This is a genomic window from Bacillus sp. FSL K6-4563, from assembly GCF_038630405.1.
GTDB lineage: Bacteria > Bacillota > Bacilli > Bacillales > Bacillaceae > Bacillus > Bacillus pumilus.
On the sequence record NZ_CP152030.1, the window covers coordinates 922,323 to 1,037,665 of the forward strand.

General features: G+C 41.3%; 103 protein-coding genes, 17 tRNA genes, 3 rRNA genes and 2 pseudogenes (2 of these 125 cut by a window edge). 87 read left to right on the forward strand and 38 right to left on the reverse strand.

Features of this window, described 5'->3' with window-relative positions; translation table 11 throughout:
- The 3 genes in view from MHH54_RS04410 to MHH54_RS04420 are tightly spaced (at most 60 nt apart) and all read left to right on the forward strand, a layout consistent with a single transcriptional unit that may run on beyond the window.
- Positions 1-738: the end of an ABC transporter substrate-binding protein gene (locus MHH54_RS04410; protein ID WP_003217879.1), read on the forward strand. The gene continues 849 nt to the left of window position 1, outside the view; 738 of the gene's 1,587 nt are visible here — the last part of the coding sequence; the start codon falls outside the window, past its left edge; the stop codon is at positions 736-738.
- A gap of 60 nt (positions 739-798) precedes the next feature.
- Positions 799-1,800 (forward strand): ABC transporter permease, encoded by a 1,002-nt coding sequence (locus tag MHH54_RS04415; protein ID WP_226804821.1) that lies wholly within the window; start codon positions 799-801, stop codon positions 1,798-1,800.
- 17 nt (positions 1,801-1,817) lie between these two features.
- Positions 1,818-2,714: an ABC transporter permease gene (locus MHH54_RS04420; protein WP_342500740.1), complete on the forward strand. Its 897-nt coding sequence runs from the start codon at positions 1,818-1,820 to the stop codon at positions 2,712-2,714.
- Between the two features lie 34 nt (positions 2,715-2,748).
- Here the strand turns inward: MHH54_RS04420 and MHH54_RS04425 are convergent, their stop codons facing one another.
- Both MHH54_RS04425 and MHH54_RS04430 read right to left on the reverse strand, forming a co-directional pair.
- Positions 2,749-3,822 (reverse strand): aromatic acid exporter family protein, encoded by a 1,074-nt coding sequence (locus tag MHH54_RS04425; RefSeq protein WP_050944721.1) that lies wholly within the window; start codon positions 3,820-3,822, stop codon positions 2,749-2,751.
- A gap of 246 nt (positions 3,823-4,068) precedes the next feature.
- Positions 4,069-5,364, reverse strand: a complete 1,296-nt coding sequence (locus MHH54_RS04430) for a glutamate-1-semialdehyde 2,1-aminomutase (RefSeq protein ID WP_003217823.1) — start codon at positions 5,362-5,364, stop codon at positions 4,069-4,071.
- 128 nt (positions 5,365-5,492) lie between these two features.
- Between MHH54_RS04430 and bcp the strand changes: the two genes are divergently transcribed.
- Together bcp and perR are read left to right on the forward strand one after the other, a co-directional pair.
- On the forward strand, positions 5,493-5,960 hold the full coding sequence (bcp, locus tag MHH54_RS04435; protein WP_226804823.1) for a thioredoxin-dependent thiol peroxidase: 468 nt from the start codon (positions 5,493-5,495) through the stop codon (positions 5,958-5,960).
- Positions 5,961-6,117: 157 nt separating this feature from the next.
- A complete protein-coding gene (gene perR / locus MHH54_RS04440; RefSeq protein ID WP_003217782.1) occupies positions 6,118-6,555 on the forward strand; it encodes a peroxide-responsive transcriptional repressor PerR in 438 nt (145 codons plus the stop codon).
- 33 nt (positions 6,556-6,588) lie between these two features.
- On the opposite strand, the gene MHH54_RS04445 is transcribed toward perR, so the two are convergent.
- Entirely contained in the window at positions 6,589-6,936 is a 348-nt protein-coding gene (locus MHH54_RS04445) for a YgzB family protein (RefSeq protein WP_003217804.1), read from the reverse strand.
- A 189-nt stretch (positions 6,937-7,125) separates the two neighbouring features.
- Here MHH54_RS04445 and MHH54_RS04450 point away from each other — a divergent pair, with 189 nt between their 5' ends.
- The 22 genes and pseudogenes from MHH54_RS04450 (at position 7,126) to MHH54_RS04555 (ending at position 16,813) form a co-directional block, all read left to right on the forward strand.
- Positions 7,126-8,004 carry a nucleotidyltransferase-like protein gene (locus MHH54_RS04450; RefSeq protein WP_003217861.1) on the forward strand — a complete coding sequence of 293 codons (879 nt, stop codon included), beginning with the start codon at positions 7,126-7,128 and terminating at the stop codon, positions 8,002-8,004.
- 319 nt (positions 8,005-8,323) lie between these two features.
- Positions 8,324-9,872: ribosomal RNA gene (locus MHH54_RS04455) — 16S ribosomal RNA — on the forward strand.
- A gap of 182 nt (positions 9,873-10,054) precedes the next feature.
- Positions 10,055-12,985: ribosomal RNA gene (locus MHH54_RS04460) — 23S ribosomal RNA — on the forward strand.
- Positions 12,986-13,094: 109 nt separating this feature from the next.
- Positions 13,095-13,210: ribosomal RNA gene (rrf, locus tag MHH54_RS04465) — 5S ribosomal RNA — on the forward strand.
- Together the 16S, 23S and 5S rRNA genes with 16 tRNA genes alongside form the textbook arrangement of a ribosomal RNA operon.
- Positions 13,211-13,219: 9 nt before the next feature.
- Positions 13,220-13,294, forward strand: a tRNA-Asn gene (locus MHH54_RS04470).
- Positions 13,295-13,298: 4 nt separating this feature from the next.
- Positions 13,299-13,389, forward strand: a tRNA-Ser gene (locus tag MHH54_RS04475).
- Positions 13,390-13,406: 17 nt separating this feature from the next.
- Positions 13,407-13,481, forward strand: a tRNA-Glu gene (locus MHH54_RS04480).
- A 32-nt stretch (positions 13,482-13,513) separates the two neighbouring features.
- A tRNA-Val gene (locus tag MHH54_RS04485) sits at positions 13,514-13,589 on the forward strand.
- A 15-nt stretch (positions 13,590-13,604) separates the two neighbouring features.
- A tRNA-Met gene (locus tag MHH54_RS04490) sits at positions 13,605-13,681 on the forward strand.
- Positions 13,682-13,729: 48 nt separating this feature from the next.
- Positions 13,730-13,806 (forward strand) — tRNA-Asp (locus tag MHH54_RS04495).
- Positions 13,807-13,824: 18 nt separating this feature from the next.
- Positions 13,825-13,900 (forward strand) — tRNA-Phe (locus tag MHH54_RS04500).
- Positions 13,901-13,906: 6 nt separating this feature from the next.
- A tRNA-Thr gene (locus MHH54_RS04505) sits at positions 13,907-13,979 on the forward strand.
- 15 nt (positions 13,980-13,994) lie between these two features.
- A tRNA-Tyr gene (locus MHH54_RS04510) sits at positions 13,995-14,079 on the forward strand.
- Positions 14,080-14,092: 13 nt separating this feature from the next.
- Positions 14,093-14,166: transfer RNA gene (locus MHH54_RS04515), tRNA-Trp, on the forward strand.
- Between the two features lie 30 nt (positions 14,167-14,196).
- A tRNA-His gene (locus tag MHH54_RS04520) sits at positions 14,197-14,272 on the forward strand.
- Between the two features lie 9 nt (positions 14,273-14,281).
- Positions 14,282-14,353 (forward strand) — tRNA-Gln (locus tag MHH54_RS04525).
- Positions 14,354-14,360: 7 nt separating this feature from the next.
- Positions 14,361-14,435, forward strand: a tRNA-Gly gene (locus MHH54_RS04530).
- 5 nt (positions 14,436-14,440) lie between these two features.
- A tRNA-Cys gene (locus tag MHH54_RS04535) sits at positions 14,441-14,511 on the forward strand.
- A 13-nt stretch (positions 14,512-14,524) separates the two neighbouring features.
- Positions 14,525-14,613, forward strand: a tRNA-Leu gene (locus MHH54_RS04540).
- Between the two features lie 36 nt (positions 14,614-14,649).
- Positions 14,650-14,731 (forward strand) — tRNA-Leu (locus tag MHH54_RS04545).
- 325 nt (positions 14,732-15,056) lie between these two features.
- Positions 15,057-15,853: pseudogene (locus MHH54_RS04550) on the forward strand (phosphotransferase).
- 255 nt (positions 15,854-16,108) lie between these two features.
- Complete coding sequence (locus tag MHH54_RS04555) at positions 16,109-16,813, forward strand: hypothetical protein (RefSeq protein WP_003211528.1); 705 nt, start codon at positions 16,109-16,111, stop codon at positions 16,811-16,813.
- A gap of 30 nt (positions 16,814-16,843) precedes the next feature.
- Here the strand turns inward: MHH54_RS04555 and MHH54_RS04560 are convergent, their stop codons facing one another.
- From MHH54_RS04560 to MHH54_RS04580, 5 genes are all read right to left on the reverse strand, one after another.
- Complete coding sequence (locus MHH54_RS04560) at positions 16,844-17,389, reverse strand: histidine phosphatase family protein (protein ID WP_106029877.1); 546 nt, start codon at positions 17,387-17,389, stop codon at positions 16,844-16,846.
- Positions 17,390-17,445: 56 nt separating this feature from the next.
- Positions 17,446-17,637, reverse strand: coding sequence for a hypothetical protein (locus MHH54_RS04565; protein ID WP_003212265.1), 192 nt, complete (start codon positions 17,635-17,637; stop codon positions 17,446-17,448).
- Positions 17,638-17,764: 127 nt separating this feature from the next.
- A complete protein-coding gene (locus MHH54_RS04570; protein WP_113386887.1) occupies positions 17,765-18,034 on the reverse strand; it encodes a hypothetical protein in 270 nt (89 codons plus the stop codon).
- Positions 18,035-18,099: 65 nt separating this feature from the next.
- The gene (locus MHH54_RS04575) at positions 18,100-18,789 is read right to left on the reverse strand and encodes a DUF1963 domain-containing protein (RefSeq protein ID WP_342500741.1); all 690 of its coding nucleotides are present in this window, start codon (positions 18,787-18,789) and stop codon (positions 18,100-18,102) included.
- 18 nt (positions 18,790-18,807) lie between these two features.
- On the reverse strand, positions 18,808-19,611 hold the full coding sequence (locus MHH54_RS04580; protein ID WP_268493711.1) for a DUF2262 domain-containing protein: 804 nt from the start codon (positions 19,609-19,611) through the stop codon (positions 18,808-18,810).
- Positions 19,612-20,145: 534 nt separating this feature from the next.
- Here MHH54_RS04580 and MHH54_RS04585 point away from each other — a divergent pair.
- On the forward strand, positions 20,146-22,086 hold the full coding sequence (locus tag MHH54_RS04585) for an LTA synthase family protein (RefSeq protein ID WP_342500742.1): 1,941 nt from the start codon (positions 20,146-20,148) through the stop codon (positions 22,084-22,086).
- 155 nt (positions 22,087-22,241) lie between these two features.
- On the forward strand, positions 22,242-22,811 hold the full coding sequence (gene lepB, locus MHH54_RS04590; RefSeq protein WP_003211638.1) for a signal peptidase I: 570 nt from the start codon (positions 22,242-22,244) through the stop codon (positions 22,809-22,811).
- 38 nt (positions 22,812-22,849) lie between these two features.
- Here the strand turns inward: lepB and MHH54_RS04595 are convergent, their stop codons facing one another.
- Positions 22,850-24,145 (reverse strand): homocysteine synthase, encoded by a 1,296-nt coding sequence (locus MHH54_RS04595; protein WP_003211883.1) that lies wholly within the window; start codon positions 24,143-24,145, stop codon positions 22,850-22,852.
- A gap of 780 nt (positions 24,146-24,925) precedes the next feature.
- On the opposite strand from MHH54_RS04595, the gene MHH54_RS04600 reads away from it, so the two are divergent.
- The 7 genes from MHH54_RS04600 to MHH54_RS04630 all read left to right on the forward strand — a co-directional run bounded on the left by MHH54_RS04600 (position 24,926) and on the right by MHH54_RS04630 (position 29,550).
- The gene (locus MHH54_RS04600; RefSeq protein WP_003211695.1) at positions 24,926-25,138 is read left to right on the forward strand and encodes a hypothetical protein; all 213 of its coding nucleotides are present in this window, start codon (positions 24,926-24,928) and stop codon (positions 25,136-25,138) included.
- 115 nt (positions 25,139-25,253) lie between these two features.
- Positions 25,254-26,000, forward strand: a complete 747-nt coding sequence (locus tag MHH54_RS04605; protein ID WP_050945447.1) for an ABC transporter ATP-binding protein — start codon at positions 25,254-25,256, stop codon at positions 25,998-26,000.
- Positions 25,978-27,444, forward strand: coding sequence for a hypothetical protein (locus MHH54_RS04610; protein WP_340989153.1), 1,467 nt, complete (start codon positions 25,978-25,980; stop codon positions 27,442-27,444). The genes MHH54_RS04605 and MHH54_RS04610 overlap by 23 nt, the downstream gene beginning before the upstream one ends.
- Positions 27,428-28,333, forward strand: coding sequence for a PqqD family protein (locus MHH54_RS04615; RefSeq protein ID WP_106029882.1), 906 nt, complete (start codon positions 27,428-27,430; stop codon positions 28,331-28,333). The genes MHH54_RS04610 and MHH54_RS04615 overlap by 17 nt, the downstream gene beginning before the upstream one ends.
- Positions 28,330-28,611 carry a hypothetical protein gene (locus MHH54_RS04620; protein WP_003211021.1) on the forward strand — a complete coding sequence of 94 codons (282 nt, stop codon included), beginning with the start codon at positions 28,330-28,332 and terminating at the stop codon, positions 28,609-28,611. Before MHH54_RS04615 ends, MHH54_RS04620 begins: the two co-directional genes overlap by 4 nt.
- A gap of 81 nt (positions 28,612-28,692) precedes the next feature.
- Positions 28,693-29,349: a hypothetical protein gene (locus tag MHH54_RS04625; protein ID WP_003211065.1), complete on the forward strand. Its 657-nt coding sequence runs from the start codon at positions 28,693-28,695 to the stop codon at positions 29,347-29,349.
- A gap of 127 nt (positions 29,350-29,476) precedes the next feature.
- A tRNA-Gly gene (locus tag MHH54_RS04630) sits at positions 29,477-29,550 on the forward strand.
- 99 nt (positions 29,551-29,649) lie between these two features.
- Here MHH54_RS04630 and MHH54_RS04635 read toward each other — a convergent pair.
- Positions 29,650-30,246 carry a hypothetical protein gene (locus MHH54_RS04635; protein WP_223251207.1) on the reverse strand — a complete coding sequence of 199 codons (597 nt, stop codon included), beginning with the start codon at positions 30,244-30,246 and terminating at the stop codon, positions 29,650-29,652.
- A gap of 83 nt (positions 30,247-30,329) precedes the next feature.
- On the opposite strand from MHH54_RS04635, the gene queG reads away from it, so the two are divergent.
- From queG to MHH54_RS04680, 9 genes are all read left to right on the forward strand, one after another.
- A complete protein-coding gene (gene queG / locus MHH54_RS04640) occupies positions 30,330-31,478 on the forward strand; it encodes a tRNA epoxyqueuosine(34) reductase QueG (RefSeq protein WP_106029965.1) in 1,149 nt (382 codons plus the stop codon).
- A gap of 61 nt (positions 31,479-31,539) precedes the next feature.
- Positions 31,540-32,442, forward strand: a complete 903-nt coding sequence (locus MHH54_RS04645; protein WP_106029883.1) for an amidase domain-containing protein — start codon at positions 31,540-31,542, stop codon at positions 32,440-32,442.
- Positions 32,443-32,485: 43 nt separating this feature from the next.
- Entirely contained in the window at positions 32,486-32,959 is a 474-nt protein-coding gene (gene trmL / locus MHH54_RS04650) for a tRNA (uridine(34)/cytosine(34)/5-carboxymethylaminomethyluridine(34)-2'-O)-methyltransferase TrmL (protein WP_003211950.1), read from the forward strand.
- Between the two features lie 518 nt (positions 32,960-33,477).
- The gene (locus tag MHH54_RS04655; protein ID WP_342500743.1) at positions 33,478-35,373 is read left to right on the forward strand and encodes a PrkA family serine protein kinase; all 1,896 of its coding nucleotides are present in this window, start codon (positions 33,478-33,480) and stop codon (positions 35,371-35,373) included.
- 139 nt (positions 35,374-35,512) lie between these two features.
- The gene (gene yhbH / locus MHH54_RS04660; protein WP_003211440.1) at positions 35,513-36,676 is read left to right on the forward strand and encodes a sporulation protein YhbH; all 1,164 of its coding nucleotides are present in this window, start codon (positions 35,513-35,515) and stop codon (positions 36,674-36,676) included.
- Between the two features lie 363 nt (positions 36,677-37,039).
- Positions 37,040-37,672: an HlyD family efflux transporter periplasmic adaptor subunit gene (locus MHH54_RS04665; protein WP_003211200.1), complete on the forward strand. Its 633-nt coding sequence runs from the start codon at positions 37,040-37,042 to the stop codon at positions 37,670-37,672.
- A 39-nt stretch (positions 37,673-37,711) separates the two neighbouring features.
- Positions 37,712-39,331 (forward strand): DHA2 family efflux MFS transporter permease subunit, encoded by a 1,620-nt coding sequence (locus MHH54_RS04670; protein ID WP_003211187.1) that lies wholly within the window; start codon positions 37,712-37,714, stop codon positions 39,329-39,331.
- 17 nt (positions 39,332-39,348) lie between these two features.
- Entirely contained in the window at positions 39,349-39,873 is a 525-nt protein-coding gene (locus MHH54_RS04675; protein WP_003210946.1) for a flavodoxin family protein, read from the forward strand.
- A 13-nt stretch (positions 39,874-39,886) separates the two neighbouring features.
- A complete protein-coding gene (locus tag MHH54_RS04680) occupies positions 39,887-40,246 on the forward strand; it encodes a hypothetical protein (RefSeq protein WP_003211027.1) in 360 nt (119 codons plus the stop codon).
- Between the two features lie 112 nt (positions 40,247-40,358).
- Here MHH54_RS04680 and cspB read toward each other — a convergent pair whose 3' ends face one another.
- Positions 40,359-40,559, reverse strand: a complete 201-nt coding sequence (cspB, locus tag MHH54_RS04685) for a cold shock-like protein CspB (protein WP_003212277.1) — start codon at positions 40,557-40,559, stop codon at positions 40,359-40,361.
- A gap of 217 nt (positions 40,560-40,776) precedes the next feature.
- The gene (locus MHH54_RS04690) at positions 40,777-41,862 is read right to left on the reverse strand and encodes a diguanylate cyclase (RefSeq protein ID WP_003211754.1); all 1,086 of its coding nucleotides are present in this window, start codon (positions 41,860-41,862) and stop codon (positions 40,777-40,779) included.
- Between the two features lie 98 nt (positions 41,863-41,960).
- Here MHH54_RS04690 and MHH54_RS04695 point away from each other — a divergent pair, with 98 nt between their 5' ends.
- On the forward strand, positions 41,961-42,341 hold the full coding sequence (locus MHH54_RS04695; protein WP_003211455.1) for a hypothetical protein: 381 nt from the start codon (positions 41,961-41,963) through the stop codon (positions 42,339-42,341).
- Positions 42,342-42,375: 34 nt separating this feature from the next.
- Here MHH54_RS04695 and MHH54_RS04700 read toward each other — a convergent pair whose 3' ends face one another.
- Positions 42,376-42,774 (reverse strand): hypothetical protein, encoded by a 399-nt coding sequence (locus MHH54_RS04700; RefSeq protein ID WP_034620025.1) that lies wholly within the window; start codon positions 42,772-42,774, stop codon positions 42,376-42,378.
- Between the two features lie 151 nt (positions 42,775-42,925).
- Between MHH54_RS04700 and MHH54_RS04705 the strand changes: the two genes are divergently transcribed.
- Together MHH54_RS04705 and MHH54_RS04710 are read left to right on the forward strand one after the other, a co-directional pair.
- A complete protein-coding gene (locus MHH54_RS04705) occupies positions 42,926-43,435 on the forward strand; it encodes a YhcN/YlaJ family sporulation lipoprotein (RefSeq protein WP_003211812.1) in 510 nt (169 codons plus the stop codon).
- Positions 43,436-43,591: 156 nt separating this feature from the next.
- Positions 43,592-44,467, forward strand: coding sequence for a hypothetical protein (locus tag MHH54_RS04710; RefSeq protein ID WP_034620064.1), 876 nt, complete (start codon positions 43,592-43,594; stop codon positions 44,465-44,467).
- 29 nt (positions 44,468-44,496) lie between these two features.
- On the opposite strand, the gene MHH54_RS04715 is transcribed toward MHH54_RS04710, so the two are convergent.
- Positions 44,497-45,141, reverse strand: coding sequence for a spore coat protein (locus MHH54_RS04715; protein WP_003212525.1), 645 nt, complete (start codon positions 45,139-45,141; stop codon positions 44,497-44,499).
- Positions 45,142-45,285: 144 nt separating this feature from the next.
- On the opposite strand from MHH54_RS04715, the gene MHH54_RS04720 reads away from it, so the two are divergent.
- The 3 genes from MHH54_RS04720 (at position 45,286) to MHH54_RS04730 (ending at position 52,271) form a co-directional block, all read left to right on the forward strand.
- Positions 45,286-48,666, forward strand: a complete 3,381-nt coding sequence (locus MHH54_RS04720; RefSeq protein WP_342500744.1) for a CheR family methyltransferase — start codon at positions 45,286-45,288, stop codon at positions 48,664-48,666.
- Between the two features lie 86 nt (positions 48,667-48,752).
- Positions 48,753-51,656, forward strand: coding sequence for a 5'-nucleotidase C-terminal domain-containing protein (locus MHH54_RS04725; RefSeq protein ID WP_342500745.1), 2,904 nt, complete (start codon positions 48,753-48,755; stop codon positions 51,654-51,656).
- Positions 51,657-51,704: 48 nt separating this feature from the next.
- A complete protein-coding gene (locus MHH54_RS04730; protein WP_106032289.1) occupies positions 51,705-52,271 on the forward strand; it encodes a class D sortase in 567 nt (188 codons plus the stop codon).
- A gap of 36 nt (positions 52,272-52,307) precedes the next feature.
- On the opposite strand, the gene MHH54_RS04735 is transcribed toward MHH54_RS04730, so the two are convergent.
- Positions 52,308-53,216, reverse strand: a complete 909-nt coding sequence (locus MHH54_RS04735; RefSeq protein WP_106029889.1) for an RluA family pseudouridine synthase — start codon at positions 53,214-53,216, stop codon at positions 52,308-52,310.
- 109 nt (positions 53,217-53,325) lie between these two features.
- On the opposite strand from MHH54_RS04735, the gene MHH54_RS04740 reads away from it, so the two are divergent.
- The 15 genes from MHH54_RS04740 (at position 53,326) to MHH54_RS04810 (ending at position 71,027) form a co-directional block, all read left to right on the forward strand.
- Positions 53,326-53,676: a DUF5365 family protein gene (locus tag MHH54_RS04740; RefSeq protein ID WP_106035888.1), complete on the forward strand. Its 351-nt coding sequence runs from the start codon at positions 53,326-53,328 to the stop codon at positions 53,674-53,676.
- Positions 53,677-53,986: 310 nt separating this feature from the next.
- Complete coding sequence (locus MHH54_RS04745; protein ID WP_106029891.1) at positions 53,987-54,652, forward strand: HAD family hydrolase; 666 nt, start codon at positions 53,987-53,989, stop codon at positions 54,650-54,652.
- Positions 54,653-54,667: 15 nt separating this feature from the next.
- A complete protein-coding gene (locus MHH54_RS04750) occupies positions 54,668-56,206 on the forward strand; it encodes a bifunctional GNAT family N-acetyltransferase/carbon-nitrogen hydrolase family protein (protein WP_106032291.1) in 1,539 nt (512 codons plus the stop codon).
- Between the two features lie 125 nt (positions 56,207-56,331).
- Complete coding sequence (locus MHH54_RS04755) at positions 56,332-56,748, forward strand: VOC family protein (protein WP_050945474.1); 417 nt, start codon at positions 56,332-56,334, stop codon at positions 56,746-56,748.
- An 88-nt stretch (positions 56,749-56,836) separates the two neighbouring features.
- Complete coding sequence (locus tag MHH54_RS04760) at positions 56,837-57,754, forward strand: AEC family transporter (RefSeq protein ID WP_342500746.1); 918 nt, start codon at positions 56,837-56,839, stop codon at positions 57,752-57,754.
- A 32-nt stretch (positions 57,755-57,786) separates the two neighbouring features.
- Complete coding sequence (locus MHH54_RS04765) at positions 57,787-59,379, forward strand: PucR family transcriptional regulator (RefSeq protein ID WP_106029894.1); 1,593 nt, start codon at positions 57,787-57,789, stop codon at positions 59,377-59,379.
- A 255-nt stretch (positions 59,380-59,634) separates the two neighbouring features.
- Entirely contained in the window at positions 59,635-60,975 is a 1,341-nt protein-coding gene (locus tag MHH54_RS04770; protein WP_003211643.1) for an aspartate aminotransferase family protein, read from the forward strand.
- Between the two features lie 182 nt (positions 60,976-61,157).
- Entirely contained in the window at positions 61,158-61,715 is a 558-nt protein-coding gene (locus tag MHH54_RS04775; RefSeq protein WP_003212480.1) for a glycerol-3-phosphate responsive antiterminator, read from the forward strand.
- Between the two features lie 213 nt (positions 61,716-61,928).
- Positions 61,929-62,744, forward strand: a complete 816-nt coding sequence (locus MHH54_RS04780) for an MIP/aquaporin family protein (protein WP_003211784.1) — start codon at positions 61,929-61,931, stop codon at positions 62,742-62,744.
- A 15-nt stretch (positions 62,745-62,759) separates the two neighbouring features.
- Positions 62,760-64,256, forward strand: coding sequence for a glycerol kinase GlpK (gene glpK, locus MHH54_RS04785; RefSeq protein WP_003212099.1), 1,497 nt, complete (start codon positions 62,760-62,762; stop codon positions 64,254-64,256).
- 139 nt (positions 64,257-64,395) lie between these two features.
- On the forward strand, positions 64,396-66,057 hold the full coding sequence (glpD, locus tag MHH54_RS04790) for a glycerol-3-phosphate dehydrogenase (protein ID WP_342500747.1): 1,662 nt from the start codon (positions 64,396-64,398) through the stop codon (positions 66,055-66,057).
- Positions 66,058-66,200: 143 nt separating this feature from the next.
- Entirely contained in the window at positions 66,201-67,946 is a 1,746-nt protein-coding gene (locus tag MHH54_RS04795) for a phospho-sugar mutase (RefSeq protein ID WP_342500748.1), read from the forward strand.
- Positions 67,947-68,097: 151 nt separating this feature from the next.
- Positions 68,098-69,243 carry a GAF domain-containing sensor histidine kinase gene (locus tag MHH54_RS04800; RefSeq protein ID WP_106035894.1) on the forward strand — a complete coding sequence of 382 codons (1,146 nt, stop codon included), beginning with the start codon at positions 68,098-68,100 and terminating at the stop codon, positions 69,241-69,243.
- Positions 69,240-69,890, forward strand: a complete 651-nt coding sequence (locus MHH54_RS04805) for a response regulator transcription factor (protein ID WP_003212112.1) — start codon at positions 69,240-69,242, stop codon at positions 69,888-69,890. Before MHH54_RS04800 ends, MHH54_RS04805 begins: the two co-directional genes overlap by 4 nt.
- A 252-nt stretch (positions 69,891-70,142) precedes the next feature.
- A complete protein-coding gene (locus MHH54_RS04810; protein ID WP_342500749.1) occupies positions 70,143-71,027 on the forward strand; it encodes a GNAT family N-acetyltransferase in 885 nt (294 codons plus the stop codon).
- A gap of 35 nt (positions 71,028-71,062) precedes the next feature.
- On the opposite strand, the gene MHH54_RS04815 is transcribed toward MHH54_RS04810, so the two are convergent.
- Positions 71,063-71,311 carry a YhdB family protein gene (locus MHH54_RS04815; RefSeq protein ID WP_024426598.1) on the reverse strand — a complete coding sequence of 83 codons (249 nt, stop codon included), beginning with the start codon at positions 71,309-71,311 and terminating at the stop codon, positions 71,063-71,065.
- Between the two features lie 128 nt (positions 71,312-71,439).
- On the opposite strand from MHH54_RS04815, the gene MHH54_RS04820 reads away from it, so the two are divergent.
- On the forward strand, positions 71,440-71,823 hold the full coding sequence (locus MHH54_RS04820) for a YqzG/YhdC family protein (protein WP_342500750.1): 384 nt from the start codon (positions 71,440-71,442) through the stop codon (positions 71,821-71,823).
- A 40-nt stretch (positions 71,824-71,863) separates the two neighbouring features.
- On the opposite strand, the gene MHH54_RS04825 is transcribed toward MHH54_RS04820, so the two are convergent.
- A complete protein-coding gene (locus MHH54_RS04825; protein WP_003211348.1) occupies positions 71,864-73,339 on the reverse strand; it encodes a catalase in 1,476 nt (491 codons plus the stop codon).
- 159 nt (positions 73,340-73,498) lie between these two features.
- Complete coding sequence (locus tag MHH54_RS04830; RefSeq protein ID WP_050945422.1) at positions 73,499-73,930, reverse strand: Rrf2 family transcriptional regulator; 432 nt, start codon at positions 73,928-73,930, stop codon at positions 73,499-73,501.
- A gap of 183 nt (positions 73,931-74,113) precedes the next feature.
- Here MHH54_RS04830 and MHH54_RS04835 point away from each other — a divergent pair, with 183 nt between their 5' ends.
- Together MHH54_RS04835 and MHH54_RS04840 are read left to right on the forward strand one after the other, a co-directional pair.
- Complete coding sequence (locus MHH54_RS04835) at positions 74,114-75,313, forward strand: globin domain-containing protein (protein WP_106029903.1); 1,200 nt, start codon at positions 74,114-74,116, stop codon at positions 75,311-75,313.
- Positions 75,314-75,389: 76 nt separating this feature from the next.
- Positions 75,390-76,805, forward strand: coding sequence for a SpoVR family protein (locus tag MHH54_RS04840; protein WP_310023402.1), 1,416 nt, complete (start codon positions 75,390-75,392; stop codon positions 76,803-76,805).
- 46 nt (positions 76,806-76,851) lie between these two features.
- Here MHH54_RS04840 and MHH54_RS04845 read toward each other — a convergent pair whose 3' ends face one another.
- On the reverse strand, positions 76,852-78,216 hold the full coding sequence (locus MHH54_RS04845; protein WP_342500751.1) for an alkaline phosphatase: 1,365 nt from the start codon (positions 78,214-78,216) through the stop codon (positions 76,852-76,854).
- 354 nt (positions 78,217-78,570) lie between these two features.
- Here MHH54_RS04845 and MHH54_RS04850 point away from each other — a divergent pair, with 354 nt between their 5' ends.
- Entirely contained in the window at positions 78,571-79,404 is an 834-nt protein-coding gene (locus tag MHH54_RS04850; protein ID WP_050945418.1) for a C40 family peptidase, read from the forward strand.
- 332 nt (positions 79,405-79,736) lie between these two features.
- On the opposite strand, the gene MHH54_RS04855 is transcribed toward MHH54_RS04850, so the two are convergent.
- Genes MHH54_RS04855 through MHH54_RS04865 form a run of 3 tightly spaced genes read right to left on the reverse strand, consistent with a single transcriptional unit; the run spans position 79,737 to position 81,557 of the window.
- Positions 79,737-80,027: a hypothetical protein gene (locus MHH54_RS04855; protein WP_003212420.1), complete on the reverse strand. Its 291-nt coding sequence runs from the start codon at positions 80,025-80,027 to the stop codon at positions 79,737-79,739.
- Positions 80,015-81,073 carry an anti-sigma factor gene (locus MHH54_RS04860; RefSeq protein WP_106032299.1) on the reverse strand — a complete coding sequence of 353 codons (1,059 nt, stop codon included), beginning with the start codon at positions 81,071-81,073 and terminating at the stop codon, positions 80,015-80,017. Before MHH54_RS04860 ends, MHH54_RS04855 begins: the two co-directional genes overlap by 13 nt.
- Positions 81,066-81,557, reverse strand: coding sequence for a sigma-70 family RNA polymerase sigma factor (locus MHH54_RS04865; protein ID WP_003211938.1), 492 nt, complete (start codon positions 81,555-81,557; stop codon positions 81,066-81,068). The genes MHH54_RS04860 and MHH54_RS04865 overlap by 8 nt, the downstream gene beginning before the upstream one ends.
- A gap of 372 nt (positions 81,558-81,929) precedes the next feature.
- Here MHH54_RS04865 and MHH54_RS04870 point away from each other — a divergent pair, with 372 nt between their 5' ends.
- On the forward strand, positions 81,930-82,532 hold the full coding sequence (locus MHH54_RS04870; protein WP_003212102.1) for a 1-acyl-sn-glycerol-3-phosphate acyltransferase: 603 nt from the start codon (positions 81,930-81,932) through the stop codon (positions 82,530-82,532).
- 39 nt (positions 82,533-82,571) lie between these two features.
- On the opposite strand, the gene MHH54_RS04875 is transcribed toward MHH54_RS04870, so the two are convergent.
- Positions 82,572-83,903 carry a hemolysin family protein gene (locus MHH54_RS04875; protein ID WP_106029905.1) on the reverse strand — a complete coding sequence of 444 codons (1,332 nt, stop codon included), beginning with the start codon at positions 83,901-83,903 and terminating at the stop codon, positions 82,572-82,574.
- 58 nt (positions 83,904-83,961) lie between these two features.
- Positions 83,962-84,402 carry a MerR family transcriptional regulator gene (locus MHH54_RS04880; RefSeq protein WP_034620022.1) on the reverse strand — a complete coding sequence of 147 codons (441 nt, stop codon included), beginning with the start codon at positions 84,400-84,402 and terminating at the stop codon, positions 83,962-83,964.
- A gap of 334 nt (positions 84,403-84,736) precedes the next feature.
- Here MHH54_RS04880 and MHH54_RS04885 point away from each other — a divergent pair, with 334 nt between their 5' ends.
- Positions 84,737-86,119: a hemolysin family protein gene (locus tag MHH54_RS04885; RefSeq protein WP_106032301.1), complete on the forward strand. Its 1,383-nt coding sequence runs from the start codon at positions 84,737-84,739 to the stop codon at positions 86,117-86,119.
- An 89-nt stretch (positions 86,120-86,208) separates the two neighbouring features.
- Positions 86,209-86,601 (forward strand): hypothetical protein, encoded by a 393-nt coding sequence (locus MHH54_RS04890; protein ID WP_003211103.1) that lies wholly within the window; start codon positions 86,209-86,211, stop codon positions 86,599-86,601.
- Here MHH54_RS04890 and crcB (MHH54_RS04895) read toward each other — a convergent pair.
- From crcB (MHH54_RS04895) to MHH54_RS04905, 3 genes are read right to left on the reverse strand one after another with little or no spacing between them, the layout of a single operon-like run.
- Complete coding sequence (gene crcB, locus MHH54_RS04895; protein WP_003211864.1) at positions 86,598-86,963, reverse strand: fluoride efflux transporter CrcB; 366 nt, start codon at positions 86,961-86,963, stop codon at positions 86,598-86,600. The genes MHH54_RS04890 and crcB (MHH54_RS04895) overlap by 4 nt on opposite strands.
- Positions 86,964-87,359 (reverse strand): fluoride efflux transporter CrcB, encoded by a 396-nt coding sequence (gene crcB, locus MHH54_RS04900; RefSeq protein ID WP_003210967.1) that lies wholly within the window; start codon positions 87,357-87,359, stop codon positions 86,964-86,966. It lies immediately after the preceding gene.
- Positions 87,360-87,364: 5 nt separating this feature from the next.
- Positions 87,365-88,081: a glycerophosphodiester phosphodiesterase family protein gene (locus MHH54_RS04905; RefSeq protein ID WP_003212355.1), complete on the reverse strand. Its 717-nt coding sequence runs from the start codon at positions 88,079-88,081 to the stop codon at positions 87,365-87,367.
- Positions 88,082-88,388: 307 nt separating this feature from the next.
- Between MHH54_RS04905 and MHH54_RS04910 the strand changes: the two genes are divergently transcribed.
- The 3 genes from MHH54_RS04910 (at position 88,389) to MHH54_RS04920 (ending at position 90,504) form a co-directional block, all read left to right on the forward strand.
- Positions 88,389-88,490 carry a YhdX family protein gene (locus MHH54_RS04910; RefSeq protein WP_017360338.1) on the forward strand — a complete coding sequence of 34 codons (102 nt, stop codon included), beginning with the start codon at positions 88,389-88,391 and terminating at the stop codon, positions 88,488-88,490.
- Positions 88,491-88,654: 164 nt separating this feature from the next.
- Positions 88,655-89,743 carry a mechanosensitive ion channel family protein gene (locus MHH54_RS04915; RefSeq protein ID WP_050945412.1) on the forward strand — a complete coding sequence of 363 codons (1,089 nt, stop codon included), beginning with the start codon at positions 88,655-88,657 and terminating at the stop codon, positions 89,741-89,743.
- Between the two features lie 14 nt (positions 89,744-89,757).
- A complete protein-coding gene (locus tag MHH54_RS04920) occupies positions 89,758-90,504 on the forward strand; it encodes an NAD-dependent protein deacylase (protein ID WP_050945411.1) in 747 nt (248 codons plus the stop codon).
- A gap of 40 nt (positions 90,505-90,544) precedes the next feature.
- Here MHH54_RS04920 and MHH54_RS04925 read toward each other — a convergent pair whose 3' ends face one another.
- Positions 90,545-91,399, reverse strand: coding sequence for a polysaccharide deacetylase family protein (locus MHH54_RS04925; RefSeq protein WP_342500752.1), 855 nt, complete (start codon positions 91,397-91,399; stop codon positions 90,545-90,547).
- Positions 91,400-91,695: 296 nt separating this feature from the next.
- Here MHH54_RS04925 and dat point away from each other — a divergent pair, with 296 nt between their 5' ends.
- Complete coding sequence (dat, locus tag MHH54_RS04930; protein ID WP_342500753.1) at positions 91,696-92,553, forward strand: D-amino-acid transaminase; 858 nt, start codon at positions 91,696-91,698, stop codon at positions 92,551-92,553.
- Positions 92,554-92,599: 46 nt separating this feature from the next.
- Here dat and MHH54_RS04935 read toward each other — a convergent pair whose 3' ends face one another.
- Positions 92,600-93,106: a universal stress protein gene (locus MHH54_RS04935; protein ID WP_113386900.1), complete on the reverse strand. Its 507-nt coding sequence runs from the start codon at positions 93,104-93,106 to the stop codon at positions 92,600-92,602.
- Between the two features lie 557 nt (positions 93,107-93,663).
- Between MHH54_RS04935 and MHH54_RS04940 the strand changes: the two genes are divergently transcribed.
- A complete protein-coding gene (locus tag MHH54_RS04940; protein WP_342500754.1) occupies positions 93,664-95,421 on the forward strand; it encodes an ABC transporter transmembrane domain-containing protein in 1,758 nt (585 codons plus the stop codon).
- Positions 95,418-97,433: an ABC transporter ATP-binding protein gene (locus MHH54_RS04945; protein ID WP_342500755.1), complete on the forward strand. Its 2,016-nt coding sequence runs from the start codon at positions 95,418-95,420 to the stop codon at positions 97,431-97,433. The genes MHH54_RS04940 and MHH54_RS04945 overlap by 4 nt, the downstream gene beginning before the upstream one ends.
- Before the next feature lie 104 nt (positions 97,434-97,537).
- Here MHH54_RS04945 and MHH54_RS04950 read toward each other — a convergent pair whose 3' ends face one another.
- From MHH54_RS04950 to MHH54_RS04980, 7 genes are all read right to left on the reverse strand, one after another.
- Complete coding sequence (locus MHH54_RS04950; RefSeq protein ID WP_003212493.1) at positions 97,538-98,155, reverse strand: NAD(P)H-binding protein; 618 nt, start codon at positions 98,153-98,155, stop codon at positions 97,538-97,540.
- Positions 98,156-98,441: 286 nt separating this feature from the next.
- Positions 98,442-98,645 (reverse strand): alpha/beta-type small acid-soluble spore protein, encoded by a 204-nt coding sequence (locus tag MHH54_RS04955; RefSeq protein ID WP_003210761.1) that lies wholly within the window; start codon positions 98,643-98,645, stop codon positions 98,442-98,444.
- A gap of 233 nt (positions 98,646-98,878) precedes the next feature.
- Positions 98,879-99,985 carry a sn-glycerol-3-phosphate ABC transporter ATP-binding protein UgpC gene (gene ugpC / locus MHH54_RS04960; RefSeq protein WP_044140668.1) on the reverse strand — a complete coding sequence of 369 codons (1,107 nt, stop codon included), beginning with the start codon at positions 99,983-99,985 and terminating at the stop codon, positions 98,879-98,881.
- 124 nt (positions 99,986-100,109) lie between these two features.
- Positions 100,110-101,000: a helix-turn-helix domain-containing protein gene (locus tag MHH54_RS04965; protein ID WP_342500756.1), complete on the reverse strand. Its 891-nt coding sequence runs from the start codon at positions 100,998-101,000 to the stop codon at positions 100,110-100,112.
- 20 nt (positions 101,001-101,020) lie between these two features.
- Complete coding sequence (locus MHH54_RS04970; RefSeq protein WP_003211787.1) at positions 101,021-101,230, reverse strand: YheE family protein; 210 nt, start codon at positions 101,228-101,230, stop codon at positions 101,021-101,023.
- 155 nt (positions 101,231-101,385) lie between these two features.
- On the reverse strand, positions 101,386-102,744 hold the full coding sequence (locus MHH54_RS04975) for a YheC/YheD family protein (RefSeq protein ID WP_342500757.1): 1,359 nt from the start codon (positions 102,742-102,744) through the stop codon (positions 101,386-101,388).
- The gene (locus tag MHH54_RS04980; protein WP_342500758.1) at positions 102,701-103,804 is read right to left on the reverse strand and encodes a YheC/YheD family protein; all 1,104 of its coding nucleotides are present in this window, start codon (positions 103,802-103,804) and stop codon (positions 102,701-102,703) included. The genes MHH54_RS04975 and MHH54_RS04980 overlap by 44 nt, the downstream gene beginning before the upstream one ends.
- A gap of 214 nt (positions 103,805-104,018) precedes the next feature.
- Between MHH54_RS04980 and MHH54_RS04985 the strand changes: the two genes are divergently transcribed.
- The 5 genes from MHH54_RS04985 to MHH54_RS05005 all read left to right on the forward strand — a co-directional run bounded on the left by MHH54_RS04985 (position 104,019) and on the right by MHH54_RS05005 (position 109,912).
- Positions 104,019-105,152 carry a DUF445 family protein gene (locus MHH54_RS04985; protein WP_034620021.1) on the forward strand — a complete coding sequence of 378 codons (1,134 nt, stop codon included), beginning with the start codon at positions 104,019-104,021 and terminating at the stop codon, positions 105,150-105,152.
- 121 nt (positions 105,153-105,273) lie between these two features.
- Positions 105,274-105,630, forward strand: coding sequence for a YlbF family regulator (locus tag MHH54_RS04990; RefSeq protein ID WP_003211109.1), 357 nt, complete (start codon positions 105,274-105,276; stop codon positions 105,628-105,630).
- Positions 105,631-106,081: 451 nt separating this feature from the next.
- Positions 106,082-106,948, forward strand: coding sequence for a Cof-type HAD-IIB family hydrolase (locus MHH54_RS04995; protein WP_050945401.1), 867 nt, complete (start codon positions 106,082-106,084; stop codon positions 106,946-106,948).
- 114 nt (positions 106,949-107,062) lie between these two features.
- On the forward strand, positions 107,063-108,562 hold the full coding sequence (locus MHH54_RS05000; protein ID WP_342500759.1) for a coproporphyrinogen III oxidase: 1,500 nt from the start codon (positions 107,063-107,065) through the stop codon (positions 108,560-108,562).
- A gap of 75 nt (positions 108,563-108,637) precedes the next feature.
- Positions 108,638-109,912 carry a SidA/IucD/PvdA family monooxygenase gene (locus MHH54_RS05005; protein WP_342500760.1) on the forward strand — a complete coding sequence of 425 codons (1,275 nt, stop codon included), beginning with the start codon at positions 108,638-108,640 and terminating at the stop codon, positions 109,910-109,912.
- On the opposite strand, the pseudogene MHH54_RS05010 reads toward MHH54_RS05005, so the two are convergent.
- Positions 109,897-110,121 (reverse strand): annotated as a pseudogene (locus MHH54_RS05010) (hypothetical protein); the annotation flags it as partial. The gene MHH54_RS05005 and the pseudogene MHH54_RS05010 sit on opposite strands and share 16 nt — an antisense overlap.
- Positions 110,122-110,722: 601 nt before the next feature.
- Between MHH54_RS05010 and MHH54_RS05015 the strand changes: the two are divergent.
- Positions 110,723-111,496: an enoyl-CoA hydratase gene (locus MHH54_RS05015; RefSeq protein WP_080984796.1), complete on the forward strand. Its 774-nt coding sequence runs from the start codon at positions 110,723-110,725 to the stop codon at positions 111,494-111,496.
- A 31-nt stretch (positions 111,497-111,527) separates the two neighbouring features.
- On the opposite strand, the gene MHH54_RS05020 is transcribed toward MHH54_RS05015, so the two are convergent.
- Positions 111,528-111,716, reverse strand: coding sequence for a YhzD family protein (locus tag MHH54_RS05020; protein WP_003210963.1), 189 nt, complete (start codon positions 111,714-111,716; stop codon positions 111,528-111,530).
- A gap of 172 nt (positions 111,717-111,888) precedes the next feature.
- Here MHH54_RS05020 and MHH54_RS05025 point away from each other — a divergent pair, with 172 nt between their 5' ends.
- Both MHH54_RS05025 and MHH54_RS05030 read left to right on the forward strand, forming a co-directional pair.
- Complete coding sequence (locus MHH54_RS05025; protein WP_003212506.1) at positions 111,889-113,103, forward strand: DNA repair exonuclease; 1,215 nt, start codon at positions 111,889-111,891, stop codon at positions 113,101-113,103.
- 16 nt (positions 113,104-113,119) lie between these two features.
- Positions 113,120-115,343: the 5' portion of an AAA family ATPase gene (locus MHH54_RS05030; protein WP_342500761.1), read on the forward strand. The gene runs 566 nt beyond the window's last position; the window shows 2,224 of its 2,790 coding nt (coding positions 1-2,224); it begins with the start codon at positions 113,120-113,122; its stop codon lies beyond the right edge, outside the window.

Genomic DNA, 115,343 nt, shown 5'->3' on the forward strand with positions numbered 1-115,343 from the left:
ATGAATGTAGGTTATATCGGACTGACCGTCACAAGAAAGCCGCTCGATAACAAGCTCGTTCGTCAAGCGCTCAATTACGCGGTCGATAAAGAATCCATTATTAAGTCATTTTATGGAGGACTTGCCGAGCCAGCAAAAAACCCTCTTCCTCCAGCTTTAGAAGGTTACAATGACGACATTGATCCATATCCGTATGATCCTGAAAAAGCGAAGGAACTTTTAAAAGAAGCGGGCTTTCCTGACGGCTTTCGCATCAAGCTTTGGGCGATGCCTGTACCGCGTCCGTATATGCCAGATGGGATGAAGGTAGCTGAAGTCATTCAATCAAACTTTGAAAAGGTCGGCGTCAAAGCAGAAATTGTGACTTACGACTGGGCGACCTATTTAGATAAGGCAAGTAAAGGGGAGGCTGATGTGTTCTTATTAGGCTGGACAGGGGACAATGGCGATCCTGATAATTTCATCTACACACTTTTGGACAAAGACAGCATTGGCGGCAACAACTATACATTCTTCGAAAACGATAAAATGCACGACATCCTCATTGAAGCGCAAACAGACACAGATCAAAAGAAACGAAATGAGCTATATAAAAAAGCACAAGAAATCATTCATGATGAAGCACCTTGGATTCCATTGGTGCATTCCATCCCAATGCTTGCAGCATCTAGTGATTTAAAAGGCTACCAGCCGCATCCAACTGGTTCAGAAGCTTTGACTGACGTGTATTTCGAATAAGCAAATAAGGGAGATCTTGTATCTCCCTTATTCAAACAAAGAAAAGGCGGTGAAAGCTGTTTGTTTGCTTATTGTATGAAGCGGGCAGGAATGCTCATCCCAGTATTGATCGGAATGACATTGGTCGTGTTTTCAATTATACGGTTTATTCCAGGAAACCCAGCACAGGTCATCTTAGGACAGCGGGCAACGAAAGAAGCAGTAGAACAGTTAACCATCCAGCTCGGTTTAAATCAGCCTTGGTATGTTCAATACGGACATTACATGCTGGGCCTTTTAAAAGGGGATTTAGGGACTTCGATACGAACAGGAGCGGCTATTGCCCAGGAAATGAAGCCATACTTATTTGCGACGTTAGAATTGACCTTTTTTGCCATGGTGCTGGCGATCGTTGTGGGGGTTAATGCTGGAATCATCAGTGCTTGGTTTAAACATTCTTTCTTTGATTATGTCGCGATGTTTATTGCACTCATTGGAGTGTCCATGCCGATTTTCTGGTTAGGCTTAATGGGGCAGTGGCTGTTCTCGATTGAATTAGGTATTTTACCGACAACGGGACGTGAAAACGTCAGAAATCCAGTGGAATCAATCACCTATATTCATACGCTGGACACGCTTTTGCAAGGCCGGTTTGATCAATTCACTGACAGCATCAAGCATTTGATCTTACCAAGTACAGCACTTGCTACAATCCCTGCTGCGATTATTGCAAGGATAACAAGGGCAAGTATGCTGGAAGTGCTTCATTCAGACTTTATTCGAACAGCAAAAGCAAAAGGATTACGTTCATTTTTCATCATTTATCAGCATGGGCTGAAAAATGCGCTTATTCCGATCTTAACGATTATTGGTCTTCAGACAGGCCTCTTGCTAGGCGGGGCCATTTTAACAGAGACCATTTTTGCATGGCCGGGCATTGGGCGGTATATATATGACGCCATCAGCTATCGTGATTACCCAGTCATTCAAACAGGCATTCTCGTCGTTGCGCTCATATTTGTCCTGATCAATTTCATTGTGGACATCTTGTATGCGGTCATTGATCCAAGGATTAAATATTAGGGAGGGAGAGTGATAACATGGAAGCGCAAAAAGAGCTTGAACCACCTCAACCAAAAGAAGAGCGCTCTCAATCATTGATTCTTGAATCGATGAAGCTGTTCTTTCAGCACAAGCTGGCGGTCATTGGCAGTGTGATTGTCTTTTTATTTCTCATTTTAGCGATATTTGCACCGCTCATTGCTCCTTTTGGAATCAATGAACAATCTCTCGGTGAGCGATTTAGTGTACCATCAGCTGCGCACTGGTTTGGTACAGATGATTTCGGCAGAGATATATTTTCAAGAGTTGTGCATGGCGCGCGGATTTCCTTATGGGTTGGTTTCTTCTCGGTTCTCGGGTCTGTCATTTTAGGCACACTGCTTGGATTGATTGCAGGCTATGGCGGAAGAGTGCTAGATGCTGTGATCTCGAGAGTGTTTGATATTTTACTCGCTTTTCCTAGTATTCTACTGGCGATTGCGATCGTCTCTATCTTAGGCCCCTCCTTACAAAATGCCCTTATTGCCATTGCGATTATTAATGTCCCTACCTTTGGACGGCTCGTTCGTTCAAAAGTGCTGAGTATTAAACAAGAAGAATACGTGCTAGCAGCAAAGGCGGTTGGGATGTCACACCGCCGCATCGTACTGCGTCACATTCTGCCAAACAGTATGGTGCCGGTCATCGTACAAGCGACGCTTGCGATCGGAACAGCGATTATCGAAGCAGCGGCTTTAGGCTTTTTAGGATTGGGTGCACAGGCACCAAGCCCAGAGTGGGGGAAAATGCTTGCCGATGCAAGACCTTATCTCGTTCAAGCCCCTTGGACATTAATTTTCCCAGGTGTAGCGATCATGCTGACAGTTTTGGGCTTTAACCTGATGGGAGATGGATTAAGAGACACACTGGATCCTAAAATGAAGAAAATAAAATAAGACCGATTCTTGGAATCGGTCTGGTCTTTTCTATTTATGCTTCTTTTTCATCTGTCTCAATTTCACTGTCTTTTGGGTGATACGTCTGGAAGCTTGTAATCAATGTATCTAAATGCTCTAGTTCATCACGGTATTCGATGATGCTGGACATGACATTCAGCATATTGTAATCGAGCAAGTCGTTTTCTTGGTTTTGCTGATGCTGGATAAATGATTTCGTTAACGTTTCAAGGCGAAGAGAGCATTCATTTTGAAATTCATCGTCCTGCGGCTTCATTTTACCGACGAATTTCATCAAGGTGCGCTCATGCCAATACAGTAAGTAATCAATTTCATCTGTTAAGCTTTCCTTGAAATGCTCTGGCATCAAATGAATTTCATTTTCTAATTTATGAAGCTTTTTCAGCAAGTACAGGGCACGATTCGATGTCATAATGGCCTGTCTGAACAAAACGAGCTTTCTTGATTTTACATAGGTTGTTTTCTTTAAATAGCTTCGTTCCTCTTTGTATAACAAGTAAATGTGATCTAATTTGATCATGCGTTCTTTTATTTGATCGATGTCATCCTTTAAAATGGAATGATCAGTAGACTGTCTGGAGCTCAGACGGATCCATTTTAAAATCTCCTCCGTATTTTCCATAATGTGATGAACAAGCTTTGTTTCATACTTTGGCGGCAGGAAGATTAAATTCACTAAAAATGAAGAAAGAACTCCTAACACCACAGTAGCTGTTCGAATTAAGGCAAAGGAAAGGAAATGATCCCCTGCACTTTCTAAAATCGCAATGACGGTTACAAGTGCAATTGGAATCGTGTGTTCAATCTTCAGCTTTAAATTAATGGCGATGACCATGACGGCGGTTAAACCGATAATGACTGGTCCAGTGCCAAAAAGCAGACCGAACGTAATGGCAAGTGCTGCTCCAATAATATTGGCTTGCACTTGATCAACAATCGTTAAAAAAGATCGATAAATAGATGGCTGGATAGCAAATACAGCTGCAATTCCCGCGAAGACGGGCGTTGGCAACCCAAGCCATGTTGCCAGGTAAAGCGCGAGTACAATGGCAATACCGGTTTTTAAAATACGGGCTCCAAGTTTCATTGGTTTTGTCCCTGCATTCCTTTCTTTTAGATAATAGATGATCACTCGTCATTTATTATAAATATTTTGATGAACAACTAAGTAATATACAGCGGTCTTCCGAAATATTCAAGTGATTTTTGAAAGTTCATGAAAACATCAAAAGAAGGTATTGAGAAGAAATGTAACAGATTCACACGCTTTTGACAAACAAGAGCTGATAAATAAAAAAACAGGCGCATTTTTTTACGCCTGTTTTTGACCCTATTATGATTGTTTCAACTGTTCAAACGCATGATCTACTGCTTGCAGCGTCTCGGAAATATCTTTTTCAGTATGTGCGATCGTTAAGAACCAAGCTTCATATTTAGAAGGAGCGAGGTTAATCCCTTGCGAAAGCATTAATTTAAAGAAGCGGGCGAACATTTCGCCATCCGTATTTTCAGCCTGTTCATAGTTCACAATGGTTTCTTTTGTGAAATAGACAGTGAGAGCCCCTTTTAAGCGGTTCACTGTAATATCTACTTGATGTTTTTTTGCATGGGCTAAAATGCCTTCTTCTAGCATCGCGCCAAGCTGATCAAGATGCTCGTAAACACCATCTTGTTTTAACACTTCCAAGCAGGCAATACCAGAAAGAATGGATGCAGGATTTCCTGCCATCGTGCCAGCTTGATAGGCTGGTCCAAGAGGAGCGACTTGCTCCATAATTTCTTTTTTACCGCCATAAGCACCGATCGGAAGTCCGCCGCCAATGATTTTTCCTAATGCAGTGAGGTCAGGTTTTACTTGAAGCAAGTCCTGTGCGCCTCCGTACATAAAGCGGAAAGCTGTAATCACCTCATCATAGATCACAAGTGCGCCCTTTTCATGAGTGAGGTCATTGACCTGCTGCAGGAAACCGTCCATAGGCTCCACGATGCCGAAGTTCCCGACAATCGGTTCGACAAGGACAGCTGCGACTTCATCGCCCCATCGATTCAATGCTTCTTTGTAGCTGTCAATATCATTAAATGGAACGGTAATCACTTCATTGGCGATGCTCTTTGGAACGCCTGCTGAATCAGGGGTTCCTAAAGTGGATGGACCAGAGCCAGCTGCCACAAGTACAAGATCAGAGTGACCGTGATAGCATCCGGCAAACTTAATGATCTTTGTTCTGCCTGTATATGCACGTGCGACACGAATCGTTGTCATCACCGCTTCAGTACCTGAATTGACAAAGCGAACCTTGTCTAAAGCAGGCATGGCTTCCTTCAGCATTTTAGCAAAAGTGACTTCATGCTTCGTTGGCGTTCCGTAAAGGACACCTGATTCAGCCGCTTTTGTAATCGCTTTTGTAATATGAGGGTGGGCATGTCCTGTAATAATTGGGCCGTATGCTGCTAGATAATCGATATAGCGATTTCCGTCAACATCCCAAAAATAAGCGCCTTCTCCTTTTTCCATAGCCACGGGTGAACCGCCGCCTACTGCCTTATATGAACGAGACGGGCTGTTGACACCTCCAACAATATGCTCCAGCGCCTCTTGATGTAATTTTTCTGATTCTGTGAATTTCATAAATAGCCTCCTATCTCAACGTATCACGTCGTCTATCATTATTTTAACATGCCGATGCAAGCGTCCTTAGTTGAATATCCTCTCAAAATTGGATAGGCTATTAAAAAATAGGTTGGAGGGATTGTGTCATGACAATCGAAGTAGGCCAGCAAGTACCTGAAATCGAATTAACCGGTGACAACGGGGAGAAAGTAAAGCTTTCTGACTTTAAAGGAAAACATATTGTCCTTTATTTCTATCCAAAAGATATGACACCCGGCTGTACAACAGAAGCATGTGATTTCCGCGATCGCCATCAAAGCTTTGCAGAATTAGATGCTGTCATTATCGGCGTAAGCCCAGACAGTCAGGATAAGCATCAGAAGTTTAAAGAAAAACATGATTTACCGTTCTTACTTCTTGTAGACGATGAACAGAAATTGTCCGAAGCCTTTGGAGTATGGAAGCTGAAAAAGAACTTTGGCAAAGAATACATGGGCATCGAACGTTCAACGTTTCTTATTAATAAAGAAGGAACGCTTGTGAAAGAGTGGAGAAAAGTTAAGGTGAAAGACCACGTAGAAGAAGCGTTTGAGGAACTAAAATCTCACGCTTAATATCATCACAGGATAGGACCGGCAGACATGTCGGTCTTTTTTGTGAAGAAGAATAGGTAAAAAAGAGGATTGTAATTGACAAAGATTCGGCTCTGGGGGTACACTATTTATAAAGATTACAATATAAGAATATTTTTGAAGAGAGGTGCATGATGAAATGGCTGCTCACGAACTAAAAGACGCTTTAGATGCTTTAAAAGAAACCGGTGTTCGAATTACTCCGCAGCGCCATGCCATCTTGGAGTTTCTCGTAAATTCTATGACTCACCCAACCGCGGACGATATATATAAAGCACTTGAAGGGAAATTTCCAAATATGAGTGTCGCAACGGTTTACAACAATTTACGAGTCTTCCGGGAATCTGGATTAGTAAAGGAATTAACGTACGGTGATTCCTCAAGCCGATTTGATTTTGCGACATCTGACCATTACCATGCGATTTGTGAAAACTGCGGAAAAATAGTGGACTTTCATTATCCTGGCCTTGATGAAGTTGAACAGCTTGCATCCCATGTGACGGGCTTTACAGTCAGTCATCATCGCTTGGAGATCTATGGGACTTGTCAAGAATGTGCGAAAAAAGAAAATCATTAATGAAAAAGCTGACCGGTTAAATGGTCAGCTTTTTTATGACTTTTTTCGATTGTAGGATTCATCAAACTCTTTGCCTTCTAATGCTGGATCGAGTGTAAGCGGCTCTCTGCAATGCATGCACATGTCCACCCGCCCAAGCACTTTTGTTTCCTTCTCACAGCCTGGACATACGACACGGACTGCCTTCGTAGAAAGCATACCGATCCAAAAGTAAACCACTGTACTCAATCCGATCGATAAGACGCCGAGCAGCATAAAGAAAGTCGACAGCCAAATCGATTCCTTGAAGAACACACCGATATACATGATCAGAAAGCCAACAAAAACCAAACTAAGTGCAAATGTTCTGATTTTATTAATCTTACTGGAGTATTTCGCCATCCCTAGCCCCCCTTGTCTCCAATATAGCACATTTTACCTTTCTGTTTGAATTAGTTATAGAGTTTTGTGAATAAATTGCTTATAATAATTCAATGATCTTTTTTCTTGAATTGAAGGAATTTTGATTCTATGAGGAGAAATACATAGCATTAGAGAAGAACTTTACACCCGAGTATTGGAGGAATCACTATGGAAAATCTTCTCCGTCCTATTTATCAAGAGAGAGCAAGTCACCCAGACACATTGGCTGTGATTATAGTAGAAAGAAGACACAAAGTATCTTCTGAGACGGATAACTTTGATGCAGCACTTCTAGTCATTGTAAAAGAAGCGGAAGAGCCGTTATTTATCAAGCACTATGAATCCGATCACCAAACAGCTTCTTTAAATGTTGTCACAGATGAGCAGTTGAAGGAATGGATTACCCTTGGCACAAACCGCCGAATCATTGATTGGATTTTGAATGGGAAAGTCCTATTTGATCGAAATGAATATATTTTCAACTTAATTGATGACCTGAGTACATTCCCATTTTCAAACCGCAAACTTAAAATCGGTTTAGAATACGGCAAGCTTATTCGCAGATATATAGAAGGAAAAGCATTTTTTGAGTCAAATCAATTCCTTGATGCATATAATTCAATTGTGCATGCTCTGCATCATTTGGCACGTATTGAAGTGATCGATAAAGGTTTCCACCCAGAAGTGACAGTTTGGAATCAGGTGCGTCATATGGAACCGGAAGTATATAAACTTTATTCAGAACTCATTGAAAGCCACGAAAGCCTTCATAAACGTTTGGAACTTTTATTTTTAGCAAATGACTTTTTGATCCATTCAAAAGCAGAAATTGGCGCCGCTCATTTGCGTCATGTCATGGAACAGCAAGATATATGGCTTTTTGGAGAGCTTCTCGCGCATCCTGACCTCAAGTATTTCACGCCTGACCTTAGCGTCATGATTGATTTCTTTGTGGAAAAAGGAATTGTTCAGGTGGAGCCGATTGAGACAAAAGGGCAAAAAATCTATCATCGAGGATATTTTGTGAAAAAAGATATTGACGCCTGAATATTATGATGGTATATTATTATACGTCGCTAACGAGCAAACAAGTTGCTTTGGAAGAAAAGCTGACAAAAAGAAATTCTAAAAAACACTTGACGCACACAGCGTCGAAATGTTATATTGAGAAAGTCGCCTCTGAGAGACGACGAAGATGATCTTTGAAAACTAAACAAGACAAAACGTACCTGTTAATTCAAGTTTTTATAAAAAAAATCCTATGTTATATCATAGGTAGTCAGTCAAACGCTGACGAGGCAGGAAATGATCACATGCTAAGTTCGCTACATCGTGTAGCAATGCATGTGTGATATGCATCCTGCATACCTCGGAGAGTTTGATCCTGGCTCAGGACGAACGCTGGCGGCGTGCCTAATACATGCAAGTCGAGCGAACAGAAGGGAGCTTGCTCCCGGATGTTAGCGGCGGACGGGTGAGTAACACGTGGGTAACCTGCCTGTAAGACTGGGATAACTCCGGGAAACCGGAGCTAATACCGGATAGTTCCTTGAACCGCATGGTTCAAGGATGAAAGACGGTTTCGGCTGTCACTTACAGATGGACCCGCGGCGCATTAGCTAGTTGGTGGGGTAATGGCTCACCAAGGCGACGATGCGTAGCCGACCTGAGAGGGTGATCGGCCACACTGGGACTGAGACACGGCCCAGACTCCTACGGGAGGCAGCAGTAGGGAATCTTCCGCAATGGACGAAAGTCTGACGGAGCAACGCCGCGTGAGTGATGAAGGTTTTCGGATCGTAAAGCTCTGTTGTTAGGGAAGAACAAGTGCGAGAGTAACTGCTCGCACCTTGACGGTACCTAACCAGAAAGCCACGGCTAACTACGTGCCAGCAGCCGCGGTAATACGTAGGTGGCAAGCGTTGTCCGGAATTATTGGGCGTAAAGGGCTCGCAGGCGGTTTCTTAAGTCTGATGTGAAAGCCCCCGGCTCAACCGGGGAGGGTCATTGGAAACTGGGAAACTTGAGTGCAGAAGAGGAGAGTGGAATTCCACGTGTAGCGGTGAAATGCGTAGAGATGTGGAGGAACACCAGTGGCGAAGGCGACTCTCTGGTCTGTAACTGACGCTGAGGAGCGAAAGCGTGGGGAGCGAACAGGATTAGATACCCTGGTAGTCCACGCCGTAAACGATGAGTGCTAAGTGTTAGGGGGTTTCCGCCCCTTAGTGCTGCAGCTAACGCATTAAGCACTCCGCCTGGGGAGTACGGTCGCAAGACTGAAACTCAAAGGAATTGACGGGGGCCCGCACAAGCGGTGGAGCATGTGGTTTAATTCGAAGCAACGCGAAGAACCTTACCAGGTCTTGACATCCTCTGACAACCCTAGAGATAGGGCTTTCCCTTCGGGGACAGAGTGACAGGTGGTGCATGGTTGTCGTCAGCTCGTGTCGTGAGATGTTGGGTTAAGTCCCGCAACGAGCGCAACCCTTGATCTTAGTTGCCAGCATTTAGTTGGGCACTCTAAGGTGACTGCCGGTGACAAACCGGAGGAAGGTGGGGATGACGTCAAATCATCATGCCCCTTATGACCTGGGCTACACACGTGCTACAATGGACAGAACAAAGGGCTGCGAGACCGCAAGGTTTAGCCAATCCCATAAATCTGTTCTCAGTTCGGATCGCAGTCTGCAACTCGACTGCGTGAAGCTGGAATCGCTAGTAATCGCGGATCAGCATGCCGCGGTGAATACGTTCCCGGGCCTTGTACACACCGCCCGTCACACCACGAGAGTTTGCAACACCCGAAGTCGGTGAGGTAACCTTTATGGAGCCAGCCGCCGAAGGTGGGGCAGATGATTGGGGTGAAGTCGTAACAAGGTAGCCGTATCGGAAGGTGCGGCTGGATCACCTCCTTTCTAAGGATATATGGAGCAGTGTACGTTTTCGTCTTGTTTAGTTTTGAAGGATCATTCCTTCAAGACATGTCTCTAGCGAGACAGGATTGTTCTTTGAAAACTAGATAACAATAAGTAATACATTCACATTGAATGCAATGCAAAGTTCATCACACATAGTGATTCTTTCTAAAGTAAGAAATGGTTAAGTTAGAAAGGGCGCACGGTGGATGCCTTGGCACTAGGAGCCGATGAAGGACGGGACGAACACCGATATGCTTCGGGGAGCTGTAAGCAAGCTTTGATCCGGAGATTTCCGAATGGGGAAACCCACTGCTCGTAATGGAGTAGTATCCATACTTGAATACATAGAGTATGAGAAGGCATACCCGGGGAACTGAAACATCTAAGTACCCGGAGGAAGAGAAAGCAAATGCGATTCCCTGAGTAGCGGCGAGCGAAACGGGAACAGCCCAAACCAAGAGGCTTGCCTCTTGGGGTTGTAGGACACTCTATACGGAGTTACAAAGGAACGATATAAGCGAAGAGGTCTGGAAAGGCCCGCCAAAGAAGGTAACAGCCCTGTAACTGAAATGTTGTTCTCTCCAGAGTGGATCCTGAGTACGGCGGAACACGTGAAATTCCGTCGGAATCCGGGAGGACCATCTCCCAAGGCTAAATACTCCCTAGTGACCGATAGTGAACCAGTACCGTGAGGGAAAGGTGAAAAGCACCCCGGAAGGGGAGTGAAATAGATCCTGAAACCGTGTGCCTACAAGTAGTCAGAGCCCGTTAAAGGGTGATGGCGTGCCTTTTGTAGAATGAACCGGCGAGTTACGATCCCGTGCAAGGTTAAGCAGAAGATGCGGAGCCGCAGCGAAAGCGAGTCTGAATAGGGCGCATGAGTACGTGGTCGTAGACCCGAAACCAGGTGATCTACCCATGTCCAGGGTGAAGTTCAGGTAACACTGAATGGAGGCCCGAACCCACGCACGTTGAAAAGTGCGGGGATGAGGTGTGGGTAGGGGTGAAATGCCAATCGAACCTGGAGATAGCTGGTTCTCTCCGAAATAGCTTTAGGGCTAGCCTCAAGGTAAGAGTCTCGGAGGTAGAGCACTGATTGGACTAGGGGCCCCTACCGGGTTACCGAATTCAGTCAAACTCCGAATGCCGATGACTTATCCTTGGGAGTCAGACTGCGAGTGATAAGATCCGTAGTCGAAAGGGAAACAGCCCAGACCGCCAGCTAAGGTCCCAAAGTATACGTTAAGTGGAAAAGGATGTGGAGTTGCTTAGACAACCAGGATGTTGGCTTAGAAGCAGCCACCATTTAAAGAGTGCGTAATAGCTCACTGGTCGAGTGACTCTGCGCCGAAAATGTACCGGGGCTAAACGTATCACCGAAGCTGCGGACTGTTCTTACGAACAGTGGTAGGAGAGCGTTCTAAGTGCTGTGAAGTCAGACCGGAAGGACTGGTGGAGCGCTTAGAAGTGAGAATGCCGGTATGAGTAGCGAAAGACGGGTGAGAATCCCGTCCACCGAATGCCTAAGGTTTCCTGAGGAAGGCTCGTCCGCTCAGGGTTAGTCGGGACCTAAGCCGAGGCCGAAAGGCGTAGGCGATGGACAACAGGTTGATATTCCTGTACCACCTCCTCACCATTTGAGCAATGGGGGGACGCAGGAGGATAGGGTAAGCGCGGTATTGGATATCCGCGTCCAAGCAGTTAGGCTGGGAAATAGGCAAATCCGTTTCCCGTGAAGGCTGAGCTGTGATGGCGAGCGAAATTTAGTAGCGAAGTTCCTGATTCCACACTGCCAAGAAAAGCCTCTAGCGAGGTGAGAGGTGCCCGTACCGCAAACCGACACAGGTAGGCGAGGAGAGAATCCTAAGGTGATCGAGAGAACTCTCGTTAAGGAACTCGGCAAAATGACCCCGTAACTTCGGGAGAAGGGGTGCTTCTTAGGGTGTTAAAGCCCCGAGAAGCCGCAGTGAATAGGCCCAGGCGACTGTTTAGCAAAAACACAGGTCTCTGCGAAGCCGTAAGGCGAAGTATAGGGGCTGACGCCTGCCCGGTGCTGGAAGGTTAAGAGGAGCGCTTAGCGTAAGCGAAGGTGCGAATTGAAGCCCCAGTAAACGGCGGCCGTAACTATAACGGTCCTAAGGTAGCGAAATTCCTTGTCGGGTAAGTTCCGACCCGCACGAAAGGCGCAACGATCTGGGCACTGTCTCAACGAGAGACTCGGTGAAATTATAGTACCTGTGAAGATGCAGGTTACCCGCGACAGGACGGAAAGACCCCGTGGAGCTTTACTGCAGCCTGATATTGAATGTTGGTACAGCTTGTACAGGATAGGTAGGAGCCTTGGAAACCGGAGCGCTAGCTTCGGTGGAGGCATCGGTGGGATACTACCCTGGCTGTATTGACCTTCTAACCCGCTGCCCTTATCGGGCAGGGAGACAGTGTCAGGTGGGCAGTTTGACTGGGGCGGTCGCCTCCTAAAATGTAACGGAGGCGCCCAAAGGTTCCCTCAGAATGGTTGGAAATCATTCGCAGAGTGTAAAGGCACAAGGGAGCTTGACTGCGAGACCTACAAGTCGAGCAGGGACGAAAGTCGGGCTTAGTGATCCGGTGGTTCCGCATGGAAGGGCCATCGCTCAACGGATAAAAGCTACCCCGGGGATAACAGGCTTATCTCCCCCAAGAGTCCACATCGACGGGGAGGTTTGGCACCTCGATGTCGGCTCATCGCATCCTGGGGCTGTAGTCGGTCCCAAGGGTTGGGCTGTTCGCCCATTAAAGCGGTACGCGAGCTGGGTTCAGAACGTCGTGAGACAGTTCGGTCCCTATCCGTCGCGGGCGCAGGAAATTTGAGAGGAGCTGTCCTTAGTACGAGAGGACCGGGATGGACGCACCGCTGGTGTACCAGTTGTTCTGCCAAGGGCATCGCTGGGTAGCTATGTGCGGACGGGATAAGTGCTGAAAGCATCTAAGCATGAAGCCCCCCTCAAGATGAGATTTCCCATTCCGCAAGGAAGTAAGATCCCTGAAAGATGATCAGGTTGATAGGTCTGAGGTGGAAGCGTGGTGACACGTGGAGCTGACAGATACTAATAGATCGAGGACTTAACCTATATTCTAATGTGAAGCTTGAACATTGTTATCTAGTTTTGAGAGAACATTTTTTAAATATCTCTTGATTTATTTTCAATACATAGTATAATATCTTTTGTCACTAAATTGTCTGGTGATGATGGCGAAGAGGTCACACCCGTTCCCATACCGAACACGGAAGTTAAGCTCTTCAGCGCCGATGGTAGTTGGGGGTCTCCCCCTGTGAGAGTAGGACATCGCCAGGCTTTCTTCATTCCGCAGTAGCTCAGTGGTAGAGCTATCGGCTGTTAACCGATCGGTCGTAGGTTCGAATCCTACCTGCGGAGCCAATTTGGAGAGCTGTCCGAGTGGCCGAAGGAGCACGATTGGAAATCGTGTAGGCGGTAACCCCGTCTCAAGGGTTCGAATCCCTTGCTCTCCGCCACAATTTACATAATAAAGGGCCCGTTGGTCAAGCGGTTAAGACACCGCCCTTTCACGGCGGTAACACGGGTTCGAATCCCGTACGGGTCACCATTTTATAGAATATACACCAGTGTTTTTTATTCGGAGGATTAGCTCAGCTGGGAGAGCATCTGCCTTACAAGCAGAGGGTCGGCGGTTCGAGCCCGTCATCCTCCACCATATCTTTTATATCATCGCGGGGTGGAGCAGTTCGGTAGCTCGTCGGGCTCATAACCCGAAGGTCGCAGGTTCAAATCCTGCCCCCGCAACCAAATTATTTTATACACCAATGGGGAGTGCTCATTGAGTGTAACCAAAATGGTCCGGTAGTTCAGTTGGTTAGAATGCCTGCCTGTCACGCAGGAGGTCGCGGGTTCGAGTCCCGTCCGGACCGCCATTTTTAAAATAAATACTTGGCTCGGTAGCTCAGTTGGTAGAGCAACGGACTGAAAATCCGTGTGTCGGCGGTTCGATTCCGTCCCGAGCCACCACTATTTGCCGGTGTAGCTCAATTGGTAGAGCAACTGACTTGTAATCAGTAGGTTGGGGGTTCAAGTCCTCTTGCCGGCACTGTTTTTCAAATGTGGAGGGGTAGCGAAGTGGCTAAACGCGGCGGACTGTAAATCCGCTCCCTCCGGGTTCGGCGGTTCGAATCCGCCCCCCTCCACCATTTTTATTTTCATAGGGGCATAGTTTAAAGGTAGAACAGAGGTCTCCAAAACCTCCGGTGTGGGTTCGATTCCTACTGCCCCTGCCAATTTTCTTAATATGATTCATAACATCTATGGCGGTTGTGGCGAAGTGGTTAACGCACCAGATTGTGGCTCTGGCACTCGTGGGTTCGATTCCCATCAATCGCCCCATTTTATTATTGGGCTATAGCCAAGCGGTAAGGCAACGGACTTTGACTCCGTCATGCGTTGGTTCGAATCCAGCTAGCCCAGTTGATTCGCGGAAGTAGTTCAGTGGTAGAACACCACCTTGCCAAGGTGGGGGTCGCGGGTTCGAATCCCGTCTTCCGCTCCAATAATGGCGGCATAGCCAAGTGGTAAGGCAGAGGTCTGCAAAACCTTTATCCCCGGTTCAAATCCGGGTGTCGCCTTTTTGAAAAGACTGCCGGGGTGGTGGAATTGGCAGACACACAGGACTTAAAATCCTGCGGTAGGTGACTACCGTGCCGGTTCAAGTCCGGCCCTCGGCACCATGTTTTTTATCATAAGTTGCGCTCTTTAATGATCATGCCGGTGTGGCGGAATTGGCAGACGCGCACGACTCAAAATCGTGTTCCTCACGGAGTGCCGGTTCGACCCCGGCCACCGGTATCTATTAATAATTTCATGATCGGTTTTTACCGTCAACCTAACGTTTCACCCTTGTGGTGAAACGTTTTTTTGTGGTTTAAATGAGTTATTTAGATAAAAATAGAAACCTATTAGAAAATAATGAGCATGTACTTCTTTTAGCAGAATAATCTTTAGATGATTTGCAACATTTGATAAGATACATTTAACCATGTAAGGAAACAAAATGGGGTAGCGCATTCACATAAAACAGTGAAATACTTTTGTGTAACTAAATGAATATTTGTGGGTACATACACATCTTTAGCTAACATCATCATTGTGACCCAATTTGAGGGGAGAATTTATGAAAAAACAAAATGATCATGAAGAGTTATTGACAGGTGGCAATATCTCGAACGTATATCGTTCTGGAGATACGGTTCGTCGAGAAGTAAAGTCAGACAATATCAATATCCAAAAGCTGCTAAAGCATTTAGAAAAAAAGAATTTCTCCCATGCTCCAAAGTTTTTAGGGGTTGATGAAAAAGGTAGAGAGATATTGTCCTTCATTGAAGGCGTAGCCGGTCATGATCCCTTAAAAGAATACATGTGCTCTCACCATGCCTTAAAAGAAATAGCGAGAATGCTTAGACTGTATCATGATGCTGTTCGTGATTTTCCCATTTCAGACGATTGGGAACGAATGGACAATACGCCTAACAACATAGAGAGGTTGTGTGCCATAATGATTTTGCTATGTACAATATCATTTTCAATAATGAAAAACCAGTAGGAATCATTGATTTTGATGTAGCTGCTCCTGGTCCAAGGCTGTGGGATATCGCATATACTCTGTATACTTGTGTACCTCTCAGTAGGTTTTTTCGCACCGAAACAGGAGAGATCGTGAACTACCATTCATCAGAACATGCAGACCAGATAAAGCATAGAGTGAAACTGTTTTTTGAATCTTATGGGGAGAAAATAGCAGAAGATTATGTGGATATGGTGCTGCTGCGTTTAAAAGGGTTATGTCAGTACATGAAACGAAAAGCGAGTGAAGGTGATATAGCTTTTCAAAAAATGATTCATGAGGGGCACCTTGAACATTATCAAAAAGACATTCAATTCATTCATGAACACCGAAAAGAATGGATTTGAGGATGCCAAGGGCCTTCTAAAAGCGAAAGACCAATTAGGTGTTTATACCACTCTTATCACGCTTAAATAAGGAGGAGACAATCCCAGAAGCTGAAGGCGTATATTATGTTAAAGATAGTTGGGAGAACTACGATAAAATCAAAAAAGTGATTCAAAGGCGTTATTTAGAATGGGTGAATCAGTGTTAAGGAATCAGATTTACGATTCAAAGATAAATGAGAAATAGAAAGAATGTAAAAAGGTGGAGTTGTTAACTTGCAAATGAAGACGATATTACAGACCATCATTGAAGACGAGGGATCCCATGATTTTCCGCTTTTTAGACAGTACTGTGTGAAGAAAGAACAGGGTCTGCGTAAAGATGCGTTAAAGGTTCTTCGGTTTTTTGTTGAAGAAATGAAGGAGAACGAATTTGCAGCACGGCGTTCATTTGTTGCTTGGCTGTTTGAAAAGATTGAACGGTTTGAGGATGGTCATCATTTGCTTGTGTATCCATTGATCATTGGGGTGATTCAGCCTGTTCTGCAAGAGTGGGAGAAGGTTGATCCTATGGATGTGAGACCGTATCGCTGGCAGGGCTTGTTTGTGCATCAGGGAGAAGGGCTGCCCTATTTATTGAAGGCACTAGAGCTTGGAGGTAGCAAGGAGCAGCGTGTCATTGTACAAATTTGCGAAACCTATTTATCGGCTTTGTGGTATTCGTTTCATCATATACATGAAGATCTTTATTTAAGCACCTATGAGAAAGATCAAGAGCGAATTCAAGGCATTGAAGATGTCATGATGCTGATCGAAGATAAAAGGATTCGTACCAATGTTGAAAAACAAGCAGCCTATTATGATCAGCTTTTATCGGACTGGAAGAAATTTCAGCAAACGGAGACAAGAGGCTTCATGAAATGGTGTGCGGAGCGTAAGAAGCCGTATGAGTGGGTAGAGGCTTTTTATTATCAACAATAGATGAGGAAACGGCAGAATTCATTCTGCCGTTTAGTTATGCCATATACGCTCTATTTCTATATGATCTGGTGTGAAATATTTCAGGACATAGACATCTGGATTGCTTAGCTTCTCCCACTCTTTGAATCCAATCGTGGGATCGGCATGTTTAAGAAGCAGGCTCATAAGATTGCCATGTGTGACGAATAGAGTATGATTTTTTCCTAATTTTATTTGTTCATAGAGTGCCTCTACAATACGATTCATCGCTTCTTGGCTCGATTCTCCGCCTTCACAGGTCATATGCAAGTCCGTAAAACTGAGCTTTAGTTTCTCATACCAATCGTCCATTGGTTTGCTGCTTAACACACGTTCAGAGAGACGCTGATCAATTTGTACCTCGAGTTGTTTTGCATGAGCAAGAGGCTCAATGGTTTGGATCGCTCGCTTATAGGGACTTGAGATGATCTTATTGAGGTGAATGCCGGAAAAGAACTGTGCTAGTGCGTGAGATTGTGCGATGCCTTGTGGCGTTAAATACGCATCCTCGGATTGTCCATTGGCTTGGCAATGTCTGACGATATAATATGTTTTCATGTGACACACCTTTCATCGAGTATAAAAAAATCATCCAGGATTGGATGAGGATAGGTTCATTTGTTCGGATCTGTTTCTTTATAGGGATCTGTGAGCTTCGAGGTGAGGTCTAAGTTGAACAAAAAATCATCTACTGTGTCTGTACCAAAGGGAAGTGTGGAGAAGTTGATTGGGATGCTGTCTTCTTTCATTTCTGAGATGATCTGTTGTTTAGGCTGCTTTTTTCTCCAGTACTTAAACAAGCGCATGTAAAGCCCCCTTTTCTATGAAAAAGATGGATTTATACATAATATACGGGGAGAGTTGTCCAGGCGTCAAATGTTTTCTTAGAGAACAATGAAAAGAGCCATAGGAAAGCAAGGCCCTTTTGTCCATTTACTTGGCACGACGTAATGCTTTCAGCACTTTACGTTCGCATTTTAAGTTGTATCGCTTCTGATGAAGTTTATCTGTGTTACATCTGCCAATGACTTGGCGGACATCTGGATGATAAATGATGAGATGCCTGTAAGCTGGATCATTTAATAACTCATGAAACCAGCTATGTTTTTTGAGATGGGCTGCGTTTCTAGAGATATCCTCTTCATCTACCTGTAGAAAAGGGATATATACAGCAAGTGAAAAGATATCGAAAATGAATCCCATGTTGGTTCCTCCTTCCATATTATTTCCTACGCTTAGAAGGAGGAAAGGTTTCATTCAATAAAACTTTAAAAACAATCCCAATGCATAAACCATTCTTTTGTGTCTTTGTCGTAATAGAAATACATCGTGCCATTATCACCAATCATGAACCGAGGTTTTTCTTCTGAGGCGATTTGCAGCATGAATTCGCCTTGTTGTTGATGGGGTGGAGATTGAATATACGCCCCATATCCACCGATTTTTGTGAACGAATAATTGGTGTATTGATCAAAGAAGTGTTCTGTCGCTTCATCACTTTCATTTACTTCTGATAAATCGACGTATGACCACGCTTCTTCCCAGCAAGGGTAGTCTTCTTGCTCACTTTCCTTCCATTGGATTTGAAAGGGTTTGAGTCCTCTCACTTCTTCAGGAGTTTCAACTACTTCTAATCCTTCCATATCTACATATTCAATGAGCTTCCAGCCTTCTCCGTTTTTTGTGATATCCATCGGAAGTGCTTTCTGGTTGAGAAAGATTTGAATCATTTTACATTCATTGAATTCGTTCAATCCTCCTGGCACTTCAGGTAAATAAATTTGTAAGATCGGAATCATGACGCCATCTTGGTCTGCGGGCCAGCCTTGATCGGGGTGGATGAAGAAATGACCGGCAAACCAGCTGTGTGCTGTTGGATCAGGACGAAAGCCGCCAATCTTAGCCACGACGGGTGTTTTTCCAATTTGCTTTAATTCATGAAAAGCCTTGATCTCCATTACTTATCCCGCCAATCTTTAGCCTGCAATGTGGGCATCTTGAAACGTGCCATTGATATTGCCTGAGACAATGATGACATGTCCCCAAAATAAATCACCGTCATGGCAGTAGACTTCAAACTCTCCATCTGGGTAAGCATGCAGACTTTCAAGTGAGATGCGGCTCATAAATTGATCCAGTGTGAGCTCTTCTTGTGTTTCAGAGGAGTCATCTTGCTCCTGCCAGTCTTTAGCTAATTCAAGCAGCTGATTTGCTGCAAATGATTTAATAGAAGCATCCCATGTGGTCTCCTCTTTCATGAGTTGTCTAGCGGTTCGAAGAGAGTCGTTTACTTTTTCATCTTCTTCGAGGTTGAAGTAGAGCAGGCATTCTTGATTACTCCACTGGATCGTTGTTTCAAATAAGTCTAGTCCTTTCACTAATTCAAAGGTGCCCAGCAGGTCATCATGATAAAAGACAGGTTTTTGGGCTTCTTCTAGTATCTCTTGCAGCTCTTCATCCTGTGTATCTGTATCGATGAGTGATACAAGCATGAACTCACCTTCACCTTTTCGGACCTGAAGTGTCACGATTGATTCTTTATATAATTGTGCCTGCTTTTCCCTTAATCCCTCTTCATCTGTTAACCAGCAGAGTCTTATGTTTTCTGTTGTAACGAAGTCTTTTTCCTTCCATGCAATCAGTGGAATAGAAGCGGTCCAAAGAGCTTCCTGTCCGGCTTTTCCTGCACCTACTCCTGAAGGTCCTGTGACAGCAATGATGTGATCTATTTCTTCTGAAAATCGTTCTTCAAATGCGTTAATTTGTTTGTTATGTTTCATGTGATGTCCTCCAGCCTGATTTGTTGAAAATCTATATCTTTATCACACCGCACATCAGGAGGAGAAATCAAGCTTTTTTTGCTTAAAACTTTTTTAGATTGTCAGAAGGAGAGAAAATACATGGATGATTGGAGGTTGAGTCACAATAAATACGAATATGTTATGTATCGAATTTTGTATATATTTTGGTAAATGAGTCGAAAAGCCTAGGTGATTTTTCCTTTTCTTTATAATTACTTTGACACGAATAGATGAAAAAAGTAAAGTAGTACTGAGTGATTTACAAACCCTTCTTCATCTATTGAATTGCAAAGTGTGTGTAAATGAAATGTAAATGGATATTTTTCCTTTTATTTACTCGTATTTTTTTTGAAACCTATGATGCTTCTCATACGTTATATTAACGGAGCACACATATCCGGCGGAAACAGAGCATCGGGAATGCTTGGTGAAGAAGATTTACATTTGCAAAATCAATGTAAATTTTTTATGATTTCATTTATATCAGAACGATAATAAGAAAGAAGAGGTTTTATGAAAAAAATATTTGCGAACAAATATAGCTTTTTTGTATTGGCTGTCCTTTTATTTTGGGCGAAATCGTATGCAGCCTACAAAATGGACTTTAATTTAGGAGTGAAAGGTTCTTTTCAAGAGGGTCTTCTCTTATTAAATCCATTTAGTTCAGCCATTGTGTTTTTGGGACTGGCTCTCTTTTTGAAGGGTCGTAAATCTGCCATAGTATTAATTGTGATTGACTTTATTATGACCGCACTTTTATATGCGAATGTAGCGTACTACCGTTTCTTTGATGACTTTTTGACTTTCTCCACAATGAAGCAAGCAGGCAATCTTGGAGGAGGTATGACTGGCGGTGTGTTATCTAGTATTAAGCCGCATGACCTTTTGTATTTCCTTGATATTATTATCTTGATTGCGATTGTGATTTGGAGACCAGAAGTGAAGAAATTCCAAATGAAAAAGACATTTGCACTGTTGATTGTGGCTGCAGGTGTAGGACTGTTCTTTGTAAACCTTCATTTAGCTGAAAAGGACCGTCCAGAATTATTAACAAGAACATTTGATCACAAGTATGTTGTCAAATATTTAGGTGTTTATAATTATACGATTTATGATGGAGTACAATCAGCACAAAATGCAACACAGGTAGCAAATGCGAGCAGTGAAGATTTAACGGATGTTGTAAACTATACAGCTTCTCACTATGCAAAGCCAAACGCAGAGTATTTCGGTAAAGCTAAAGGGAAAAACATTATTAAAATCCATTTAGAAAGCTTCCAGTCTTTCTTAATTGACTACAAACTAAATGGAGAAGAAGTGACACCGTTTTTAAACAAGCTGGCTCATGGGAAAGAGGACTTTACGTATTTCGATAACTTCTTCCATCAGACAGGTCAAGGAAAGACAGCTGATGCTGAGCTAATGATGGATAATAGTATGTTCGGCTTGCCAGAGGGAGCAGCGTTTGTGACAAAAGGTGAAAATACGTACCAATCACTCCCTGCCATCCTAGATCAAAAAGCAGGCTATACGAGCGCAGTGCTTCACGGGGATTACAAATCTTTCTGGAACCGTGACACGATTTATAAGCATATGGGATATGATCAATTCTTCGATGCTTCACATTACAACATGGATGAAGAAAATCTTGTGAATATGGGTCTGAAGGATAAACCATTCTTTAAAGAATCAATCCCGATGCTAGAATCAATGAAAAAACCATTTTATGCACATTTAATGACATTGACTAATCACTATCCATTTAATTTAGATGAAAAAGATGCGACGATTGCTAAGGCAACAACTGGTGACAAAACAGTAGATAACTACTTCCAAACAGCAAGATATCTAGATGAGTCATTAGAGCAATTCTTTAAAGACTTGAAAAAATCAGGTATGTATAAAGACTCTGTCATTTTATTATATGGTGATCATAATGGTATTTCTGAAAACCATAACCGTGCAATGAGTGAAATTCAAGGGAAAGAAATTACACCTTATCAAAATGCACAGAACCAGCGTGTACCACTCATGATTCGTATTCCTGGCAAACAGGGCGGCGTGAACCATACGTATGGTGGTGAAGTAGACGTGATGCCTACGCTTCTTCACTTACAAGGTATTGATTCAAATGAGTATGTGAATTTTGGAACAGATCTATTCTCTAAGAAACATGATCAAACTGTTGCATTCCGTAACGGAAACTATGTGACACCAAAATATACACTTGTAGATAACACTGTCTATGATACAAAAACAGGTAAAGTTGTGAAACAAAATAAAAAAACAGAGGCGATTAAAGCCCGTGTCGATAATCAGTTAAGCCTTTCAGATAAAGTGCTTTATAGGGATCTTCTTCGATTCCATAAGCTGTCTGATTTTAAACCAGTGAATCCATCTGATTATTTCTATGGTAAATCAAAAGAAAAAGAAGAGGATTCTTCTGCTAAGTAACTGAGTTTTGGGCAAGCACAGAAGGGTGCTTGCCTTTTTCTCTCTCATCGCTTGATTTGTTGGCAAATTATGTTTATATTTAGGGTGATACAAGCGTGATGCTGGCGTGCAGCTAGCGAAACTCATTTCGTCCTAGGGGATTTCAGGAGGAGCTTATGACAACAAATACAAAAACACAAAAAAAGAAATCAGAAGTATGGGGCTGGCTCAAAGCGATCTTAATCGCATTCATTGCCGTTTTTATCATTCGTAACTTTTTATTCGCACCGTATATTGTAAAAGGGACCTCTATGGATCCAACATTGCATAATACAGAGCGGGTTTTTGTGAATAAAACGGTTGATTATTTCGGCGATTACAAACGGGGACAGATCATAGTTCTTGATGGGGAAGACCGCAGTACTCATTATGTTAAGCGGTTGATTGGTTTACCTGGTGATAAAATTGAAATGAAAAATGACCAGCTGTATGTCAATGGTCAAAAGGTGGCAGAGCCTTACTTAGCGTCAAACAAAAAGAAAGCAGCCGCAGATGGCATCTTGCTGACACCTGATTTTGGTCCTCTTACCGTTCCAAAAGGCAAGTATTTTGTCATGGGTGACAATCGTCAAAACTCAATGGACAGTCGTAATGGCTTAGGTCTTTTTACAAAGAGTGATATTCAAGGAACGACATCATTTGTGTTTTATCCTTTCCAAGACGTTCGACTACTCAATAATGAATGAAACATAAAAAAGCACACAGAGGTGTGCTTTTTTCTAATTCATTCAGCCTGGCTTTTTTTGATCGCCTGTTCAAGATCTGCAATTATGTCTTCAATCGCTTCTGTTCCAACAGATAAACGAATAAGCTCTGGTGTGACGCCTGTCGCTTTTTGTTCTGCTTCACTTAATTGCTGATGCGTTGTGCTGGCAGGATGAATGATCAATGATTTAGAATCGCCCACATTTGCGAGATGTGAGAAAAGTTTAACTGAATCAATAAGCTTTTTACCTGCTTCTCGTCCACCTTTAATACCGAATGTGAGAATGGCGCCTTGTCCTTTTGGTAAATAGGTTTGAGCAAGCTCATAAGATTCATGGCTTTCAAGACCTGGGTAGCTTACCCAATCTACAAGAGGGTGATCTTGTAAGAATTGCGCTGTTTTTAACGCATTTTCACTATGTCGCTCGAGACGCAGATGCAAAGTTTCTAGGCCTTGCAGAAGTAAAAATGAGTTGAAAGGTGACAAGGCTGCTCCTAAATCCCGTAAGAGCTGCACACGTGCTTTTGTGATATAAGCCGCTTCTCCAATTGCTTCGGTATACGTCAGGCCGTGATAACTTGGATCTGGTTCAGTCAGCCCTTTGAACTTATCACTGTCGGCCCAAGGAAACTTGCCGCTATCGACAATGACACCGCCAATTGATGTACCATGACCGCCAATGAATTTTGTAGCGGAATGGACGACAATGTCTGCGCCAAACTCAATCGGTCTTAATAAATATGGGCTTGCGAGCGTATTGTCCACAATAAGCGGAATGTGGTGCTTGTGTGCAATGGCTGAGATGGCTTCAATATGTAGAATGTCGCCTTTAGGATTCCCAATACTCTCTGCATACACTGCCTTCGTTTTGTCTGTAATCGCTGCTTCGAGTTCTTCAAGGTTGGATGAATCGACAAATTTCACTGTAATGCCGAGCTTTTTAAGCGTATGAGCAAACAGATTGTAGGTGCCTCCATAAAGGCTGCTGGAGGATACAATTTCGTCACCAGCTCCTGCAATATTTAAAATAGAATAAGTGGTCGCTGCTTGTCCAGAAGAGACAGCAAGTGCACCAATGCCGCCCTCAAGCTCGGCGATCCGTTTTTCAAAGACGTCATTTGTGGGGTTCATAATGCGAGAATAAATATTTCCGGGTTCCTGCAGTCCGAATAAATTCGCCGCATGCTCACTATCTCTAAAACCGAAAGAGCTTGTTTGGTAAATAGGCACGGCTCTTGAATAGGTTGCTGAATCAAGCTCCTGACCTGCGTGAATGGCTTTTGTTTCTAAACGGAATGGACGTTCTTCTGACATGTGTGTATCCTCCTTTTGTTAGATAAAACCAACTACTTTGATAAGAAATATTTAATAAGACTATAAATCTTGTTTCGAGCTTGGTCAATCATTTTTTTAGATAAATCTGAAAAAATAATAAATAAAGTTGATGGGCTTTTTTAATTTCAATGAGGAAGGGTGTGGATACGCTGGATGAAAAGAGGGATTGTTGCATTAGAGAGTACGGATCAGTTTTTTTGAAAGCAATCAATCATTGCCAACTAGTGAAATCATGGGAATGTCTATGCTGTAAGTTGTTTTTTCATAAAAAGAAGCGAATCATATGTTGGATGTTACTCAAGAAAAGAAAGGGCTTTTTTCCCAATGGACTTTCTTGTATATACATATTTTAAGTGACAAGAGAAGAAGGGAAATAGACTCACTCTTTTATCGGAATTATCAGTAAATATTTCATAAATGGTGTGTTAACGACATATAATTAGGACCTTTTTATCTGATATATCGGGGGAATTCTTTCTATTTCACAAAAAAGAAATAATATATAAAGGGATTGATAAAAATGGACTATTTCAAAAAAAGAAGAAAAAAGATGGTTTAATTGCCATTATATGGGTTTTGTGGTTCTTAAGGAGTGGAAAAATCTAGCTAATAAGATAGGGGTCTTGCACTTAAAAGTGAAGAATTGAATAAAAAGTCACATTTTATCCGAAAGTACGTTCGGTCAAAAATGGGATCTTCTGTTGATGTTTGGAGAGTAGAGCCTATGATACGATCATCATAAGCTGGGAGGTGAAAAGTATGACTTATGCAGCGCCGCAAGTTGACTATTCCACTATGGAACCTGCTATTATGGACCAAGCTTGGTTCTTAGTATTTGTTGCTGTCCTTCTTGGATTGGGGGCAACAGTTGTTCTAGGAGCAGCAGTTTGGTGTTTAGCAAACGGCAAGGGTAGCTTTACAGGAGCCGTTCAGTGGGAAAGTGGCTTAAAAGTCCAAATTGAATGTAAGTAGCTATACTTAGGATTCATCTTTTTACTTCTATGAAATGACACCAAGGCTAAACCGTCTGTGGCGGGCGGTTTAGCCTGATCTGTTTTTAAAGAATATGCAGACACTTGGAGGTTATATGTTTACGATCGAGAAATTAACCAAGACGTATAAAAATAACGTGACTGCTGTCAATGATTTTCATTTAAAAATCGACCCTCATCAAATCGTTGCTGTTGCTGGACCGAATGGTTCTGGTAAAACAACGATGATTAACTGTATACTCGGCATCATTAAGCATACAGAAGGAACGATTCTGTTGCAGGATGTCACAAATGACGAACCATCCTTTAAAAAACAAGTAGCCTATGTTCCAGATGATCTGCTGCTCCCTGAAGCATTGACTGGGGCTGAATATTTAGATTTTGTTTCTTCTATGTATGAATGTAAAACAATTCATAGAAGAAATCAACTAATTGAACTGTTTGATATGGACTCGGCTTTATCAAGACCGATTGAAACCTATTCACATGGTATGAAAAAAAAGACACAGCTGATTGCCGCCTTTATGCTTGATAGTCAATTGGTGATCATGGATGAGCCCTTTAGAGGACTTGATATTGAAGCGGTTATAAACACAAAGAAACTGATGAAGCGTTATGCCGAGCACCATGGTGCGATCTTGCTTTCAACGCATGATATGCTTTCAGCGGAAGAGCTGTGCCACAAAATCGCCATTATTTCTAAGGGAAATAAAATGGATGAAGGAACGGTCTCAGCCTTAAAAGAGAAGTATCAATCAAGCACATTGGAACAGGTGTTTCTGAAAGCTTCAATGTTAAGTGATAGGGGTGCACATTTTGATGAAATCATTAATCATTTCTAGAATGATGCTTAAAATGTGGCAGCAGGAGATGTATAAGCTCTTTGATACTCAGACGAAGCGGATCATTGTGATCTTATTCTTTTTATTTGCCGTCACAATGGGCGCCATCATCGGATACAGTTTTACGGGTGTCTTTATGAAGGCTTTCTTAAATGGCGATGAGCGCTCACTAGGATTACTCGTTGTGTCAATGGCGATCAATGCATCCATCTTTACTAGCCTGTTATTCATTTTGATCAAGGTCAGAACGCCTGAGCAAGACCGTTTTTCTATGCAGCTCAGCTGGTTCCCGCTTTCTACCTTTCAGAAAAGCCTTGGTTACTTTATTCCGATGGTGACAGTAGTGGCAGGACTTGTTTTATTTTTTATCGGTATTCTGCTTTTACCTAATTTTATTGCCCAGGGAATAGGTATTTTCTTTATCTTTACGTTCTTTTTGATGGTGATTTTGCAATCGCTTTTTGTCTTAATGCTTTTGCAACTCATTTATAATATGACGTATTTGGTCATTCTGAAATTAAAATTACCGTTGCAAAAATTTGCAGCGATCTTTGTTTTATTAGCACTGGTTGTAGCGTATGGAATGACGCATTTTGATATCAGTCAAATTCAGCAATCATATATACAGTTTGATTATCATTTGATGTATTTTACAGCACCGTTTTTCTTAGCGGCTCAAGGGATGTCTCCTGAAGGGGTAAACTATGCAATTTTGATTCTGTTTATCCTTTTATCGGCGAGCGGTGCATTTCTTTCCCTTGCGATGATGCCGATTATGGCAGAGAAAAAAGCGTTAACCTTCTTAAACAAACTGCCGTTCTCTTCTTCAAAAAAATGGTCACTTATTGTAAAGGAAATGAAATCACAGGTGCGAAATGAAGAAAACATTTTAAACTTTCTCATTCTCCTCATTGTGATCTTATTCGTCCGTTATCAATTTGGATTCCGTTTTGAAGAAGAAGCATTTTTTGTTCTCTGCGCTCTTGCTGGATTAACCGCCTTCAATTCATTTGGCAATGATAAACGAATGCTGGGGATGTACAAAACATTTGGTCTAAGATCGTGGGAAGTGGCTCTGTATAAGTTTATCGGGCTTTTGTTTGTTGGTGTACTGCAAATTGCAATCTTCATGCTGACAACGCTGACGCTTCCTGATCAGGTTTGGAACGTATTGATTGGGGCCGCTGTCTTATGCAATGCCACTGCGCTCTTTTATGTAGTAGGTATTTTACTTCCGCTTGATCGGAACAATCCTTACACAGGCATTTTTTCATTTGGAGCACTTATTTTACTCATGATTCCGATTGTTTTTATTGGAAACTATGTCATAGGGGAGTCGAGTCAAACGCTTCAGTGGCTGCTTGTAGCTGCATTTGAAGGTCTGCTCATCTTTGCCATATACAAAGGTTTTTCATGGAGGTATTCACATGATTCAACTTCTTAACAATAAGCTAAAGATTGAGCGGGTACCGGCTTTCGTGCCGTATGTGACCTTACAAAAGAGGCATCTCACGGATACGCAGTATGGAAGCACACTCCCGATTAATGAAAGTGCCTATCATATGTTAACGAAAGTAGATGGCAAAAGGACAGAAGCGAGTATTACCACAGAGCTCGCCGATTTGTTTCAGGTCGATGAGTCTGTGATTTCTCGTGACTTTTATCAACTGATAATGGGGTTGAATCAGCACCACTTACTGTCTATTCATTATCAATCACCATATCGGATTGTGACAGCCTGCTGTCAATTTTTCAAGCAGTATCAAGTGAAAATGAAGGAACGATTTGATTGCACTGGTCACTCGTTCCTTCATATTTTTGGGACAGCATTACTCATGGTGACGCGTAAAATCATCTTTTTCTGGATGCTATTTATGGTCATGGCAGGAATCGCTTTTTTATTCATTCCTGACCGGTCGATTGCAGCCATTGCGATTTATTTTACAATTATTTATTTTGGATTAATTACGGGAACGGCCTTACATGAGGCAGCACATGGCTATACGCATCGGAAATTTGCGGGACGGGATGGTCCACAAGGTTTTTTTGCAAGTGATATGATGTCAGTGAAATTTGTGAGACCGGTATTAGATCCGTTTCAGAAAAAGCAGGTATGGATTACCCTGCTTGGGCCGCTTGTCCCAGGTGTGATCGGAGCAGCAGGGATCATTGTGACCGTATTATGTCTAAAAGAAAATCCAATTTCAACAGGTTTCTTTATTTTTTCAATCACGTATTTTATTCAATTACTCTATCTTCTTCCATTTATGGGGGATGGTAAATCCATTATGAAGCAGCTATTGCTTGGGGGAATGGGAGGACAACGATCATGAACGTACAGGCGATGAAACAAGGTGCTATTGTTGGTGGTTTTCTGGGGTTTTTAGGCTTTCCGATGCTGACAATCGGCATATTATTCTATCATTTATTTCAATCAAAAACGAATGATGCTTTATTATTTAACAGTCTCGCTTTTGAGATGGAAGGTTCATCCGCATTTACTTTTCAAATCAAGCCAAACTTTTTTATTTATATGATTGTGATTTTTGCCGCGAGTTTTCTCATTGTGGCTATCTTATCAGCCATGAAGCAGAAAAAAGCGAAAGGTTAGGAGAATTCTCCTAATCTTTTTTTTGTATGTTCAACCAAATTTTAGTATAATAGAAAATAAAAAACATCAAAGGGGATCTCAATGTTAAAAAAATGGAGTGTTCTTATATTCACTGTTTTTCTATTAGCAGGATGCGGTGAGAAGGCTGAAGAAACCACGCAAACCGAGAAGACGGTATCGACAATAAACACGGAGTCTGCTACTAAGAAGCAAGTAACCATCGAACAAATGAAACTGACAAAAAAAGAAAAAAACTTACTAGAAGCATCAACCACTAATGAAATGGTCGCTTTGACAATAAAAGGATTAACGAAGAAGGATAAGAGTATTACGTTTATCGGGAGTCATTATAAAAATGGCCGATTAGCTAATAAGGAAGCGTCATCTGCCACCTTTACTTTACATCAGGATGGAACCGACCAAACGATGAATGTGCTCTTACAATTAAGGCATGAGAAAGATACATATGAATCACAATTTAGTATGTGGTCAGACAACAAGAACGAGGGAATGACGAAAGCAACAGCAAGCTTTCCGTTCAAAGTAAGTGACTATGTTTTTTCTGCACAATCTGAAACTGTCAAAGTCTCTTCTGGAGGAAAGGCACTGATTGCGTATACAGCGGCAATGGGGAAAGACGGAAATTCACCAATGCTTGAAGAGATTGAGAAAAATCCTAAGCAAGCGCTGAAGAATAAGTCACATGCCTACTTATTTTACATCCAGCTCGATAAATAACTATCGTAATATATACGGAGAATATGAAGTTTTTTGACGAAAAATCTTCATATTCTCTTGACGAATTGTTTAGGAAGTTGTAACATAATAAAGGTCAACGCGATGACGTTGCTTTTGAAAAATTGATGCGGGTGTAGTTTAGTGGTAAAACCTCAGCCTTCCAAGCTGATGTCGTGAGTTCGATTCTCATCACCCGCTCCAATACATAATTTTTGTTAATAACGCAGTATTTCGTTTCTTAGATAAACGAAGTGTTGCGTTTTTTATTATGTCAGTATAATGTGAAAAAGCTCTGTCAAGCTACAGTGCTTTTTCAATAAATTCATATTTACTTTCTCCACCATGTATTTGTACAAACATCTTCGTCAAGGATTGGATGAGAGCTTCACTCTTTTCCCGGGAAATAGATGGCGGAAACAGAATGATTTGCAGAATGTTTTTTGTGTCTTGAGAAATGTGTGCTTTACTTGGTTGAGAAAATAATCCCTTAAGTCCTGCGTTGTCCTGCCATTCAATGTAACCACTCTCATGTTTTGCTAGTGAAAGCGGCTCTTCTATGCGATCAGCATCGAATGTCAGGATAGGCAAGAAATATTTTAAAGAGAAAAAGATCGACAAATCCTGTACGGAATTGGTCGAGTCAATAAATTGTTCCTTTTGGATATCAGCAAGAATTGGCAGGAAAGGAACGTCTTTTAAAAGGTCCGTCCATTCTTTGATTGCTGATACTTCTTCTAAGACTTTATCTTCGTATTCAAAGAATAAAGATTCTTGAAACAGGCGTAGCCGGCCTTTTAACATTTGAGGGGATGTGCCAACTTCAATATGCGAATATTCAATCTGTCCAACATGGATAGACGGGTTGTCAGGATGAGAAATTTCCATATGTATCTTCACAGTGACTCACTCCAATCGGTCATGATACACTCGTATTATACTGAAAACAACAGAAGAAACAAAGAAAGGAGGTTTGCAAGGTGATTCATGTTGGAGAATTAAAAGAAGAATTGATTCAATATGCGAAAGAAATTGGTGTCGATAAAATCCGATTTGCAAGTGCTGATACATTTGATTCATTAAAAGATCGCCTCATCTTACATGAATCGTTAGGGTATTTGTCAGGCTTTGAAGAGCCTGATATCGAAAAACGAACAAACCCTTCTTTGCTGCTTCCGAAGGCCAAATCAATTGTTGCGATAGCGCTCGCGTATCCTTCCAAAATGAAAGATGCTCCTCGAAGTACAAAGGATGCAAGAAGAGGGATCTTTTGCCGTGCTTCTTGGGGAACAGACTATCATGTTGTGCTGAAAAAAAAGCTCGATATGCTCGAGGAATTCTTGCGAAGCAAACATGTCGATATACGAACAAAATCAATGGTGGATACAGGGGAGCTGTCCGATCGTGCAGTAGCGGAACGTGCTGGCATAGGTTTTAGTGCGAAGAACTGTATGATTATCACGCCAGAGTTTGGGTCTTACGTGTATTTGGCTGAAATGATCACAAATGTCCCATTTGAACCGGATGAAAAAATTGAAGACCAGTGCGGAACGTGTAATAAATGTGTTGATTCGTGTCCAACTGGTGCACTTGTAAATCCAGGACAGCTGAATTCCCAGCGATGTATTTCCTTTTTAACGCAAACGAAAGGATTTTTGCCTGACGAGTTTCGTTCGAAAATAGGAAATCGTTTATATGGGTGTGATACGTGCCAAATTGTCTGCCCGATCAATAAAGGGAAGGACTTTCACCTGCATCCTGAAATGGAGCCGGATCCTGAAATTGCGAAGCCGCTCTTAAAGCCGCTTCTTACGATCAGTAATCGTGAGTTTAAGGAAAAATACGGTCATGTTTCAGGTTCATGGCGGGGGAAAAAGCCAATTCAGCGAAATGCGATTTTGGCACTTGCTCACTTTAAAGATACATCTGCCTTACCCGTGTTGATTGATTTGATGCACAAGGATCCAAGGCCTGTTATTCGAGGCACGGCTGCTTGGGCAATTGGGAAAATTGGCGACGAGCAGCTACTCCCAGAGCTGGAAAAAGCCCTTGAGCGGGAAAGTGATGAGGAAGCGAAACAAGAAATTGTCAAAGGGATTGAGTTTTTACAGACACCTTTAAATACTAAATAACATCTCTGTGAACATAGAATGAACCAAACAGAGATTTTAAAAAAAGTTTGGTGGTGTCTGTGTGAAACAATTATTAGAGCAAACATTAGAAGACAGGCTTGGTTATTTATTAAATGGAAGTGCAATCAAACAGCCGCAGCTCATGTCTGATGTGGAAGCAGTCGAACGGAAAAAAGAGCTTTTTGCTAGAAGACAGGTGGAGATTGTCAAGGCGAAGGCGAAAGCAACACTCCTAGATTCAACGATTCAGGATGATGGGGCTCAGCATGTGCAGTATCTTGCTCATCTCACTTATGTATGCAAGGATGTAGACGATTCTTTTTATTTAGAGGAACAAGTAGAAAAAAGAGAAGCGTTCCTTTACAACGACATGCTTGTGAAAGATCGGATAATGCTAGAAAAGCGGCAAATGGAAGAGCAGGTGGATGAGCGCTTTCAGACCGAAGAACAGTTTGGGAGAGCCTTTCACTATGACCGGCGGGCAGCCGTACAATATGCGGAGACGTACTGGAATAAACGAAATCCCGCCTATAAAAACTTCGATGATAACTGCACAAATTTTATTTCACAATGCTTGAAGGCAGGGAATGCGCCAACGAGAGGGTATCCGAACCGCGGATCTGGCTGGTGGGTGCGGCCGCATACGTGGAGCTATAGCTGGACGGTGGCTCATTCGATGAAAAATTATTTAGCGAATTCGAAAGCGGGTTTAAGAGCAAAGAAACTCAAGGAAGCGCAGGAGCTTCAAATTGGTGATGTCATTTGCTACGATTTTGAGGGAGATGGCAGGTATAATCATACAACCATTGTCGTCGATCACGATAAAGGCGGAATGCCTCTTGTGAATGCTCAGACATATGACAGCCGAATGCGTTATTGGTCGTATGAGGATTCGACCGCCTATACACCAGCTATTCGTTATACGTTTTTTCACATTTTGGACGATGCCGCGAAGGGTAGTTAATGGTATAATGTTGAGCGGAAAAGAAAATTAGAGGTGAACTTTTTTGGGACTTCATGTCGTTTTATATCAACCAGAGATTCCAGCTAATACTGGAAATATTGCGCGTACATGTGCAGCAACAAATACAACCCTTCATCTGATTCGTCCGCTTGGTTTTTCGACAGATGATAAAATGCTGAAGCGTGCAGGACTCGATTATTGGAAATATGCCAATGTCGTCTATCATGACTCGCTTGATGAATTGTTTGAGGCTCATCCGAAGGGACAATTCTTCTATATCACAAAATTTGGCCAAAAGCCGCATACGACATTTGATTACTCTCAGTTAGATGAAGATTACTTCTTCGTTTTTGGCAGAGAGACAAGTGGATTGCCGAAAGATTTGATCGAGCGGAATATGGACCGCTGCCTTCGTTTACCGATGACAGAACATGTTCGTTCTCTGAATCTATCGAATACGGCAGCAATTCTTGTGTATGAGGCACTTCGACAGCAGCAATATCGAGATCTGATATAAGGTCAAGAAGAAAGCTGGGATACCAATCTCGGCTTTTTTTATATGAGATAAGGAACAAAATATGATTTGTTCAGTCTATTTTTTGACATATTGAAAAAATCGAAGCACAGTGAATAAGCAGGTGCTAAAAACAACGAACTAAATGAAAAAAGGATGTTCCGCTCATGGAACATCCTTTTTTTCATTTACCAGGCTTGCCTTCGTAGCCAGCTGTGAAAATGGATACTAAAAACGTAATGATGACGCCCATCATAATGACCGTTCTCATATAAGCTCCCCCTTATCCCTTTGTTTCTATCGCTGCCTGTTTCATATGATGTGAAGTTCGCCTTGAAAAGCAAGAGAAGAAGATCATTTTTCTCCTGTTTTTCCTTTATTATGAAGGGTCTTGCGGATGGTTGTCAATTCAGTTTGCCAATTCGTCATTTTGAAGAACGAAAGCATGTAATAGGACGCCTCCGCATAGATTGTAAAACAGTATCTGATTACTTGCTTCAATCTTGAAAGAGGAGGTTCATATGGATATTTTAAAGAAAATCGAACAGCACAGAGAAGAAGAGCAGCGTCTTAAATGGGAAGGCACATTTGGAGAGTATTTAGACATTATAAAGGAAAATCCACTTGTCGCTCAATCTGCTCATTCTCGCGTTTATCATATGATTAAAGACAGCGGGATTGAAGAGGAGAATGGGGTCAGAACGTACAAATTTTTTGATCAGGAGCTTTTTGGATTAGAGGAATCATTGGAAAGATTAGTGGAGGAATACTTTCACCCTGCTGCCAAGCGCCTCGATGTGAGGAAGCGTATTTTGTTATTGATGGGACCAGTGAGCGGGGGGAAATCTACGCTTGTTACTAGGCTGAAAAGAGGACTAGAGGAATATTCACTGACAGATCATGGCGCAGTCTATGCGATCAAAGGCTGCCCGATGCATGAAGATCCGCTTCATCTTATTCCGCAAAATCTGCGGGAGGATTTTTATAGAGAATATGGCATTCGTGTGCAGGGGAATTTGTCCCCTCTGAATATGATGAGGCTGGAAGAGGAATATGGCGGACGAATTGAGGATGTAAGGGTTGAACGGATCTTCTTCTCAGAGGATAAACGGACCGGTATTGGTACCTTTAGTCCGTCTGATCCGAAATCTCAGGACATTGCTGATTTAACAGGAAGCATCGATTTTTCAACCATTGCTGAATTTGGATCAGAGTCAGATCCAAGGGCCTACCGCTTTGATGGAGAACTCAATAAAGCAAACCGAGGGATGATGGAGTTTCAGGAGATGTTAAAGTGTGATGAGAAGTTTCTATGGCATCTTCTGTCATTAACGCAGGAAGGAAATTTTAAAGCAGGCCGTTTTGCCTTGATTAGTGCAGATGAATTGATCATTGCTCATACGAATGAAACCGAGTACCGGTCGTTTATTTCAAATAAAAAGAACGAGGCCTTGCATTCAAGAATTATTGTGATGCCGATTCCTTATAACTTGAAGGTGACAGAGGAGGAACGCATTTATCATAAAATGATTTCAGAAAGTGATGTTTCTGATGTGCATATTGCCCCGCATACGCTGAAAGTAGCAGCGATGTTCTCCATTTTGACAAGACTCAAAGAGCCGAAGCGTTCTGATATTGATTTGGTGAAAAAAATGCGTCTGTATGACGGAGAAAGTGTCGAAGGCTTCCAATCTGCTGATATTGATGAGATGAAAAAGGAATTTCATGATGAAGGGATGAGCGGAATTGATCCACGATATGTGATTAACCGCATTTCATCCACTATTATCCGGAAGAATATGGAGTCGATCAATGCGCTGGATGTTCTTCGTTCGTTAAAAGAAGGACTCGATCAGCATCCGTCTATCTCTAGCGAGGACCGGGAGCGCTATTTGAATTTTATTTCTGTTGCGCGAAAAGAGTACGACGATATTGCCAAGAAGGAAGTACAAAAGGCATTTGTGTATTCCTATGAAGAGTCTGCGAAAACACTGATGGATAATTACTTAGATAATGTCGAGGCGTATTGCAACAAAAACAAGCTGCGTGATCCGTTAACCGGTGAAGAAATGAATCCTGATGAAAAGCTTATGCGTTCAATTGAAGAGCAGATCGGAATTTCTGAAAATGCGAAAAAGGCATTTAGAGAAGAAATTCTGATTCGTATTTCGGCTTATGCGAGAAAGGGCAAACGCTTTGATTATAATTCTCATGAGAGATTGCGTGAGGCGATTCAGAAGAAGCTGTTTGCTGATTTAAAAGATGTGGTGAAAATCACGACGTCAACGAAGACACCGGATGAACAGCAGCTGAAGAAAGTGAATGAAGTAGTGGCTAGATTAATTGATGAACATGGCTATAATTCAACAAGTGCAAATGAACTTTTAAAATATGTAGGCAGTCTTCTTAATCGTTAATAAAGGAAGGAGGCATTATTGGCGCACCTGCACCGGTAATGTCTTTTTTAGAAATGACCGTCAACTTGGGTGACGAGCAGCATAAGATAAAGGAATCGGTGGTTAGAAGAATTGTGCAAACAGGTGAGGAGGGGGATGGATGTCCCGGCAAGAAAAAAGTCAGTTTATTGTATCTCAGGAAGACTGGTCCCTCCATCGAAAAGGCTATGACGACCAGCAGCGTCATCAGAAAAAGGTCAAAGAAGCGATTAAAAACAATTTGCCGGATCTTGTCACAGAAGAAAGCATTATCATGTCTAACGGAAAAGATGTTGTGAAAATTCCAATTCGTTCGTTAGATGAATATAAAATTCGGTACAACTACGATAAAAATAAGCATGTGGGTCAAGGTGATGGAGATAGCGAGGTAGGCGATATTGTCGCACGTGATGGATCAGACAGTAAGCAAGGGCAAGGAAAGGGGCAGAGCGCAGGAGATCAGGCTGGAGAGGATTATTACGAAGCAGAGGTCTCATTAATGGATCTTGAGGAAGCGCTGTTTCGGGAATTAGAGCTACCAAACCTTAAACAAAAGGAGCTTGACGACATTATTGTCGAGCAAATTGAGTTTAACGATATTCGCAAAACCGGGTTAACAGGGAATATTCATAAAAAACGAACGATGCTCTCAGCATTTAAACGAAATGCAATGACAGGCAGTCCTTCCTTTTATCCAATCTACCCAGAGGATATCAAATATAAGACGTGGAATGAAGTGACCAAACCAGAGTCGAAAGCCGTCGTTTTGGCAATGATGGATACGAGCGGAAGTATGGGACTTTGGGAAAAATATATGGCGAGAAGTTTTTTCTTTTGGATGACACGTTTCTTACGGACAAAGTATGAGACGGTCGATATTGAATTTATTGCCCATCATACAGAGGCGAAGGTTGTAGATGAAGAGCATTTCTTCTCGCGCGGCGAGAGCGGGGGGACGATTTGCTCCTCTGTCTATCGAAAAGCACTAGAGCTCATAGACGAACGTTATCCGCCATCGCGATATAATATTTATCCTTTTCATTTTTCTGATGGAGACAATTTGACCTCAGACAATGCACGGTGCGTAAAGCTTGTTTCTGAAATTATGAAAAAAGCCAATTTATTCTGTTATGGTGAAGTGAATCAATACAACCGGCATTCTACATTAATGTCAGCATATAAGCATATACAGGATGAGAAATTTAAGCATTATATTTTGAAGCAAAAATCAGATGTTTTTCTCGCCCTAAAAAAATTTTTTCAGCAGGAAGAAGTTCTTTCGTAAATAGCACATTTGAAAAAACCTTTCAGCATAAGGGCTGAAGGGTTTTTTGTATGGAGAAGGAAGGGATCACCAGAAAAAAAGTAAAACTTTCTCTTTGACATTTCAATTTTCATTTATTAATATTTAATCTTGTTAAATATAAGTTTTTCAAAAAAGATGCCGATCGTCTTTTCTTCTTTTTCTACTCTTTGCTCATGAGTGAACAATAAGTATAAATGGGCTGCACACCATTATTCATGCGGGGAAGATGAAGGAGATATAACAGTTTTATGAGCTTGCTTCATATTCTGTCAGATGATGGGCATTCTAAGTTTGCTAAAGCAGATGACACTATATTTTTATACATGAAAGGAGAAACAAAACATGAACAGAGGGCGTTTATTGCTAACGAACATTATTGGCCTTATTGTAATTCTTGCCATTATTGCCGGAGGTGCTTATTACTACTACGAAAGCACAAATTTTGTCAAAACTGACGAGGCGAAAGTGACAGGTGACATGTATCAAATCACAGCACCAGCAGCTGGACAAATCAAAGGCTGGGATATCAATGAAGGTGACGAAGTGCAAAAAGACAGCACAGTTGCAAAAGTTGAAGGAGAAACAAAAACAAACATTAAATCAGTGGCTGATGGCACATTAGTCAAAAAAGAAGTACAAAACAATCAACAAGTGCAGCCTGGTACAGTTCTTGGTGAAACGATTGATTTAAGCAAGCTTTACATCACAGCGAATATCAAAGAAACAGATATTAAAAACATTGAAAAAGGCGACAAAGTTGACATCGTCGTAGATGGTGATCCTGATACAACATTTGAAGGAACAGTTGAACAAATTGGTTATGCGACAAACTCAACATTCAGCATGCTGCCAGCAACAAATTCAAGTGGTAACTATACAAAAGTCACACAAAAAGTAGCAGTGAAAATTTCAATTAAAAATCCATCAGACAAAGTACTTCCTGGTATGAATGCTTCTGTCAAAATTTCATCTTAATGATGATTGATATCAAAAAATGAAAGGAGGTTGTCTGAGATGGCAAATCAACCTGCAGCAACAAAACAGGGAGCAGGCTCCTTGTCTTTACTGATCATTTTAATGGCCGGCTTGTTCGTAGCGATTTTGAACCAAACACTTCTGAACGTAGCCATGCCCCATTTAATGACTGAATTTAATGTGAGTGCAACGACGATTCAGTGGCTTACAACAGGTTATATGCTTGTCAACGGTGTGCTGATTCCGTTATCTGCGTTTTTAATCACACGCTTTGGACAGCGCAGCTTATTCTTAGTTGCCATGATCTCGTTTACACTAGGGACCTTTATTTGCGGGATTGCGCCGAACTTTTCAACGATGCTTATCGGTCGTTTGATTCAGGCAATCGGCGGCGGTATTCTGCAGCCGCTTGTGATGACAACAATCCTTTTTATTTTCCCTCCTGAAAACAGAGGGAAAGGAATGGGGATTTTCGGTCTTGCAATGATGTTTGCTCCAGCGGTAGGACCAACATTATCTGGTTACATTATTGAAAATTATTCTTGGCGTATTATGTTTTATGGACTTGTTCCAATCGGAGCAATTGTCATTATCGCGGCTTTCTTTATGTTTAGAAATATTGTAGAGCCTAAAAAGATCAAGCTGGACGGCCTTGGTGCGATTCTTTCCATCGTTGGTTTTGCTTCGCTTCTATACGGAGTGAGTGAAGCCGGAAGTGATGGCTGGACAGATCCGATCGTCTTATCGACGATTATTGTTGGTGCGATTGCGATCATTCTCTTTATTTTCCAACAGCTGAAAGTTGATAATCCGATGCTTGATTTCCGTGTGTTTAAATACAGCATTTTCTCATTATCAAGTGTTATTAATATTATTATTACAGTTGCCTTATACACTGGGATGTTCTTACTTCCGATTTATTTGCAGAACCTCGTTGGATTTACGGCATTGCAATCCGGGCTATTAATGCTTCCGGGGGCACTTGCGATGCTGATTATGTCCCCGATTTCAGGGATTTTGTTTGATAAATTTGGACCTCGTCCGCTTGCGATTGTGGGGATGCTCATTACCGTTGTCACCACATTCGAGTTTACAAGGCTGACCATTGATACATCATATAGTCACATTGTACTCATGTATGCAGTGCGTGCATTCGGTATGTCACTCCTTATGATGCCGGTGATGACAGCTGGGATGAACCAATTACCACAGCACTTAAACAGCCATGGTACAGCGATGTCTAATACATTAAGACAAATAAGCGGTTCGATCGGTACGAGTTTGATCACAACGATTTATACGAATCGGACAACATTCCATTATTCCAATATGGCGGATCAAACAAATACAGCGGACCCATTCTTTATGAATTCATTCCAGGCGGCTGTGTCGAATGTGATGCATCATATGGGCATGACAGCTGAAGCTGCTCAAAAATATGTATCCACCCAGCTCTTTACGAAAGCACAGGTTGATTCAAACGTAATGGGTATCAATGATGCTTACATGTGGGTAACGTTATTCTGTGCCGCTGGTGTCATTCTTAGCTTGTTCCTGCGTGATGTACGTAAGGATAAAAAGCGAAAAGATCAGCAGCATAAAAAACAAGAAATAACACTGCTTCCAGCACCTAAGGAAGCAAACCAAGATGCAAGATAAGTGTGGAGGGACCGTACATGAAAATTTATGTCGTATACGATAGTGAAGGTAACCATACAAAAGCACTGGCAGAAGCAATTGCAGCAGGCGCAGGTGAAACAGAGCAGGCTGAAGTATTCGTTGATCACGTGAAAGATGCGGATATTCGCAAGCTGGATCAAATGGATGCGATCATTTGGGGCTGCCCTGGTCACTTTGGGACCATTAGTGCTGGATTAAAGACATGGATTGACCGTCTTGGCTACCTATGGGCAGAGGGAAAACTAATCGATAAAGTCGGTGCCGTTTTCTGTACAACTGCTACAACGCACGGCGGTTTAGAAATGACGATGCATAATTTGATTACACCAATGTTCCACCAAGGGATGCTTGTCGTTGGTCTTCCTGGAAATGTGCCAGAAAATGCTTTATACGGCTCTTACTATGGAGCAGGTGTGACATGTCCGATTGATTCTGATGAAGTGATTTCGACAGAAGGCATTGAACTCGGGAAAGCATTAGGAAGACGTGTAGCATCAGTCACTGCGTCATTTAAGCGATAAGGAGAGGGTTCTTTTGGCGACGATTATTGTAGCGTTAGTAGCTGCTGTTCTAGTCATTATCGGATTAGTAGCATTCAATGTCAGACACGCTTCGGTCGAGAAGAAAGAGATCAATGAAGATGTGCCCAATCAGCCTGACGTGCCCCGTAGCGAGTCAGAAGTTGCGGCGAGACCTGTAGAGCCTGAAGTAGAAGAGGAAGCGTCAACGCCTTCTCAAACGGATGAACGAGTGTCTGGTGATGATTTCTATAGACAGGCGCTTCAAAAGTTTAAGCAGCCAGAACCACCTGTCAAAGAAGAAGAGCCAGAAACTAAAATGAATGATGATATGTATCGTTCTGCTTTGCAGAAGCTAAAGCAGAACGACAAATAAAAAAGAGAACCTCTCGTCAGGTTCTCTTTTTTTATAGCACAAAAAAACCGCCGGCAGAAGCCGGGCGGTTTTCCTTCACTCTATAAAGTGCTAAAGAGCAGATGCTCTTAAATTACGCTTTGTTAACGTTAGCAGCTTGTGGTCCACGGTTACCTTCAACGATTTCGAAAGAAACTGCTTGACCTTCTTCTAAAGTTTTGAAGCCTTCGCCTTGGATAGCAGAGAAGTGAACGAATACATCGTCTTGACCTTCTACTTCGATGAATCCGAAACCTTTTTCAGAGTTGAACCATTTTACTTTACCTTCTAACATGAAATTTCCTCCTAAAGCGATCTTAACGCTTAAATTCACTATTCTTGCTCTTACACAAACTTCAAAGACGAAAACTCTTTCAAAACTTTCTTCTTAAAGATGATACGAACAAAAATAATTACCTTTACTTTACCAGTGTTTGCGGGAAAAAACAACTGTTATCCAAAAACTTTTTTAAAAATAATTAGCGCTAACAAATTGAGGAAAAAGCCTATGTTCATTGGCCTCTTTTTCTCCCTGAGAAGCTCACTTGATTTCGGCCAGACTGCTTCGCTTTATAGAGCTCTTGGTCAGCTATAATCGGTAATTGCTTGATATTTGGACTTGTCCCGGGGAAATACGCACACCCAAGTGATACTGTAATATGAATGGACATGCCATTTTGTAAATAAATCGGCTGATCTGCTATTTTTCTTCGTAAGCGTTCTGCAATCTGCCATGTTTTTTCAACTGTACAATTGGGTAGAAGGACGGCAAATTCCTCACCGCCAATTCGGCCAATATAATCTGAGCTTCTTGTGTTTTTCATCAGCCTTTTTCCGATTTCTTTTAAAACCATATCTCCCTCATGATGTCCATATTGGTCATTGATGGATTTGAAGTAATCGATGTCTAAGTAAATAAGGGATATTTGATGGATAGGCTGCTTAAATTTCATCGAAAAAGCATCATTTAAGACCTCATCGAACTTCCGCTTATTTAAAACACCTGTTAAAAAGTCATAATGAGCTTGGAATTTATACAAATTTAACAGCTGATATGCTTTTGTTTGATGCTCAATGACGTAAAAGTTAAACAGTCCTGCAACATATGAGAACATCCAATAAGCAAAATGCAGTTCAAATGATGTCTCATGCACGATCATGATAAACAGGCTTGTGGCAATGACATTACCTAACGTAATGGACAAAAGCATTTTCATAACTTGATTCATATGGCGCTCAGCAATTAAAAAAGAAGCTGTTGCGATGATCATCATGGAAAAAATATTGATGAAAGAAGCGACGTTGGCTTCGATTAATAATCGACCAATGATTACAACACAGGCTGCAATGATGGTTTGGGCGATGCCTCCATAAAAGGCCGTTAAAATAAGGGGGATATGTCTTAAATCGATGATGGCTGGTCCTGCTTTGATAGAGAAGAACATTAAGAGGACACCGAGTAACCCAGAAAGAATGCCTTTGAATAGTTGTCTGAGCAGGGTATCTTCTTTCTTAAGAAAATTCTCTTTAAACACAAGCAGAAATAGATAATGAAAAGTGACAAGAATTGTTAAATTAATAAAGAGGTCTCTTAGCAAAATTAAATCACCTTTTTAAAATTACTAAAATTTGTTGCAAAAGAAAAGGGGAAAAAGGATAATTAATAAAAATTTCACTTATAAGGGGATCGAAACATATGCGAGGAAAACGCTTCCCAGATGAAACGGACTGGCTTTCTTTTTTTGAAACGGAGCCTGATGAAAGGTTCGAGAAAGGGATGCCTATTGAATATCAAAGCCTGACATTTCGATTTGAGAATCAAGACGAGCGTTTCGTTGTCACGATGTACCTTGGAAGTCAAGAATTTACGTTAAAAGCTGTTCGAAAAAAAGATGGATCTGTTTTAGGCATCTATGATTTTAAAACCGTGCAACATGTAGAGATAAAAAAAGACAAGCAATACGAAAAAGAGCTTTTAATCATAGTGGAAGCTTATGGCGATTTTATCACAACAGTTGAAATCACCTTTTTACCTTTCTTCTCTGTGATGATGAAAGAACATTTTTCAGGAGAATAAACAGGAGCCTCTATTCATAAAGGCTCCTGTTTTCTTATTTGTGCTCGATGTCATTGATCACTTGCTGGATTGATTCATCATCCATCACATTCATGACACTTTCATCAATATGAAGAGACTGTGCATAAGACTCTCTTGGCTGATGGTTTCTTGATGTCGATTGGTGCGGATTCGTATGATTTGGCTGTACAGCAGTGAATGCCTGCTTCATCATTTGTCCGATTTCCGCAGTGCCCTTTGATTCTTTCTGTGCGTGTGACTCTTGTCGAGACGATTCATGGTGCTGTTGATCTTTTCCCTTCATCATTGAAGACATATTCATTTGCGTCATGCTTTTCAGTCTTCTTCGTAAAACTGGGGAAAATAATGCAATGATGGCTGTAGATGCTGCGATCATTGCGCCAGTGCTCATGCCTTTTCTTTTTTTAAACAAACGAATCCCTCCATTTGATCGTGATGATTCTTCTTCATCATGTTTAGGATGACCAAACAAAGCTGAATTATGAATTCATTTCGTTGAAAAAGAGGATGTATGCATAAAAAGCCGACTGGATGAAAAACCTAAGAGCAAAAGGAGGGAATAAATGATGAATAAGAAATGGATGCTATCTTTACTACTCGTTCCAGCATTGATCACCACTGGATGTGGTATGAACAACCAGGGCGATGAGCGAAGAGGAACAATGAAACGACAGTATGAAAATGTCACATATAAGAATGACAACATGAGGCAGGATCAGCCAGATGTTCAAACACCTCAGAAGGTCAAAGTGGCAGATAAAGCGTCAGAGCTAGTAGCCAACATGTCTGAAGTAAAAACAGCGAACGTACTTGTTACAGGAAAGAATGCATTTGTTGCCGTTATGCTTGAAGGCGATAAAAGCGGTAATGTAACAGAAGATTTGAAAAAGAAAATTTCTGATAAAGTCAAATCAACGGATCAACAAATCGACAATGTATATGTATCTGCAAATCCAGACTTTGTCGATCGTATGGAAGGGTACGGAAAACGTATTAGAAGCGGAGAGCCCATCTCAGGATTTTTCGATGAATTTACTGAAACGGTCAGACGTGTCTTCCCTGAATCAAAATAGCTACGACAAAAGCCGTATGTCATATGCGGCTTTTTTGTTTGGAACCGCACCTTGCGCACCTGACTGCATAAAGTAAAAAATATATCACCTCTTGTTGATCTTTGTTTCTTCATAGAAAGAGAAAGAGGCTGCAGGATGAATTCAGGTGGGGAGCAAATGAAAGCCAAGCCGTCATTGATTCATAAAAAGCTTGTAGGCGGAATGATAGCAGCAGGTCTCATTTTTTATGCTTTCACCGCATACTTGATTTATGTTGCGTTTCAGCTGACAGGACAATATTTAGAGCAGCAGTCTTCTCCTAAAACGATTTTAACGGAGGGACTCAATAAGCAAGTCTATGAACATATTAGAATATACTATGCAGAGGAAGAGGACGCTTTTGTTGATTTAACAATTGAGGCCATGGATCAGGCAAAGAAGAGGACAGCGTCAGTATTTCAATTTGAAACTGACAAACCTTTAGACATTATTTATTTTGATGATAAAGAGACAATCGAGCAATTTGCAGGAATTAAGCATATTACGGGTTTTTACTCCGATCATGATCAAATGATAGGGTTATATCCAGATAAGCGGGAAGCATTATTGAAGAAAGAGACACTCCCTTTATACTTTTTCAACACGTTATTGATTCATGAATATGCTCACTTTGTTTTCTATGAAAAAGTTCATTCTTACGAAGTGTCTTCGATGATCTTTCCCCTTTGGTTCCATGAGGGAACAGCAGAATGGACGGCCTATGACGTGTTAAATGCCACGTCTGAACGGTTCGACGTCATTCCCTTTCAATTTCTTCATTCCGATCAAGATTGGCAGGACTCCCGAATGACGTATGAGACAGATGTTTATGTGCAAAGCTACTATATGATTTATGAGCTCGTGCAGCTTTATGGACGAGACGTCATACATGAGATTATGGAGGAAACGGCGAAGACTGGCCGTTTTGATAGAGGTTTTGAACAAGCGACAGGACAACGTTTGGCAGATTTTGAAGAGCAATTTAAACTGAGTTATCAAAGAAAAAACGGCTGACCTGAGGATATAGGTCGGCCGTTTTTTGTTTAATGAAGCGGTTTTTGCTGATTGGCTTTGTTTGGCGGCATTTGAACTTGGCCCTTCATTGGGGCAAATGTAGACGTCATCGCCTGCATATCTTGAGCTGTAAGCTGCGGAACTTGATAATAGCTATGTTTATTTTGATATAAGAAAATTTCATACGCCATTTCAATAAAGTTCGGAATTTGTGCTGCAAGCACACGTCGCACCACAGGGTTTGTTACCTCTAGTGCAGTCATTGAAAGTAATCCAGCATGTGATTTCACGAGACCTAGCATATGCCCTGTAATTCCCGAGTCCTTTACATCCTGTAACGATTGATTTGGCTTCTTAGGCTGAGATGGTTTTATTCCGTATGTCACCTGTGTTTGTTCTTTCATCATATACGTAGATGTTTCTTCACTAGGCTTTTGACCAGTAGAAAAACAATCTACCGTGACATTATACTGTGACAATACAAATTGATATTGTCGATCTAAAATGTCGGATAATGCGGGATCTTGGATGAATTGGCGAAAGATCATGTATTGATCCAAAATATTAATGGTCCCTGCTAATACTTCATGTAAATCAAATAACTCATGCCCGCCATGATTGAATTGGGGCTGCTGGACATTTCCTTGAACGTTTGTCTGCTGATCGTTTTGCATAGAGATTCCTCCTATTGTTTATACATTCTGTTTTAATGTGAGGAAGTTTTCCTTCTTTCATGCAAAAAACATTATTTACAATTAGAGGGTTTTCTTCCTTTTTGTCGAAAAAAAGTATCAGACGAATGAACATGGGGGTACCAGATGCAGGACAAAATCATTAATCGTTTGATAGAAGACGAACATGTGCAGGCACCAGTGATTGGCATCGGTGTTTCGCCGTTTGAACAGCATCATCTTGAGGCTTTTTTTCAATCATTTCCACATGAACTAAATGCCTCTTTTATTGTTGTACAAAATCATGTGACAGGCGATTGTATAACTGATTTGGAAGCACTTGTTTTACCGATTGGCTACCGGGCAAAAACGATTAAACATGGTGAGAAAGTCATGAAGAAGACGATTTATTTTTGTCCACAGCATGCGGTAGTGACGTTAACAGAAGATCAGCGGCTGCACCTATCAGAGCAGCTGCCGGCGTGCATGGCTTGCTCTGTGGACTTGCTTTTTCAGTCTCTTGCCAGCGTTCAAAAGGAGGAGGCATATGCGATTTTCTTTCAAAAAGGTCATTGCGTGGGAAGTGGCTTGCTTCAGTTGGTTGAGCAGGGCGGTACAGTTTTATCGTGCAGTGAGGAAGAAAGTGGTTTTGACACTTTGTATCAACAAACATTCAAAGACCCTTCAACCCTTGCGGCATATATCGCAAATATCATCAACGTCCCGCATCTCGATGAGGCAGATCCTGTTTTACTGAGAATTATTGAACGTCTTGAAATGTATAAAGGCATTGCTTTTTCAACCTATCAAAAGAAAAGGCTGCTATCTGTCATTCAAAAACGAATGAATGTTGCAAAAAAACGGATTTCATTGTTAGCAGAGTACGACTACTTATTAGAAAGAGAACCAGATGAGCTTGACCTTCTGCACGCTCAGCTTCTAAGCGGCATGACATCTTTTTTTAGAGATATGGAGGCTTTTCATGTATGTGAACATCAAATCATTCCGTCGATCATTGAAAATGCGGTGAAAAACGGGAAATCTCGATGCCGTATTTGGATTGCAGGATGTTCGACAGGAGAGGAAGCGTATTCTTTTACGATTTTATTTTTAGAAGAAATGAAGCGAAGACAAGTGACCATTGAACTTCAAGTATTTGCAACAGATATCAACCGGAAAGCCATTCAAACAGCTAGTAAAGGTCTTTACTCAGTAGAGTCTATGGCAAGGATGCCGGAAAAATGGCGGGCGCGATATTTCGAAAGGAAAGGTGACGCTTTTATTGTGAAGCAGTCGCTTAGAAAACATATTGTCTTTGCACCTCACAATTTATTGATCGATTCACCTTTTATCCACCTCGATTTTATCAGTTGCCGAAATGTTCTGATGTACTTCCAGCCTGAAGTGCAAAAACGAGTATTGTCCCGATTCCAATATGCTTTAAAAGATCAAGGGATGTTGATATTAGGGCCAAATGAAACTGTACCCAATATCCCTCGTTTGTTTCATTTGTTCAATGAAAAATGGAACATTTACACCCATTCAAACGTTTCAAAACCACATGTCCCTTGGACACCAGACGCTCGTGATATCGAGTTGAAAGCGCGAGCCGAACAATATATGCAAGAAGTAAGCAAGGATTATGATGCATGTATGGTCATCAACGATAGTGACAAAATCCTGGCAGTATCAAAGGGTGCGTATTCTTTTTTAGATCATACAGAAGTGTCAAATCAATCATGTGAATATGTGACACCAGATTATATGAAAGAGATGCTCAGTCAAACCTTTCAAAAGGTGTGGACAGACGAGACAGAGGTTGTGTTTCAACATGTTCTCATTTCGGAAAAAGGCAGCAAGCAGTATGCAGATTTTACCGTAAAAAGTTTTGACCGCCGTTTTAAGGGAGTTTACGTCATTCTCATTCGAATGAATGAGAGAGGAAAAAATCAAAAGAACGGCAGGGACATAGGGATGTCAGATCAGAATTCAGTCTATCAACAGCGTATTGTCGATTTGGAAAATGAACTCAATGAAGTCAAACAAAAGGAGCAGGAGGCAAGGGCTCAATTAAAAGCAAAACACACGCAATTAGAGGAGTTTGAGAAAAAACACGAACATTATATAAATATCATAAACAACTTGAGGGTGACAAGAGAAGAACTGTACAAACCCTCTGTCAAGCCGGAGCTTGCAACGCTGTTTGTGGACAGGGACATGAATATACGCTATTACAATCCTACAGCTGCCTCTTTATTTACTTCTGCGAAAATCAGACATCAGCAATCCTTTCAGTCGATGGCTAAAAAGCTTACGCAGGAAACGCTCTATCATGATATCCAATCCGTCATATCGGATAGGCGCGCGATCGAACGTGAAATTGAAACGAACGAAGGCGAGCAATTCACCGTTCACATCACACCCATCTACGATGAAGAACGTGAAGGAGCAGTGATGACCTGGATTAAAATGACTGAAGTAACGAAAATCAAGCAGTCGCTTCATCTAGCGGTGACGGCACTTGATAACAGCCATATTCATATTGTTGTGGCAACTGAGGAAGGGGTCATCCAATGCGTGAATCAGCGTTTCTGTCAGTTTGTCCAGCAGCATGAATATGACCTGATCGGCAAAGATATTTTTTCTGTCTATCATTCGCTATGTCAATGTGATGATTTAGAGAAACAATGGAAGGTTTGTTTAAGAGAGGGCAGCTGGACAGGTGAACTATACTTTCAAGATTTATCTGGACGTGAACGATGGGAGAGAGTCTCTTTACACCGAATTGATGACCCTGACAAAATGCAGTCAACCGTCATGCGGATTTCAGAGGATATCACCAATCAAAAGCAGTCAGAGAAGATGCTGATGAAATCTGAGATGCTGTCAGCAGTAGGGCAGCTTGCAGCAGGCATCGCTCATGAGATACGGAACCCGCTGACCTCATTAAAAGGGTTTTTACAGCTGATGATTCAAAGTAAAAAGTATCAGAAAGATTATGCAGATGTGATGATGTCAGAGTTTAATCGGCTCGAGTCGATTATTAATGAATTCCTCGTTCTTTCGAGAAGCAAATCGGTGAAATTTGAACCGGTACATGTCAATCTTCTGCTCGAAGAAGTGATCATGGTCGTTGAATCCCAGGCGGTCTTAAAAGGCGTGTCCATTCAGAAAAAGCTGTCTCCGTCGCTCCCTAACATTCAAGGCATTCCGAATGAACTGAAACAAGTCTTCCTAAACATCCTTAAAAACGGAATAGAAGCGATGGATGGTGTGACAGGCGTCATCAAGGTGACCTCTCTCATGAAAGATCAGCAAATGATGTTGATCTTTGAAGACCAAGGAAAGGGAATACCAGAGGACGAAATAGGGAAACTCGGTGAACCATTTTATACAACAAAAGAAAAGGGGACAGGCCTTGGTTTAATGATGACCATTAAAATCATTGAAAGCCATGGCGGCACCATTCGTTTTGAAAGCAAAAACTTTGAGGGGACACGAGTGATTATTACCTTTCCGATGAGTTAAAAAAGACAAGTTTTACATGAAATCCATTCAACATCAATATTTACTTTGTACACTATGAGAGATGAAGCACAAAGGGGAGAGGTCTAATGAAACGAATGCTGTCTATTCGAATGATTTGTTGTTTGGTTTTGGTGATCTTTAGTTTGCAATCCTTATTGCCTGGTATGTCCGCAGGGAGCGAGGTCAATGCATCTGAAAAGAAAGAAATGGTGTGGAAACAAAAAAAGATTGTGCAGATCAAAAAAGCCCGTCAGCTCATAGGAGAGACCGTGACAGTGAGCGGAATTGTGACAGCAGATCAATCAGCTTTAGGCAATGGGAAACTGTCCACATACATTCAAGACAAATCAGCTGGAATCAATGTTTATTCAGCTCAGCCCAATCACTTCCCGGAACTAAAAGCAGGGATGAAGGTGACAGTGACTGGTAAAACCACGTCTTATAAAGGACTGATTGAAATTGTGCCAGATCAAGGCAGTCTGAAGATAGATGCTGTGAACCAAACCTTGCCAAAGGCGAAGCGAGTGTCTGTGAAGCAGCTAGAAACGGAACAAGCAGGTAAACATGAAGGAAGACTAGTAAAGGTCAAAGGCTATGTAGAGGCAAAACCAGCGCAGCCGGCTGGCGGTGGATACAATGTGGTGATCATCGATAAAAAATATCACAGCACCACTCTGAGAGTGATGGTCGATACGAATGCGATTGATAAAGTAAAGACAGGAAAATGGTACGAGTTTACAGGGGTGTTAAGCAGATATGATACGTTGCAGGTGCTTCCAAGACATAAGGATGATATGAACCTGCTGAAACGCCAGCCAAAGCCGCCAAAGATGAAGAAAGAATACAAAGCAACGGTTGACCGTGTGGTGGATGGAGATACGATACATCTAAAGAAGCCCGTTTTAGGTACAACAAAGGTGCGTTTTGTGAATATGGACACGCCGGAAACGTATCATCAGCCAAAAAGCGAATTAGACAAAAACCAATTGCGTTTTGGACAGCAAGCGACTGACTATTTAAAAACACTACTTTCGAGCGGTGACCAAGTCACATTAAAGATTGGTCCTGAAGCGAAAGATAACTATGGACGTCTTTTAGCTCAAGTAAAAACCAAAAAAGGGTTAAATACAAATCTAGAGCTTGTGAAAAAAGGATATGCCCCTACTTATTTCATCTGGCCAGTTGGAGATGAAAAGGACTATCATACGTTTCAAAAAGCAGTAAAAGAAGCAAAGGAAAAAGGACTGGGCATATGGAACGAAGCAGACCCTCTGCTGGAACAGCCATTTGAATTTAGAGCACGTGAACAGAAAAAAGGACTGACACGCTATGTTGGTGATTCATCTGTCAAAACCTACGTGTCCCCTGACAAATGGAAAGAAATCGATGTGGATAAACGGGTCTTTTTTGCTTCCAAAGAAGAAGCAGAACAGGCTGGTTATCAGCCGGAAAAGGATGCGGGCGAAGTACCATTAACGATTTTAAGTATGAATGATTTACACGGTAAAATTGATCAAGAATACGAACTGGATGTAAAAGATGATGGCAATAAAGGCATGTACGGGCGGATGGATTATGTCGCGGCCTATATGAAGCAAAAACAAGCAGCGCACAAAAATACGATCACGGTCCATGCTGGAGATATGATTGGCGGGAGCTCTCCAATATCTTCTCTTCTGCAAGATGAACCAACCGTTGAGCTTATGGAGAACATTGGCTTTGATGTCGGCACGGTCGGCAACCATGAATTCGATGAAGGGGTAGACGAGCTATTGCGTATTTTAAATGGCGGAGATCATCCTAAAGGCACAAAGGGGTATGACGGACAGAACTTTCCGCTCGTTTGTGCGAACTGTGAATACAAGGATACTGGCAAACCGCTTTTACCGGCTTATGAAATCATCGATGTCGAAGGAATCCCAGTCGCATTTATCGGCGTTGTGACCAAGTCAGCCGCAGGAATGGTCATGCCAGAAGGGATTAAAGACATTCAGTTTACAGATGAAGTCAAAGCCGTGAATGAAGCCACGAAGGAATTAAAACAAAAAGGAGTTAAAGCCATAGCGGTTTTAGCTCATATGACAGCCTCTCAAAATGGGGATACGATCACTGGGGAGAGTGCAAAGCTTGCCAAAGAAGGTGATGATGAAATTGACGTCATCTTTGCAGGGCATAATCATGAAGTGGTCAATGGAGAGGTCAATGGAAAATTAATTGTGCAAGCCTTTGAATATGGAAAGGCGATTGGCGAAGTCAATGTGACACTTGACCGTAAAACGAAGGATATCGTCAAAAAGAGTGCGAATATCCAGTATGTAGATCAAGCTGGTATAGAAAAGGACAAGGAAGCAGCAGACATCTTGGCTCATTACGGGAAAGAAGTGGAGCCGATTATTAGTGAGGTTGTTGGAGAAGCCGGGGTCAAAATGGAAGGCGGCTATTCAAATGATGGAGACACGCCGCTCGGTAATTTGATTGCGGATGGTATGAGATATTCAATGAAAAGTGACTTTGCCATGATGAATGGAGGCGGCATTAGACAAAACCTTGAAAAAGGGCCGATAACGTGGGGAGATCTCTTTAATATTCAGCCATTTGGCAACGTTTTAGTCAAACTAGAGATCAAGGGAAAAGACTTAGTAGAGATCATAGAAGCACAAATTTCTCCACAATTTGGACCAGATTATAGCATTTCAGGCTTTTCATATTCCTATGATCCTGTAACATATAAAGTAGTCGACTTGAAGCTGCCAGACGGTTCAGCCGTAGCTCTCGATCAAGCGTATACACTCACTGTGAATAACTTCATGGCAACAGCAACTGGCAGTAAATATGCACCAATAGGCAGGCTTGGGCAAAACCCTGAAACAGGCCCAGAAGACTTAGAAGCCACTGTCGATTTTGTGAAAAGCTTTGAGGGAGCTTCCATTGTGTATCAAAAAGAGGGACGAATTCAAAAAGAAAAACAAGAGGAAAAAGCAGCAAGCTAAAGAGAGCGTATCATCTAAGAGAAATGTAACAGGCAAAGGAGTTTAAGCATGAAAAAGTGGCTTGCACTGACTGTAATGACAGCCGGGGTTGTGCTGCTCGGCTGGGGGATATGGCAAATCGCATCGACTCATCTTCAAACAGCCCAATCATTAGACGAAGCGAAGAAGGTCGTGGCGGACGATCAAGGGATGTCCAAGAAGCAGTTTGCTCCTGAAATGGGGAGAGCCTCTGGCATCCTGACGATTCCAAAATTAAAAGCAGACCTTCCCATTGTCGAAGGGACGGATGCGGATGACCTTGCAAAGGGAGTAGGACACTACAAAGACAGTTATTATCCGGATCAAAATGGACAAATCGTCCTTTCTGGCCATCGTGACACGGTGTTTCGCCGGACAGGCGAACTGGATATTGGAGATCAACTGAAAATCACTGTGCCGTATGGTGAATTTATATATGAAATCACACATACGAAAATTGTTGATCAGCATGATACATCCATCATTACGTTGCAGAATGAAAAGGAAGAGCTGATATTAACCACATGCTATCCTTTTCATTTCGTCGGCAATGCGCCAGAGCGGTATATTATTTATGCAAAAAGAGTGTCTGAATAAAGAAAAAGAGCCTGCTTTCATACGCAGGCTCTTTTGTTAATGGATGATTTGACTCATGAGCTGGTCCATATCAGGTGGTAGAGGTGCTTCGATGATCAGATGCTCACCTGTAAAAGGATGTTTCATGTCTACTTGCTTGGCGTGAAGAGCACACCTATTGATGTAATCACGAACTCCGTCATATAATGTATCCCCAGCTAGTGGATGCCCGAGACTGCTCAGGTGGACACGAATTTGATGCGTTCTACCCGTTTCTAATTGAAGTTTAACGGCTGTCAGTTGCAGACGTTTATTCATGTCCATGACTTGAAAATAAGTCACAGCTTTTTGCCCAGTAGGGGAGATTCTTCGTCTGACTGCGTGGTGTTTGTCACGGCCGATCGCTGCATCGATGGTGCCTTTCTTTTTTTTGAAAAGTCCCTCTGCGATGGCGATGTATGTGCGTTTGATTGTTTTTTTAGAAAGCATTTGATCAAGAGCCGCATGGGCTAATCTATGCTTTGCAAAAATGACGGTGCCGCTCGTGTCTTGATCAAGCCTGTGGATATGTCTTACCCGCTTTTCTTCACCATTTGCTTGAAAATGGAATGCCACAAGATTTGCCAGTGTGCCTGTTTGTCCTTGTTCATTCGGATGAGTTGGCCGGCCGGCAGGTTTTTGCACAATTAATAAATGCTCGTCTTCAAAGAGTACCTCTAATTCACCATATTCCGGTGTCACATCACTTTCTTCTGTTTCAAATAAATCAATGATGATCTGATCGCCTTGACTGACTTTAGCTGCGTGATGGGCAGGCTTTTGATTTAAACGAACTTTTTGATGCTCCATCCAAAAATGAATAATCGGTTTTGATGCAGATACGGCTGTCTTTAAAAAATGACTGAGTGAAGTGTGATGATATTGCTCGTCTACTTTTAGCGAGAGCGTGTGTCCTTTTATGATCATGATATCCGTTCCTCTCTATGGGTATATATAGGAAACACTTACCTTGGCGAATGCCTTTTTTTCTGTGCTATTCTGAATGGAGAAATAACGACAGAGAGGTAGATGTCACGTGAGATTAATGAAAGCTGCTACAGACCTGCAAGAGCAGGCAATTGAAGAAATATCAAAGGATGTTGAAGATCTTCTTTCTCATGCTGTCAATGGACAACAGCGGGATATGCGTCAAAAAGATCGCTCCCTTTCCTTTATTGATGGCGTATATAACGGAACGATGGATGATGCTTTTCGTATTTTATCGGGACTTCAGCTATTACATACCATTATTGTAAAACCGAAACGTCATCTCACCAAACGAGATCGTGAGCTATTCGAGCGAAACCGTGAGCAGGTCAACGCCTGCGGCTTTTCTTTTCCTTTTGATCTAGACGATTTTGCCAGCCGTCACCTTCAAAATGCGTAAAAGATGGTGTGAACTTCCTTGTTAACTTACAAGGCGCTCGCACATACTATTTTTAAGGGAACGGAGAAACCTTTAAGATCTGTAATACCAAACCCGCTCTTTTTCAACATCGCTTATTTCTCCACGAATCGGAGCGCTTGGATCTCTTGCAGAATGAACCGAACACGGATAGGAGCCTGACAAAACGATGCAGGCTCCTTTTATACATAATCATTTTAGCAGACATTCATCTTTGAAAGTCAATTTTATTCACGATATGATAGCATTGGGTATATGTTTAAGACTTTTGTAAAAAAAAGGAGTGGCCTCGTTGGTAAAGGCGATTATATTTGATTTCGACGGATTAATTTTAGATACAGAAACACATGAATATGAGGTTTTACAAGAAATGTTTGCGGAGCATGAGTCAGATCTGCCTCTTTCTGTATGGGGCAAGGTCATTGGCACGCAGGCAGGCTTTAAGCCATTTGAATATTTGGAAAAACAGCTAGGGAAGACGCTGGATCATGAGACACTCACAGCAGATCGGCGTTCTCGTTTTCAACAAAGAATGAAGGACGAATCAGCAAGACCTGGCGTAGAAGCTTATTTAGATGCAGCAAAGGAGCTCGGGATCAAGATTGGACTTGCTTCCAGCTCAGACTATAAATGGGTGTCTGATCACCTGAAGCAGATTGGTCTTTTCGACTATTTTGAATGTATCCGCACGTCAGATGATGTGGAAGAAGTGAAACCAAATCCAGAGCTCTATTTGCAAACCGCACGCTGCTTAGGGGTAGAGCCAAAAGATTGTGTGGCATTTGAGGATTCTGTAAATGGATCAGTAGCTGCCAAACGGGCAGGTATGAAATGTGTCATCGTCCCAAACAAAGTGACGAGCACGCTGCAATTTGAAGAATATGATGTCAGATTAGAATCCATGGCTGAAATCGAATTGCTCCAGCTATTCCATCAGCTTGAAAAAGAGGATCAGTAAGGGGGCAAATACATCATGGCAGAAAAACTAGACTTAACGCGGTTTGAAAAAAGAATGGAGATCCGTAATATCCGGGAAGAGGATATTGACCGAATCATTGCCTTGCAAGAGGTATGCTTTCCAGGCATGGATCCTTGGAAACGAGAGCATCTTGAAAGCCACCTTGAGCATTTCCCAGAAGGGCAGTTTTGTGCTGAATTCGAGGGAGAAATCATTGGCTCTTGTTCAAGTTTATTAATTAACTTTGATGAATACGATGATCGCCACACATGGCAGGACATTACAGATGATGGGTACATCACAAACCACAATCCGGATGGGATGAATATGTACGGAATCGAAGTCATGGTGAGTCCTGAATACCGACGAATGAAAATTGGACATCGTTTGTATGAAGCAAGAAAAGACTTGGCAAGAAGATTAAATTTAAAAAGCATCATCATTGGCGGGCGCATTCCGAACTATCATAAATACCAAGAGGAAATGACGCCTCGCCAGTATGTGGAGCAGGTGATGCTTCACCAAATCTATGATCCCGTTTTATCTTTTCAGCTGTTAAATGAATTTAGTCTCATGCGGATCAATCCCAATTACTTGCCTGATGATAAAGCATCCAGCACATATGCGACGTTAATGGAATGGAACAATGTCGATTATCGCCCGCAATCGAAAAGATATTTTAAATCGGCGTTCCCTGTTCGAATTTGTGTGATTCAATATGCGATGAAACAAATTCACTCCTTTGAAGAATTTATGAATCAGGTCGAGTATTATGTGGATGTTGCATCAGATGCATCAGCTGACTTTGCGGTATTCCCAGAAATTTTCACGACGCAGCTCATGTCTTATTTAGAAGAGCGGTCACCTAGTCTTGCCGTGCAGCGGATCACGGAATATACCGAGGACTACATTAATTTGTTCACAGACCTTTCTGTGAAATATAACATTAATATCATCGGCGGTTCCCACTTTGTAGAAGAAGAAGGGAAAATCTACAATATCGCCTATTTATTTAGACGTGATGGAACGATTGAAAAGCAATATAAGCTTCACATCACGCCGAATGAAAGAAAATGGTGGGGGATTTCAGCTGGTGACCAGGTCCGGGTATTTGATACGGATTGCGGCAAAATTGCGATCCAAATTTGCTACGATATTGAATTTCCTGAGCTTGCACGGATTGCAGCTGACAAAGGAGCGAAAATTATTTTCACTCCGTTCTGTACAGAAGACCGCCAAGGCTATTTAAGAGTACGTTACTGTGCACAGGCGAGAGCGGTTGAAAACCAGATTTATACCGTCATCTCTGGAACAGTTGGCAACCTTCCGCAAACCGAAAATATGGATGTTCAATATGCACAATCGGCTATATTTGCCCCATCAGACTTTGAATTTGCAAGAGATGGGATTGTAGGAGAGTGTAATCCAAACATTGAGATGGTTGTCGTTGGGGATGTCGATTTAGAAATTTTAAGAAGACAAAGGCAAGATGGGACCGTACGTCAGCTGAAAGACCGAAGAAGAGACGTGTACCATATTGAATATAAGAAATAATGAAGGAAGCGCCTATTGTTGAGGCGCTTCTTTTTGATAACATATTTTTTTCAATTGCCAAAGGGATGCTGAAGAAAAAGCTGAATATACTGAAAGGAGATTATGTGTTCAAAAAGGAGAGGAACATGGGGAGACAATCTAAACATCTGTATATCAATTTGCCGGTAAATCATGTGAAGGAATCTATCGCTTTTTTTGAGCAGCTGGGCTTTGAATTTGAGCAGCAGTTCACGAATGATCAGGCGGCCTGTTTGGTCATTGATGACACGATCACCGTCATGCTGTTATCTCTTAGGCATTTTCAGTCCATTTCAGAGAAACAATTAGTGGATGCAAAAAAAGCATCAGAGGTGATTATCTCTATGCGCGTTCATTCACGAGAAGAGGTCGATGAGCTTGTCGAGCAGGCAATGGCAGCAGGGGGTTCACCGTTTAAGGAAAAGCAGGATCATGAGTTCATGTATGGATGGAGCTTTCAGGATCTTGATGGTCATTTGTGGGAAGTGTTTTATATGGATGAGGAAAGAAGCGGCCTTTCATAAGGGTGCTTCTTTTTTATTGTTTATCAATGGTATGATAATGAGGTAGCAGAAGGAATCTGGAATTCAACTAGAGAAAAGTAGGTGCAGCATGGAGTTTTTACTTGTCTTACTGCCAGTGTTCGGCATATTCCTGATCGGGTATATCGGGCAGAAGGCGATTGGTTTTGACATACATACGCTCTCATCAATGTCTTTATATTTAATGTCACCATTTCTTGCGTTTGAAACCTTTTATCAAAACAAAGTGTCGATGGACTATGTGTATTTATCCATTTTTGTTGTCGGGCTTTGTCTTGCACTTATTTTATGTGTCTTTATTTTATCTCGTATTTATGGGTATTCGAATGAAACGTATTGCGCCATGATTCTGTCGTCAGCTTTTATGAACAATGGAAACTATGGCACGCCTGTTGTGCTTCTTGTCTTCGGAGCCGGAGGTTTGGATATTGCGATTGTGTTGATGGTGCTGCAGCAGCTTGTCATGAGTACAATCGGCATGTATTATGCAGCAAAGGGCGGAGAGGATGCGGGAGATGGAAAGGTCGTCTTGAAAAAAGTGCTGCGTATGCCAGTTGCTTATGGGGCACTCATCGGTCTATTATTTCAGCTGATTGACCTTTCATTACCTAAAGAGCTGATGACGGGTATTCAGCTTGTGGGGAATGCTGCCATTCCGACGATTATGCTTATTTTAGGTATGCAGCTTGCTGTGATTTCTTTTAAGCAAGTGGATTATCGCAATATTTCTTATGCTGTATTGCTGAAGCTGTTTATCTCCCCACTCATTGCATTTGGCTTTACGCTTATTTTACCGGTAGATGATATGGTGAAACAAATCATGATCTTAGTGGCAGCCATGCCGACAGCAGCAAATACCACGCTGATGGCTGTACAATTTCGAACGAAGCCTGAGTTTGTCTCAAGCACGACATTTCTCAGTACAATCTTAAGTATCGTGACATTACCAGTTTTATTATGGATTTTATCCATGCACCCTCTGGGATAGGGGATAGGCGGCATACAAAGGGGGACATATGAATGAATGTAGATGTTCATTTCCAAGTGAGTGACGTGTTGAAAACGAAGCATTTTGCGCATGCAAAAGTGTTAGCAGGGGAAAAAGGATTGTTTCGGCAGGTCAAATGGATACATGTGTTAGAAGTGCCTGATGTAGAGGATTTATTAAATGGAGGCGAGCTTATATTAACAACAGCCGCAGGCTTCCATGACCAACTGGATGTGTTTCAAGCGTTTTTACGACAGCTGATTGATTCAGGGGCGGCCGGCTTGTGTATTGAATTTGTTCCGCTAAGATTCGAAGTGCCGGAAGAATTACTGACCTATGCAGAAGAAAGAGATTTTCCGCTTATTCTGTTTACAAAAGAAGTGAAGTTCGTCAACATCACGCAGCATCTTCATACGATGATGATCGAGCGTCAGTATCAAATGATGGCTGATTTAGAAGCACTGTCATCAAAGCTAAATGAGCTTTTGCTGACCCCGCATCCGCAAATGGATATTTTGGATCAAGTGTATCAGCACGTAAGGGGGATACTTTTACTCCTCCCTATTCAGGGCGAGCCGATTATTTTATGTGATTCTTCCAAACAAACCGAAGAACTGGTCATGAATTATTTGCAGTTTGCTTCCGTGCCAAAAGGATACGAAGTGACACAAAAACAAGTGCTTGCGCTCAAACAAACATTTGCAGATCTTGTGCTCATTCATCAAGCGGACACGCTCTCTGAATTCGAACTGCTTGTAATGGATAAAGGAGCGAATGCTCTAGCCCAGCAAACATTAAGAGAGCTTTATACAGAAGAGCTGAAGAAGACAAAAGAAAATGAATGGCTGCAAAAATGGTTTCAAGAAGAGCATACAGAACAAGAGATCATAGAGCACCTAGAAGAAACAGAAGGGGTGAAAAAGCCAACTGGCTGCGTAGTCTTGCTCTTTCAAAAACATCATCAAATTGAAAAAATCACAGGGAATCTTTACTTTCTTGTCTCTTGCCGCTCCATTTTTCAGCGTGCTGGTTTCCATCTGATTGCATATGAGCATCAAGAACAAACCTTGTTTATTTTATTAAACACGAGAAAGAAAGAGGACTGGAAAGAGCGTGCAGGAAAGGCTGCAAACGACATCAAACAATTGTATGACCGGGAGCAGCCCCGAGGGGCCGAGATCAATTTTGGTATCGGGCAATATTGTGAAAAATTTCAGCACATGAGAAAAAGCTTTCAAGCAGCCAAAGAAGTGCTGCATTTAAAAAAAGTGATGCCTCATCGGGTGGAAAGTCCATTTTATCAAGATCTACATATGCTCCGTCTCATGCCTATGATGAAGGAAAGCGGTCTGCTTGAATGTATGGTGAAAGAGTATTTAGAGCCCGTGATTGTATACGATAATCAAAATAGCGGAAGACTCTATCAAACGCTAAATATCTTTTTACAGACAAACGGTTCTAAAAAAGAAACCGCAAGCCAGCTCTATATTGTTAGGCAAACCCTCTATCATAGACTGGATAAACTGCATGCCTTGCTCGGTGAGGATATGATGCAGGCGCCGAAACGACAGGCGCTTGAATTTGCGATTCTTGCCTATGAATTCCTGCAAGGAAATCGACGTTAGCAGAGTGTGCTCCATTTTGCCAAGGCATCAAGAAAAGTGTCTTATGCTGGTGTTCAATCAGTTGACGATCTGTCTAATGTAATCGGCCTGACCCCTTTTTTATAATGAAAGTAACGATTGGTTCTCTCTTACGGGCGGCCTGGTTCCAGTTTCATATGCCTCACGTTTCATCCATATAATGAATGGAGAGGCAATGTGCTGCTGAATTGGTCTAAGCTTCTTTAATGATGAAAACGGATACATGGGGGCGGGAAGATGAAAATACATGAGCAGGCTCAAAATCTTCAGGCAAAAGATGATCAGTTGATCTGGCATCATATGAAAGGAACAAACAAGGAAAATGAAAGTATGGTCATTCACGAGGCAGAAGGCGCATGGGTGACAGATATTCATGGAAATCGTTATTTAGACGGGATGTCAGGCCTTTGGTGTGTAAATGCCGGATATGGCCGGAAAGAGCTTGCAGAAGCGGCGTATAAGCAATTAAAGACAATGCCTTACTATCCGCTTACACAAAGCCACGTACCGGCGATTCAGCTGGCTGAAAAGCTAAATGAGTGGCTTGGCGGGGACTATGTTATCTTCTTTTCTAACAGCGGCTCTGAAGCCAATGAAGCTGCATTTAAAATGGCCAAACAATATCATACGCAAAAAGGAGAAAGTACTAGGACAAAGTTTATCTCCCGGTACCGGTCGTATCACGGCAATACAGCAGCGGCTCTTGCCGCAACCGGTCAAGCGCAGCGTAAATATAAATATGAACCATTAGGTCAGGGCTTTATTCATGTCGCACCGCCTGATGTGTATCGTCATCCTGAGGATCAAGAGAATCTGGCAAGTGCTATGGCAATAGATCAGGCCATGACGTGGGAACTAAGTGAGACGATAGCTGGGGTCATTATGGAGCCGATCATTACGGGCGGAGGTATCCTAATGCCGCCAAAAGGGTATTTGAAGAAGGTCAAAGACATCTGTGAAGCCCATGGAGCGCTTCTCATTGTAGATGAAGTCATCTGCGGATTTGGCCGGACAGGGAAGCGGTTTGGTTTTATGCATGAGGAAGTAAAGCCGGATATTATCACCATGGCAAAAGGGATCACAAGCGGTTATTTACCGCTTTCTGCAACGTGCGTGAAACGAGAAATCTATGAAGCCTATGCAGGAGAAGATACGTATGACAGGCTGCGTCATGTGAATACATTTGGCGGTCACCCTGCTTCCTGTGCGGTGGCACTTGCCAACCTAGAGATTATGGAAAACGAGCAACTAGTGGAACGGTCCGATGCGCTCGGCCGGGATATGCTTGAACGTTTGCAAGAGTTAAAAGAACACCCATTTGTCGGAGATGTCAGAGGAAAAGGCTTGCTGTTTGGCATTGAGCTTGTTCAGGATCAACAATCCAAAAAACCAGCTGAGCCACATGTCGTCGGTCAATTGATTGCTGAATGTAAAAAACGCGGACTGATCATCGGGAAAAATGGGGATACAGTGGCCGGCTATAATAACGTTGCCCAGCTTGCACCGCCGCTTAATATAACAGATGATGACGCCTCATTTATCATCAATACCTTAAAAGAAAGCATGGCACAGCTATAGCAGAGAGACTTCTCTGCTTTTTTTATGGAATAAAAGTTTGCTTTTCATCATTTTGAGCTAGTTCTATGAAGATGATGTGAGATGAAATCGGTATTGGGCACACTAGGTGTATTGAAAAATAGAAGAGTTTCAATTACTGTTAGGAGAAGACTGATTCAATACACTTTTGAAGGAGACGGCTTATGAGTTTTCATGATCAACCCATTTTACCTGCTGTACGCAATATGAAGCAATTTGAGGAATTTTTAAAAAGTCCATTTACATATGGTGTTTTACTTGATGTTCACTTAGGCCGGCTTAAGGGCATCATGAATGAGGCAAATGCTCATCACAAAAAAATGTTTGTCCATGTCGATCTCATTCACGGGATTAAACATGATGAGTATGGAACGGAATTTATTTGTCAGGAAATGAAGCCAGCAGGAATTATTTCTACTAGGTCTTCTGTCATAGTAAAAGCCAAGCAAAAAAAGGTATATGCCATTCAGCGAATGTTTTTACTTGATACGAGTGCCATGGAAAAAAGCATGGAGTTCGTCGGGAAACATCGTCCAGATTTTATTGAAGTATTGCCGGGCGTCGTGCCAGATTTAATTACAGAAGTGCGCGAGCGAACTGGGATCCCGATTTTTGCAGGCGGATTTATCCGTACAAAAGAAGATGTAGAAAGAGCGCTTGAAGCAGGGGCTACAGCAGTGACGACCTCAAATACCACCCTTTGGAAAGCGTTCCAAAAGTGAAAAGATAAAATGTGAATATTTATTGACAACGTTTTCATCCTCTGATACTATAGCACTAAGTTAATATCATGTGATGGAGAAACGGAGATCCACAACAACGCTTTACTAGGTGACAAATGACCCTGATGTAAAGTATGTTTGTTGTGGATCTTTTTCTTTATCTTTTCTACACATTCATAGGGGATGGCAACTGAACCAGAGGAGGAATTTTTCATGACACCATTTTGGGGAGAAGTCGTAGGTACAATGCTGCTCATTATTTTTGGAGGCGGTGTGTGTGCGGCAGTTAATTTAAAGAAATCACTCGCATATCAATCCGGCTGGATTGTAATCGCTTTCGGGTGGGGATTTGCAGTAGCCATTGCAGCATATGCAACTGGTGGAATTAGTGGAGCTCATTTAAACCCTGCACTCACAATTGGGCTTGCGCTAGAAGGAAGTTTTCCTTGGGCTGATGTTCCAATGTATATTGTTGGTCAAATGCTTGGCGCATTAATAGGGGCTACTATTGTCTTTTTACATTACTTACCGCACTGGAAAGCAACAGATGATCCAGGTGCAAAGCTAGGCGTATTCTCAACTGGTCCTGCGATTCCGCATACTTTTGCAAACGTACTTAGTGAAGTCATCGGTACATTTGTATTGGTTCTAGGAATTTTAGCGATTGGTGCAAATAAATTTGCAGACGGAGTCAATCCGCTGATTGTTGGTTTCTTAATTGTTGCAATTGGTCTTTCTTTAGGTGGAACAACTGGTTATGCAATTAACCCTGCACGTGATTTAGGTCCGAGAATCGCACATGCGATCTTGCCGATTCCAGGGAAAGGCCCATCGAACTGGAAGTATGCTTGGGTGCCAGTCGTTGGTCCAATTTTAGGCGGCGCATTTGGCGGTGTTTTCTACAATGCAGCCTTTAAAGCGAACGTCACTCCAGCCTTTTGGATTGTAAGCGTTATTTTAGTTGTGGTATTGTTAGGACTCTATATCACTACGAAAAACCAAACAAATGCTGTAAATGAAAGTATGTAAGGGGAGGAAAACATCATGACAAAAGAAAAATATATTCTTGCACTAGATCAAGGGACAACAAGCACAAGAGCGATCTTATTTGATCAAGAAGGCAAAATTGCACATACAACTCAGAAGGAATTTAATCAATATTTTCCGAACCCAGGCTGGGTAGAACACAATGCAAATGAAATTTGGAGCTCTGTTCTATCTGTCATTTCAACTGCTTTAATTGAATCAGGAATTGAAGCAGACCAAATCGCTGGTATCGGAATTACGAACCAACGTGAGACAGCGGTTGTTTGGGATAAACATACAGGCGCACCTATTTACAATGCAATTGTTTGGCAGTCAAGACAAACATCTGGCATTTGTGAAGAGTTAAAAGAACAAGGACACAATGAAACGTTTAGAAATAAAACAGGTCTTCTTATTGATGCTTATTTCTCAGGTACAAAGGTAAAATGGATCTTAGACAATGTTGAGGGTGCCCGTGAGAAAGCAGAAAATGGCGACTTACTGTTTGGCACAATCGATACTTGGCTTATTTGGAAGATGACAGGCGGTAAATCACACGTCACAGATTACTCCAATGCGTCAAGAACATTAATGTTCAACATTTACGATCTGAAATGGGATGAAGAATTACTTGATATCCTTGGCGTACCGGCTTCTATGCTTCCAGAGGTGAAACCATCTTCACACATTTATGGTGAAACAACTGACTATCACTTCTTCGGCAGAAATATTCCGATTGCAGGAGCGGCGGGAGATCAGCAGGCTGCTTTATTTGGTCAGGCTTGCTTTGAAGAAGGAATGGCGAAGAACACATATGGTACAGGATGTTTCATGTTGATGAATACAGGGGAAAAAGCCATTAAGTCGGATCATGGTTTATTAACGACGATTGCATGGGGCATTGACGGCAAAGTTGAATATGCTTTAGAAGGAAGTATTTTCGTTGCTGGCTCAGCGATTCAATGGCTGCGTGATGGACTCAGAATGTTTAAAGACTCGAAAGACAGCGAAGCTTATGCAGAGCGCGTTGAGTCAACAGATGGCGTATACGTCGTTCCGGCATTCGTTGGTCTAGGCACACCATACTGGGATAGTGATGTCAGAGGCGCTGTATTCGGGTTAACACGCGGTACTTCTAAAGAGCACTTTGTCCGTGCAACGTTAGAATCACTTGCTTATCAAACGAAAGATGTGTTAGATGCGATGGAAAAGGATTCAAATATTTCATTAAAAACATTGCGTGTGGATGGCGGAGCTGTAAAGAATGATTTCTTAATGGGCTTCCAAAGTGATTTACTGGATGTGCCTGTAGAGCGTCCAGAAATTAATGAAACGACGGCACTCGGTGCGGCCTATCTTGCGGGAATAGCAGTTGGCTTCTGGAACGACCGTTCAGACATTGCAAAACAGTGGAACCTTGACAAGCGCTTTGAACCTAAGATGGAAGAAGGCAGCCGTGACTCGTTATATAGCGGGTGGAAAAAGGCTGTAAAAGCAGCTCAAGCTTTCAAATAAACCAAAAGTATGATATACTTCAATTAAGTTAATAGAACGGTTGGAGAACTGGAGAGACCGCAGGCACCGAAGTGTAGAAATACGCTTTGGGTGTTTGCGGTCTCTTTTTCTTTACCGTACAACATGGGAGGAACAAGAGATGACTTTTTCTAGCTTAGAAAGAGAACAAATGCTGCAGGAAATGACAAAAAAACCATATGATGTGTTTATCATTGGTGGGGGTATTACAGGCGCGGGTACAGCACTTGATGCGGCTTCACGCGGAATGCGCGTCGGTCTTGCAGAAATGCAGGATTTCGCAGCAGGTACATCTAGCCGCTCTACGAAACTAGTGCACGGTGGACTTCGTTATTTAAAACAATTTGAAGTAAAAATGGTCGCAGAGGTCGGTAAAGAGCGTGCCATTGTATACGAAAACGGTCCTCATGTAACAACACCAGAATGGATGCTTCTTCCGATGCATAAAGGCGGGACATTCGGTAAGTTTTCAACATCCATTGGGCTTAGAGTGTATGACTTTTTAGCTGGCGTCAAGCATAACGAACGCAGAAGCATGCTGAGCGCGAAGGAAACACTTGCAAAAGAACCGCTTGTGAAAAAGGACGGCTTAAAAGGCGGCGGCTACTATGTTGAATACCGTACGGACGATGCACGCCTCACAATCGAAGTCATGAAAGAGGCTGTGAAATTCGGAGCAGAAGCGGTCAACTATGCGAAAGTAAAAGAATTTATTTATGATAAAGGCAAAGTTGTCGGTGTTGTCATTGAAGATGTCATGACGCAGAAAACATACGATGTATATGCGAAGAAAATCGTCAATGCGACAGGTCCGTGGGTCGATCAACTAAGAGACAAGGATCACTCAAAAGAAGGGAAGCACTTACAGCATACAAAAGGTATTCACTTAGTATTCGACCAATCAGTCTTCCCATTAAAACAAGCGATCTACTTTGACACACCTGATAAACGGATGGTCTTTGCGATTCCAAGAGAAGGCAAAACGTACGTTGGTACAACAGATACAGTGTACAAAAAGCAGCTGGAACATCCGCGTATGACAAAAGCAGATCGTGATTATGTCATCAATGCGATTCAATACATGTTCCCTGATCTCAATATTACAGAAAAAGATGTTGAATCTAACTGGGCTGGTCTTCGTCCACTCATTCATGAAGAGGGCAAAGACCCTTCAGAAATTTCTCGTAAGGATGAAGTATGGACATCATCTTCAGGCTTAATCACCATTGCTGGCGGTAAATTAACAGGCTACCGCAAAATGGCTGAGCATATTGTGAATCTTGTACGTGATGGACTAAAAGAAGAAACAGGCAAAGACTTCGGGCCATGTAAAACAAAGCATATGCCAATTTCAGGCGGTCATGTAGGCGGATCTAAAAATATGGCTGCCTTTGTCCAAGCGAAAACAGCAGAAGGAGCATCTGTTGGTTTAACAGAACCGATTGCTCAAAAACTCGCCGAAAAATATGGCTCAAACGTCAGCAGTCTCTTCAAGCGTGTAGAGCAGCTTCAAGGTGAAGCAGACAAACGAAACATTCCAGCGTATGTACTCGCAGAGCTTGTCTATGCAATCGAAGAAGAATTAGCTGTTACTCCTGTCGATTTCTTCTTAAGAAGAACAGGAAGCCTACTATTTAATATCAACTGGGCAAAAAAATATGCACAGCCAGTCGCTGATTATATGGCAGAGCGTTTTGGCTGGGATGAAGCAGTAAAACAGAAGCATCAAACAGAATTAGATCAACTATTCCATGAAGCAGTTGTACCGCTTGATGCTGAATAAAAGAAAAGCCGATCATGCATCGGCTTTTTTATTTGTTCAGCATTTTCTTCATCTCCCAATGATATAGCATGACATAAAGGTTGATTCCATATAAAATAGCAGTAGAGGTTATTTTATTGATGATAAGAGCTGGGAGGACGACCATGAGTTGGAAGACGAATTATGAGCGATGGATCAATGAGAAGCACCTGGATACTGAGCTAAGGGAATGGCTGGAGGCACATCAAGATAATCAACAAGCACTTGAAGACTGTTTCTACAAAAACCTTGAGTTCGGCACTGGAGGAATGCGCGGGGAGATTGGTGCTGGTACGAACCGAATGAATGTGTACACGGTTCGTAAAGCATCTGCAGGTCTTGCTGCGTATATTGCGAAACATGGAGAGGATGCAAAAAGAAGAGGCGTCGCCATTGCATATGATTCACGCCATAAATCGCCTGAATTTGCGATGGAAGCAGCCAAAACACTTGCCTCGCAGGGCATCCAAACATACGTATTTGACGAACTGCGTCCAACACCTGAGCTTTCCTTTGCTGTTCGAGAGCTGAATGCATTTGCTGGGATTGTCGTAACAGCAAGTCATAATCCACCAGAATATAATGGCTATAAAGTATATGGAGAAGACGGCGGACAGCTGCCGCCACTTCAAGCAGATCAAGTCATTCAAGAAGTAGATGCAATAGAAAATGAACTGTCGATTTCAGTTGATTCAGAAGAAACGTTAAAACAACAAGGGCTGATCAACATGATCGGAGCAGAAATCGATCATGCTTATATTGAAAAATTAAAAACCATCAGTGTGCACCCTGAGCTGGCAGATGAGGTCGATGTCAAAGTCGTTTTCACACCACTTCATGGTACGGCCAACGAGCCTGTCCGAAAAGGGCTTCAAGCTTTAGGCTATCAGCACGTAACCGTTGTGCCTGAACAGGAAAGACCAGATCCGCAATTTTCAACAGTGACATCGCCAAACCCAGAGGAGCATGCAGCATTTGAGTATGCCATCAAGCTTGGCGAAAAGCAGAATGCCGATATCCTCATTGCAACAGACCCAGATGCGGATAGGTTAGGTATTGCGGTCAGAGATCATGATGGAGAGTTTACCGTCTTAACAGGCAACCAAACAGGAGCCCTATTGCTCCATTATTTATTGTCTGAAAAACAAAAGCTTGGTCAGTTGCCGCCTCGTCCTGTTGTGATGAAAACGATTGTCACAAGTGAGCTAGGGCGTGCTGTTGCTTCAGCATTTGGTGCCCATACGATTGACACGCTTACTGGTTTTAAATTTATCGGTGAAAAAATCAAGCAATTCGAAGAGAGCGGAGAATACACGTTTCAATTCGGGTACGAAGAAAGCTATGGCTATTTGATCGGTGACTTTGCCCGAGATAAAGATGCGGTGCAAGCGGCGTTGTTAGCTGTCGAAGTCGCTGCTTTCTATAAAAAACAAGGCAAGTCCTTGTATGATGCGCTTGTTGATATTTTCAAGGAGTTTGGATTTTACCGGGAAGGGTTAAAGTCGTTAACCTTAAAAGGAAAAGAAGGAGCAGAGCAAATTTCAGCGATCCTTCATACCTTTAGAACAAATCCGCCAGCTGCTATCGCGGGTCAGCGCATCACTGTCATCGAGGATTACCAATCAAGTCAAAGATATCTGATTGCCGAAAAGAAAGAAGAAACCATTCACCTTCCAGCATCAAACGTGCTGAAATATTTCCTTGAGGATGGTTCGTGGTTCTGCTTAAGACCTTCCGGAACTGAGCCTAAAGTGAAATTTTATATTGCCGTCAAAGGTACATCGTTAACAGATAGCGAAGAAAAGCTGAAGCATTTGTCAGAAGAAGTGATGAAAGTCGTTTATGAAATTGTGGAAGAAACAGCTAAATAAACAAACAAGGCCATTGTGTGAATACACGATGGCTTTTTCTCCATCAAAAGGATGAGAAAAAATCATCCTTTTAGCGAAAGAACCGGCAGAATGCTCATGATATAATGAGCGTAATGAAAAGAGAAGGCAGCAAATGCCGGGGGTAAACAGTATGGGAGAATATCAAGAGAAGGTTGAAACATTAAAAACGCTAAAAGAAATTGCTGAAAAGCTAAATGAAGGCTTGGAAATAAAAGATACGCTTCATGAAGTGCTCCATATGCTGATGGATGTCACAGGCTTTCATTCCGCATGGATTTATTTTATAGAAAAAGACGGCTCGTACGAACTGATGGCAGAGGTCTCCTTACCAGAAGCGCTGGCAAAGCATCAAAAGCAGCTCATGTGCCAAAACGATTGCTATTGCATCAATCGATACACAAAGGGCTCACTCCAATCAGCCACAAACATTATGAATTGTAAACGCATCGAAACGGCGGTTAAAAAGCAGCTTGGGGATACTGAAGGAATTACACATCATGCGACGGTTCCCCTCAAAGCATGTAAGCGTACGTTCGGGTTATTGAATGTGGCGGCAAAAGGAAAAGTCACATTTACGCAAGAAGAATTGAACTTGCTTGAAAGCATTGCGCTTCAAATTGGTACCGCCATTCAACGGATGAAGCTTGTGCAAAACGAACATCAGCATGCTCTTTTGGAAGAAAGAAACCGGCTTGCACAGGACTTACATGATTCCGTTAACCAAATGCTATTTTCAGTCAGCCTGACTGCTAAAGCCGCCCGTCAAATGACAAACGATCAGAATCTAGGGGAAATGATTGATTTTATTCAGCATTTGTCACAAGATGCACTGGTTGAAATGCGGTCACTCATTTGGCAGCTAAGGCCAAGAGGACTTGAAAAAGGATTCACAACAGGGATTCAAGAGTATGCAAAGCTTTTAGGATTACGCTGTACATTATCGTTATCAGGTTGTATGGAGATGGATCATACTCAGCATGAAACGTTGTTTCGGGTATGCCAGGAAGCGCTGAATAATTGTCAAAAACATGCGGAAGTAGAGGAAGTTAAAGTCCAGCTGGAACAATCAAAAGACACGTTTGAGATGAAAATCATCGACCACGGTAAAGGGTTTCAGTATGACGAGCAAATGAGCCTCCCTTCACTTGGTCTGAAAGGGATGTCTGACCGTATCAAAAGAGCTGGTGGAACATTTTGTATAGAGTCTGAGCTCGGTAAAGGGACCACTATTCAAGTGAAGGTGCCATTTTCTCAAGAAAGGAAGGGGTCGTCATGAGAGTTGTCATTGCAGATGATCATCATATTGTGAGAAAAGGGCTTGTGTTTTTCCTGCAGACACAGCCTGACGTCGAAATTGTTGGTGAGGCTTCTAATGGAGAAGAAGCATTAGAAATTGTCAGACAAACGCGACCTGACATCGTTCTCATGGATTTATCGATGCCTGTAATGAATGGCATTGAGGCAACGAAACAAATGACGCTGGAAATGCCTGATACCCGCATTGTGATCCTGACAAGTTATGCGGATAAAGATTATGTTATTCCTGCCATTCAAGCAGGGGCAAAAGCCTATCAGCTCAAGGATGTAGCGCCAGAAAAACTTCTTACGACAATGATTGACGTACAAAAGGGCACCTATCAATTAGATGGTCATATCACCAATTTTCTTGTGCAGCATTTGACTGAGCCAAAAGAGCAAAAATGGGAGTTAATGAAAGAGCTGACCAATAGAGAGCGAGATGTCTTATTCGAAATTGCAAAGGGGAAAAGCAATAAAGAAATTGCCTCATCCTTGTTTATTTCTGAAAAAACTGTCAAAACGCACGTATCTCATGTATTATCAAAACTAGAGCTGGCAGATCGTACCCAAGCGGCTCTGTATGCAGTGGATTATCAAAAAAGTCAGCCTAAAGAGCTGCTATAACAGAAGGGAATTTAGTCGTTATGCTAAAACTTTTAAGCGCACATTCAGTTCAATGAATTGAATAAAAAGAGCACGGTTGTTGGTTTATTTGACGTGCCCTTTTGCGTGAAAAGAGAAGCATGTTCAGTCTAATTTCTAAAAGTAGAACGATAAAAGACTTGATGAGTATATGCTCATCAAGTCTTTTTTTTATTTTGAAGGGGGTGATAAACCGGCTGACTGAAGGTGAAATGATAAAAGGAGGAAATGAGCATGGAGACATATGAATTAGTGAGTGATTATCGCCATAATGAAAAATTGAAAGAAAGCTTTAATAAGCTAGCGATCAATACATTTGATTTGGATTTTAGTGACTGGTACAAAAGAGGGTATTGGGATAAAAAATATATTCCTTATTCCTTTGTCCATCACGGGAAAGTGATCTCAAACGCTTCCGTTTACCTCATGTCACTGATCATTGATGGAAAAACGTATCGAGCTGTTCAAATTGGCACGGTGATGACGGATCAAGCCTATCGCCATAAAGGATTAGCGACAAAGTTAATGGAGCATATTATGGATACGTACGAACATGATTGTGATTTGATTTTTCTTTTTGCCAATGAAACTGTACTGGATTTTTATCCAAAATTCGGCTTTACACGGTACCACGAAAGTGAGTTTAGTCTAGATATCAGCAAAAGTGCCATTCATATAAAAAAGGACATGCGTCTCAAGCAGCTGACATTGGAACATGACCTGCCATTACTTGAACAGTTCGCAGAAAAACGCCAAACGGGCTCAAAGAAATTAGACGCTAAGCATCATGGCAGCTTATTGATGTTTTATTTTACATTGGTTTGGCCGGATGCCCTTTTCTATATTGAAGCGTTGGATACGATTGTTCTGATGAATGAAGAAAATGAAACCATACATGTCTTTGATATCATTTCTCTCGAGCCACAAAATATAGAGGAAGTTGTTGCACATATTGTGAATGAAACGACGGAAAAAGTGATGTTCTATTTTACACCTGATACGTCAATTGACGGCTTACACTCGGTGAAGGCACCATATGACGAGGATGCGCTGTTTGTTTATACAAAACAAGATTGGGTAAAAGGACACTTTATGCTTCCAATCACTGCGCACTGCTAAATGTATGTAAAAAGGCTGATAATCAGCCTTTTTCTTTATGTGTACATCGGTTGTGAATAAACTTCAGAAGCAGCGGCCTCTGAAGCATGGTCAATGTACTGCAGGAGCCCATATAAACATTTTTCAACATCAGCATCGTTCCGGTTAAATTGATACGCGTGTAAGAAATGCTCAATACGTTTCGAGAGCAAGTCATCTTGCGTACGTACCATAAGAATAAGTAAATTATCCCATTGCGAGCGATGCGTATAATAAAGTGCTTTATCATAATCCGCCACATTCATCAAACCTTCTCCTTTCCCTTGAGAAGTCCTCATTAGTTTGCTCGGAACATATCGACATTTTCAGGGGAAAAGTTGGTGTCCGCATCAATCGTGTACCGGGAATTATAGGCTGAATAAATGCTTCATGTATGAAAATGGATCGATCAGCACAACATAAACAAAATATACATGAAAGTGAGATCAATGATATCATGCAGCCGAAATGGTGGGTGCCTTTTGCAGCGGGAATGGTTTTGTTTGGCAGTTTCATGATCCATCCTGCAACAAATGCAGCGATGCAGCCTGTTGAAAATTTGGAAAGACTTGCGTACACAGCGTTGCAAGAGGAATATGAAGGCGCCGTTTTAAACGATTATCAATATATCGGGCGTACACAAGTAAATGAAGATCAGACAAAAGATGTCTTTCGCGTCACCGTGAAGGAAGGCTCAACGCTTTTTGCTGCGCATGCAGAAATCTATTTTCACCCGGTGACCGGTCATTTGATTAGTATTAACGTATTCCGGTTATAAAAAAAGCACCTCTTTATTAGAGGTGCCCTTTCTGGATCAATTATTTCATGCTTCCTTGAAGGTATGAGCGGATATCCACGCCAAGTGAATCGGCTAATCGTTGTCCGTAGTCTTCATCTGCACGATAGAAGTTGCAGATCGCAAGTAATTTTGTTTTGTCATTTACATCTTTCAGGTCAGCTGTTAGGTTTTTGATCAATGCTTGTTTCTCTTCTTCTGAATAGCTTCGATATTTTTCCCCAGCTTGTTTGAAATCGTTTGGTTTTTCGATTTTTTGTCTCACCATACGATCACCGTGAAGAACTTGTTCACTTTCTTTGTAGTGAGGATTTTCTTTTGGCTGATCATCGTAACGGTTTGGTTCATAGTTAATATGACCGCTTGGACGAGTCGTTGTCATAAAGCCATCCTGCTGATTATTGTGTACAGGTGCATAAGGACAGTTCACCGGAATGCGCATATAGTTGGCACCAAGACGATGACGCTGCGTATCTGGATAAGAGAACAGACGACCTTGAAGCAATTTATCTTCAGATGCTTCAATTCCTGGAACTAGTGCACTTGGTGTGAAAGCAACTTGCTCTGTTTCAGCAAAGAAGTTCTCAGGATTGCGGTTCAGAGTCATGCGTCCTACTTTTTGAAGCGGGTAATCTTCTTCGCTCCATGTCTTTGTTGGATCACATGGATCATAATCAAGATCATCATAATCGCTCAGCGGCATCAGCTGGACATATAAGTCCCATGCTGGGTAGTTGCCATTTTCAATGCGGTCATATAAGTCTCTTGTCGCATGCTGGAAATCATTCGCTTGGATTTCTGCTGCTTCTTCCATAGATAAATTGCGAATACCTTCTGAAGGTCTCCAGTGATATTTCACATATTTTGTTTCTCCATATTTGTTGACCCATCTAAATGTATGCACACCAGAACCGCGCATTTCAGCGTAGTTCGCAGGGATTCCTTCATCAGAGAAGAGCCATGTGAGCATATGAGTGGATTCAGGTGTTAAGGTCATAAAATCCCAATAACGGTCAGGATCTTGGATATTGGTTACAGGATCTGGCTTGAGAGAGTGAACCATATCAGGGAATTTCAATGCATCACGTATAAAGAAGATCGGCAAGTTGTTACCAACTAGATCATAGTTGCCTTCTTCTGTGTAAAATTTGACAGCAAAGCCGCGCGGATCACGCAATGTTTCAGGTGAACCTTTAGGATGAATAACTGTTGAGAAGCGAACAAAAACATCTGTCTGTTTTCCTTCTTCACTTAAGAAGGCTGCTTTTGTATGTTTCTCCATACTATTTTCAACTTCAAACACACCATAAGCGCCGGCGCCTCTCGCATGAACAACACGCTCTGGAATACGTTCACGATCGAAGTGTGCAAGTTTTTCAATCAAATGGTAATCATCAAGAAATGTAGGTCCGCGGTGACCAGCTGTTCTTGAGTTTTGGTTATCGCCAACAGGTACGCCTTGGTTCGTTGTCAAATTTTTATGATTTGAATTTGTCATTCTTTTCTCCTCCTGTAAACAAAAAAATGGTTTCTAGCAATCTATATACCCTAATTATATTGAATCAAACATGATAGTCAATATCTATTTATAATAATTTTAAATTAATTATTATTACAAGAAGGTAAAGAAAAAGACGAAAGAATAGAATTCTTTCGCCTAAAGGAGGAGCTCTCTAAGAGCATCTTTGTTTTGAGTTAAGTCTTTTAATGTGTATTGGTCAAGAACGCGCAAGTAAGCAGTAAGTGCTTCATGAAGTACATGCTTTAATGAACAAATCGGGGAAATGATACAGCTGTTTTTCCTTGGATCAAAGCATTCAACCATGACTAAATCATCCTCTGTATAACGGACAACCTCTCCAATGTTAATGCTTTCTGGGCTTTTCCCGAGCCTAATACCGCCATTTCTTCCACGGATCGTTTCAACATAGCCGCGTTTTCCAAGATGATAAATCACCTTTGTCAGATGATTTTTAGAGATGCCATAAACATCGGCGATCTGCTGAATATTTGACAGTTCATTGTTCTCTCTTGATGCTAAATAAATGAGTACTCTTAATGAGAAATCTGTATAATTCGTTAGTTTCATTTTGACGACCTCTAAACCTGATAGAGTTTTGTATCATCGTAACACATTTTAGACAAAAACTGTTCGAGAAAGTGTTAAATGTGTCAATATTTAAAACATGTATTATAAATATTGCTTTTATAAGCTGTTATCCGTTACGATAAAGATGTATTTAAAATACATCTTTTGAAAGAAGGAATGACGATGTTATCTATAGATCAAATGAATGCTATTAAACAATCAGCCCCTCTATTAAAAGGCGAGGGAACCAACCTTGTGACTGTTTTTTATCAAAATATGATTCGTCAGCATCCAGAGCTACTCAATCAATTTAATCAAACAAACCTCATGAACGGAAGTCAGCCAGAGGCGCTTGCTGCGACACTATACCAAGCTGCACTGCACATCGATCGATTAGAAGAATTACTTCCTGCGGTCAAACAGATTGCCCATAAGCATGTCAGTGTGATGGTCAAAAAAGAGCAATATCCAATCGTCGGATATTACCTAATTGAAGCGATGAAAGAAGTGTTTGGTTTAACGGAAAAAGATGACACGCTTTTAGCTTGGAAGGCCGCATATGACATCATTGCAAATATTTTTATCACGATTGAAGCAGAAATGATGGAGGTGAATGTAAAGCAACCAGGTGGATGGGCAGATGTGAAGCCGTTTGTGATAAAGAAAAAGGTACAGGAATCTCCAGCGCTGATCTCCTTTTACTTAGTACCAGAAGATGAATCAGAGCTGCCAATGTTTGAAGCAGGTCAATATATTACGGTTCAGGCAGATATGCCAGGTGAGGCTTATATGTGTAGCAGACAATACAGCTTATCAGATCACCATCATCCATCTTATTACCGCATCACAGTGAAGCGCGATGGTCATGTGTCTACATTTTTGCATGATGAAATGGAAGAAGGAGACGTTCTTCAAGTGAGTATGCCGCAGGGAATGTTCTGCTTGCAAGAAGCCACAAAAGAGCCTGTTTATTTCATTAGTGCTGGTTCTGGAGTCACGCCAATGATCGGTTTATTGAAAACAGCAGCGCAAAACAGCCATCCATTTACAATGATTCATGCAGATCGATTAGAGGATGTCACCGCTTTTGAAAATGAATTTGAAAGCGTTCTAGCATCAGCTCCGCATGGCCGCATCATCTTATGTAATGAACAATTTGCGAAGTCTGGTAAGGGTGAGCTTGTTGAAAAGGCAGCTTCCCGTATTGACCGTCCATTCCTTCAATCAGTGGTTGGAGAAGGGAAAGGCCAATTTTATCTATGCGGATCCCCGGTGTTTACACAGGAGATGATTTATATACTAAAAGAGCTGGGAATTCCAGAACAGAATATACATTTCGAGTCATTCGGCGGGCAATCCACGAAAGAAATGGAAGTCGTCTAAACGAATGGCGGAACATCATGTTTTTTTAGATACGCTCATATAGTAGGGATAAGTCCGATGAGGAGGGATGGTTTCCTTGAGCGTATTAGAAAAACGTCTTTTACAAAGAGCCATTGATGAAATTACAGAAATTGCAGAAGAATTTGGTCTAGATTTTTATCCGATGAGGTATGAAATCTGTCCCGCGGAAATAATTTATACGTTCGGTGCATACGGAATGCCAACACGATTCAGCCACTGGAGCTTCGGGAAACAATTTCATAAAATGAAGCTTCATTATGATTTAGGATTAAGCAAAATTTATGAGCTGGTCATCAATTCAAATCCTTGCTACGCCTTTCTACTTGATAACAACACGCTTGTTCAGAATAAATTAATTGTGGCTCATGTACTGGCACACTGTGATTTCTTCAAAAATAATTGCCGTTTCCAAAACACAAAACGAGACATGGTAGAAAGCATGTCAGCTGCGGCAGAGCGGATCAAAGAATATGAGCATCTTCATGGAACAAAAGAAGTTGAATCCTTTTTAGACGCCGTATTGGCTCTTCAGGAGCATATTGATCCGTCTCTTGTTCGTTCAAAACTAAGCTGGAATATCGGCGATGAAGAAGAATATGAAGATGACCAACCAAAGCGTCAGACGCCGTATGATGATTTGTGGGGAATGGATGAGCCGAAAATACGTGAGAAAAAGAAAATCGCCAAGCCATTTCCGCCAAAGCCGGAAAAAGATATTTTACTCTTTATTGAGGCGCACTCCCGGGAGTTAGAGCCGTGGCAGCGCGACGTCCTCACGATGCTGAGGGAGGAAATGCTCTATTTTTGGCCTCAGCTAGAAACAAAGATTATGAATGAAGGCTGGGCATCGTATTGGCATCAGCGGATAATGCGAGAGCTTGATTTGGATTCAAATGAATCGATTGAGTTTGCCAAATTAAATGCTGGCGTGGTGCAACCGTCAAAAACAGGCATCAATCCTTACTATTTAGGTTTGAAGATTTTTGAAGATATCGAAGAGCGCTATGACAACCCATGTGAAGAATTAAAAAAAGCAGGGGTGACAGAAGGATCGGGCCGCAGCAAAATGTTTGAAGTAAGGGAAATTGAATCAGATATTTCCTTCATTCGAAATTACTTAACAAAAGACCTTGTGATGAGAGAAGATTTGTACTTGTTTCAAAAACAAGGGAGAGATTATAAAGTCATCGATAAAGAATGGAAGGCTGTTCGTGATCAGCTAGTCAGCATGAGGGTCAATGGCGGCTTTCCTTATTTGACCGTGATGGATGGCGACTATTTAAAAAACAATGAACTCTATATTAAACATTGGTATGAGGGCATTGAACTAGATCTGAAATACTTAGAAAAAGTACTCCCATATTTGCATCAGCTATGGGGAAGAAGTGTGCATATCGAATCCATTCTTGAAGGAAAAGAAGTCATGTTTTCGTATGATGGAAAAGGAGTTCATAGAAAATATCTCGCATAAAAAAACAAAAAAAGATGTCTCTTAGCAGACATCTTTTTTGTCAGTTTTATTGGTTTTTCAGCAGCTTGAAAATGTGTTTTGCTTGATCGGTGTTTTCCATCAGACCTTTTAGCTTTTGGCTTGTTGGGCCATACGCAAAGAATGGCACTTCATCGCCTGTATGACCTGATGTGGTCCAGCCTGTATGTGATCTCACGTTGATCACTTCTTCAATCGCATCATCAATTTTAACAGTATCCTTTGTTTCAGCGGCCTTTTGAATAGAGGCCATTTCTTCTGTTGTGAAATCAAGATCGATATATTGTTTCAGCGCTGATTCAACAGGCATGCCACTGACGATTTTGTTTGCGATAAAATCTGGGGTCTTTTTCGCTGCTTTTACCGGTTTGTAATCCCAGCTACCTGAGCCGTCTGCCCCAAAGGAAAGTCCGCCAGTTGAATGATCGGCAGTGGTGATGACTAACGTATTTTTATCCTTTTTTGCAAAACGAATCGCTTCTTCAAATGCTTTTTCAAAATCCTTCATTTCACTCATGGCACTCACAATATCATGATCATGTCCTGCCCAGTCAATTTGACTGCCTTCGACCATAAGGAAAAATCCATTTTTGTTTTTAGACAGCTGTTTAATGGCTGAGGATGTCATGTCTTGCAGGGAAGGGGTCTTTTTATCACGATCAATCGCTTTATCAAGACCGCCATCAGCAAAAATGCCTAACACCTTTTGGTTTTTGTTTTTTTGTAAGGCATCTTTATTGGTGACATAATCATATCCGGCTTGCTTAAATTCCTTCGTTAAATCACGATCCTTTCGGACAAAATCGACGAGACCTCCGCCAAGCATGACATCGACTGTATGCTGTTTACCGATTTTTTCATCGAAGAAATCATCAGCGATGGCTGCTGTGTTTTTTCTCGATACATCGTGAGCCGCATACGCAGCAGGGGTGGCATTTGTTAATTCAGAGGTCACGACAAGACCCGTCGATTTTCCTTTGCGTTTGGCTTCTTCTAAAACGGTTTTTAATTTTTTGCCGTTTTTGTTTACACCAATGGCATTGTTGTATGTCTTTTTACCAGTTGCCATAGCTGTACCAGCTGCGGCAGAATCAGTGATATTGCTTTTCGAGTCGTTAGGGTATGTTTTATGCATGCCAGTAAGGTAAGGGTCAAACGCTGTTTGCTTTGAAAGGTCTCCGTTGTGCTTAAATGAACGGTAAGTTGAAAGATACGGTGTTCCCATGCCATCCCCGATCAGCACGATCACATTTTGTACGTCATTTTTTGGCTTCTTTTTGGCCTCTGCTTTGTCAGCCTGTCCAAATTCAATTCCTGAAAAAATGCCAATCGATAGCACAGATGCTGCCGCCACTGTAGCGATTTTCGTTTTCGAGCTTTTCAACACACTCATTCATTTTGCCTCCTCAATGTTTATGTATCGCTCTTACGTTTACAATGGTAGAGCAGAATTGTGGATTCCCATTTACAGGATCGTAAAGTTCCCTTTAAAATTGTAAAGGCCCACTTTACATAGAATGAGCCAAAAAGAGAAATGAATGTATCATTTATCCATGACAAGATGCGTTTATTTTGTCATGATTGTGTAATGAAAATGAAATATAAAGAACCCTAAAAAAAAATAAATTTTGCCGAATTAATAAGCATAATGTCGTAGGAAGTCAAGACTATTTCTTCTGGTATTTGATCCTTATAATAGTAAGTAGATAAAAATTCCGATCTCGATAGATACATACAGGAGGAACAAATGAAAAAACAATTGATCACAGCTGCAAGTGCAGTTTTACTTGGGACGACATTATTTGCCGGAGCTGCCTCAGCACAATCAGTAAAAGTTCAAAAAGGTGACTCTCTTTCTGTTCTAGCGAAAAAATATAAGACAAGCGTGAGCAAGATTAAATCAGACAATAAGCTGAAATCTAACACGATTTATGTTGGACAAACGTTAAAAGTAAATGGTACTGCCGCAAAAAAAACAACGAAAACATCCAAAACAACAACAAAAGTAAAAGCGGCGTCAGCCACAGCCACTCATAAAGTTGTGAAAGGTGATACATTATCTAAAATCGGCAAAAAGTACGGCATGACTGTAAAAGAGCTGAAATCGTTAAATAAACTCAAAACAAACCTGATCAAAATTGGGCAAAAGCTAAAGGTCAAAAAGTCGTCTAAAAAAGTGAAGACAACACCTGTTAAAGAAAAAACAGTTTCTGCTTCTTCTTTAAACACGTCTAAGCTTGTATCGGATGCTAAAGCGCACAATGGCACACCATATAGATGGGGTGGAACGACACCAAAGGGCTTTGATTGCAGCGGGTTTATGTGGTATATCATTAACAAACAAAAAAAGATTTCAAGACAAACAACTGAAGGTTTTTGGGGATCAATGAAAAGCGTATCTTCTCCAAAGGTTGGCGATTTTGTGTTCTTTACAACATATAAATCGGGTCCGTCTCACATGGGTGTCTACATTGGGAACAACAAGTTTATTCATGCTGCTTCCGATGGTGTGACGATCAGTGATATGAATTCAAGCTACTGGAAGCCGATTTACCTTGGAGCGAAAACTTTTGTAAACTAATTTATTTTAAGAGACTGCTGATGAAGCAGTCTCAGATTGTTGACAAAGTGCTAAAATGATCTTTATTTTAGCACTTTGTCTTCTTTTCAGCGTGATAGAAAACCTTTGCAGTCCTAGGAAGGACGAGTACTGGCGCGGAGCGAATTTGACATTCGTGAGCACCAGCACGCAGGACTGACAACGAATGCGAGGGTTTGTCTACACGCTGAGACTGCTGATGAAGCAGTCTTTTTTATTTGCGCTGTAGACTTAAGAACATAAATCGATATTCAAAAAAGCCCGTGCGACTTGGCATTAGTCAAGTAACTCGGGCTTTTCATTTTGAGAACGGCTTAAAAGCCTAATTGAAGATCGACATCGATCGATACGATGGCATAGACACAAAGAATGACAAAGATATTCAGAACAACACCAAGGAACCCAGGGCCCGTACGGCCTTTTTTAATGAACAGTTCAATAATGCCAAATGGAACTGCGGCCATTGCAAAAGGAAGCATCTGAAAAGAATAAAATGTCACATTACTGATAATGGCGAGGTTCAGCATGAGCAGAGATAATATCGCTGTACCGACAGAAATCCAGCCAAATACATTATGCTCTTTAAAAATTCTTACCAATTCCATAATTCCACCTCGCTCACTTTTGCCGTTTTAATGCGTTTTGTCTTCACAAATTTCTCGATTTCTTTCGAAGGACCTGTGATCACAGAGCCATAAATCGTGACACCATTTTGGTTGATATAGCGTATGCGGTTTGACAGATCCAGTTCAGTTCTGCCAGAGATCGTTTTTGCCCAGGTTGGGTGCTGATTGACATAAGTAAGGGCATCTTTAAATTGATCTACCTCTGTTTTTGATGTGTGCTGAAGCTCTTTTAAGAATTCAGAGTCTCTCCCAGGAAAGCCAATTGGCCGCTGATTCTCGCTTAATGAATCCTCTGTTTTAATCGCATTCCAGAGCACTTTCATATCATATTTTTTAGCAAAGGAATAAACGTCCTTTGGTGTATACGCTTTGTCATAGGAGACATACACTTCACTGACTGTTCCTTCAGGAAGCTTGTCTAAAGTAGTGAGTGTTTGTTTTTTTGATGCATCTGCCTGAGTAGAAGGATGGGTAAAGAAATCCTCCGTATCGCGTGCGCTGTCACCATAATATGAGATGGTAGGCTGCTTTAATTTATCGAAAAACATCTCGATTTGTTCACTGCCAATGGCTTCTGTTTTATTGCCAATTTGTTTTTGCAGCTTCAATTCGGTGTTCATTCCAAAAAGCTTGACTTGGCCTTTTAAATCCTTCATATCAATCGCCACGTTTGGTTTCGTCAAAGCGACTGTTACAGCGGCTGTTTCCATGAAGTGATTCCCTTTGCTATCTGCTCCGCCAACGCCGTAGTATAGATAACTTCCTAATGTACAAAGCGGTAAAATAATAAGTGTAGAGATGACAGCAAGTACAGAAATACGTAAATAAGACTTTCTTTTTCCGTATTGCAAGATGGCTTTTTGCTTTTCAGGACTGATGGAAAAATCGGTCCAATCCGAGTCGTTCAGTTCCTGACTTAAGCGTTTTTCGTTTTCTTCAAGCTCTTCTTCAAACGCTATCATTTCTTCCTCGTTCATCTCACCATTATTATATTGTTCCCATCGCTTGTTAAACTCTTCATTCATCATTAACACCTCTGTTGTAAAGTGCTTTTAGGCGCTGCCTTGCACGAAATAAAACACTTTTAAAATTTGCTTCAGTAATATTCATGACCTTGGATGCTTCCTTGTAATTCAGTTCTTTTAAATAATACAATGTCAACGCTTCCTTGTAGTTATCTGGAAGCTGTTCCAAATACATGTTGAGGACTTCTTTTATTTCAACCTGTTCAGCAGGGCTTTGTACAGACGTTTGTAAAAGGCCGCCAATAAGATCATCCGATATGGTCACTTCTTTTTTATGTTTCCTGACATAATCAATAAAAGCATTTCGTGCCACCTGAAATAACCAAGGTTTCACTTTGCTATGGTCGTAGGAATGAATATGTATATAAGCACGCATAAAGGTTTCCTGCAATAAGTCTTCTGCCAAATGTTTGTCTTTTGTCATGGAGAGCAGAAACCTGTAAACATCGTTCATATACATTTGATAAATTTCATCGATCGTCACTGATTTTTCTCCCCTCTATGTTATACACGCATAAGAAAGGCATAAAGTTGCACGAAACTTCTCAATACCGTACAATACTCATTTCTTTCGCCGAATCAAAATCATTTCTCCTTATCATAGCGAAATTTGCGTCATTTATAAAGCATTTTCAATAGAACAAATCAGGAAAAAACCTTAAAAAACGACAAAATTGGACACAATTCCTCTTCTATTCTCTCCTAAAACCATAGACCTGAATACAGAAAGAACGATGATTTAGAAAGAAAAATGATGTGATGGTTTGGCTGTTTTATGAAAATTTTAGTACCAGGTAATAAAAAATTTGTTATAATAGAAACAAATCCTTCATTCTTCAAACAAAGGAAGTGCACTATGTATAAATTTTCAGGCTATACCATTAAAGTAGTATTTACTCTCCGAGGCGGAATCAAAGTATATCAAAAAGAGAATCTGCCAACGGATCGGGGATTTGTCATTGCATGTACACATGAGGGTTTTGTGGATGTTCTTGCATTAGGCGCAGGAATTCTTCCGTTTGAGATCCACTACATGGCGAAAAAAGAATTGTTTGCAAACAAATGGATCGGTGGATTTTTAAAGAAGATTCATGCCTTTCCAGTTGATCGAGAGAATCCTGGGCCAAGCAGTATTAAAACGCCCATTAAATTATTAAAAGAGGGAAAGATCGTCGGGATTTTTCCAAGCGGAACACGTACAACAGAGGATGTACCTTTAAAAAGAGGTGCGGTTACTATTGCACAGCTCGGTAAAGCGCCAATCGTTCCAGCAGCGTACAAAGGACCGTCCAATGCGAAAAGTCTTTTCAAAAAGGGGAAAATGCGCTTAATTATTGGTGAACCGATTGAGCAGTCAGAATTTGAGCATCTGCCGCCAAAAGAACGATTAGGTGCCATGACAGAAGTATTAAACACGAGAATTAAAGAACTTGAAGCTCAATTAATGGAAAAGGCATAAGAAAAACGACCGCTTGCTTTGGCAAGGGTCGTTTTTTTCTTAAGAAGCGCCTTCTTCAGCGGCTTCTGCTAATTGTTCATTTAACTTTTTGACCTCGATATATACCACATGGTGTCCATCGACTTCATTAATGATAAATTCATAGCCTTGCTCACGAATGGTGTCATTTTTCTCAACTTCATATTTCTGAGTAAGGAACCAGCCGCCGATCGTATCGACTTCTTCGTTATCAAGCTGCGTACCTAAGAGCAGGTTGACTTGGTCCACTAGAACCTTTCCATCAAAGATGTAATGGTCTTCTCCAAGTTTACGCACTTCGTTGATTTCATCCATATCGAATTCATCACGAATTTCACCGACGATTTCTTCAAGGATGTCTTCTACAGTCACAAGACCAGCTGTACCGCCGTATTCATCTGATAAAATCGCCATGTGTACACGGTCACGCTGCATTTTGAGCAATAAATCATGTACAGGAACGGTTTCAATCACATGAATAATTGGATTGACAAACTTTTCGATCGTATCACTTGTAGAACACTCACCGCTAATGCATGCAGTAAGAACCTCTTTAATGTTCAGAACACCAATCATATTATCTTTATCGCCATCTTCAATTGGATAACGTGTATATTTCTCTACCTTGGTCACCTTCAGCATTTCCTCAATGGTAATATCATGAGGGAAGCTGACAACTTCGGTACGAGGAATCATAATTTCTTTCGCCAGACGGTCATCAAATTCAAAAATTTTATTTACATATTTGAATTCAGACTGGTTAATTTCGCCGCTTTTATAGCTCTCTGATAAAATAATCCGCAATTCTTCTTCAGAGTGCGCCATGTCATGCTCAGAAACTTGCTGAAGACCGAACGCTTTTGTTAACAAACGAGCAGATCCATTTAATACCCAGATAAACGGGAACATCACTTTGTAAAAAATCATGAGCGGTCTAGCAAAGAGAAGAGATACTTGCTCCGCCTTTTGAATGGCGAGTGTTTTTGGTGCAAGTTCTCCAACCACAACGTGTAAAAACGTCATAATACTAAACGCAATAATAAAAGTGACAATAGAACTAGCTGATTGAGGAATGGACAGCTCTACAAATAGTGGAGCAAGCATGTGCGCAATTGTTTCTTCCCCTAACCAACCAATACCAAGGGCGGTAATGGTAATACCGAGCTGACAGGCCGACAGATACTCATCAAGGTGAGTCGTGACATGCTTGACAGCAACTGCTGTTTTATTACCTTCTGCGATTAACTGATCAATTCTTGAGCTTCTTAAGCGAATGATCGCAAACTCTGATGCAACGAAAAATGCGGTTAAAGCTATAAGCAAAGCAACTATAAGTAAATTAACTATGTCCAATTAAGGCCTTCGTTCTGACTTTGAGAACGAAGGTAACACCTCCTGTTTAGTAAAAATTTTAACTTAACAGCAGTAAAAATGATTGGACAGCCGTCATCTTCTCAGGTGTAAGCTGCTCTTTTAATTTTTCACGTTGTTCTGGTTGAAGCTGCTTACAACGTACCAAAATGCGGTCCATATGCTCGTTCATCCGATCGATATCAGATGTTAAATGGACAAGTTCATCAGGATCTTCCTTTTGAGAAGGGAATTGTTCATCTAATCTGGATTTGATGTCAGAAAGAGCCAATCTCTGCTGTTTGCAAAGAACGATTAATTGTAATCGTTTTAAAGCATGTTCATCGTAATAACGATAATTTGAGCAAGATCTAACAGGCGCAAGCAACCCTAGATTTGTATAATAATCTACAGTACGTTTCGTCACCTGTGCAATCTGTGCTAGTTCACCAATACGATACTTTTTCTCAGCCCCATCTGAACATCTCCTCCTAACCGTCACGTTATAGTTTATGAAAATAGTTTAATATAATTCTAGCCTGAAATACAAGTTAATTGTTCATATTTCCTGCCGATATGAAGAGGAGAAAGGGATTTCTCAGTCTAAATTGTCCTGTCAAATTTAACATAGTGATACAGGAATTTTCAGATTATTTATGGTAAGATAAAATGAAGACCGTTTCATATATATGTAGAGAAGCGGATTTATACGTGAACCGGAGGTGGTTAAGTGGGGCCCTCAATATAGTCTTATTTAATCAGTTAACCGTTTTGCAAAACATAACATCATCAATCAGGAGGTGACTCCTTGTTCTTCTAAGAAAGAGCAAGGTTAAATGGACGATATTGTTAATCTGAGTATAGTCGGTGTTTTGATTGCTTTAACAGCTTTCTTTGTTGCATCTGAATTTGCCATAGTAAAGGCAAGAAGCTCAAGAATTGATCAGCTTGTTGCCGAAGGGTCTAAAAAGGCCATCGTGGCGAAAAAGGTGACATCAAGGCTGGATGAATATTTGTCAGCCTGTCAGCTCGGTATTACAGTGACATCCCTTGGTTTAGGGTGGATTGGTAAGCCAGCTGTAAAAGAACTTTTGGTTCGAGGTTTCAGTTTGACAAACATTCCTGATTCAGCAATCAGCCTGATCTCAGCAACACTTGCGTTCTCTATTATTACCTTTTTGCATGTAGTCGTCGGTGAGCTTGCACCAAAAACACTGGCGATTCAAAAGGCGGAAAAAATGACGCTCTGGCTGTCAGGCCCGCTGCATGCATTTTATATCCTAATGTTCCCTTTCATTTATGTGTTAAACGGGTCAGCCCGTGTTCTAACCAAAATGATGGGCATCGATATGGGGTCTGAAAAAGAACAATCCCATTCTGAAGAGGAATTAAAGATTTTATTATCTGAGAGCTTAAAAAATGGGGAAATCAACCCATCAGAATATAATTATATGAACAAAATTTTCGACTTTGATAATCGAATTGCCAGAGAAATCATGGTCCCGCGGAGAGAAATTTGTGCCATTCCAGAAGATATGCCGCTGGATGAAATCCTCTCCATCATGACGCAGGAGAAGTATACACGCTTTCCTGTGTTTTCAGGAGATAAAGACCATGTCATCGGCATGCTGAACAAAAAGCAGCTCTTTGCAGATCTTGTGTATCAAGGAGAAAAAGATCAACTGAAGATTCAAGATTATATATATCCAGTGATTGAAGTCATTGACACGATTCCTATTCAAGAGCTTCTTGTCAAGATGCAGCGCGATCGAATGCATATGGCGATTTTAACCGACGAATATGGCGGAACGTCTGGACTTGTCACAACAGAAGATATTTTAGAAGAGATTGTTGGCGATATTCGAGATGAATTCGATGAAGATGAGCAGCCGGTTATTCAAAAAAGAGCCGATCATCATTATGTTTTAGATGGCAAAGTCAGATTAGATGAAGTTCAAGATTTGATCGAAATGTCATATCATGATGAAGAAATTGATACAATAGGCGGGTTAATCTTAAATGAGAACATTGATATCCGAGAAGGACAATCCATTTATCTTGATGATATTCGGATGAAGGTCTTGGAGATGGATGGACGCTATGTGAAAAAGATCGACCTAAAGAAAGGCGTCACATCATCAGAAAAAATAAATACACGCACAGGGCTTGATATAAAAGAGCCACTGTTAGTAAATGAAATGACCTTGAGCGAAAAATAAGCTCAAGGTTTTTTTAGGTATTTAGTCTCTTTTTACGAATGCTTGTTCGTGTTATAATGAGAACAAACGTTCGATATAGGGGGATGGATATGCTTTGGTATGAAACAGCCAGTATCACGGAGAAAAAAACCTCAATGAAACGAATTGAGTTTCATTTGAAGAATTTTAAAAATTACCAGGCAGCGATTTTAAATATCGAAAGACAGCTTGAAAAAAGAAATCCGCATCATTTGGATCACATGACACGGAAGAAGTTAGAAGAGCAAAAAAATCAGTATGAACTCATCGTTGCTTGTATTGAAACAGCACTAAAAGAGTTGGATGAGATAGAGAAGCAGCTCATCGATTACAAATACTTTCGTGATTGGCGGATGGCCAAGTGTGCGATGGAAATCGGCTACAGTGAGAAAACTCTCTTTTTAATGAAGCGCCAGCTTATGGATCAATTGCTCATTAGCTTAGCTGCGATCACCAATATTTAAAAAAGGTGTTGTCCTATTTGATAGAACGCAGTAAAGAGACAGAAAGACCCGATGATTGTCGTCACTAAGTAGACAGCAAGTTTTCCGATTTGCCGCTGCTGTAGCATGGTCGCAGACTCTACACTAAACGTAGAGAATGTTGTAAAGCCACCGAAAAAACCTGTTCCAATGATCACAAGCAGCGGATGATTAGCAGTCACGGCACCTGTCAGTATACCTAAACCGGCAGCACCTAATAAGTTGATGAGAATAATACTGTACGGGAAACGAGCATGAGACTTAGTTTTATGTATCGATTGGCTAATCAAAAAACGAAGGACGCTGCCAATCCCGCCGGCAATAGCTGTATATAAAACGATCATTTATCTGCCTCCTCTCTGCTGCTTATTTTGATGAAAGAGTCGTTGAGCTAGCATTAGTCCACATAAGGCAGCCGCTACTCCTGCAATGACTGAGAGCAGGATGTAGATCACACTTGAAGTGAATTGCCCGGTCTGTAATAAAAGAATCGTTTCTTTAGAAAAAGTGGACATTGTCGTAAAACCTCCGCAAAATCCTGTTCCGATCAAAGCGGCAAGATATTTTTTTCTCTTTTGGAACATAAAATATCCTGTTGAAAGACCAAGAAGCAGACTGCCTGTCACGTTTTCGATTAGCGTTGCATAGGGGAATGTTTGGCTGACGATCAATTGGCTTAGTTCATATCTGCAAAGTGTCCCAATCAGTCCACCAATAAATACGGCAAGATACGCTTTCATTTACATCATTTCTCCTTTAGAAAAAATAGCGGATGATCCGTCACCACACCATCAACGGGATATTTTTTAATCCGATCGGCTGTTTTTTGATCTTTCACAGTCCATATAAACACATCCATCCCGAATGTGTGGATGCGGTCTATCCACCATCTATTGATCATCGTTTTTTTCATATTAAGACAATTTGCAAACGAGCTGTATGCCGTTAACTTTCTTTTCGTCAGTTTAAATGCATTAGGCTTTATAATCAAAGCTGTTCGAAGAGAAGGGGCGAAAGCTTTGATTCTTTGCAGTGCATGATCGTCAAAAGATTGAATCATGATATGACGAGAATAGGCAAACCGATTGATGATGCGGGCAACTGCCTTTTCAATTCCTATCTGCCGTTTTGGGTGTTTGATCTCGATCAATATCCCGATCCGCTGGCTGTATCTTTCAAAAATTTCGTGTAATGTTGGAATTCGTTCATTTGTGTACTGTTGGTCAAACCAGCTTCCTGCGTCCAGTTTTTTCAACTGATCGAGTGTATAGCTTTTGACTAAGCCGTTCCCGTTCGTCGTTCGGTCAACTGTATCATCATGGATCACGACGACGTGCTGGTCCAATGTGAGCTGTACATCTAATTCAATATAATCTGCACCCTGCTGAACAGCTAAATCAAATGCAGCAATTGTATTTTCTGGGGCAGCGCTTGATGACCCTCTATGCGCAATAATATACACATGCTCCAGCTCCCTGACTTAAGTTCTGGTCTTATCATATCAAATGCTTTACCGTTTTTCCTTCTTTACTATATGGACGAAAGAAGAGCTGTATGTAATGGTGAATTGGATTGCTAAGAAAGTATGAGAATACAAATGTAAAAAGTTGCAGGAATATCCCAAGCCATGATTGAGTAAATCTGAAGTACATCAATTTTTTCTTCGATCAATTTTGTCCAAATCGTCAGCGTTCGCCAAAATATTAGTGCTTTCGTCATGTTGACTGAAAATTCTGATGTTTTATAATGATGAAAAGGAGGCGAGATGATTGGGTAAAGGGAGAATTAGAGTGGAAGAACGTATTAAGGCCGAAACGGATGCTGAAATGTTTAAAGCGACTCTCCTTGATCAGGCTCAGAAGAAAAAGTAGTTTGCTGCCCGTCGATATGTCTCTAGCCAAAATTTCATAATTGAACATCATGCCTCGGGACTGATCCCGAGGCTTTTTATTTAGAGGTCAGACATTTATGAGAGGACATAAACGAAGGTTATATTATAAACTAGAGAGGATTGTTTTAAAGGAGAGAGACAAACATGATTACACAAAAATGGATGGATACATATTTTACAGTAGATGTTGCGATCCAAATCGGTATTAGCCTTTGTATTTTATTGCTTTTTTTATTGCTTCGGAAAGTATTTACGAAGTACTTATTTCATCTTCTCTTTAGGCTGACCAATCGGTCTAAAACGGAGGTCATTAACCAAATTGTTGTGGCATTCGAAAAGCCAGCCAGACTGTTTTTTGTCGCACTTGGGTTATATTTTGCGTTAAGACAGGCACCATACTTTGAGCATCATATGGATGTCATCGTCAAATTATATAGATCCTCCATTATATTGATGCTGACATGGGGGCTTTGTAATCTAACAGCAGCTTCTTCTTTCTTATTTCAAAAAGTAAATTCGAAATTTGAATTAGAAATGGATGATATTTTAGCGCCGTTTTTATCAAAGGTGCTTCGTTTCATTATTATTGCACTAAGTATTAGTGTCATTGCACAGGAATTTAATTATGATGTAAATGGACTTGTGGCAGGTCTTGGTCTAGGGGGTCTAGCCTTTGCGCTTGCTGCACAGGATACGGTGGCGAACTTTTTTGGAGGGGTCGTCATCATTACAGAGAAGCCTTTTACAATGGGCGACTTTGTGGAGACGCCAAGTGTTCTTGGGACTGTCGAGGACATTACATTTCGAAGTACAAAATTTAGAACACCTGCTGAAGCTGTCGTGACAGTTCCGAATTCTACGCTTTCAAAGGAACCAATCACGAACTGGACGAGAATGAATAAACGCCAAATTACGTTTTCCGTACGTGTATCCTACAATACACCAAAGGAAAATCTGGACCATTGTATCAAACGTCTCAAACAAATGCTTTATGAGCATGATGGGGTGCACAAGGAGACAATCATGGTGAATCTCGATGTACTGGCAGACAGTTATTTGAATTTATTTTTTAACTTTTACACAAACACGACAGCCTGGGCTGAAAACCTGAATATCAAACAGGACATTAACTACCGTATTATGGATATCTTCCATGAAGAAGGTGTAGAATTTGCCTTCCCTGGACAGACCATTTACATGAAACAAAAAGGTGAAAAACAGCTGAGTGAATAAAGGAGGAAGGATGCGTGGATCAAACAAAGGTGGCAGTGCTAAGAGAGAAATTAACGCAGGCTTCACATATAATGGTGCTTTCAGGTGCGGGGATGAGCACGGAATCAGGTATTCCCGATTTTAGATCAACGGGCGGCTTATGGACTGAAGACACCGCTCGCATGGAAGCGATGAGCCGCTCCTACTTTTTATCAAACCCTTATCAATTCTGGCCGAAATTCAAGGAATTGTTTCAGATGAAAATGAGCGGGGAGTACGAGCCGAATAGCGGGCATACCTTCTTAGCAAGCCTTGAGAAACAAGGAAAACTTGTAGAGATTTTTACCCAAAATATTGATGGCCTGCATAAAAAAGCAGGAAGCCAGCATGTATATGAACTTCACGGCTCCATTCAAACAGCTACTTGTCCATCATGCCAAGCTACATATGAATTGCCTTATTTATTACAAGAAGAAGTGCCTGTATGTCTAAAGGTTTCCTCAGACGGACGGACATGTGGGCAAGTGCTGAAAACAGATGTTGTCCTTTTTGGAGACAGGGTTAAACATTTTGATCAAGTAGAGAAATCACTTCAGCAAGCGGACCTTCTGCTCGTCATGGGAACCTCCCTAGAAGTAGCGCCAGCAAGGTATATTCCTGAAGATGCGGCTCAAAATCCTTCCATCTTCAAGGTGATGATGAATTTGAGTGAAACAGAATACGATCCACTGTTTGATCTTGTCTTTCATGAGCGAATTGGTGATCTCGTGAAAGCTTTATAAATCATCAAAAAACCCGCATTCAATAGGTGCGGGTTTTTCTTTATTGCTGCAGCGGCTCCATTGTTTCATCTAGGACTTCAAATGTATAGCCCTTTGCTTTTAGCTGTGTGAGCAAACTGTTTAAGTATTTTGCTGTCGCTGGCTGATCGTGCATTAAGATGATCTTTGGTTCCTTTGGATGTTTTGTCTCTAGCACTTGCAGCTGATTCAATACTTCTGGTACATATTTTGAGCTTTTATATTTCCAGTCAAGACTGTCAATTGTCCAATCCCAGTAGATAAAGCCTTTTTGTTTTAAACGTGCTTTTTGCTGATCGGTTAAATTTGGGGCGCTGCCATAAGGTGTTCTCACAAGGTGTGTATACTCTCCTGTGACAGAAGCCAAAATGCGCTGATCTTTCTTCATCTCATTAACGGGAGAATCACTTTTTTGATAAAAGCGTTTCACATCATGTGTGATCCCATGAAGCCCTAACTGATGACCTTCTTGATGAAGTCTTTTCACAGCTGCCGGATGTTCTTTAATCTGTGGCCCAAGCATGAAGAATGTGGCCTTTACTTGATGCGCCTTAAGCACATCTAAAAGCTGGTTTGATGTCGCTGACGGACCATCATCAAAGGTTAAAAAGATCGTTTGATCCGTTACATGTTTGTTTGGGTTGATCTTAAAATGTGCATCTAATGTTTTCGTAGAATCATCTTTTGCTTTCAGACTTGTGCTTGTGTCTCGGAATTGACTGCTCGCAGACATTTTAGCCGGCTGATCTGCTGCCTGCATATTGGTTTTAGATATATCCCAAATAAAAAAGAGGATCAGTGACAGAATCACTAAACCAATCGCCTTTGAGAGCAGCATCGTGTTTGAAGGTGTCTGTTTTTTCGTAACCCGTTGCATTACAATCGCTCCAATAAATCAAAAATTTGTGTCGAATCATGTAGTAGATTCTGTCTTTTTTCATTGTTTTTTGTCGTGTTCATATGGAGTAAGTATACAGGAAAAAAGAGCCTATGAATATAGAAGATGCTAAAAAATTGGAATCTTTTTGGTTATGAGTCTATGTTTGTTACAATAGAAAGTTGACCATTTATCATGATGTGAAATAATTCTGAATAATCATTGAAACGTACCCATTTATCCGCTAAGATAGCATCAGATTCAACCATTAATGCGAAGCGAAGGGGAGATTCCGTATGAAAGTATTGTATAATGACGATTTCATTGAAAAAAAGGATGCACATGTGGATATTGAAGACAGAGGCTATCAATTTGGTGACGGTGTCTATGAGGTCATCCGTGTATACAATGGGAATTTTTTTACATTAAAAGAGCATACAGAGCGTCTGTTCAAGAGTGCAAAAGAAATCGGCATTCATCTTCAAGGTGCAGTATCAGATATGGAAGAAAAGTTAAAACAGCTCATCGCCCATAACCAATTAACAGATGGCGGTGTGTATATTCAAGTCACGCGGGGCGTCGCACCTCGTAAACATCAATATGGCAATTCTCTCACTCCTCAAATCACAGCATATACGTTCCAGGTGAAAAAGCCTGTTCATGAGCAGACAGCTGGTGCAAAGGCTATATTATCTGAGGACCTTCGCTGGTTAAGATGTGATATTAAAAGCTTAAATCTTTTATATAACGTCATGGAAAAACAGAAAGCATCTGAAGCTGGTGCGTTTGAAGCCATTCTGATTAGAGACGGTTTTGTGACAGAGGGTACTTCCTCGAATGTATATGCCGTCATTGATGGCGTGATTCGCACACATCCCGCAAACAATTTTATTCTAAACGGCATTACCCGTAGAAAGCTTCTTGAAGTATGTGAAGAAGAGGGATGCAGCGTTGGAGAAATGCGTATAAGTAAAGAAGAGCTGCTGCGCGCCCAGGAAATCTTCATCAGCTCGACGACGGCTGAAGTCATTCCGATTGTTGAAATTGATGGTCAGCCAGTAGGAGAAGGCGTTCCAGGAGAGTTAACAAAGCGTGTACAGGAAGGCTTCCAGCAAAAAATTAAACAGGAAAGTGAAGCATCGATTTCTTCATAAATAAAAAGAGGCTGTAAGCAAATGTTTACAGCCTTCTGTGATTCTTTTATTTTACAATAAGCACAGGTATATCTGATTTTGATGATAACTTTTCACTTACACTGCCAAAGAGCATTTTTTTCAATCTGCTTTGGTCACGTGCTCCCATGACGATGAGGTCTGCTGATATGTCTTCAGCATATTCGATAATCGCTTCCGCTGGTTCCCCCTCAACAATTTCAATCGCAGCTTCAAACTGCTCCTCATTTAAAAGCATTCTTGCTTCTGCAACGACCTCTTCTGTATGATCTTCAAAAATCAAGGGACTTTGCTGTTCATCATGAGGTACATACACAGGGGGTGTTTGAAGGTCTGCCATGCCGCCGCCGATATAAGCTCCGCCAGTCATTGGGCGCGGTGCATCAAACACCTGTATGCTTGATTTGCCATCATGTGCATAGGCAACGGTCAGCTTGGCATTCAAGGTTTTGGCTAAAGCGATTGCCTTTTTTAATGCTTTCTTACTGTCTTCATGTCCATCAAACGCAACGACCATCCGATCAGCTTGAAACAATGTCCTCATTCCTTTCAAAAGGAGTCTTTACACTCATGGTATACCCGTTATCTGAAAAAGATACACATGAAGGCGGTGAATTTTTTGTTAGAAAATTTCATTTATTGAAAAATATTTATTGACAAAATGGTGACAGCCACTATAAGATAAAAAAAGATTCAAGAGCCAAAAGGAGGAAATGTCATGTGCAACATTGGAAGAATGAAATCAAACTGCATGAATGGGTTGATTCACGTGACAATTACACCTTCGTTGGTCATTGAAAAGGAACTCGTATGTTCCAATTGATCGGATGAATCAAGGCGTATGTTGCGTATTTGTCAACATGCGCCTTTTTACATGACGAAAAGAGGCGTACCAGATAGCTGGTTGCCTCTTTTTTTGTTGTATTCATTTCGTATTTCGAAATAAAGGGATGGAGATCAACAAGTAAATGAAGAGGAGTGAAAGCATGTGAACATGCCAAAAACAAGACAAATGACAAAAACCAAAAAAACAATTCAAGGTGACAGCCAAGAAAATCTAGAAAGCGGCTAGCTTTAAAAGGAGAGACAAACATGTTTTCAGTATTTACGAAATTAGGCTGGTTCTTCAAACAAGAGTGGAGGCGTTATACGATCGCCATTACGCTCCTGCTCATTGTGAATGTGCTTGAAATGCTGCCGCCAAGATATCTTGGGCAGGCAGTGGATGACATTCGTTCTGGTCAATTTACAACATCTAGTATGATGTTTTATGTAGCCATTTTTTGCTTGCTAGGTGTCGTCGTCTATACACTGACATATTTTTGGATGTATCAGTTATTTGGCGGCGCAAATGTCATGGAGCGTGTAATGCGTGGGAAACTCATGCGCCACTTACTTAAGATGACACCTACCTTTTATGAGAAGAAAAAAACAGGTAACTTAATGGCATTAGGTACAAACGATTTGAATGCTGTAGCTTTAACGACAGGTTTTGGCGTTCTGACATTGGTGGATTCCACTGCTTATATGCTGATGATCTTTTTTACGATGGGGCTGACGATTAGCTGGAAATTAACTTTAATGGCGATTATCCCTATGCCGCTGATGGCGCTTTTGATTGCGTATTATGGCAGCAAGATTCATGATCGCTTTACAGTTGCTCAAGATGCATTTGGTGATATGAACGACCGCGTGCTTGAATCAGTCGCAGGCGTCCGGGTCATCCGGTCTTTTGTACAGGAGAAACAAGACGTCGAACGCTTTCGTCAAATGACTGATGATGTATTTCAAAAAAATATGAGAGTGGCGGTCATTGATTCATTGTTTGAGCCGACAGTGAAATTACTTGTCGGTGTCAGCTACTTAATAGGAATTGGCTACGGAGCCTATCTTGTATTCCAAAGTGATTTAACCATTGGTGAGCTTGTCGCTTTTAACGTCTATCTTGGGATGATGATCTGGCCAATGTTTGCGATCGGCGAGTTGATTAATATTATGCAAAGAGGAAATGCGTCGTTAGACCGGTTGAATCATACACTCAGCTACAAGCCGGATGTCACAGACGCTTCTCAGCCAAAAACGTTACAAGAGCCTGGCGATATTCAGTTTGATCGCGTGACATTTAGGTATCCAACTTCCCCTAAAGATAATTTAATTGATGTGTCCTTTACGATTCGAAAGGGGCAAACGATCGGAATTACAGGCAAAACAGGAAGCGGTAAAACGACTATCGTAAAACAGCTTCTGCGCCAGTACCCAACAGGTAATGGTCAAATCCTGCTATCAGGAGTCCCAATCCAAGAGATCGAATTGGATCAGCTATTTCAATGGATCGGATACGTACCGCAGGATCATATTCTTTTTTCTAAAAGTGTAGAAGAGAATATGCGTTTTGGTCATCGAGACGCAAAACAAAATGAATTAGCACAAGCGATCAAAGATGCTTATTTCGAAAAAGATTTACGTCTTTTGCCAGAAGGTCTCGAAACCATGGTCGGAGAAAAAGGTGTGGCGCTGTCAGGTGGACAAAAGCAGCGAATTTCCATTGCACGCGCTTTATTAATAGATCCCGACATTTTAATACTGGATGACTCGCTTTCTGCGGTAGATGCAAAAACAGAAACCGCTATTTTAGAAAATTTAAGGCAAAATCGTCATGGAAAAACGACGTTTATTACGACTCATCGTCTATCAGCTGTTGAGCATGCAGATCTCATACTTGTCATGGAAGAAGGACGCATCGTCCAAAAGGGAACTCACGAAGAGCTCATTCAGGAAGATGGATGGTACAAAGAACAATTTCTGCGTCAGCAGCTGACAAACCAGCTGGAAGGAGGGGATGAGGCATGACAACAGGAAGAAGACTCCTTGCCTACGCACTCCATTATAAGAAAGTACTGTCTGTTGCCTTGATTTTTCTCATCATTGCAGTAGGTGCTGAACTGACAGGACCATTTATTGGGAAGAAAATGATTGATGATCATATTTTAGGTGTAGAAAAGCCTTATGTCGAGGTCAATGAAAAAACAGACAAAACCGTTTATTACCAGGGAAATAACTATATACGAAGCGATCGATTAGACAGTGGTATGGAATCTGGAAAACAAATCAATGTGGTGCAAGTCGGATTCGGTTACTATTTTGTGAATGAGCCGATTCGCTTTGACGGAAACCGAAAGATCTCGGGAGATCAGCTTACCATTGAAAATGGAAACGAGCGCGAGACCTATCAAGTACAGCGTTTATCGAAAGAGGAAATTTTCTCTTTTTATGAGCCGGAAATCAGTGGTTTGGTGCAGCTTGTTCTATTTTATCTAGGGCTTCTCGTTATTGCGATTTTCTTTCAATATGCGCAGCATTATCTGTTACAACGAATAGCCAATCGAATTATTCAAAAAATGAGGGTGGATGTATTTGAGCATATTCAAACACTGCCTATCCGGTATTTTGATAATTTACCTGCTGGAAAGGTCGTAGCGAGGATTACCAATGACACAGAAACCATTCGTGATTTATATGTGACAGTCCTCGCTAATTTCGTGACGAGTGCTATTTACATGATAGGAATTTATATTGCCATGTTTTTATTAAATGTGAAGCTGGCACTCATTTGTTTAGTGGCGGTACCGATTATTTTCCTATGGTCGATGACCTACAGAAAGTTTGCATCAGTGTACAACCACCGCATTCGTTCGATCATTAGTGACATCAATGCCAAGCTAAATGAAGCCATTCAAGGGATGACCATTATTCAAGCGTTTCGTCATGAAAAAGTGACGAAAGAGGAATTTGATGAGCTGAACAACAATCACTTTCGATATCAGCGAAAGATGCTGCATTTAAATTCACTTCTGTCGCATAATTTGGTTAACTTGCTTCGGAATTTAGCCTATGTGGCACTCATTTGGTATTTTGGCGGTGCGTCCTTAAGTGCGACGGGCATTGTGTCAATTGGTGTGCTCTATGCGTTTGTCGATTATTTAAATCGATTATTTCAGCCGATTACAGGCATTGTGAACCAATTCTCGAGATTGGAATTAGCAAGGGTTTCATCGGAAAGGGTTTTCCGATTATTGGATGAGCCAGGAACAACAGTAGAAGAACCTGTTCAAAAAAAAATGGAGGGACACGTTCAGTTCCAAGATGTCACCTTTGCTTATAATGAAGGGAATAATGTATTAAAGAACATTACGTTCGAGGCAAAAAAAGGCCAAACGGTTGCACTTGTGGGGCATACTGGTTCTGGGAAAAGCTCGATCATGAACTTGCTGCTGCGTTTTTATGACATTCAGCAAGGAGACATTCTCATTGATGGAGAAAGCATTTATCGCCAGTCTCGGCAAACGTTGCGGAAACAAATGGGCATTGTTCTTCAAGACCCGTATTTATTTTCCGGAACGATTGCATCTAATGTCAGCTTAGGAAATGAAGACATTAAAAGAGAAACGATTGAAGCATCATTAAAACAAGTAGGCGCAGTAGAGTTATTGAAGCATCTGCCAGAAGGATTTGATGAACCAGTCGTTGAAAAGGGAAGTACTCTTTCCTCAGGGGAACGTCAGTTAATTTCATTTGCTCGTGCACTAGCGTACGATCCAGCGATCTTAATTTTAGATGAAGCCACCGCAAACATTGATACAGAAACAGAAGCGATCATTCAGCGAGCGCTTGATGTCGTCAAAGAAGGACGAACAACTTTTGTCATTGCTCACCGATTATCCACCATTAAGAAAGCCGATATGATTTTGGTTTTAGAAAAAGGGGAAATTGTCGAGCGGGGTAGTCATGATCAACTCATGCAGCAAGAAGGGCTATATGCGCAAATGTACGAACTGCAAAAGGGTGCTGTGGCAAACAGCTGATGAATCACAAAAAAGAGCCTATTCATATTGAATGGGGCTCTTTTAATTTGCATAAAAAAGTCGAGAAATCGTTTTTGACCTCGATCTTTACTCGTTATGCGTCATTAGTAGGCAATGCCGACGCGTTGATGTACAAATTCCTTCGAATTTAACTGCTGATATAAAAAGTGTGCGGTATCTTCAACTGAAATTTTCTTTCCATCTATAGGGAGAAAATCTTTCTCATAGCGATATGACCGTGTCACTTCTCCGTCTGGTAAATAGGTTGGACAAATAATGGTCCAATCTAAATCAGTCGATTGAAGGAGTTCAAACGCTTTGGCATGCTCCTTAGCTGCTCGGGAAGTGGTCCGCCTTGATTCATTTGTTTCAAAACGGTAAAGTTCCGGCTGCTGCCTTGCCTTTAAAATACCTGCTGTACCTATTGTAATAATTCTTGATGTATTTGATTGCTTCATGGCTTGTACGATATGCTCCATTGAAACAGATAATGTATCATCACCATCTGTCGATAGACAGCTCACAACAATATCTGCTCCTTTGATCGTCTCAAGCACATCTTCTCGATTTCTTGAATTGCCGGTGACTTGAAACATACCCGCAAGCATTTCTTCTCTGTTTGTCCGAATCAATGAACGAACTATGTAACGATCATCTACTTGAACGAAACGAAGAAATGCTTGTCCTACACGTCCATGAGCACCGAAAAGAGCTATTTTCATCTGTTCGATCCCTCCACTACATACTATAAGTGAAAAGAACCGAAAATGGTACAACTTTTATGTGATGCTTTTTTTATAAAGGTGAAAGGACCGAATACTATGAGCATATTCACATAATAAAGAGATACCTACGAATTGTAGAAGTTCAAAGTTCATACCGGAAATAATGTCCATGAAGATCCGCTCCTTTCTACTCCATGATATGAGCTGGAAAGGAGATTGGTGAGGGGGAATAACAAAAAAAGAAGACACCTTAAGAGGTGCCTTCTAATATCCAGATATGAAATTAAGCTTTTGTTCCACCCATGTGTTGTTGCGCGTAAGACACAAGACGTTTTGTGATTTCTCCACCAACTGAACCGTTAGCACGAGCTGTAGTTTCTGCTCCAAGGTTAACGCCAAATTCAGAAGCGATTTCGTATTTCATTTGATCGATTGCTTGCTCTGCTCCTGGAACTAGTAATTGATTTGAACTATTAGAATTAGCCATGTTGTGAATCTCCTTTTTGTATATGATTTGGTTTTTGGTTGGGTTTGCTGGAATCGCACCAGCGAAATGATCAAGTCATTTGCCACTTGGCGAAACCCAATGCAGTAACTGCTTTGTACTAAGTATTATGGTGATTTTCGAAAAAAACATACGAGAAAAGTACATGGTAAATGTTGTTCAACATGCAAAAAAGCCATCACTCAATCATGAGTGATGGCACTGCATATATCTCTTTATTCAGCGGAACGGATGCGGAGCTCCGTATCCGAATCAAAGAAGTGGGCTTTGTTCATATCGATGGCAAGAGGTATAGATTGTCCGGCCTGAACCTCGGTACGAGAATCAACACGTGCAATAAAAGACTGACCATCGAGAGAAGAGTAAAGCATCGTTTCTGCTCCCATTAATTCAGCAACTTCTACGTTGGCATCGATCTTTGTGCCCTCAGACGCTTCTATAAACACGGGTTCATCATGAAAATCTTCTGGTCTGATACCAAGGATGATATCTTTTCCGATATAACCTTGGCTGCGTAATACCTTCATCTTTCCTTCTGGTACACGTATATGCGTTTTTCCAACTGCAATGGCACCGTCAGAGAGCTTTCCTGTAAAAAAATTCATCGCAGGAGAACCAATGAATCCACCTACAAATACATTCTCAGGATTTTCATATACATCCTTCGGCGCTCCAACCTGCTGAATAAAGCCATCTTTCATTACGACAAGACGAGTAGCCATTGTCATAGCTTCAGTCTGATCATGTGTGACATAGATAAATGTTGTTTGCAGACGCTGATGAAGCTTAGATATTTCAGCACGCATTTGAACGCGGAGTTTTGCATCTAAATTAGAAAGCGGCTCATCCAAAAGAAAGACCTTTGCATCACGCACAATTGCTCTCCCAAGTGCAACACGCTGTCTTTGACCTCCAGACAGTGCTTTTGGTTTCCTGTCTAAATATTGCTCAAGGCCTAATATTTTAGCGGCATTTCGAACCCGCTCATCAATTTCTGCTTTCGGGAACTTCCGTAGCTTTAATCCAAAAGCCATATTATCGTATACATTCATGTGAGGGTATAATGCATAGTTTTGGAAAACCATTGCGATATCCCGGTCTTTTGGTGCTACATCATTCATCCGTTTTCCGTCTAAAAGAAAATCCCCTTGTGAAATCTCTTCAAGTCCTGCAATCATGCGAAGGGTTGTTGATTTTCCGCACCCAGATGGACCAACAAATACAACAAATTCTTTATCTTCTATATGTAGATTAAAGTTGTCTACTGCTGTTACCTTGTTATCATACACTTTATAAATTTGATTGAGCATCATTTCAGCCATAGATGATAACCTCCCCATTTACTTATTGAAAGCGCTTTACTTGTAAATAAAGTGTATAAAATGGGGAAGCGTCTGTAAATGGACAACGTGCACAACATCTCATTTTCATTTTTGGGCAGGGTGCTCATGTCACTGAATGTGATGAAAGGTCGAGAAGATTCATCATAAAATAGACGGCAGATGCTTCTGGAAAATGTCGTATATCAATTCCTGTTCGCTCAATAAATTTATCAATTCGATATTGAAGGCTGTTTCTGTGAACATATAAAGCTTTTGCTGCCTTAGATGCATTTAAGCTACATTGCATATAAGTCATGAGGGTACGGTAAACGTCCCGATCAAGGACCGCCTCTTTAAAAGCATCTGAAATAGCATGAGAGAGGGCGGATTCATCATAACGTAAGAGTGAGGGTAGACATTGATAAATTGTGCAAATCCCTGACCTAGGCTTAGCTCGCTGCATATGGCCCAAGACAAGCTGCTGTTCTTTTAACAATTTCTTCTGTAAATGTTCATTTGGCAAATGGAGCTGTCCTTGTAAAAAGACTGAGTCTGTTAAAAAGTCACTTGTAATGGCTAGAGACAAATCATATAGCAGCTCTAATTGACTATTTTCTGATGTAGCGTTTGTTTGAATCAGCATCGCTGTATGAGCGCCTGTCCAAATGAAATGAGTTTGTTCGAGGCTGTGGACCACAGCCTCTTTTATTTGCTGCCTTTGTTCTGCTTGATGTGACATTTTAAAATAATATACACGGACGGGGTGCTGAACAGTTAGTGGTTTGTTATCAAAAAGATAGCTGTACCATTTTTGTTCATCCTCAGTCTGCTTTGTGTGAGAAAGATCAATTGGTGTAAGGAAAGTATTGAGAAGAAGTGTTTCTCTAGCTGTAAGCTTTGATTTGTCTACTCCAAATAATTCGCCTTCGTCTGTTTGATACCAAAGAATTTGATGATCATCTGTAGGGGAGCTGATGATATGCTCTCCGTAAACAAGCTTTAATTTTTCTAACATGGCGAAGCTCCTTAAACAGTTTAATCATAGACATGGAATAGCATTAATTCGTGGATTTCTTCTTTTAATGTTGGTTCGACTTCATGGGGCGGAAGCTGAGAGCCCCATTCAATATCACCTGTTTTGTGGTAGATGCCTTCGTAGTGCGCACCATTGTGAAAAAAGGATATTTTCCAGCCTGGCAATTGTGCTTTTTTAAAGAGAGGTTTCCATTGAAAATGAGAAATCATATCATCATTGCCTCCTTGCTTTTATTGATGAAACAATAAATAAACACGACAATACGGAAACAACCTTGAACTTGATTTTATTGTATCTCATCTGATGAAAAGAGCATAGGAAAAGCATAGATTTCATAGCACCCTCACTTTAAAACGAAAAACAGTCAGTAGACGTTTGTATGGTCTGTAGTTGTTGAGGTCGTTTGTGAAAGGTAAGATGCGTAATCCATGATTCTTTTGCCGATCAGCCTTTCTGAGTTTCGCAATGAGACATGCTGGAAAACCTCGCGGCCAGGGCGAGAATTGGCTTCAAACATCCAGATAGCTCCTGTCTGATCAATACCTAAATCAAAACCGATTTCACCAATATGACCGGACATTTTTTCATCAATTACCTGACTAAGCGTGATGGCCGTATAAGAAAGCTGCTCTAGGATTTTGAAACGCTTCTTCTTTTCTGGAAAAACATCATAAAGTGTTCTCACGGAGCCACCATGTGAATGGTGAGTCGTGACGGTGTGATTGCCAGAAATTTTTGCTGCTGCTGCTGTGACTGTCCAATGACCGTACTTATTTTTATTGGTATGGACTCTAAAATCCATTGGTTGATTGTCTATTTGAAGAAGTGCAATGCCTTGTTGAGCCATAAAGTCTTGAACTGCGTGATCTTTCCGGAGATTGGTCACGAAATCCTCTAATGAGTCATATGGAACAGCTCTTCCTTGATTTGAGCATACAATGATTCCATGAGCCTTCTTGTTTAATTGATAAATATCGTCGCCGTGACTGCCGTTTGACGGTTTTAAGTAAATGACCTGATGTAGATGGAGGAGTGTTTCTATTTTATTTAGAGCGTCCACCGGGTCCAATTGTATGGAATGTGGAAGAAAAGGACATGTTTTTTCATCTGTTAACAGTTGTTCATGAATATCCCATTTGTTAAAAAAATGAGGGTTGAACCAAGGAATATCATAGTCTTGAGTGAGTTTGCGTTTTGTTTCTTGAATGAATGCTGACTGAGCAGCCTTTCTACTTGGAAGACGGTCGTAAATGACTGAAGGCAGGGGCATCTGTTTTTTAACCCATGTTTGCTGTTGGTACAACAATCCTTCTACCATTCCTTTATCCCAATCAATAGAATGAGTACCAAAAAGATAGGCAAAACCGGCATGTTGTTTGAAAGAGCGCAGCAGTTTGATAAAAAAGTCTGATCTCGTTCCGAGTGGCTGCGTGCTTTGCTCAAAACCTGCGGTGAAAATACCAAGCAGTGGCCCTAAAAACAGGGTATGATCAATGGCGATCACATCAGCTTTTGATTGATAAGGAATTCGTAAATCTCTATATAGATCTTCTGATAATAAAATTTTCTTCGAATGTTGATGATAGGAAACGGTGAATTCATCTATTAAACGGGAACCTAAAGCAAGAGAATAGATCGCCTCCTGCTGTTTAAAACGGACGGGAAGATGAATTGTTTTTTCACTTGTGGGATGAGGAGCGATGATGCAGCGATTTTTGTTCATAAGATACCTCCTTCGGTTGAGACTTCATCGATTGGGCATGTGCAAGAATGGTACGAATCAAATGATTTTCCTTGTCAGGATAAGCTTTTAAAAAAGCGGATCGCCCTGGTTTTGATCTTATATTTGATATGAAAAGCCTGCCTTCACTTGTATGAAGTAAGTCTACAGCGAATTCAAAGCAAGGGGAAAGGGTTTTATCTATATATGCTGGCAGAGATGCTTGAATGGATGCAATATCATCTAAAAGAAGTTCTTTGATGTGCGGCTGCAAGGTGTTTAGATAGTGATCAAAGCCTATCATGGCTGCTGATTTTTGTGTAATGCTTAAATGACTATTTTCTGTAGGTGATTTTGTGTGAATTCCTATGCGATTCCACTGATTTTGTGAATCTTTCATCAGGAAAATCCTTATTTCATTGAATAAAAAGTCTTTTTCATCACTCGTCTGAAAAAATTGAAGGAAATATCGGCCTACATATTTTTTACACCAGCGCTCTATATCTGATGGACGCGAAAATGTGATGACTTGCTCGGGACTTAGCTGAACAGTGAAAGTGTTGCCTTTTAAGAAAATGAAGTAAGTAGATGCTGCATGGTGTTGAGAGAGCGGCTGCATTTTACAATAACCGTCTTTCCTTAACATGCTGAGAAGGTCTGATGTCTTTTTTAATAATGAGCAGACAGGTAAATATGGCTGTAAAGCAGGGAGAAGGCGGAGCTGCTCGAATAGCATCATTTTATTTGAAATACCTGTATTCAAAAAATCTGTTTTCGGATACTTTTTCAGCCAATCCATGATTGGTTTTGCTTTTTTAGATTGTGCGTCATGCTTGTAAAGGCATCGATCGTAAATCAAGTCAGGAATCTCAAATTCTGCTGCGACGAATCCATGACCATTCGTATATGTTTGACCTTGTATCAAATTTGAAGCCGGCTTTAAATCAAGTGGTGTAAAACGGACAACCTTTAAACCATAAGCAGGGGCAGCTTTGGCTAGCCCACGTGTGAATGCCTCTTCATACTTCGGTGAAAGGGTCACAATACCTAATGTTGATGTCATTAAAAAACACCTTCTTTTCAACTTCTTTTTTTACCAGCAGAAAAACACTTTTTTATGATTTTACATAAAGATTGCGCTCCTTTATCATTACGACAGATCGATTGATCATATGTCTAGCAGCATGCTTCATTTGCTTGGGAACTTGACAACAACTATAATACGTATAGGTTAAAACAATAAACATCGGGTGTTATTTGAAAGGTTGATGACGACTTTGAATATATTCACAACGTTTATCTTTATGATTGTGATAGGCGCAGTCATTGGAGCAGCAACAAACCATCTTGCGATTAAAATGCTTTTTCGCCCTTATAAGCCGTATTACTTATTCGGGAAACAGCTTCCTTTTACACCAGGGCTCATTCCGAAAAGAAGAGACGAAGTAGCCAAGCAGGTTGGTGTCATGGTGATGGAGCATTTGCTCACGCCAGAAGGTATTCAAAAGCGATTTGAATCATCGGAGGCAAAGCAAGAAATCTTACATACAGTCCATCGATATATTGACAAAGGCGCTGAAATGGAGATAACAGTGCTATCTTTGCTTGAAAGCTTCGGCGTATCACAGGCTGACGTCAAAGCAGATGAATGGATCCATGAGTGGTCTGATCATAAGCTCAATTCACTACTTGAAAATTATAATGAGCAAACTTTATCTGAATTGCTTCCGCTAGATGTGGAAAACAAAATATCTTCAAAAATTCCAGATGCAGCAGATTATATTTTAAAGAGAGGGATTCATTATTTTGAAAGTGAGGAAGGAAAATCAAGACTCGGTAATATGATTGATGATTTCTTAAAAGAAAGAGGAATGCTCGGCAGTATGGTCCAAATGTTTCTAGGAAATTCAAGCTTAATTGATCGGGTACATCCTGAAATCATCAAATTTTTAAGAAACGCAGAGACAAAAAGGTTTTTATCAGATTTGCTTGTTCAAGAATGGGACAAGGTGAAGCAGTTCTCTCTACATGAGCTTGATGAAAGATGGAATGTGAAGGAACTTATGTTTAGCGTGAAAAACCAATTGCTTTCTCAGTTCTCAACAAAGCTGATATTAGACAAACCAGTTGGTGCATATGTCAGTGCTGTAGCGGATGATCTTAAAACACACGTTGCACCAGTACTGATTCAAAAGGGGATCAGTGCGGCATCAAATGTTTTAGAGGATCTGCTTGCAAAGCTGCAATTTGAAGACATCATTCGTGAACAAATTGAACTTTTCCCGCTAGAAAAAATGGAAGAGCTTGTCGTCAGTATTTCCAATAAGGAGCTCAAGATGATTACATTCTTAGGCGGTCTTTTAGGCGGATTGATCGGCGCAATCCAAGCAATCTTTGTCACGCTATTTTAAGACAGAATAGAGAAATTTTGATGAATTCATTGTATATATGTGAAACGAAAGCCATAGTTTGTTATAGTGGAGTGGTGTCCGCCGATCATATCGGTGATAACGGATAGAAAGGAGACATAACATGTCTGTAAATGTTTATGATGTTGCATATGACCTTGAAAAAGCACTGCGTCATAGCGAAGAATATTCAACTTTAAAAAATCTTTATGATGAGGTAAACGCGGATGAATCCTCTAAAAGAATGTTCGATAACTTCCGTGACATTCAAGTAAACCTTCAACAAAAACAAATGACTGGTCAAGAGATCACACAAGAAGAAGTGGAGCAAGCTCAAAAAACAGTGGCACTTGTTCAACAGCACGATAAAATCTCGCAGTTGATGGAAGCAGAACAACGTGTGAGTGTTCTCATCGGAGAATTAAATAAAGTGATCATGAAGCCTCTTGAAGAGCTTTATGGGAATCCAGAAGAAAATTAATGAAAAGGGCGATGATATTCGCCCTTTTTTTATTTCACATGTTCCCTGTCCAACTTTTCAAAAAAAGGTTGTCGAAGCTCATAAATTTTGCGATAATACTTATATTGAAAGTGCTTTCAAATGAGCGCTCTCATGGGACAATTGGGTGCGTTTCACTTGGGATTTATGGCGATTAGCCAAACGAGAGAGAAGCGCTTCTGGGAGAAACACAAAGCATAAGGGGATCTGATATAAGCAATGCTTTGGTGTGTGAAAGATAAGGGGATCATGGGGAGCTTCATCACCTCATTGTGACGCATCCAAACCATACATAAAAAAAAGCCTAGGGGTAGGCTTTTTTTATTTGCAAAAGATTCATAACACACAGGGCTCTTTCAACTGCATGTTCTAAAGCACCAAGCTAGGGCATATCCTCATCGTAAGTACAGTCATCAAGAAGGGGGATGCCTCAGTGTCAAAAAAATTACTTGCACTCAATATAGATGGAACGTTACTTCGTTCCAATGGAAAAATCCATTCCGCTACAAAAGAAGCTGTGGAATACGTGAAGAAAAAAGGGGTTTACGTGACGCTTGTCACCAACCGGCATTTTCGTTCCGCACAAAAAATTGCCAAGGCGTTGAAGATTCCAACGTCAACCCTTGTAACGCATAGTGGTGCATTTATCGCGAATAAACTCGATGAGCCGCTTCATGTGAAGAAACTAACGGAAGAAAAAACATTTAATCTTGTACAAATTCTTGAAAGCTTTGATTGTAATGTTCGCTTGCTGCATGAAAAATTCTCGATTGGCAACCGGAAAAAAACGCAGTCACAGCTGATGGGAAAGACGTTGATTCATCCATCTGATCCAATTTTCTATCCCGTGCAATTTGTTGAATCGCTAAGTGATATGCTGATGGATGAACCGGTCAGTACACCAGTGATTGAAGTATATTCAACGGCAGAGCTGCAGCCTGAAATTCACCGAACCATTCAACAAGCTTTTCCATCTGTCGATCTTATTCGGATCAGTGATGAGAAAATGAATATTGTATGCAAAGGCGTATCGAAAGAAGCGGGGCTTTCTCTTTTGACCTCAGCATTAGATTTGACTTTAGAAGATACGGTGGTCATTGGGCAGGGAACAGATGACATCGCAATGCTTGAATTGGCTGGTTTAGGCGTTGCGATGGGAAATGCACCTCATTCTGTTAAGCGTAAAGCCGATTGGGTGACACGTTCGCACGATGAACAGGGAGTCGCTTATATGATCAAAGAATACTTTAGAATGCAGCAAAGAGAAGGATTCTTACATCAATTCGATATTAAACGATAATATAGGCGAAGGCCCTGTCAATCAAGAAATGGCAGGGCCTTCAACTGTTCCAGTCATTGCTTTTCCTACATAGATTTTGTAAAATGAAACAAGTTTGAAGATAAAGGTGATACGATGCGAATTTTAATTAAAGGGCTGTCAGATGAACGATTTCATCGCCCGCTTGTCAATATAGCCAATTTATTTGAAGAAGATAGTGAAGTGCTGTTTGATCCAGATGAATTGCATGATGGACTAGTCATGGAGTTTAGCTGGAAAGAAGAAAATGGCATAGTGGAGGCATCTGGTCACATCGCTGGATTAGACATCACTAGTCGTTTTTCGCGAGACGTCCCAGACGGCATGAATGACAAGGAGCGCTGGAAGCAAATCAAAAACACAGTGCTGTCTGTTTATTTACATCTGCTTCAGGAGCACACAGGAATGACGCAAAAGTGGGGTATTCTCACAGGGATACGTCCTACAAAATTACTTCATAAGATGCTGAGAGAAGGTATGACAAAGGAAGATGCGCATGCCGCGTTAAAGCGTGATTATTTGATTCATGATGAAAAAATCAATTTGATGCAGGAGATTGTTGATCGTCAGCTTCAAGCGATTCCTGACCTGTATGACCTTCAGCAGGAAGTAAGTATTTATATTGGTATTCCTTTCTGCCCAACAAAATGCGCTTATTGCACGTTTCCTGCTTATGCGATTAAAGGACAAGCTGGAAGAGTGGGAACGTTTTTGTTTGGTCTGCATTATGAGATGCAAAAAATTGGTACTTGGCTAAAAGAACATGGGATCAAAGTGACGACTGTTTATTTTGGCGGAGGTACGCCGACGAGTATCACTGCAGAAGAAATGGATTTGCTGTATGAAGAAATGTATCGCTCGTTCCCTGATGTGAAACATATACGGGAAGTGACTGTCGAAGCAGGACGTCCTGATACGATTTCGCCTGATAAGCTAGAGGTGCTAAACCGATATCATATTGACCGGATTAGTATCAATCCACAATCGTATGAGAATGAAACACTGAAAGCCATTGGCCGGCACCATAGTGTAGAAGAAACGATTGAAAAGTATCACTTATCAAGACAGTATGGCATGAATAATATTAATATGGACTTAATTATTGGTTTGCCGGGAGAAGGGCTAAAGGAATTCCAGCATTCCTTGCAACAGACTGAAGAACTTAAGCCTGAATCTTTAACTGTGCATACGCTCTCCTTTAAAAGAGCGTCTGAGATGACGCGCAATAAGGACAAATATCAAGTAGCTGACCGAGAAGAGATCACACGTATGATGGATGAAGCGGTCGCTTGGACGAAAGCACATGACTATCATCCTTATTATTTATATAGACAAAAAAACATCTTAGGAAACCTTGAAAATGTCGGGTATTCATTAGATGGACAGGAAAGTTTGTATAATATCATTATTATGGAAGAAGTGCAGACAATCATTGGGATTGGATGCGGTGCTGCTAGTAAGTTTATTGATCCACGTTCAGGAAAAATTACGCAATATGCCAATCCAAAAGATCCAAAATCATATAATGACCGTTATGAACACTATACTGAAGAGAAAATTCAGTTTCTTGAGTCATTATTTGTTCCTCATGTTTAAACACTGCGGTGACGCAGTGTTTTTTTCATTTGTAAAAGGGTATATAAGTGATAAAAAGTTAAAGCAGGTGTACATATGATTGATGTGATCGGAATTGGGATTGGGCCTGCCAATTTAGGTTTGGCGGCTTTGTTAGCGGAGTATGAAGATGTTTCATGCTGTTTTTTTGAACAGGAGACTGAATTTGCCTGGCATCCTGGTATGCTGATCAAAGGAACGGATTTACAAGTCTCCTTTTTAGCTGATCTTGTGACGATGGCGAATCCAAGGAGCAGATATACATTTTTAAATTATTTACATGAATCAAATAGACTTCACCGGTTCTATACATTTGAACAGTTTGACATTCCGCGAAGAGAATTCAATGAGTATTTGTCATGGGTCGCAGGTGAATTAGATAGCTGTCAATTTGGCATGAAGGTAGAGGAAGTGACGGACTGCCAAGGTGGTTATCTTGTGAAAGTCCGGCGATTGAAGGATGGATCGCTTTCTGAGTATCAGGCAAAGCATGTCGTGCTCGGAACAGGGAGCAAACCGATGATTCCTGTCGATGTGCCTGCTGCTGCACTGCCATATGTGACCCATAGCAGCCGGTATTTAGAACAACAGAAAGAACTTCATGAAGCTGAGACGGTGACGGTCATTGGCTCTGGGCAGAGTGCAGCCGAAATCTTCTTAGACCTGCTTCAGCATCAGAAGAAAGGGCAACAGCTATCTTGGTTTACGCGATCTAGTGAATTTAGAGAGCTGGAGACGGCTGAGCTTGGTCAGGAGCTGTTTACACCAAAGTACGTTGAATATTTCCATTCGCTTCCTTATGAAGAACGAATGAACACATTACCTAGGCTGACTGGATTAAGAAATGGGATAGATGCATCGACACTCTCACGCATTTATCAGGAATTGTATCATCGGTCTGTTTCAGGCGAAGAGCCATCTGTGATTATTCAGCCAATGACCGAGCTTGAAGCCATACAGGTGGAGGAGAATCAGTCCCTGAAGCTACACCTAAAGCAGTGGCAGTTAAAGAAAAAAAAGAATATAACAGTAGATCGTGCCGTATTGGCTACAGGGTATACACCGAATATCCCGGCATGGTTTAGTGCGTATGAACCTTTAATTGAATGGGAAAGTGAAGAGCATTTTAAAGTGACAGAAGACTTCAGGCTTGTGTTCAAAGACAAGCGTCCGCATCATTTCTTTACATTCACGCACCTAGATCACTCTCATGGAACAGCGGCGACCAATTTAAAACTATCCATCTACCGCAACCAGAAAGTGATTCAAACCATTCGCGGGGTCAAAGAAGCGCCAGTTAAGCAAGAAACAGCCTTTCAGCAATTTGAATAAGAGATAAAAAGGGCCCCAAGCATAGGGCCCTTTTTCATTAGATTCGTTTCTTTTTTCACTTTTGGCTTTTCTGTTTGCCATTTGAACACTTTGTTCAGAATTTGATAAATTCGCTTAGATTCCTTCGTCACTAGTGGACCTAATATCGCAAGAATTAAGACGTACAATGCAGCAAATGGCTTTAAGGTAGCGGCAAGTCCGCCCGCAATACTCCCAGGAAGATCATTTTCTTTCATATTCATTTTATCCCTCCAAATATGTAGGTTGTGATTTTCATATCGTAATACGGATGAAATAAAATGAATCATTATGGATCATTTGATTGACACATAATGGGGATCGCACACTTTATTTTCAAAAAACGTAGATCAATCGATAACGCAGCTGATGGAGCAGGCTTTAGAGGGAAAACCTTTGAATCAGCCAGTGATAATCTGTCCTTTAATAGAATAGAAGAGGCATATTTTTTGAAAATAGAGGTGTTTTCACAGCGTGTATTTCTTCATCGGAGATGGATGGAGAAATAAGACTAGGTGTGCTCGTTTCTGCTTGTGTAGCAAAAACGACATTTGAAAAAGGAGAAAACATGACGATGAAACTAACCAATATGAATAGGGAACGCCTTATCAGCCATCCTCCCCCTTTCATCATCAATTTCTTTCCTCATTTACTATATAAAAATATATTTTTTGTTTCAACAATTATGCTTATTTTGGTATCAACTGATCTTGAAATTTTTTACGCAGAGGAAAAGGGATTATTCGGGTTGAAATGGAAGTAAGTTGTGTGTTTAAAAGAAAAGGGGGATGCATGATGACATATATCAATTGTCAGCTAGACGGGGATATTTTTGAAATCGTTTTCAACAGACCAGATGCTTACAATTCATTTCATGTGGACATGTTTGCTGAATTCAAAGAGGCATGTGATGCGGCGGAGGAAAGTAGTGCAAAAGTCGTTGTGATCAAGGGTGTGGGAAAAGGATTTTCAGCAGGCGGAGATATTGGCATGATGCTGAAGCAGGAAAATGAAGAAGATTTCCATCGTGTGATGGATCTGATCGAGGGGATTACGCTTTCTCTTGCCGGTATGAAAAAAGTGACGATTGCTCTTGTCCACGGGTCAGCGGCAGGCCTTGCTTTTAGCTTTGCTTTAAGCTGTGACTACTTGTTTATGCATCAAGATGCAAAGCTCGCCATGAATTTTAATGGAGTAGGCTTAATACCAGATGGCGGAGGACACTTTTTCCTTACAAAAAGAGTCAGTGAACAAACCGCGAAACAATTGATTTGGAGCGGACAAAAGCTTCCTGCTGAAGAAGCGCTAAAGCTGGGCCTTGCAGACGGCGTGTTTCAAGAGGAAGTCGATGCGTATCAAAAGGTATGTGTGAAGCCGTTTATGAACATGCCGCTTCAAGCATTTATCGAGACAAAGCTAATCTATTTCCAGCAGTCAGAATCACAGCTATTAGCCGTTCTTCAAAAGGAGAGGGCAGCACAGGCAAGGCTGAGGCAAAGCCATGATCATAAGGAAGGCATTCAGGCCTTTTTAGAAAAAAGACGACCTGTGTTCCAGAATGTATAAACGGATGTGATGCCGGCGAATGCCGGCTTTTTTAACGTTCAAATAAAAGTAGCTTGCCTGCATCATCAACGAGCCGATGAGAATGCTTCGTGTATTGCTGTTCGATTAAGCGATGGCGACCTAATTCCTTTGCCTTTTCATCACTATCCGTTGTGATTTTTTCATTTAATAAAGTCTCACCCGATGGGTCAAATACAGTTAAAAAGTATGTCTTCTCCATTCCTCATCTTCCTTTCCTCTACTTGTCTATGTAATTAAACAAGGAATAAGATAAAACCTCTTTTTTAGCCCTTAAAAATGTGTTTTTTAGAATGAGAGTGATAGAACGTGCATTCGCAAAAATGGCATGATAAAATATGGACAATGACAGTATCGGACAAGGAGATAGACGTTTGACTAAGCTCACCTTTATTCATGCCGCAGATTTACATTTAGACAGTCCATTTGCAGGAATGTCGAATATCCCTAGCTTACCCTTTAAGCGGCTCAAAGAAAGTACATTTCAAAGTGCGAAGAATATGTTTGATCTCGCCATTGCTCGAGCAGTAGACTTTGTGCTGCTGAGTGGAGATTTATTTGACGAATCCAACCGTAGCCTGAAAGCACAGCTGTTTTTAAGAAATCAGTTTCTAAGACTGCAAACTCAAGGGATTGAAGTCTTTATTATTTATGGTAATCATGATCATTTAGGCGGTGAATGGACACCGATTGAGTGGCCTGAGAATGTGCACGTTTTTTCAACCAGTACCCCAAATGAGCAATCCTACTATAGAGGAGATCAGCTTGTCGCAAGTATTTATGGATTTAGCTACAAGGAGCGTGCTGTCTATGAAAATATGACCTCACATTACGTCAAAACGACAGATGCTGCCTTTCACATTGCGATGCTTCACGGTACATTAGCTGGACAAGAAGGTCATGACGCGTATGCACCTTTTCAGCTTGAGCAGCTCGTTTCCCGAGATTTCGATTATTGGGCGCTTGGACATATACATAAGAGAGCCCTTCTGCATGAAGACCCGTTGGTTATTTACCCTGGTAACATGCAGGGCAGACATATAAAAGAAACAGGAGAGAAAGGCTGTTACGTTGTTCAACTCTCCGAGGATTCTGCGACAGCAGAATTTATGAGCTGTGCGGATGTGATGTTTGAGACACTTGCAATAGACATCACAGAGACGGTTCATATGACGGATCTTGTGATACTTGTGGATAACAAAATCAGTGAACTGAAAAAAGATGGCGTCCCTCATTTTGTAAAAATTGAATTGACGGGTGAGGCTCCTCCTTACTTTGAGCATACGCAGATTGAGTTGCTTGAGGAGCTCATGACCGTTCTTCATGAACAGGAGGAAGATGAAGATGTATTCGTTTGGGTGATCTCGATTGATTGCCGAACAAATGAGGATGTCGCCTATCCAGAAGATTCTTTTTTAAAGGAACTCACTGCTGAAATTTCACAGTTTGAGGCATATGAAGAGCTTCTATCACCGATCAAGCGTCACCCAACCTATAGAAAGTCAGGCAAAACTCTCACAAAAGAGGATGAAGTGGATATAAAAGAAGAAGCACAAAGGCTGCTGACAGAACAGCTAAAGCAATTATGAGAAAAGGAGAGGCACAATGAAAATACGTTCACTCCATATCGCCCATTTTGGGAAATTTTCAAATCGGACCTTTCACTTTTCTGATGACGGTTTTCAGCTAGTTTACGGCCTGAATGAATCGGGGAAAACGACATTGAAAACGTTTATTGAATCGATGTTATTTGGTTTTCCGAAAAACAAGATGTACAAGACGAAACAGGGTTCTTTTTATGGTGGTTCCCTCACTTGCCAAGATGACGAGTTAGGCGTTATTCACATTGAGAGAACATCCGACCGCGGTGGTCAAGCACAGGTGTTTTTACCGAATGGTGAAGTGAAAGACGAAGCTTTTCTACAGACACTTTTAAAGGGAACGGATCGCAGATTATATCAATCAATCTATTCATTTGATGTGTTCGGACTGCAAAATGTCCAAGCCTTAAATCAGGATCAGATAGGCGAATTTCTACTTTTCTCAAGTTTATTTGGCTCAGATGCAGCCACCAAGATGGATAGCAGGCTGCTAAAGCAGCAGGAGCAGCTGTTTAAACCAAATGGCCGCAAGCCTGAATTAAACCAGCAGCTTGATCATTTAAAAGAGCTGACAGGTCAGCTGAAACAAGCGAGATTGATAGAAGGTAGCTATACCGAAAAGAAACGGGAGCAATCTGAATTAACGGAGACGATCGAAAAGCTTCAAAATGAAATGAAGCAAGCAGGAGAACAGCTTCAGAAACTGACTAAATCCATTCAAGTGTATCCCATGATTGAGAAAAAAGTGGACTTGAAAAAGGAATTAGCCCGCTATCCAGACCGGGTCAAGCGTTTTAGAGCAGAAACAGAGCATGAGCTGGATAAACTAGAATCACATCTTCACCCGAAAAAGGCTCAATTGACTGCACTGAAACAGAAGTTAGAACATTTGCAAACCTCACTCGTACAAGTTCAACCGCTCTATGACAAGGATACCTTAATGGAGATGAAACGAGTTGTAGATGAAGCATCTAATGCTGAGCTTGTGAAAAAGCGCTTAGCAGGGTGTCGAGCAAACCGTGATTCATTGAAACAAAAAATCGACGAAGCGGTAGCAAAGCTAAAGTGGGAGCGCCCGATAAAGCTCGAACAAATCGACGATTCGCTTGAATTTGAGTGGGAATTAAAGGAGACTGTTACTCAATACGTCCGTCTCATGGACAGAAAGGCGCAGTTAGATGAACGATTTGATCACGCAAGACATGAGCTGGACGAAGCAGAAGCCGCTTTAAAGGGATTAAAGGAACAGCAAGTGAGACTGCACGGAACAGAAGATGATGCGAAGGGGACAAGAACGAAAAAGAAACCGATTCATTCCCGGTCGTGGTTATTCCGAGGCTTGATCGCATTTGATGTGGTGTTTCTGTGTGTTCTATTCTTTTTAACAGAGTGGTGGATCACGCTCTTGTTTGCGGGATTTTCTGTTTTTCTCTTTTTTGTCATTTACTCATTCAGTCAAATGCGCCCTATGAAACAAAGAAGCGGCGAAGACGCCTTAGATTCCTTTCAAGTGCAGGCAGCTTCAGCTGAAACACTTATGAGGCAGAAGGAGCTGCTGTACGAAAGAATCATCCGGCAATATGAAGACTGGGAGCTAGAGCTAGAGCCTGTCCAGCAGCAAGTAGAGGAAAAGAAGAGACAGCTTGGCTTGTCGTCTGAGCTTTCTTTCCTAGTAGAGGCCTTCCATATTCTAAAACAATTAAAAATGAATACAGCGGCATATGAGGAGCTTCAGCGTGAAATAGATATGCTCTCCGATAAGCAATCAGTTTATGAGCGCAAGGTTTCAGGGTTAAGCAGTCTCCTTCAAAATAAGGAAGGAACTATTCAGGAGAATATTTCAGCCTTTCAAGAGATATTGAAAGATGAAGCGAAAAGAGAAAAAGAACGCCAGACATTACATGTATCCATTCAACATGCGATGCAGCAGCTCTCGACACTAGAAGGTGAAATTCAATATTACGAAAAACAAACTGACGAGCTTTTTCGTCAAGTAGAAGCAGAGTCCAAAGAAGATTACCAAGTGCTTTCTCATCTATCGAAAGAATACCGGAAACGGCTTTCTGAGCTGCAGCAGCTGAATCAAGAGCTTCATAGAAGCGGTTGTTTTGATGAGGAAGAATGGATTGTTCATAAAGGACTACCTCTCCTTGAGGAGGAGTGTGCAGAAGCAAAGCAGCACCTTCATGACGTTCAATTGAATGCGGAGAATATGGAAAAGCGTTTAG

Bases quoted from the DNA above. Each gene is read 5' to 3' on its own strand.
- MHH54_RS04795 (WP_342500748.1), top strand. From the start codon at position 66,201: ATGAGTTGGAAGACGAATTATGAGCGATGGATCAATGAGAAGCACCTG.
- MHH54_RS04835 (WP_106029903.1), top strand. From the start codon at position 74,114: ATGTTATCTATAGATCAAATGAATGCTATTAAACAATCAGCCCCTCTA.
- MHH54_RS04580 (WP_268493711.1), bottom strand. From the start codon at position 19,611: ATGAAACATAACAAACAAATTAACGCATTTGAAGAACGATTTTCAGAA.
- MHH54_RS05005 (WP_342500760.1), top strand. From the start codon at position 108,638: ATGATTGATGTGATCGGAATTGGGATTGGGCCTGCCAATTTAGGTTTG.
- MHH54_RS05015 (WP_080984796.1), top strand. From the start codon at position 110,723: ATGATGACATATATCAATTGTCAGCTAGACGGGGATATTTTTGAAATC.
- MHH54_RS04975 (WP_342500757.1), bottom strand. From the start codon at position 102,744: ATGAACAAAAATCGCTGCATCATCGCTCCTCATCCCACAAGTGAAAAA.
- MHH54_RS04605 (WP_050945447.1), top strand. From the start codon at position 25,254: ATGTTTACGATCGAGAAATTAACCAAGACGTATAAAAATAACGTGACT.
- MHH54_RS04945 (WP_342500755.1), top strand. From the start codon at position 95,418: ATGACAACAGGAAGAAGACTCCTTGCCTACGCACTCCATTATAAGAAA.
- crcB (WP_003211864.1), bottom strand. From the start codon at position 86,963: ATGATCGTTTTATATACAGCTATTGCCGGCGGGATTGGCAGCGTCCTT.
- MHH54_RS04940 (WP_342500754.1), top strand. From the start codon at position 93,664: ATGTTTTCAGTATTTACGAAATTAGGCTGGTTCTTCAAACAAGAGTGG.
- MHH54_RS04860 (WP_106032299.1), bottom strand. From the start codon at position 81,073: ATGAATGAAGAGTTTAACAAGCGATGGGAACAATATAATAATGGTGAG.
- MHH54_RS04735 (WP_106029889.1), bottom strand. From the start codon at position 53,216: ATGATCATAAAAGGACACACGCTCTCGCTAAAAGTAGACGAGCAATAT.
- cspB (WP_003212277.1), bottom strand. From the start codon at position 40,559: ATGTTAGAAGGTAAAGTAAAATGGTTCAACTCTGAAAAAGGTTTCGGA.
- MHH54_RS04845 (WP_342500751.1), bottom strand. From the start codon at position 78,216: ATGAGTGTGTTGAAAAGCTCGAAAACGAAAATCGCTACAGTGGCGGCA.
- MHH54_RS04565 (WP_003212265.1), bottom strand. From the start codon at position 17,637: ATGCGCTTGTTTAAGTACTGGAGAAAAAAGCAGCCTAAACAACAGATC.
- MHH54_RS04625 (WP_003211065.1), top strand. From the start codon at position 28,693: ATGTTAAAAAAATGGAGTGTTCTTATATTCACTGTTTTTCTATTAGCA.
- MHH54_RS04990 (WP_003211109.1), top strand. From the start codon at position 105,274: ATGTCTGTAAATGTTTATGATGTTGCATATGACCTTGAAAAAGCACTG.
- MHH54_RS04915 (WP_050945412.1), top strand. From the start codon at position 88,655: ATGATTACACAAAAATGGATGGATACATATTTTACAGTAGATGTTGCG.
- MHH54_RS04755 (WP_050945474.1), top strand. From the start codon at position 56,332: ATGGGGAGACAATCTAAACATCTGTATATCAATTTGCCGGTAAATCAT.
- MHH54_RS04420 (WP_342500740.1), top strand. From the start codon at position 1,818: ATGGAAGCGCAAAAAGAGCTTGAACCACCTCAACCAAAAGAAGAGCGC.
- MHH54_RS04765 (WP_106029894.1), top strand. From the start codon at position 57,787: ATGAATGTAGATGTTCATTTCCAAGTGAGTGACGTGTTGAAAACGAAG.
- MHH54_RS04570 (WP_113386887.1), bottom strand. From the start codon at position 18,034: ATGGGATTCATTTTCGATATCTTTTCACTTGCTGTATATATCCCTTTT.
- MHH54_RS04850 (WP_050945418.1), top strand. From the start codon at position 78,571: ATGAAAAAACAATTGATCACAGCTGCAAGTGCAGTTTTACTTGGGACG.
- perR (WP_003217782.1), top strand. From the start codon at position 6,118: ATGGCTGCTCACGAACTAAAAGACGCTTTAGATGCTTTAAAAGAAACC.
- MHH54_RS04775 (WP_003212480.1), top strand. From the start codon at position 61,158: ATGAGTTTTCATGATCAACCCATTTTACCTGCTGTACGCAATATGAAG.
- MHH54_RS04450 (WP_003217861.1), top strand. From the start codon at position 7,126: ATGGAAAATCTTCTCCGTCCTATTTATCAAGAGAGAGCAAGTCACCCA.
- bcp (WP_226804823.1), top strand. From the start codon at position 5,493: ATGACAATCGAAGTAGGCCAGCAAGTACCTGAAATCGAATTAACCGGT.
- MHH54_RS04950 (WP_003212493.1), bottom strand. From the start codon at position 98,155: ATGAAAATAGCTCTTTTCGGTGCTCATGGACGTGTAGGACAAGCATTT.
- MHH54_RS05020 (WP_003210963.1), bottom strand. From the start codon at position 111,716: ATGGAGAAGACATACTTTTTAACTGTATTTGACCCATCGGGTGAGACT.
- MHH54_RS04710 (WP_034620064.1), top strand. From the start codon at position 43,592: ATGAAAGCCAAGCCGTCATTGATTCATAAAAAGCTTGTAGGCGGAATG.
- lepB (WP_003211638.1), top strand. From the start codon at position 22,242: ATGACAACAAATACAAAAACACAAAAAAAGAAATCAGAAGTATGGGGC.
- MHH54_RS04820 (WP_342500750.1), top strand. From the start codon at position 71,440: ATGAAAATGGATCGATCAGCACAACATAAACAAAATATACATGAAAGT.
- MHH54_RS04805 (WP_003212112.1), top strand. From the start codon at position 69,240: ATGAGAGTTGTCATTGCAGATGATCATCATATTGTGAGAAAAGGGCTT.
- MHH54_RS04610 (WP_340989153.1), top strand. From the start codon at position 25,978: ATGAAATCATTAATCATTTCTAGAATGATGCTTAAAATGTGGCAGCAG.
- MHH54_RS04720 (WP_342500744.1), top strand. From the start codon at position 45,286: ATGCAGGACAAAATCATTAATCGTTTGATAGAAGACGAACATGTGCAG.
- dat (WP_342500753.1), top strand. From the start codon at position 91,696: ATGAAAGTATTGTATAATGACGATTTCATTGAAAAAAAGGATGCACAT.
- MHH54_RS04970 (WP_003211787.1), bottom strand. From the start codon at position 101,230: ATGATTTCTCATTTTCAATGGAAACCTCTCTTTAAAAAAGCACAATTG.
- MHH54_RS04855 (WP_003212420.1), bottom strand. From the start codon at position 80,027: ATGGAATTGGTAAGAATTTTTAAAGAGCATAATGTATTTGGCTGGATT.
- MHH54_RS04445 (WP_003217804.1), bottom strand. From the start codon at position 6,936: ATGGCGAAATACTCCAGTAAGATTAATAAAATCAGAACATTTGCACTT.
- MHH54_RS04655 (WP_342500743.1), top strand. From the start codon at position 33,478: ATGGATATTTTAAAGAAAATCGAACAGCACAGAGAAGAAGAGCAGCGT.
- MHH54_RS04830 (WP_050945422.1), bottom strand. From the start codon at position 73,930: ATGAAACTAACGAATTATACAGATTTCTCATTAAGAGTACTCATTTAT.
- MHH54_RS04965 (WP_342500756.1), bottom strand. From the start codon at position 101,000: ATGTTAGAAAAATTAAAGCTTGTTTACGGAGAGCATATCATCAGCTCC.
- MHH54_RS04705 (WP_003211812.1), top strand. From the start codon at position 42,926: ATGATGAATAAGAAATGGATGCTATCTTTACTACTCGTTCCAGCATTG.
- MHH54_RS04425 (WP_050944721.1), bottom strand. From the start codon at position 3,822: ATGAAACTTGGAGCCCGTATTTTAAAAACCGGTATTGCCATTGTACTC.
- MHH54_RS04615 (WP_106029882.1), top strand. From the start codon at position 27,428: ATGATTCAACTTCTTAACAATAAGCTAAAGATTGAGCGGGTACCGGCT.
- MHH54_RS04695 (WP_003211455.1), top strand. From the start codon at position 41,961: ATGCGAGGAAAACGCTTCCCAGATGAAACGGACTGGCTTTCTTTTTTT.
- MHH54_RS04715 (WP_003212525.1), bottom strand. From the start codon at position 45,141: ATGCAAAACGATCAGCAGACAAACGTTCAAGGAAATGTCCAGCAGCCC.
- MHH54_RS04800 (WP_106035894.1), top strand. From the start codon at position 68,098: ATGGGAGAATATCAAGAGAAGGTTGAAACATTAAAAACGCTAAAAGAA.
- MHH54_RS04620 (WP_003211021.1), top strand. From the start codon at position 28,330: ATGAACGTACAGGCGATGAAACAAGGTGCTATTGTTGGTGGTTTTCTG.
- MHH54_RS04430 (WP_003217823.1), bottom strand. From the start codon at position 5,364: ATGAAATTCACAGAATCAGAAAAATTACATCAAGAGGCGCTGGAGCAT.
- MHH54_RS04675 (WP_003210946.1), top strand. From the start codon at position 39,349: ATGAAAATTTATGTCGTATACGATAGTGAAGGTAACCATACAAAAGCA.
- crcB (WP_003210967.1), bottom strand. From the start codon at position 87,359: ATGAAAGCGTATCTTGCCGTATTTATTGGTGGACTGATTGGGACACTT.
- MHH54_RS04770 (WP_003211643.1), top strand. From the start codon at position 59,635: ATGAAAATACATGAGCAGGCTCAAAATCTTCAGGCAAAAGATGATCAG.
- MHH54_RS04870 (WP_003212102.1), top strand. From the start codon at position 81,930: ATGTATAAATTTTCAGGCTATACCATTAAAGTAGTATTTACTCTCCGA.
- MHH54_RS04595 (WP_003211883.1), bottom strand. From the start codon at position 24,145: ATGTCAGAAGAACGTCCATTCCGTTTAGAAACAAAAGCCATTCACGCA.
- MHH54_RS04955 (WP_003210761.1), bottom strand. From the start codon at position 98,645: ATGGCTAATTCTAATAGTTCAAATCAATTACTAGTTCCAGGAGCAGAG.
- MHH54_RS04585 (WP_342500742.1), top strand. From the start codon at position 20,146: ATGAAAAAAATATTTGCGAACAAATATAGCTTTTTTGTATTGGCTGTC.
- MHH54_RS04890 (WP_003211103.1), top strand. From the start codon at position 86,209: ATGCTTTGGTATGAAACAGCCAGTATCACGGAGAAAAAAACCTCAATG.
- MHH54_RS04725 (WP_342500745.1), top strand. From the start codon at position 48,753: ATGAAACGAATGCTGTCTATTCGAATGATTTGTTGTTTGGTTTTGGTG.
- glpD (WP_342500747.1), top strand. From the start codon at position 64,396: ATGACTTTTTCTAGCTTAGAAAGAGAACAAATGCTGCAGGAAATGACA.
- MHH54_RS05000 (WP_342500759.1), top strand. From the start codon at position 107,063: ATGCGAATTTTAATTAAAGGGCTGTCAGATGAACGATTTCATCGCCCG.
- yhbH (WP_003211440.1), top strand. From the start codon at position 35,513: ATGTCCCGGCAAGAAAAAAGTCAGTTTATTGTATCTCAGGAAGACTGG.
- MHH54_RS04730 (WP_106032289.1), top strand. From the start codon at position 51,705: ATGAAAAAGTGGCTTGCACTGACTGTAATGACAGCCGGGGTTGTGCTG.
- MHH54_RS04670 (WP_003211187.1), top strand. From the start codon at position 37,712: ATGGCAAATCAACCTGCAGCAACAAAACAGGGAGCAGGCTCCTTGTCT.
- MHH54_RS04600 (WP_003211695.1), top strand. From the start codon at position 24,926: ATGACTTATGCAGCGCCGCAAGTTGACTATTCCACTATGGAACCTGCT.
- MHH54_RS04750 (WP_106032291.1), top strand. From the start codon at position 54,668: ATGGCAGAAAAACTAGACTTAACGCGGTTTGAAAAAAGAATGGAGATC.
- MHH54_RS04810 (WP_342500749.1), top strand. From the start codon at position 70,143: ATGGAGACATATGAATTAGTGAGTGATTATCGCCATAATGAAAAATTG.
- MHH54_RS04560 (WP_106029877.1), bottom strand. From the start codon at position 17,389: ATGAAAACATATTATATCGTCAGACATTGCCAAGCCAATGGACAATCC.
- MHH54_RS04925 (WP_342500752.1), bottom strand. From the start codon at position 91,399: ATGCAACGGGTTACGAAAAAACAGACACCTTCAAACACGATGCTGCTC.
- MHH54_RS04825 (WP_003211348.1), bottom strand. From the start codon at position 73,339: ATGACAAATTCAAATCATAAAAATTTGACAACGAACCAAGGCGTACCT.
- MHH54_RS04980 (WP_342500758.1), bottom strand. From the start codon at position 103,804: ATGACATCAACATTAGGTATTGTGACCCTTTCACCGAAGTATGAAGAG.
- MHH54_RS04780 (WP_003211784.1), top strand. From the start codon at position 61,929: ATGACACCATTTTGGGGAGAAGTCGTAGGTACAATGCTGCTCATTATT.
- MHH54_RS04665 (WP_003211200.1), top strand. From the start codon at position 37,040: ATGAACAGAGGGCGTTTATTGCTAACGAACATTATTGGCCTTATTGTA.
- glpK (WP_003212099.1), top strand. From the start codon at position 62,760: ATGACAAAAGAAAAATATATTCTTGCACTAGATCAAGGGACAACAAGC.
- MHH54_RS04815 (WP_024426598.1), bottom strand. From the start codon at position 71,311: ATGAATGTGGCGGATTATGATAAAGCACTTTATTATACGCATCGCTCG.
- MHH54_RS04575 (WP_342500741.1), bottom strand. From the start codon at position 18,789: ATGGAGATCAAGGCTTTTCATGAATTAAAGCAAATTGGAAAAACACCC.
- MHH54_RS04760 (WP_342500746.1), top strand. From the start codon at position 56,837: ATGGAGTTTTTACTTGTCTTACTGCCAGTGTTCGGCATATTCCTGATC.
- ugpC (WP_044140668.1), bottom strand. From the start codon at position 99,985: ATGGCTGAAATGATGCTCAATCAAATTTATAAAGTGTATGATAACAAG.
- MHH54_RS04885 (WP_106032301.1), top strand. From the start codon at position 84,737: ATGGACGATATTGTTAATCTGAGTATAGTCGGTGTTTTGATTGCTTTA.